This is a genomic window from Zoogloea sp. 1C4 (assembly GCF_009469605.1).
Classification (GTDB): domain Bacteria; phylum Pseudomonadota; class Gammaproteobacteria; order Burkholderiales; family Rhodocyclaceae; genus Zoogloea; species Zoogloea oryzae.
On record NZ_SSXU01000001.1, the window covers coordinates 450,665 to 547,112 of the forward strand.

Annotated in this window: 84 protein-coding genes, 4 tRNA genes, 1 rRNA gene and 4 pseudogenes (1 of these 93 only partly in view); 53 read left to right on the forward strand and 40 right to left on the reverse strand. The window is 66.8% G+C overall.

Annotated elements, in window-relative coordinates; all coding sequences use genetic code 11:
• The 3 genes in view from GH681_RS02070 to GH681_RS02080 are tightly spaced (each overlapping or abutting the next) and all read left to right on the forward strand, a layout consistent with a single transcriptional unit that may run on beyond the window.
• Positions 1-2,012, forward strand: the 3' portion of a protein-coding gene (locus GH681_RS02070) for an efflux RND transporter permease subunit (protein WP_153159792.1). It extends 1,066 nt beyond the left edge of the window; 2,012 of the gene's 3,078 nt are visible here — the last part of the coding sequence; the start codon falls outside the window, past its left edge; its stop codon occupies positions 2,010-2,012.
• Entirely contained in the window at positions 2,009-2,326 is a 318-nt protein-coding gene (locus GH681_RS02075; RefSeq protein WP_153159793.1) for a DUF3240 family protein, read from the forward strand. The genes GH681_RS02070 and GH681_RS02075 overlap by 4 nt, the downstream gene beginning before the upstream one ends.
• The gene (locus GH681_RS02080; protein WP_153159794.1) at positions 2,323-3,597 is read left to right on the forward strand and encodes a TolC family protein; all 1,275 of its coding nucleotides are present in this window, start codon (positions 2,323-2,325) and stop codon (positions 3,595-3,597) included. Before GH681_RS02075 ends, GH681_RS02080 begins: the two co-directional genes overlap by 4 nt.
• On the opposite strand, the gene GH681_RS02085 is transcribed toward GH681_RS02080, so the two are convergent.
• Positions 3,588-3,869, reverse strand: coding sequence for a VOC family protein (locus tag GH681_RS02085; protein ID WP_228111743.1), 282 nt, complete (start codon positions 3,867-3,869; stop codon positions 3,588-3,590). The two genes, GH681_RS02080 and GH681_RS02085, sit on opposite strands and share 10 nt — an antisense overlap.
• 228 nt (positions 3,870-4,097) lie before the next feature.
• Between GH681_RS02085 and GH681_RS02090 the strand changes: the two genes are divergently transcribed.
• Both GH681_RS02090 and GH681_RS02095 read left to right on the forward strand, forming a co-directional pair.
• The gene (locus GH681_RS02090) at positions 4,098-4,796 is read left to right on the forward strand and encodes a YafY family protein (RefSeq protein WP_153159795.1); all 699 of its coding nucleotides are present in this window, start codon (positions 4,098-4,100) and stop codon (positions 4,794-4,796) included.
• A 78-nt stretch (positions 4,797-4,874) separates the two neighbouring features.
• Complete coding sequence (locus tag GH681_RS02095; RefSeq protein ID WP_153159796.1) at positions 4,875-5,279, forward strand: YkgJ family cysteine cluster protein; 405 nt, start codon at positions 4,875-4,877, stop codon at positions 5,277-5,279.
• Positions 5,280-5,360: 81 nt separating this feature from the next.
• Here the strand turns inward: GH681_RS02095 and thrC are convergent, their stop codons facing one another.
• A complete protein-coding gene (gene thrC / locus GH681_RS02100) occupies positions 5,361-6,800 on the reverse strand; it encodes a threonine synthase (protein ID WP_153159797.1) in 1,440 nt (479 codons plus the stop codon).
• Between the two features lie 85 nt (positions 6,801-6,885).
• On the reverse strand, positions 6,886-8,004 hold the full coding sequence (locus tag GH681_RS02105) for a hypothetical protein (protein WP_153159798.1): 1,119 nt from the start codon (positions 8,002-8,004) through the stop codon (positions 6,886-6,888).
• Positions 8,005-8,140: 136 nt separating this feature from the next.
• Here GH681_RS02105 and GH681_RS02110 point away from each other — a divergent pair, with 136 nt between their 5' ends.
• Positions 8,141-9,343 carry an HPP family protein gene (locus GH681_RS02110; protein ID WP_153159799.1) on the forward strand — a complete coding sequence of 401 codons (1,203 nt, stop codon included), beginning with the start codon at positions 8,141-8,143 and terminating at the stop codon, positions 9,341-9,343.
• 48 nt (positions 9,344-9,391) lie between these two features.
• Here GH681_RS02110 and GH681_RS02115 read toward each other — a convergent pair whose 3' ends face one another.
• Positions 9,392-9,658, reverse strand: a complete 267-nt coding sequence (locus GH681_RS02115; protein WP_153159800.1) for a DUF2249 domain-containing protein — start codon at positions 9,656-9,658, stop codon at positions 9,392-9,394.
• A 288-nt stretch (positions 9,659-9,946) separates the two neighbouring features.
• Positions 9,947-10,053 (reverse strand) — tRNA-OTHER (locus GH681_RS02120).
• A gap of 213 nt (positions 10,054-10,266) precedes the next feature.
• Here GH681_RS02120 and GH681_RS02125 point away from each other — a divergent pair.
• From GH681_RS02125 to GH681_RS02135, 3 genes are all read left to right on the forward strand, one after another.
• Positions 10,267-11,496 (forward strand): tyrosine-type recombinase/integrase, encoded by a 1,230-nt coding sequence (locus GH681_RS02125; RefSeq protein ID WP_153159801.1) that lies wholly within the window; start codon positions 10,267-10,269, stop codon positions 11,494-11,496.
• A 240-nt stretch (positions 11,497-11,736) separates the two neighbouring features.
• Complete coding sequence (locus tag GH681_RS02130) at positions 11,737-11,982, forward strand: helix-turn-helix domain-containing protein (RefSeq protein WP_153159802.1); 246 nt, start codon at positions 11,737-11,739, stop codon at positions 11,980-11,982.
• A 130-nt stretch (positions 11,983-12,112) separates the two neighbouring features.
• On the forward strand, positions 12,113-13,564 hold the full coding sequence (locus GH681_RS02135; protein WP_153159803.1) for an AAA family ATPase: 1,452 nt from the start codon (positions 12,113-12,115) through the stop codon (positions 13,562-13,564).
• Between the two features lie 91 nt (positions 13,565-13,655).
• Here GH681_RS02135 and GH681_RS02140 read toward each other — a convergent pair whose 3' ends face one another.
• Positions 13,656-14,318: a hypothetical protein gene (locus GH681_RS02140; RefSeq protein WP_228111744.1), complete on the reverse strand. Its 663-nt coding sequence runs from the start codon at positions 14,316-14,318 to the stop codon at positions 13,656-13,658.
• Between the two features lie 47 nt (positions 14,319-14,365).
• Here GH681_RS02140 and GH681_RS02145 point away from each other — a divergent pair, with 47 nt between their 5' ends.
• The 5 genes from GH681_RS02145 to GH681_RS02165 are packed head-to-tail and all read left to right on the forward strand — an operon-like array spanning position 14,366 to position 16,344.
• Positions 14,366-15,076: a hypothetical protein gene (locus tag GH681_RS02145; RefSeq protein WP_153159804.1), complete on the forward strand. Its 711-nt coding sequence runs from the start codon at positions 14,366-14,368 to the stop codon at positions 15,074-15,076.
• A 39-nt stretch (positions 15,077-15,115) separates the two neighbouring features.
• Positions 15,116-15,583, forward strand: coding sequence for a DUF5681 domain-containing protein (locus GH681_RS02150; protein ID WP_153159805.1), 468 nt, complete (start codon positions 15,116-15,118; stop codon positions 15,581-15,583).
• The gene (locus tag GH681_RS02155) at positions 15,583-15,963 is read left to right on the forward strand and encodes a hypothetical protein (protein ID WP_153159806.1); all 381 of its coding nucleotides are present in this window, start codon (positions 15,583-15,585) and stop codon (positions 15,961-15,963) included. Before GH681_RS02150 ends, GH681_RS02155 begins: the two co-directional genes overlap by 1 nt.
• Complete coding sequence (locus GH681_RS02160) at positions 15,960-16,142, forward strand: hypothetical protein (RefSeq protein WP_153159807.1); 183 nt, start codon at positions 15,960-15,962, stop codon at positions 16,140-16,142. The genes GH681_RS02155 and GH681_RS02160 overlap by 4 nt, the downstream gene beginning before the upstream one ends.
• A 4-nt stretch (positions 16,143-16,146) precedes the next feature.
• On the forward strand, positions 16,147-16,344 hold the full coding sequence (locus GH681_RS02165) for a hypothetical protein (protein ID WP_153159808.1): 198 nt from the start codon (positions 16,147-16,149) through the stop codon (positions 16,342-16,344).
• A 5-nt stretch (positions 16,345-16,349) separates the two neighbouring features.
• Here the strand turns inward: GH681_RS02165 and GH681_RS02170 are convergent, their stop codons facing one another.
• Entirely contained in the window at positions 16,350-16,946 is a 597-nt protein-coding gene (locus GH681_RS02170) for a hypothetical protein (RefSeq protein WP_153159809.1), read from the reverse strand.
• Between the two features lie 69 nt (positions 16,947-17,015).
• Between GH681_RS02170 and GH681_RS24095 the strand changes: the two genes are divergently transcribed.
• Positions 17,016-17,300 (forward strand): helix-turn-helix transcriptional regulator, encoded by a 285-nt coding sequence (locus GH681_RS24095; protein ID WP_153159810.1) that lies wholly within the window; start codon positions 17,016-17,018, stop codon positions 17,298-17,300.
• A gap of 201 nt (positions 17,301-17,501) precedes the next feature.
• Here the strand turns inward: GH681_RS24095 and GH681_RS02180 are convergent, their stop codons facing one another.
• The 3 genes from GH681_RS02180 to GH681_RS02190 form a co-directional block, all read right to left on the reverse strand.
• Positions 17,502-18,179, reverse strand: a complete 678-nt coding sequence (locus GH681_RS02180) for a hypothetical protein (protein ID WP_153159811.1) — start codon at positions 18,177-18,179, stop codon at positions 17,502-17,504.
• Positions 18,176-19,066, reverse strand: coding sequence for a ComEC/Rec2 family competence protein (locus tag GH681_RS02185; protein WP_228111745.1), 891 nt, complete (start codon positions 19,064-19,066; stop codon positions 18,176-18,178). Before GH681_RS02185 ends, GH681_RS02180 begins: the two co-directional genes overlap by 4 nt.
• 188 nt (positions 19,067-19,254) lie before the next feature.
• Positions 19,255-19,342 (reverse strand) — tRNA-Ser (locus tag GH681_RS02190).
• Positions 19,343-19,562: 220 nt separating this feature from the next.
• Here GH681_RS02190 and GH681_RS02195 point away from each other — a divergent pair.
• Positions 19,563-20,249: a Bax inhibitor-1/YccA family protein gene (locus GH681_RS02195; protein WP_153159812.1), complete on the forward strand. Its 687-nt coding sequence runs from the start codon at positions 19,563-19,565 to the stop codon at positions 20,247-20,249.
• Between the two features lie 67 nt (positions 20,250-20,316).
• On the opposite strand, the gene rlmD is transcribed toward GH681_RS02195, so the two are convergent.
• Entirely contained in the window at positions 20,317-21,630 is a 1,314-nt protein-coding gene (rlmD, locus tag GH681_RS02200; RefSeq protein ID WP_153159813.1) for a 23S rRNA (uracil(1939)-C(5))-methyltransferase RlmD, read from the reverse strand.
• Between the two features lie 79 nt (positions 21,631-21,709).
• Here rlmD and GH681_RS02205 point away from each other — a divergent pair, with 79 nt between their 5' ends.
• Both GH681_RS02205 and GH681_RS23300 read left to right on the forward strand, forming a co-directional pair.
• A complete protein-coding gene (locus GH681_RS02205) occupies positions 21,710-22,840 on the forward strand; it encodes a cupin domain-containing protein (RefSeq protein ID WP_153159814.1) in 1,131 nt (376 codons plus the stop codon).
• 252 nt (positions 22,841-23,092) lie between these two features.
• On the forward strand, positions 23,093-23,470 hold the full coding sequence (locus GH681_RS23300) for a hypothetical protein (protein ID WP_194271109.1): 378 nt from the start codon (positions 23,093-23,095) through the stop codon (positions 23,468-23,470).
• Here GH681_RS23300 and bamC read toward each other — a convergent pair.
• From bamC to GH681_RS02225, 3 genes are all read right to left on the reverse strand, one after another.
• Complete coding sequence (gene bamC / locus GH681_RS02215) at positions 23,458-24,633, reverse strand: outer membrane protein assembly factor BamC (RefSeq protein ID WP_153159816.1); 1,176 nt, start codon at positions 24,631-24,633, stop codon at positions 23,458-23,460. The genes GH681_RS23300 and bamC overlap by 13 nt on opposite strands.
• A 59-nt stretch (positions 24,634-24,692) precedes the next feature.
• Complete coding sequence (gene dapA / locus GH681_RS02220) at positions 24,693-25,571, reverse strand: 4-hydroxy-tetrahydrodipicolinate synthase (protein WP_153159817.1); 879 nt, start codon at positions 25,569-25,571, stop codon at positions 24,693-24,695.
• 141 nt (positions 25,572-25,712) lie between these two features.
• Complete coding sequence (locus GH681_RS02225) at positions 25,713-26,639, reverse strand: histone deacetylase family protein (protein WP_153159818.1); 927 nt, start codon at positions 26,637-26,639, stop codon at positions 25,713-25,715.
• Between the two features lie 135 nt (positions 26,640-26,774).
• Between GH681_RS02225 and GH681_RS02230 the strand changes: the two genes are divergently transcribed.
• Genes GH681_RS02230 through mltB form a run of 4 tightly spaced genes read left to right on the forward strand, consistent with a single transcriptional unit; the run spans position 26,775 to position 31,646 of the window.
• Positions 26,775-27,692: a MoxR family ATPase gene (locus tag GH681_RS02230; protein ID WP_153159819.1), complete on the forward strand. Its 918-nt coding sequence runs from the start codon at positions 26,775-26,777 to the stop codon at positions 27,690-27,692.
• Entirely contained in the window at positions 27,692-28,684 is a 993-nt protein-coding gene (locus GH681_RS02235) for a DUF58 domain-containing protein (RefSeq protein WP_153159820.1), read from the forward strand. The genes GH681_RS02230 and GH681_RS02235 overlap by 1 nt, the downstream gene beginning before the upstream one ends.
• Positions 28,681-30,618 (forward strand): DUF3488 and transglutaminase-like domain-containing protein, encoded by a 1,938-nt coding sequence (locus GH681_RS02240; RefSeq protein WP_194271110.1) that lies wholly within the window; start codon positions 28,681-28,683, stop codon positions 30,616-30,618. Before GH681_RS02235 ends, GH681_RS02240 begins: the two co-directional genes overlap by 4 nt.
• Positions 30,615-31,646 (forward strand): lytic murein transglycosylase B, encoded by a 1,032-nt coding sequence (gene mltB / locus GH681_RS02245; RefSeq protein WP_153159822.1) that lies wholly within the window; start codon positions 30,615-30,617, stop codon positions 31,644-31,646. The genes GH681_RS02240 and mltB overlap by 4 nt, the downstream gene beginning before the upstream one ends.
• 13 nt (positions 31,647-31,659) lie before the next feature.
• On the opposite strand, the gene arsC is transcribed toward mltB, so the two are convergent.
• The 5 genes from arsC to surE all read right to left on the reverse strand — a co-directional run bounded on the left by arsC (position 31,660) and on the right by surE (position 35,547).
• Entirely contained in the window at positions 31,660-32,013 is a 354-nt protein-coding gene (arsC, locus tag GH681_RS02250; protein WP_153159823.1) for an arsenate reductase (glutaredoxin), read from the reverse strand.
• Positions 32,014-32,043: 30 nt separating this feature from the next.
• The gene (gene rpoS, locus GH681_RS02255) at positions 32,044-32,982 is read right to left on the reverse strand and encodes an RNA polymerase sigma factor RpoS (protein WP_153159824.1); all 939 of its coding nucleotides are present in this window, start codon (positions 32,980-32,982) and stop codon (positions 32,044-32,046) included.
• A 156-nt stretch (positions 32,983-33,138) separates the two neighbouring features.
• On the reverse strand, positions 33,139-34,131 hold the full coding sequence (locus GH681_RS02260) for a peptidoglycan DD-metalloendopeptidase family protein (RefSeq protein WP_153159825.1): 993 nt from the start codon (positions 34,129-34,131) through the stop codon (positions 33,139-33,141).
• Between the two features lie 16 nt (positions 34,132-34,147).
• Entirely contained in the window at positions 34,148-34,807 is a 660-nt protein-coding gene (locus tag GH681_RS02265) for a protein-L-isoaspartate(D-aspartate) O-methyltransferase (protein WP_153159826.1), read from the reverse strand.
• On the reverse strand, positions 34,804-35,547 hold the full coding sequence (surE, locus tag GH681_RS02270) for a 5'/3'-nucleotidase SurE (protein WP_153159827.1): 744 nt from the start codon (positions 35,545-35,547) through the stop codon (positions 34,804-34,806). Before surE ends, GH681_RS02265 begins: the two co-directional genes overlap by 4 nt.
• A gap of 362 nt (positions 35,548-35,909) precedes the next feature.
• Between surE and msrP the strand changes: the two genes are divergently transcribed.
• Genes msrP through GH681_RS02285 form a run of 3 tightly spaced genes read left to right on the forward strand, consistent with a single transcriptional unit; the run spans position 35,910 to position 38,196 of the window.
• A complete protein-coding gene (gene msrP / locus GH681_RS02275) occupies positions 35,910-36,830 on the forward strand; it encodes a protein-methionine-sulfoxide reductase catalytic subunit MsrP (RefSeq protein WP_153159828.1) in 921 nt (306 codons plus the stop codon).
• Between the two features lie 15 nt (positions 36,831-36,845).
• Positions 36,846-37,517: a sulfite oxidase heme-binding subunit YedZ gene (locus GH681_RS02280; protein ID WP_153159888.1), complete on the forward strand. Its 672-nt coding sequence runs from the start codon at positions 36,846-36,848 to the stop codon at positions 37,515-37,517.
• Positions 37,518-37,575: 58 nt separating this feature from the next.
• The gene (locus GH681_RS02285; RefSeq protein WP_153159829.1) at positions 37,576-38,196 is read left to right on the forward strand and encodes a cold shock and DUF1294 domain-containing protein; all 621 of its coding nucleotides are present in this window, start codon (positions 37,576-37,578) and stop codon (positions 38,194-38,196) included.
• Positions 38,197-38,203: 7 nt separating this feature from the next.
• Here GH681_RS02285 and mog read toward each other — a convergent pair whose 3' ends face one another.
• Together mog and yjgA are read right to left on the reverse strand one after the other, a co-directional pair.
• On the reverse strand, positions 38,204-38,791 hold the full coding sequence (gene mog, locus GH681_RS02290) for a molybdopterin adenylyltransferase (RefSeq protein WP_153159830.1): 588 nt from the start codon (positions 38,789-38,791) through the stop codon (positions 38,204-38,206).
• Entirely contained in the window at positions 38,788-39,342 is a 555-nt protein-coding gene (yjgA, locus tag GH681_RS02295; RefSeq protein WP_153159831.1) for a ribosome biogenesis factor YjgA, read from the reverse strand. Before yjgA ends, mog begins: the two co-directional genes overlap by 4 nt.
• A 68-nt stretch (positions 39,343-39,410) precedes the next feature.
• On the opposite strand from yjgA, the gene pmbA reads away from it, so the two are divergent.
• From pmbA to GH681_RS02310, 3 genes are all read left to right on the forward strand, one after another.
• The gene (pmbA, locus tag GH681_RS02300; protein WP_153159832.1) at positions 39,411-40,751 is read left to right on the forward strand and encodes a metalloprotease PmbA; all 1,341 of its coding nucleotides are present in this window, start codon (positions 39,411-39,413) and stop codon (positions 40,749-40,751) included.
• Positions 40,752-40,804: 53 nt separating this feature from the next.
• Positions 40,805-41,908 carry a TRAP transporter substrate-binding protein gene (locus GH681_RS02305; RefSeq protein WP_153159833.1) on the forward strand — a complete coding sequence of 368 codons (1,104 nt, stop codon included), beginning with the start codon at positions 40,805-40,807 and terminating at the stop codon, positions 41,906-41,908.
• A 164-nt stretch (positions 41,909-42,072) separates the two neighbouring features.
• A complete protein-coding gene (locus tag GH681_RS02310) occupies positions 42,073-43,179 on the forward strand; it encodes a TRAP transporter substrate-binding protein (protein ID WP_153159834.1) in 1,107 nt (368 codons plus the stop codon).
• Positions 43,180-43,212: 33 nt separating this feature from the next.
• Here GH681_RS02310 and GH681_RS02315 read toward each other — a convergent pair whose 3' ends face one another.
• Positions 43,213-43,395: a hypothetical protein gene (locus tag GH681_RS02315; RefSeq protein ID WP_153159835.1), complete on the reverse strand. Its 183-nt coding sequence runs from the start codon at positions 43,393-43,395 to the stop codon at positions 43,213-43,215.
• On the opposite strand from GH681_RS02315, the gene GH681_RS02320 reads away from it, so the two are divergent.
• The 5 genes from GH681_RS02320 (at position 43,394) to GH681_RS02340 (ending at position 47,121) form a co-directional block, all read left to right on the forward strand.
• On the forward strand, positions 43,394-43,750 hold the full coding sequence (locus GH681_RS02320; RefSeq protein ID WP_153159836.1) for a CidA/LrgA family protein: 357 nt from the start codon (positions 43,394-43,396) through the stop codon (positions 43,748-43,750). The two genes, GH681_RS02315 and GH681_RS02320, sit on opposite strands and share 2 nt — an antisense overlap.
• Positions 43,747-44,484 (forward strand): LrgB family protein, encoded by a 738-nt coding sequence (locus GH681_RS02325; RefSeq protein WP_153159837.1) that lies wholly within the window; start codon positions 43,747-43,749, stop codon positions 44,482-44,484. The genes GH681_RS02320 and GH681_RS02325 overlap by 4 nt, the downstream gene beginning before the upstream one ends.
• A gap of 86 nt (positions 44,485-44,570) precedes the next feature.
• Positions 44,571-45,512, forward strand: coding sequence for a nucleoside recognition family protein (locus GH681_RS02330; protein WP_153159838.1), 942 nt, complete (start codon positions 44,571-44,573; stop codon positions 45,510-45,512).
• Positions 45,513-45,522: 10 nt separating this feature from the next.
• The gene (locus GH681_RS02335; RefSeq protein ID WP_153159839.1) at positions 45,523-46,254 is read left to right on the forward strand and encodes a queuosine precursor transporter; all 732 of its coding nucleotides are present in this window, start codon (positions 45,523-45,525) and stop codon (positions 46,252-46,254) included.
• Positions 46,255-46,392: 138 nt separating this feature from the next.
• Positions 46,393-47,121, forward strand: a complete 729-nt coding sequence (locus GH681_RS02340; RefSeq protein ID WP_153159889.1) for an IclR family transcriptional regulator — start codon at positions 46,393-46,395, stop codon at positions 47,119-47,121.
• A gap of 73 nt (positions 47,122-47,194) precedes the next feature.
• Here the strand turns inward: GH681_RS02340 and pbpG are convergent, their stop codons facing one another.
• The 3 genes from pbpG to GH681_RS02355 all read right to left on the reverse strand — a co-directional run bounded on the left by pbpG (position 47,195) and on the right by GH681_RS02355 (position 52,014).
• A complete protein-coding gene (gene pbpG, locus GH681_RS02345) occupies positions 47,195-48,277 on the reverse strand; it encodes a D-alanyl-D-alanine endopeptidase (protein ID WP_153159840.1) in 1,083 nt (360 codons plus the stop codon).
• A gap of 257 nt (positions 48,278-48,534) precedes the next feature.
• The gene (locus GH681_RS02350; RefSeq protein ID WP_153159841.1) at positions 48,535-49,674 is read right to left on the reverse strand and encodes a patatin-like phospholipase family protein; all 1,140 of its coding nucleotides are present in this window, start codon (positions 49,672-49,674) and stop codon (positions 48,535-48,537) included.
• 72 nt (positions 49,675-49,746) lie between these two features.
• A complete protein-coding gene (locus tag GH681_RS02355; RefSeq protein ID WP_153159842.1) occupies positions 49,747-52,014 on the reverse strand; it encodes an NADP-dependent malic enzyme in 2,268 nt (755 codons plus the stop codon).
• Between the two features lie 310 nt (positions 52,015-52,324).
• On the opposite strand from GH681_RS02355, the gene GH681_RS02360 reads away from it, so the two are divergent.
• On the forward strand, positions 52,325-54,181 hold the full coding sequence (locus tag GH681_RS02360; protein WP_153159843.1) for a phosphoenolpyruvate carboxykinase (GTP): 1,857 nt from the start codon (positions 52,325-52,327) through the stop codon (positions 54,179-54,181).
• Positions 54,182-54,869: 688 nt separating this feature from the next.
• On the opposite strand, the gene GH681_RS02365 is transcribed toward GH681_RS02360, so the two are convergent.
• Complete coding sequence (locus GH681_RS02365) at positions 54,870-55,718, reverse strand: fumarylacetoacetate hydrolase family protein (RefSeq protein WP_153159844.1); 849 nt, start codon at positions 55,716-55,718, stop codon at positions 54,870-54,872.
• 77 nt (positions 55,719-55,795) lie between these two features.
• The gene (gene purT / locus GH681_RS02370; protein ID WP_153159845.1) at positions 55,796-57,010 is read right to left on the reverse strand and encodes a formate-dependent phosphoribosylglycinamide formyltransferase; all 1,215 of its coding nucleotides are present in this window, start codon (positions 57,008-57,010) and stop codon (positions 55,796-55,798) included.
• A 203-nt stretch (positions 57,011-57,213) separates the two neighbouring features.
• Here purT and GH681_RS02375 point away from each other — a divergent pair, with 203 nt between their 5' ends.
• The 9 genes and pseudogenes from GH681_RS02375 (at position 57,214) to GH681_RS02415 (ending at position 73,724) form a co-directional block, all read left to right on the forward strand.
• Positions 57,214-60,630 (forward strand): Calx-beta domain-containing protein, encoded by a 3,417-nt coding sequence (locus GH681_RS02375; RefSeq protein WP_153159846.1) that lies wholly within the window; start codon positions 57,214-57,216, stop codon positions 60,628-60,630.
• A gap of 87 nt (positions 60,631-60,717) precedes the next feature.
• Positions 60,718-62,901 (forward strand): peptidase domain-containing ABC transporter, encoded by a 2,184-nt coding sequence (locus GH681_RS02380; protein WP_228111746.1) that lies wholly within the window; start codon positions 60,718-60,720, stop codon positions 62,899-62,901.
• Positions 62,902-62,903: 2 nt separating this feature from the next.
• The gene (locus GH681_RS02385) at positions 62,904-64,235 is read left to right on the forward strand and encodes an HlyD family type I secretion periplasmic adaptor subunit (RefSeq protein WP_153159847.1); all 1,332 of its coding nucleotides are present in this window, start codon (positions 62,904-62,906) and stop codon (positions 64,233-64,235) included.
• Positions 64,236-64,610: 375 nt separating this feature from the next.
• Complete coding sequence (gene mutL / locus GH681_RS02390; protein WP_153159848.1) at positions 64,611-66,428, forward strand: DNA mismatch repair endonuclease MutL; 1,818 nt, start codon at positions 64,611-64,613, stop codon at positions 66,426-66,428.
• A gap of 82 nt (positions 66,429-66,510) precedes the next feature.
• Positions 66,511-67,230: a pseudouridine synthase gene (locus GH681_RS02395; protein ID WP_228111747.1), complete on the forward strand. Its 720-nt coding sequence runs from the start codon at positions 66,511-66,513 to the stop codon at positions 67,228-67,230.
• Positions 67,231-67,241: 11 nt separating this feature from the next.
• Positions 67,242-68,744 carry a pseudouridine synthase gene (locus GH681_RS02400; protein ID WP_228111748.1) on the forward strand — a complete coding sequence of 501 codons (1,503 nt, stop codon included), beginning with the start codon at positions 67,242-67,244 and terminating at the stop codon, positions 68,742-68,744.
• A gap of 25 nt (positions 68,745-68,769) precedes the next feature.
• A complete protein-coding gene (locus tag GH681_RS02405) occupies positions 68,770-69,345 on the forward strand; it encodes a hypothetical protein (RefSeq protein WP_153159851.1) in 576 nt (191 codons plus the stop codon).
• 451 nt (positions 69,346-69,796) lie between these two features.
• Positions 69,797-71,671, forward strand: a pseudogene (locus GH681_RS02410) (putative bifunctional diguanylate cyclase/phosphodiesterase).
• A gap of 10 nt (positions 71,672-71,681) precedes the next feature.
• Positions 71,682-73,724 (forward strand): extracellular solute-binding protein, encoded by a 2,043-nt coding sequence (locus GH681_RS02415; protein ID WP_228111749.1) that lies wholly within the window; start codon positions 71,682-71,684, stop codon positions 73,722-73,724.
• A 25-nt stretch (positions 73,725-73,749) separates the two neighbouring features.
• Here GH681_RS02415 and GH681_RS02420 read toward each other — a convergent pair whose 3' ends face one another.
• On the reverse strand, positions 73,750-75,363 hold the full coding sequence (locus GH681_RS02420; RefSeq protein ID WP_153159852.1) for a sensor histidine kinase: 1,614 nt from the start codon (positions 75,361-75,363) through the stop codon (positions 73,750-73,752).
• A 132-nt stretch (positions 75,364-75,495) separates the two neighbouring features.
• Between GH681_RS02420 and prfB the strand changes: the two genes are divergently transcribed.
• The 9 genes from prfB (at position 75,496) to GH681_RS02465 (ending at position 87,444) form a co-directional block, all read left to right on the forward strand.
• Positions 75,496-76,600, forward strand: a protein-coding gene (gene prfB / locus GH681_RS02425) for a peptide chain release factor 2 (RefSeq protein WP_153159853.1) whose coding sequence is annotated in 2 segments (ribosomal slippage) — positions 75,496-75,576 and positions 75,578-76,600 — 1,104 coding nt in all. Because the reading frame shifts where the segments join, the coding sequence is not laid out codon by codon here.
• A gap of 78 nt (positions 76,601-76,678) precedes the next feature.
• Entirely contained in the window at positions 76,679-77,944 is a 1,266-nt protein-coding gene (locus tag GH681_RS02430; RefSeq protein WP_153159854.1) for a hypothetical protein, read from the forward strand.
• 12 nt (positions 77,945-77,956) lie between these two features.
• Positions 77,957-79,321, forward strand: a complete 1,365-nt coding sequence (locus GH681_RS02435) for a hypothetical protein (RefSeq protein WP_153159855.1) — start codon at positions 77,957-77,959, stop codon at positions 79,319-79,321.
• Entirely contained in the window at positions 79,321-80,028 is a 708-nt protein-coding gene (locus GH681_RS02440; protein WP_153159856.1) for a hypothetical protein, read from the forward strand. Before GH681_RS02435 ends, GH681_RS02440 begins: the two co-directional genes overlap by 1 nt.
• 6 nt (positions 80,029-80,034) lie before the next feature.
• Positions 80,035-82,836, forward strand: a complete 2,802-nt coding sequence (locus GH681_RS02445; protein WP_153159857.1) for an AAA family ATPase — start codon at positions 80,035-80,037, stop codon at positions 82,834-82,836.
• A 14-nt stretch (positions 82,837-82,850) separates the two neighbouring features.
• On the forward strand, positions 82,851-84,062 hold the full coding sequence (locus GH681_RS02450) for a hypothetical protein (protein ID WP_153159858.1): 1,212 nt from the start codon (positions 82,851-82,853) through the stop codon (positions 84,060-84,062).
• Positions 84,063-84,141: 79 nt separating this feature from the next.
• Positions 84,142-85,242, forward strand: coding sequence for a GGDEF domain-containing protein (locus tag GH681_RS02455; RefSeq protein ID WP_153159859.1), 1,101 nt, complete (start codon positions 84,142-84,144; stop codon positions 85,240-85,242).
• Between the two features lie 126 nt (positions 85,243-85,368).
• Positions 85,369-86,874, forward strand: coding sequence for a lysine--tRNA ligase (gene lysS / locus GH681_RS02460; protein WP_153159860.1), 1,506 nt, complete (start codon positions 85,369-85,371; stop codon positions 86,872-86,874).
• Positions 86,875-87,039: 165 nt separating this feature from the next.
• Positions 87,040-87,444 carry an H-NS family nucleoid-associated regulatory protein gene (locus tag GH681_RS02465; RefSeq protein ID WP_153159861.1) on the forward strand — a complete coding sequence of 135 codons (405 nt, stop codon included), beginning with the start codon at positions 87,040-87,042 and terminating at the stop codon, positions 87,442-87,444.
• A 96-nt stretch (positions 87,445-87,540) separates the two neighbouring features.
• Here the strand turns inward: GH681_RS02465 and GH681_RS02470 are convergent, their stop codons facing one another.
• The 10 genes and pseudogenes from GH681_RS02470 to GH681_RS02515 all read right to left on the reverse strand — a co-directional run.
• Positions 87,541-88,269, reverse strand: coding sequence for a CDC27 family protein (locus GH681_RS02470; protein ID WP_153159862.1), 729 nt, complete (start codon positions 88,267-88,269; stop codon positions 87,541-87,543).
• Between the two features lie 134 nt (positions 88,270-88,403).
• Entirely contained in the window at positions 88,404-90,521 is a 2,118-nt protein-coding gene (locus tag GH681_RS02475; protein ID WP_228111750.1) for a PEP/pyruvate-binding domain-containing protein, read from the reverse strand.
• On the reverse strand, positions 90,518-91,132 hold the full coding sequence (locus GH681_RS02480; protein ID WP_153159863.1) for a TetR/AcrR family transcriptional regulator: 615 nt from the start codon (positions 91,130-91,132) through the stop codon (positions 90,518-90,520). Before GH681_RS02480 ends, GH681_RS02475 begins: the two co-directional genes overlap by 4 nt.
• Before the next feature lie 184 nt (positions 91,133-91,316).
• Positions 91,317-91,401 (reverse strand) — tRNA-Tyr (locus GH681_RS02485).
• A 60-nt stretch (positions 91,402-91,461) separates the two neighbouring features.
• Positions 91,462-91,537 (reverse strand) — tRNA-Ala (locus GH681_RS02490).
• Positions 91,538-91,589: 52 nt separating this feature from the next.
• Positions 91,590-92,570 (reverse strand): L-threonylcarbamoyladenylate synthase, encoded by a 981-nt coding sequence (locus GH681_RS02495; protein ID WP_153159864.1) that lies wholly within the window; start codon positions 92,568-92,570, stop codon positions 91,590-91,592.
• A gap of 13 nt (positions 92,571-92,583) precedes the next feature.
• Positions 92,584-93,738: a 5-(carboxyamino)imidazole ribonucleotide synthase gene (locus tag GH681_RS02500; RefSeq protein ID WP_153159865.1), complete on the reverse strand. Its 1,155-nt coding sequence runs from the start codon at positions 93,736-93,738 to the stop codon at positions 92,584-92,586.
• 16 nt (positions 93,739-93,754) lie between these two features.
• On the reverse strand, positions 93,755-94,273 hold the full coding sequence (purE, locus tag GH681_RS02505; protein ID WP_153159866.1) for a 5-(carboxyamino)imidazole ribonucleotide mutase: 519 nt from the start codon (positions 94,271-94,273) through the stop codon (positions 93,755-93,757).
• Positions 94,274-94,322: 49 nt separating this feature from the next.
• Positions 94,323-95,186 carry a bifunctional methylenetetrahydrofolate dehydrogenase/methenyltetrahydrofolate cyclohydrolase FolD gene (folD, locus tag GH681_RS02510; RefSeq protein ID WP_153159867.1) on the reverse strand — a complete coding sequence of 288 codons (864 nt, stop codon included), beginning with the start codon at positions 95,184-95,186 and terminating at the stop codon, positions 94,323-94,325.
• A 134-nt stretch (positions 95,187-95,320) separates the two neighbouring features.
• Positions 95,321-95,701 (reverse strand): annotated as a pseudogene (locus tag GH681_RS02515) (helix-turn-helix domain-containing protein); the annotation flags it as partial.
• Positions 95,702-95,744: 43 nt separating this feature from the next.
• On the opposite strand from GH681_RS02515, the pseudogene GH681_RS02520 reads away from it, so the two are divergent.
• Positions 95,745-96,050, forward strand: a pseudogene (locus GH681_RS02520) (integrase core domain-containing protein); the annotation flags it as partial.
• Positions 96,051-96,058: 8 nt separating this feature from the next.
• On the opposite strand, the pseudogene GH681_RS02525 reads toward GH681_RS02520, so the two are convergent.
• Both GH681_RS02525 and rrf read right to left on the reverse strand, forming a co-directional pair.
• Positions 96,059-96,163, reverse strand: a pseudogene (locus tag GH681_RS02525) (IS5/IS1182 family transposase); the annotation flags it as partial.
• A 154-nt stretch (positions 96,164-96,317) separates the two neighbouring features.
• A 5S ribosomal RNA gene (rrf, locus tag GH681_RS02530) occupies positions 96,318-96,430 on the reverse strand.
• Positions 96,431-96,448: the final 18 nt, after the last annotated feature.

Genomic DNA, 96,448 nt, shown 5'->3' on the forward strand with positions numbered 1-96,448 from the left:
GTGCGGCGCTGGTGGTGGCGCTGATGCTGCCCCTGGCGGCGCTGGCCACCTTCATCGCCATGCGCGCGGTGGGGCTGTCGGCCAACCTGATGAGCCTGGGCGGCCTCGCCATCGCCATCGGCATGCTGGTGGATGCGGCGGTGGTGGTGGTCGAGAACGTCGAGACCCAGCTCTCCGAAGGTGGCGCAACCAGCCGGCAGCCCCTGCTCCATCTGGTCTTCCGGGCGACCCGCGAGGTGGCGGCCCCGGTGGCCTCGGGCATCCTGATCATCGTCATCGTGTTCCTGCCGCTGCTCACGCTGGAAGGGCTGGAAGGCAAGCTGTTCGGCCCGGTGGCGCTGACCATCGTGTTCGCCCTGTCGGCCTCGCTGGTGCTGTCGCTCACCGTGGTGCCGGTGCTGGCGTCCTTCCTGCTCAAGCGTGGCGACGCCCACGAGCCCTGGCTGATCCGCAAGCTCCAGGCCGGCTACGCACCGCTCCTCGACTTCGCCCTCACCCGCGGCCGGCTGATGGCGGGGATCGCCGGCGGGTCGCTGGTGGCCGCCGGGTTTGCCTATCTGGCCCTGGGCAAGACCTTCATGCCCACGATGGACGAAGGCGACATCATCATGCAGCTCGAGAAGCTGCCCTCCATCAGCCTCGCCCAGACCATCGCCACCGACCTGCGCGTGCAGCAGGCGGTGATGCAGCAGGTGCCCGAGGTCAAGGCCATCGTCGCGCGCTCCGGCTCCGACGAGCTGGGCCTCGACCCGATGGGCCTCAACCAGACCGACACCTTCCTCGTCCTCAAGCCCCGCGACGAGTGGCGCGAGCCGGACAAAAACTGGCTCGCCGACCAGTTGCGGGCGGTGATGGAGAACTTCCCCGGCATCGCCCTCACCTTCACCCAGCCCATCGACATGCGCGTCTCCGAGATGCTCACCGGCGTGCGCGGCGATCTGGCGATCAAACTTTACGGGCCCGATCTGCCGACCCTCAACCAACTGGCCACCCAGATCGAGGCGGTGGTGAAGGCCGTGCCCGGCGCCGAGGACACCATCACCATCCGCAACGAGGGCGTGCAGTACCTCAAGGTGCAGGTGGATCGCCTCGCCGCCGGCCGCTTCGGGCTCAATGTCGAGGACGTCCAGAACAGCCTGCGCAGCCTGCTCGAAGGCCGCATCGCCGGCACGGTGATCGAATCCGGCCGCCGCGTGCCGCTGCTCATCCGCGGCCCCGGCAGCCTGCAGAGCGACCCGGACGCCTTCGCCGCGATCCGCATCACCACGCCCGACGGCCACAGCCTGCCGCTGGCCAGCGTCGCCCGCATCGAGCGCATCGACGGCCCGGTGAAGGTGGACCGCGAGAACGCCCAGCGCTACGCGGTGATCCAGTCCAACGTGCGCGACCGCGATCTGGTCGGCTTCGTCGATGAGGCCAAGGCCGCCGTCACCGCCAAGGTGCCGCTGCCTGCCGGCTACCGCCTCGCCTGGGGTGGCCAGTTCGAGAACCAGCAGCGCGCCGCCGCCCGCCTGGGCGTGGTGGTGCCGGTGGCCCTCGGGCTGATCTTCGTGCTGCTCTTCTCCACCTTCGGCTCGGTGCGCCAGGCCCTGCTGGTGCTGGCGATGGTGCCCTTCGCGATGGTCGGCGGCGTCTTCGCGCTGGCCATTTCGGGCGAATACCTGTCGGTGCCCGCCTCGGTCGGCTTCATTGCGCTCCTGGGCATCGCGGTGCTCAACGGGGTGGTGATGGTCACCTACTTCAACCAGCTCCACGCCCGGGGCATGCCCATCGGCCAGGTGGTGGTCGAAGGCGCCAGACGCCGCCTGCGCCCGGTGCTCATGACCGCCAGCATCGCCGCCCTGGGCCTGGTGCCGCTGCTCTTTGCCACCGGCCCCGGCTCGGAAGTCCAGCGCCCCCTCGCCATCGTGGTGATCGGCGGGCTGGTCAGCGCCACCGCCCTCACCCTGCTCCTGCTGCCGCTGCTGTACCGCCGCTTCGGCATCGCCCCTGCCGCCCCCACCGCCCAATGAGCCCAGACACGTCCCCCGTCGTCCTGACCCTCGTGATGCCTGCCGAGGTCGAGGACGCCCTGATCGACACCCTGCTCGAACACCCCGAGCTCGCCCCCGGCTTCACCACCGATGCCGTCGAGGGCCACGGCGAGCGCATCCGCTTCGTCGGCACCGCCGAGGAAGTGCGCGGCCGCGCCGCCTACTGCCGCGTCCAGCACGTCACCACGCGGGACGCCGCCGAGGCGCTGCTGGCCATCCTGCGCAAGCGCTTCGCCGGCAGCCGGGTGTATTTCTGGATCACCCCGGCCCTTGCCTTCGGGAGGCTCGAATGAAGCGCCGCCTGCTTGCCCTGACGCTGGCCGCCCTGCCCCTGTGGGCCCACGCCGCCAACCCCGCCGACGCCCCCGATCTGCCGCCCCGCGCCCAGGTGCTGGACGCCGTGCTCGGCAGCCCCCAGGTGCGCGCCGCCGGATCGCAGATTTCGGTGGAAGAAGCCCGCAGCCGGCGCCTCGAAGCCGGCAACCACGAATGGACCCTGCGCCTGATGGACCAGCAGCGCCGGGTGCGGCCCGCGCCGGCCGGCCGCTACAACGAATGGGAAGTGGGCGTCGAGCGCGCCGTGCGCCTGCCGGGCAAGCTGGATCTCGACCGCCAACTCGGTGCCGCCGGCATCGCCAGCGCCCGCATCGCCCGCGGTGACGCCCTCCACGAAACCAGCCGGATGCTGCTCGCCAACTGGTTCGACTGGCTGCGCGAAAACGCCGCCGCCGACCAGTGGCGCCGCCAGCGGGACATCCTCGCCCGCCAGGCCCAGGTGGTGCAGCGCCGGGTCGAGCTGGGCGACGCCCCGCGCCTCGAACGGCTGCAGGCCGACGCGGCCCTCGCCCAGGCCGAAGCCCAGCTGGCCCAGGCCACCGGCCGCGCCCAGGTGGCCGCCGAATCCCTGCGCCGCCTCTACCCCGCCCTCACCCTGCCGCCCAGCGTGCCCGAAACCCCGCCGACCGCGGTGGATGACGATGCCGCCGGCTGGGTCGCCGCGATCCTCGAACACAACCACGAGCTGGGCGTGGCCCGCTCCGAGAGCGCCCGTGCCCGCATCGGCGCCAGCCGCACCGACGCCGAACGCCGCCCCGACCCCACCGTGGGCGTGCACGCGGCCCGGGACAAGGGCAGCGAAGAGCAGGTCGTCGGCCTCAGCCTCCTCATCCCGCTCTCCGGTGCCGGCCGCCGGGCCGACGCCGACGCCGCCGTCGCCAACGCCGAAACCGCCTCGTGGCGCGAGGCCGGCGTGCTGCGCAAGGTCGAGGCCGAAGCCGCCGCCCTGCATCGCCGCGCCCGCGCCGCCTGGGCCGGCTGGCAGAGCCAGCAGGCCGCCGCCGACGCCCTGGGCAGGAGCGCCGACCTCACCGAACGGGCCTGGCAGCTGGGCGAAGGCAGCCTCACCGACACCCTCAACGCCCGCCGCCTGGCCCACGAAGCGCGCCTCGCCGCCCGGCTGGCCGGGCTCGACGCCAGCGAAGCCCGCTACCGCCTGCTCCTCGACGCCCACCGGCTATGGCCGCTGGACATGGACGCCCACGACGACGACCACGATCACCCCTGACAACCCGCCCCCGGCGAGTGCAGCCCGATCCGGTTGCCCTCGCTGTCGGCAAACATCGCGATGAAGCCGATCTCCGGGCTGATCTCGGTCTTCGGCATCAGCACCGTGGCGCCAGCCTCCACCGCCCGCGCCAACGGCACGGCGAGGTCGTCGCCGCCATCCAGATAGATCACCACCCCGTGGTCGCCGGGCTTGCCGTCGGGGCAGGCTATCAGGGCGCCGCCGGTGGCCGGGTCGGTGTACGGGAACACCGCCATGCGCATCCCGCACATTTCCTCCACCTTGAGGGTGATGGCAAAGGTGGCTTCGGAAAGGCCCGGTCCAGGTCGGTGACGGGGATTTCAAACCAGTTGATGAGTCGTTTCATGGTGCGCTCCTGAATGCAGGTTGATTGGAGCCACCATTCTGGCTGCCCCCTCCTGACACCCTTCCGTCAGGAGCCTGCCCGCATCCCCCGGCCAGCCGCGCTATCCTGACAGCCTTGTGTCAGGAGCCCCCTCATGCGCCGTGCCGACCGCCTGTTCCAGATCGTCCTGCTCCTCGACCGGGGCCGGGCCGTCACCGCCCGCGAGCTGGCCGATGCCTTGCAGGTTTCCGAGCGCACCATCTACCGGGATGTCGCCGACCTCTCCCGCTCCGGCGTGCCCATCAGCGGCGAGGCCGGCGTGGGCTACCTGATGCGGCCCGGCTACCGCCTTCCGCCGCTGATGTTCGACGCCGACGAGCTCGCCGCCCTCGCCCTGGGCAGCCGGATGGTGCAACGCTGGGCCGACCCGGCCCTCGGCCGCGCCGCCGAGCGCGCCCTGCTGCGCATCGAATCGGTGCTGCCCAAGGCCCTGCGCCACGACCCCGCCCGCGACGCCCTGCTGGTGCCCGGCTTCCGTGTGCCCGAGGCCATGCGCGCGCCGATGACCGAGCTGCGCGAAGCCATCGCCGCCCACCGCAAGCTGCGCATCGCCTACACCCGAGCCGACGGCGCCGCCAGCGAGCGGATCATCCACCCGGTCGGGCTGGTCTTCTGGGGCGAGACCTGGACCCTCGGCGCCTGGTGCGAGCTGCGCGGCGACTTCCGCAGCTTCCGCCTCGACCGCATCGCCAGCGTGGCCGCCCTCGACGCGCATTTCGACGGCGACGGCCTGCTCGGCCGCTACCTGCACGCTGCCCAGCAGCAGGACGACTGCGACGGCGCCACGTATTGACACCATCCGAAGCTACCCAAATGGCGTAAGTCGTGCCAGAATCCGTTCCCGATTTCATTCGAATCAGCACGACGTCCGATGAGCACCTCCGACGCCAATCACTGCCTCGACTGCGGCGCCTGCTGCGCCTTCTTTCGTGTTTCGTTCTACTGGGCCGAAGCCGAGGCCCGGGGCATTCCTGCCGACCTGACTGAGCCGATCAACCCCCGCTTCAGCTGCATGGCCGGCACCAACCAGCGGGCGCCCCGCTGCGACGCCCTGGCCGGCGAGGTCGGCCAGCGGGTCGGCTGCACGATCTACGAACACCGCCCCGCGCCCTGCCGTGAAGTGCAGCCCGGCGACGACCAATGCAACAAGGCCCGGGCCGGCTACCGCCTGCCGGCGATCGAGGCCTGGTGCTGGCAATCGCCCATCCCTGCCGGCCTCACCGATCCGCTGCCCCACGGCGCCGACATCCACACCCCGCCCCCACCGGCCGACTGACACGCCTTCGCGCAAGGCACAAAAAAGCCCCCCGCCCGCCGGCTTGAACCGGCGATGCGGGGGGCTTTCTGACGTCGGCGGTCAGCCGGCGTCGACAGTCCGGGCGATCAGCGCCTTGATGGCGTCGGCGTCCACATCCATCACCTCGACGCGCTGGGGCAGCGCCTCGATGTTCTCGAGGCCGGCCGGGCGGGCAGGCTTGCGACCGAGGGCTTCGACGATGGTCTCTTCAAACTTGGCAGGCTGGGCGGTTTCCAGCACCAGCGTGGGCACGGCCGTGTCGCGCAGCTCAAGCGCCACCTTGAGGCCGTCGGCGGTGTGGGTGTCGATCACGGTGGCGTACTTGTCGTCGGCCAGGCGGATCGTCGCCAGACGGTCGGCGTGGTTGCTGCTGCCGGACACGAAGCCGTAGTCACCGATCTTGGCAAACTCCGGCGAGGCGGACAGATCGAAGGCGCCGCCAGCGTCAACCTTGCTCCACAGGGCGCGCACGGTGTCGCCGCTGCGGCCCACCAGATCGAACACAAAGCGCTCGAAGTTGGAGGCCTTGGAGATGTCCATCGACGGGCTGGAGGTGGCGTGGGTTTCGGCGGTGTTTCGCGGGCGGTAGATGCCGGTGCGGAAGAACTCGTCGAGCACGTCGTTCTCGTTGGTGGCGAGGATCAGCTTGGCCACCGGCAGGCCCATCTGGCGGGCGATGTGGCCGGCGCAGATGTTGCCGAAGTTGCCCGACGGCACCGCGAAGGAAACCTGCTGGTCGTTGTTCTCGGTGGCGGCGAAGTAGCCCTTGAAGTAATAGACGATCTGGGCGGCAACGCGGGCCCAGTTGATCGAATTGACGGCGCCGATCTTGTACTTGGCCTTGTAGGCGTGGTCGTTGGAGACGGCCTTCACCACGTCCTGGGCGTCGTCGAACATGCCGCGCACGGCGATGTTGAAGATGTTCTCGTCCTGCAGCGAGTACATCTGGGCGCGCTGGAAGGCGCTCATCCGGCCGTGGGGCGACAGCATGAACACGCGCACGCCGTGCTTGCCGCGCATGGCGTATTCGGCCGCCGAGCCGGTGTCGCCGGAGGTGGCGCCGAGGATGTTGATCTGCTCGCCGCGCTTGTCGAGCACGTACTCGAACAGGTTGCCCAGCAGCTGCATCGCCATGTCCTTGAAGGCGAGCGTCGGGCCGTTGGAGAGCTCCAGCAGGCCCAGCTTGCCCGGCTCCAGCCAGTGCACCGGGGTGATCTCGACGGCCTTGGCGTCGTCGCGCACGTAGCCGTAGACGTCGGCGGTGTAGGTCTTGTCGCAGATGGCCTTCAGGTCGGCGGCGGGGATGTCGTCGATGAAGCGCGACAGGATCGCGTAGGCCAGTTCGGCGTAGGAAAGCTTGCGCCACGCATCCAGATCGGCGCGGGTGACCTGCGGGTAGGTCTCCGGCAGGTAGAGGCCGCCATCCGGCGCCAGGCCGCCAAGCAGGATGTCACAGAAGGATTGGGGGGCAGACTGGCCGCGGGTGGAGATGTAGCGCATGGTTCTCGCCGAAATGAAAAACGAAAACATTGGAAGATAGCACAGCCGGCGGGCCTTGACCGTGCCGGGCTCGGCGGCCCGGGGTTCAGCGCGTCGATCGCGTCCCCAGAAGCCCCATCACCAGCACGCCAGCAAACAGCAGCACACCCGCAGCCAGCAGCAGCGCACCGGCCGCCACGCCCGCCGTCAGCAGGCCGCCACCGGCCAGGAACAGCGCCGTGCGTAGCGCGCCAAAGCGCACCAGCCTGGCCCGCAGCTGTGCCCGCGGTGGCGTCGCCGGCCCCGGAAAGCGCCAGACCGGCAGCAGCTGCGACAGCGCGCCCGTCACCAGCGGCAGCAGGAAGAGCGCGAAGAAACCCGTCACCGCCGGCCGCCCTGGCATCCCGCCGAGGCCGTGGGCAAGGCCCGCCGCGATCACCGCCAGCAGGCCCAGCCCGGCGCCAAACAAGGCCACCGCGGCGCCATCGTTGATGATCCGCCGGGCGCCGAGGGTCTTCAGCCAGCCGGCCAGGGTGTGGATCACCACGCCAGCCAGCACCAGCGCCCCCAGCGGCGCCAGCCAGTGGGCGAGCCCCGCCAGCGCACTCGCCACCACGCCACCAATCGCCCACGGCAATTGCCGGCGCAGACGCAGCGCGGCCTGGGGATCGGGCATGCCGAGGGCGGTGGGCATCAGCACATGCAGCGTGCCCACCGCCGCCAGCCCGATGAAACCGAGCGTGTTGAGGTGCAGATGCGCCAGCCGCAGCGCGGCGTAGCCCGCCGGCCACAGCAGCCCGGCGAAGATCGCCACCAGCGCCGTCAGCAGGCAGGCCAGCGAGGCCTTGTACCAGGCGAGGCCCGGATGGGGCTTGCCGAGGCAGGCCCGGCCGCGCCGGAAGGTCCAGCCGAGCATCAGCCCGGTCGCCACCAGCCCGGCGAGGATCGCAGGATGCAGCCCCCAGCCGGGCATCGCGCCGACCAGCACCGCCACCACCAGCGCGCCGGCCGCCTGCATCACCAGCGGCAGCCGGTGGATCATCGGCTCCACGCCTGGGCTGCGGGTGAGCACCGGCACGAAATGCCCCATCGCCGCAAAGATGAGCGGCATCGCCCCCAGCGCGAAGGCCGCGTGGGCCACCGCCGCCGGCGGCGCGCCCGCCACCGTCAGCCCCACCGCCAGCGCAAAGGCCGCCACCGCACTACAGCCGAGATAAATCAGCACTGCCTGCTCCTGTCTTTCGTCCCTGCGCCATCAGACCGGATTGTCCGCCAGGAACCACCGATCCGACCAAACCCACATCAAGGCCGACCGCCGCAAAGCCCGGCAGACTGCCGGCTCCACCGGCCCCCAGCAAGCCATGCCTTCCGTCCGCCAAGCCCTTCACGACTTCGCCCGGCGCTACCTGTTCGCCGACGCCGCGTCCATCTCGCCCCCCGAACGCCGCCGCAGCACCCTGGCCGCCCTGCTTGGGGTGATGATCTTCGAGGGCGTGCTGTTCGTGCTGCCGGTGGCCCCGGAGGCCCGTCGGCTGCTGGCGCCGCTGGGCGCCACCTCGGTGATCCTCTTCGTGCTGCCCCACAGCCCCCTCGCCCAGCCGTGGTCGGTGATGGGCGGGCTGATGCTGCCAGCGCTGGTGGGCTTTGCCAGCGGCCACTGGCTTCCCGACGCGTATCTTGCGGTGGGCGCCGCGGTGTCGGTGTCGGTGTGGCTGATGGCGCGGCTGCGCTGCATCCATCCGCCTGGCGGCGCGATGGCGATCGTGATGGCCGGCGCCGCCGCCCAGGGGCTGGATGCTGCCACTAGCCTGGGTGCCGCGGCCTGCAACGTGGCCGCCATGCTGATGGCCGCCACCGCTGTGAACAACCTGATCCCCGGCCGCCGCTACCCCCTGTGCTCGCCGCCGGCCGCCGCGCCGCGGCCAACACGCCCCAGCCCCGCCGGCATCCGCCAGCCCGACATCGCCGCCGCGCTGGAGGAGATCGACGCCTACCTGGACGTGAGCGAGGACGACCTGACCCAGGTCTTCCAGCGCGCCGCGCGCCACGCCTTCCACCGCCATGTGCTGCTCACCTGCGGCGACGTGATGACCCCGGCGCCGGTTCAGGTGGATTTCGCGACCGAACTGAACGAAGCCTGGCGCCTGATGAACCGCCACAATCTGGCGATGCTGCCGGTGATCGACCGCAGCCGCCGGGTGATCGGCCTGCTGCGCCTGGAGGATTTCCTGCGCCACGTGGAGCCGGACGGCTCCCGCGGCATCGGCGACAACGTGCGTCGCCTGCTGCGCCCGACCCTCGGCACCCACTCGAACAAACCCGAGGTTGCCGGCCAGATCATGCTGACGCCCGGCCTTGGCCTGCAGTGCGTGGGTACCACCGACGGCATCGCCGTGGCCGCCGACCTGCTGGGCGCCGGCGGGCAGACGGGCGTGCCGGTGGTGGGCGACGACGGCCGGCTGGCCGGCATCATCACCCCCGCCACGATGACCGCGGTGCTATTGCAGCACGAGGCGCTGGATTACGTGCGGGGCGACGACGGCATCACCCGCCCCGCAATTTGATGCATTTCCAGCAACAATTAAGCCTTCATTGCTGCCGAAAATGAAACATCAGGCGACCTTGGCAAAATCGATCACGATCGCGCCCGGTTCGCGCTGCTGGTAGGTGATCGTCACCTTCTCGCCGTAGCGCTGCTGCAGCTGGCCCAGCAGCGGGATCGGGTCGTGGTCGTTGCAGAAACGCATCGTCTCGCCGGGCATCAGCGCGTCCAGCGCACCGAAGATCGCCGCGTGGCGAAAACGCTTGGCAATGCCGCGAGCGTCGAAGGGATACAGGGCTTCCGGGGTGGTGTGGTTGCAGACGTGGATGGTTTGCATAGAGGCGCTCCTGGGGTGTCGATAAAGTCCGACTGAATTTGTCGGGTATCGCCAGTTTGCCGCTCCGCGCACCCGAATTCCTTGATCTGGATCGGGTTACGTGCAGGCTCCGTCACCACGCTCCAGCTTCTGCCATGATCGGACACGGTCAGCGTGGACGGAAAACATGCGCGCGCAGCCTGCTTCGGATGCGCCCCTGAAAAACAAGAAGCCGCCCGAAGGCGGCCTCTTGTCACTATCTTCAAACTGCCGCGCACTCGCTGAAGTTGCGCCGAGTCATTTTCGTGTTGGCGGAAGCTCAGGGATTCGAACCCTGGAACCCTTTCGGGTTGCCGGTTTTCAAGTTTTGCGTAGGCAGGCTTTGCCCAGCTTTAAGGCACTATCGTAAGCCTTACGCTCCTTTGTAGGTCAAGCACTTAGCGTCGTTTGCCGTTTTGCGTCACTTGTCGTAACTTTACGCGGAGCGCTTACGAGACGCTTATGAGCGCCGGAATTGATGCGGCCGGCGACTGCGCCAACAGTCCCGACCGCGTGGTCAACCTCCTTACCTACCAAGGAAGCCAACGTGAAGATAGTACCCACAACAGCGCCCGTCAGCGAGGTGCAGCATGCCTAAGCTGACCAAGACCTACATCGACAAGCTGACCGCACCAGCCGACAAAGAGGCGTTCCACTGGGACACCGAAGTCAAGGGCTTTGGCTTGCGGGTCACGCCTACCGGCAAGATCACGTACATCGTGCAGGGGCGCGTAAACGGTAGCTCGCCCCGTATCAGCATCGGCCCGCATGGGGTCTTCACTGTCGATCAAGCCCGTGAGGTTGCCCGCGAGCACCTGCGCAGCATGCGCATGGGCATCGACCCGCGCGCCGTTGCCAAAAAGGAAGCCGCCCAGCGTGTCACGTTGCGCGACGTGGCCGATGCCTACAAGCGTGACCGCCCGTTGAAGGACAGCAGCAAGGCAGAGATTGAACGCCATGTGACCACGACCTTCGAGGCATGGCTCAAGAAGCCGCTCAAGGACATCACGCGCGAGATGGTCACGAAGCGCTTCAACGAGGTCAAGACCAAGGGCACGCGCGGCGACGGGCCAGCCCCTGCCCAAGCTAATCAGTCAATGGCGGTGCTTCGCGCCTTGTTCAATTACGCCATCCGCGAATACCGCGAGCCGGACGGCGCACCCGTGCTGACGGATAACCCCGTCGATGTTCTCTATAAGAAGTGGGTGCCGCTCAAGCCGCGCACCAGTCGCGTGCCGGACAGCAAGGTCGGCGCGGTTTGGTCATTCCTCGTCCAGTCCCGCGATCAAGCCTACAACCGCGACACGCTGGCAAGCCTTGATCTTGTGATGCTGCTCCTGCTCACTGGTCTGCGCATCGGGGAATGCAGCGAACTGACATGGGATCGGGTCAATCTTGAGGAAGGCTGGATTCACATTCCCGACCCGAAGAACAGCAACCCCGTCTGGCTGCCGCTATCCACGCAGGCGTTGCAGTTGCTGACCACACGCCAGCGCGTCAAGGGAAGCCCGTTCGTGTTCTCGTCCTGGGGCAAGTGCGGGCACATTAAAGACCCGCGCGACACCATGAAGAAGGTCAGCGAGGTAGCGGGCACCAAGATCACGCCGCACGACCTGCGCCGCACCTTCACGACCATCGGCATCGCTAATTGCGGCATCGACTTGCACAAGGTCGAATTGCTGACAAACCATGTACCCAAGGGCGTGACCGCGCGCCACTACCTTGAAACTTCGCACCTGCAATATCTCAAGCCAGAGACGCAACGGATATCCGATTGGATCGAAGAACAGGCAAGCAAATTATCCAACATGGCCGCGTAAAGTGGTGTTAGGGTAACGCCAACTTAGCCAGTCCCGTGCAACGCGGGGCGGCTCGGTGCCGGAGACGGGGCACCTAAATATCCGTCTCCGTTAGCCGGTGGAGCAAGAGTAACCAGCCTCCCAGGACCCGGACACCCCACCCCGTCGGGCAGGTGACAACATAAATGACGGCAAGCACTCGTCTTGCCTGACGCTCCCTATTGCATGCGCTGGCAAGGCACAGTCTGAGGACTACTTGCCATGACCACACTTTCCGTACTCAGCCCCGATCTGCTGACGAACGAAGAAGCTGCCGCACTGCTCGGCATCAAACCCAATACCCTTGAAATCTGGCGCACGAAGGGCAAAGGCCCGGAGTTCGTGAAGCTCGGGCGTACCAAGTCCGCGCCCATTCGTTATCAGCGCCCCAGAATTTTCGAGTGGCTGGAGCAGCAATCCTTCAGCAGTACCAGCGCCTACGCGCCGAACGCCAAACAAGCTGTTTGACGGTCTTGGCGACGAAAACCCAATGCAGCCTCGCAACTTGCCCACCCCGCACACCCGCCGATAAGCGCTGCGTAATTCCATCAAGAAAAAAGCCACCGGGTCGGGGTGGCTTTGAAGAGGAACAACTGCAATGGACAAACACACTTTAGGGCATGCCGGTTCAGGCGGCTCGGATATTTCGCAGGCGGCGCAGCAGCCGCTACAGCGCGACCAGCACGCGTGCCAATGGGGTAGCGGCGGCCAGCATGCAAACGCAGCCCCAGCCGCTCCGCAGCCGCCCGCGCTCCCGTGGCTTGCCTCAGCCCAGCAGCGAAATCCGCACCTGACCCCGGAGGTTGCGCAGGAGCAAGCAAAGGCTGAAACCGCCAAGGCGTTAGTTGAGGCGCAGCGCGAAGCGACCAAGGCAGAGGAAACGCGCCTCAAGCAAGAGGAGGTGAAGCTCAAGCGCGACATGCTCAAGAAGGGCTTGGGTATCGAGGACAGCACGAACGGCCCCCGGTCGCTTGTTGGGCGCACGCTCAGCACCGTGCAGATGCGCGCCATCGACTGGCTGTGGACTGGCTGGATTCCGAAGGGGTACATCACACTTCTTGCAGGCGAGACTGGCGCGGGGAAATCGACAGTGCTGGCCGACGTTACTGCAAGAGTGACCACAGGGGCGCCGTGGCCGGGCGAGTATCAACCGCGCCAGCCGGGCCGCGTCCTATGGCTTGGCAGCGAAGACAGCATCGAGGAAATGACTGCGCCGCGTCTGGTGGCGTGCGGCGGCAACCTAAATCATGTCATCGAGATTCAAGGCGTGACGCAACAAGGGAGGCGCAACACCTTCTCCATGCAAGATGACCTTGGCGAGATTCGGCGCTGGCTGGTGGCTGCGAGGGATGAAGGATTCCCATTCTCCATGCTCGTCATTGACCCTGTGACCAGCTACCTGCCCGGGCAGAAGCTTCGCAAGGTTGATCTGAACGACGCGGGACAACTCCGAACCGTTCTTGAGCCTTGGCTGGTTCTCGCGCAGGAGCACAACATCGCTATCGTCTGTGTCACCCACTTTGCCAAGGACACGACGCGATCCATGCTCCATCGCGTGCTCGGGTCTGCTGCATTCACGCAGACCTGCCGTAGCCTGATGGCGATTGTCAGCCGGGAGGACGACGGCCCCCACGCCAAAGCGATGGTGCAGGTAAAAGTGAACCTACCGGAGCATCCGGACGGCTCGTGGAAGTTCAGCACAGTGAAAGTCGATGTTGCAACTGACCCGCGCAATGGCAAGCCCATCAGCGCGACGCGCCCGAATTGGGAGGAACTAGATAGCGCGCTGACCCCGCAAAGCATGGTCGGCAACGCGCGCGGCCCCGTTAGCAAGTACGAAGCGGCGTTCGGTATGTGGCTCAAGGCGTACTTCCTGACCACACGAGCGAACCTGTGGCAACCCATTCCCCAGGTCAAGCAGGCCGCGCTGTCAGCGTCAGTAGTCAGCGAACGTTGGTGGAACGAGCACAGCGGCAGCTACTTGGAAAAGCGGAACGTCGGAGGGGTTTGGTACTGCTCCCCGAAGAATCTGTATGCAGAAACTACGTAATGTGGGGAATGTGCGTACTGTGGGGCCAAGGTGGGGAATGTGGGCATTGGTGCCCCCACCGACCACCATGGCACCACCCTACAGGGTTTCCTTACGCATGCGCGGGCGCGCTGTCGCTGGTCTGTCTCGCAATGCTGTTGAATTTTCGCCAGACGTAAAACTCGCAGGCCACGTTGTTCTCGTTCCAGCCGTGTTGAGGTGCGGCGGCTTTCGCTTCCTTGATCGTCGCTGTGGGGTTCGCATCCAGCCATGCCCAGACGGCGGCGCACAGGCCGCCATCCTTCGGGCGCTTAACCCCGTTTTGCTCGATGCGCGGCACCTTCGGGGCGGCTGCTTTCTTTGCCTTGCTTGTGGTCACCCCCTGCACGGCGACAGGGGCGGCTACAGGCACGCTTTCGGTTGCGGTCGCCGGTGGGGTATTGGCCGCACCCTGCGCCGCGCCTGCGGGCGGCTGTTTCGCCTTCCAGCCGAAGCGCACCTCGTCGCCGTTCTTATGCACGGAGATTTCCACCAGTTCGGCGGGCACCCCTGCGGCAACGCCAGCGCGGCGGGCGTTCTCGCGTTTCGTGTAGGTCTTGGCTTCCATGTCATTGCTCCTGTGTGGGTTGATGGAGGCGTATTGCAGGACAGGTCTCCGAGACTCGGCAACGACTTTTTGGATGCACGCGACAACGAACGAATAACGCTGAATTACTTGTTCGACGCATGCAAGCTTTTGTTTTCCTTGCGGACCTTCGCTGATCTTTCGCAGCATGCAAGCAATGCGTAACACAACGCGCCTAATCAAAGGAACTGTTCATCATGCCGACCGCGATTGATGCACGTATCACGTCTTCTTTGCATGCCGAAACCCTCAAGGCGATTGAGGGGTACGACGAGGAACTTACCGCCCCGATTCTCGCATCAGCACTGGAAGCGCTGGACGACGCTTACGTGACGCTCGGCAAGCTGCACGATGCGCGCGATGCGGCAAAGAAAAATCAAGCTTGGACAGAAGGGCAGCAGGTGCTAGCCGTATCTGATGCCGCATGGAAACAACAGCAGCGCCTCGCCAAGAAGTTCGACAACGTGCGCACCACGCTGGACAAGCAAATCGCACATTTCGAGCAGGAGTTGTCGCAGCCGCTCGAATCCCGCGCCGCAGTGACCATCGCTGGCGAGGTGCGAAGGTTCGTCAAAGACATGCCGGTTGAAGAGCGTCACAAGTTCGTGCGGCAGGCAATCGACGACGGTGACCACATCACCGTCAGCGCCGTGCTCGGTGCGCCTCCTTACCTGTCCGGTTTCGATGCGAACTTCCAAGAAACCTATACCCGCATGTGGTGGGAGCGCACGACGCCGCAACTGGCAACGAAGCTCAAAGCAGTGCGCAACGCCAAAGCCGTTATCGAAGAACGCGGCGGGCTGCTCTTCAAGGAGATCGAGAAATCTATGGGTTCGACCTGGGCCAAGGTCAACGAGCTCCGCCATGGAAATGACAAGGCACTGACCGCTCTCAAATTCGGCGAATGAGCCTGATCGACGCTTGATGACATCAAAGGGGTTCATCCGATGACCGAGATAGTTCAACCGGACTGGTTGAAGAGTTACGCGCCCAACACCGAACCGCCAGCAGGCAATCCGAACTGGAAGAAAGGCATGTCGAGCCCGAATCCGACCGGACGCCCTCGCGGCATAGTGGACAAACGCACCCGCGTGACACAAGCGCTGATGGACGACGCGCCGAAGATTGCCCGTGTGGTTATCGACGCTGCGCTTGCCGGAGACGTGCAGGCTGCGGGGCTGGTGCTTTCGCGGGTCGCTCCTGCCTTGCGTGCACAGACCGAGCGTGTGGAGTTCGACTTTGACGCCACCGCGCCTGTCGCCCAGCAGGTCGAACAGGTTTTGCAAGCCATCGCTGACGGCAAGGTCGCGCCTGATGTGGGCAAGCAAATAATCGAAGCAATCGGGGCGCTCAGTGCCGTCCGTGCTGTGGACGAACTCGAGAAGCGCCTGCAAGCACTGGAGGAAAAGAACTAATGAGCATCATCGAAACAAAACGGAACCATGTCACCGCACTCGAGCCGCTGCCGGAGGACTGCATCGTCATGACACGTATAGGTAAGGCACGAGTATTCCAACCCATCACCGAATACGACGCTGCAGTGCGCGACTCGGTAGGTCTGGCGGATCACATGGAAGCTCACATAGATGTCGTGCCGATGGGAATCGACGACTTCGTACGGATCAAATCTGGCCTGACCTTGGAGCAGTTCATTCGCACGCTGCCCAGGGCGGTGCTCGAAGAACTGCGGCAGGACAGCATCAACGGCTGTGCAGAAGCGGTTCGCTACTGCGATGACCCAGCAGTTCGCGCACAAGCTGCCGCAGTGCTTGTCAAACTAGGAGTCGTTAAGTGAAAAACCTTCATGCAGATCCACGCGAGAACGCGCCCGAAAGCACTCCTCCCACCCAGGAGGAACTGAAGCTGATCCATCACCACCGCATCAAGGCACAAGCAGACCGGCAAACCATGTCCGACTTGAATCTACTCCGGACGATGAAATTAGGCGAGGCGCTGCACAAGCTGAAGGACTGACCACATGGCAAACACGCGGGGAATGCTGGCACGGTTGCGCAAGCTGGAGCGAGCCAACGGGCCGCCCCTGTTCAAGTTCATTGGCTCGCCGGAAGAGTTTGAAGCACATGCGGAGACAGGCATCGCGGCAGGTTGGTACGATCCGCGCGACATGCCACTTGTGCTGAAGGCTATCCGGCGTTGGCTGATCGATTGGCTCTAGATATGCTACAGATCGCCAGACGTTTCCTTCTTGCTCGATTGCACCGCACGGTCGGCACGTGAGCTGAAATAGACGGTTGATTCTTCGGTATTGCCTGCATACTTGCTGACAGACAGCTTCTGTCCATCAACCCCATTCCAAACCGTATCTACCTGAATGAATACCGCGCCAAAGCTGTTCTGCACGCCGTAACGCTTTACCGCCGATGGCTTGCCGTACTTCTTCGTCAATTCCGCAAGAACGCTTTCATATGCGTAATTGCTGATTGTGAGCCATACACGCTCCAATCTTCCGCCAGAACCGATCACAACATTGGCAGTTGCCTTTTCGCCTGCAATGCTTGTTCGTCCATTGCAAACCTGCTTGCCCTGATGGCCTGCGCCACACTTTACGGCATTGTCGTTGTGAAACTTTTGCCAAAACTCGTCACAAGGTTTCCCCGCTTGCTCACAGGCCACCTTGAGGCTTTCGACGACCTGATCAGGCATCACTAACGAATCAAGAGCCAATCCTTTGAAATCAAAGCCTGCCGCACTGACCGGGGACTCCCATGCCAGTACCAGAAAAAGCAAAATTGCTGTTCTCATAAGCGCATCGCCCATTTGATGCTTATAGGCACCGTGCCTATAGGCCGTGGCCTATAGGCTACACGAAAGCCATGCTCTTAGCCTATGGCGAGCGTGGAAGTTGCTAACATTGGAAAAATTTTTGGCGAGGTTCTACGACGACATAGGTCGGCTCGGAACATCTCTCAAGAGGAACTCGCCTTTCAGGCCGGCGTTGACCGGACGTTCGTATCGCGTCTTGAGCGCGGCATCAGACAGCCGACCATCACGACCTTGATAGGGATCGGGCAAGCTCTGGGGGTTTCCGCTGCGGATTTAGTGCAGGAGACGGAAAGTGAGTACCTGCGCGCGACAAAGCAAATAGAGAGTTATGGCACGGCGGGGCACTAAGGGGCGGCACAGGCCGCGATCTGCAGGCGCCGCCGCTGGGATACTTGCGAGGCCTACGCGCTGCGAGTAGCCGCGCGCAGGCCAGGAACCAAGAAACAGCAAACACGGAGTTATTCGGGCTTGCCTGCTAAGGGCTTGAGCTGCAAACGGGCGGGGCGATTCTCTCGACGGCGCGTAAGCCCTGCGTAACAGGCTGGTCGGCTAGGTGGCCGGTTGCTTGATGGCGCTCGCCTTTGGCGTCGTAACCCTGCGGGCGGAGTGAACGGCGAGGACGTTGCAAACGAATCGGATGCCACTCCAGCGGCCACTGAGCGCGGTAACGAGGAACTGAAGGGCGAACAGACCCACCGCAAGCCACAGTGCAGGAGACGCCGCGCCTACGACGAGTAGTGCCGCAGGCACGAGGACTACCAGCGCAAGCGACATGACCGCCATATCGCGGTACAGCAGGAACAGCTTGTGCGCCTCGGCCACTTCGGGTTCGTTCGGAACCTGCTTGTAGAGCTTGTACCACTTGGAGTTCTGCTCGGTCGGGTCAGTCGGCAGCGTGCCGACGTTCTTCTTCAAGGCCACCATGTCGATACGCGGATCAGCGGGGCCATACCTCGTGAATGCTTCGGCTCCGGGCAGCACGCCGAGCGGCTTCCAATAGACGAGCGCCGACTTCACGTTGTGCGGCACCACGTTGACGATGAGCAGCACGACCACCGGCATCGCCGTTGTGGTCAACACGCGACCGATGCTTACCTGCGTGAGCGATGCCCCCTTGACGAGTTCCGGCGCGACGAAAAACAGCACGGCAAGCACGTCGGCAACGGCAAGCAGGACGAGCCACTTCATGTTGAGTGACTTCAGGGAGCGTTCGCCGTTGATCCTCATCCCCTGTACTCCGTATCGATGGTGTAGTTGTCGTTCGTAACGGTAAACTGAATCCAACCATCGTGCCGCGTGGTCAGAACATGCCGATCCTTCATGGTCGTGCGAACTCGGACACCTTGATCGCGCACGACCTTGCGATAGTCCGGCACCATCTTCTGCGTCTCATGCTCAATGGGCTTGTCAGAGATGACCACAACGCTCGGCGTGAAGTAGTTGAAGATGTCGGCGCAATAGCCGCTTTCGCGTCCATGGTGAGAAGCGACCAGAACATCCGTGCCGACAAGCTCGGCGCGGAAGTCCGCGCGTTGCAGCAGCGCTTGCCAACCAGCCTTCTCCAGATCGCCGGGAAACAGTATCTTGAAGTTGGCGTACTTAATGAAGACAACCAGACTGAGGTTGTTCGTATCGGTGAAGGTTGGGTGCGTATTCCAAAACGTGGTCGCCGAAATGCCACCCATATATAGGTCGAAGGGTTCGTCAACGGGCAAGGTGAACGTGGAGCACGCAGAGACGTAACGCTCAGCATCAGCACTCAACGGTCCACTTTGGCGCTTGATTCGGCGCATCTGCTCGCCCGTGTAGCTAGGGTTTCGGAAGAGCACGGGGGTATAGATGCCAGCATCCCACAACCCTTGCAGATCGCTCATGTGGTCTTGGTCGGCATTGGTGATGAACAGGTAGTCGAGCCTGTTCCTACCAAGGGCTTTTGTAATGTAAGTGCTTGGTCGCCAGTCGTAGGCGGAACCGGAATCAATCATTGCAAGACGGCCAGCGTACTGGCCGAGGATGTGCTGCACCATGGCGCAAGCGCCGTGTTGCACATCCCAAATGACAAGCCGCATCTCCCCCTGCAACGCCATACGTTCCCCCAATTCCGTTTCAATCAACGGAATCTGGGGCTGCCTTGCCGATATTCAAGGTCTCCTGCGTACCGGCATCGTGGCGCACTGTTTACGGTGTGCTTACGGGGCACAAAGTTGCCACCAACAAGAAAGCCCCGCTAGTCGGGGCTTTCTTGTTGCCATCTTCAAACTACTGCGAGCTTGGTAAATTTTCTCCAAGTTCTTGTTTTTATTGGCGGAAGCTCAGGGATTCGAACCCTGGAACCCTTGCGGGTTGCCGGTTTTCAAGACCGGTGCAATCGACCACTCTGCCAAGCTTCCAAACTCATCCTACATCAGTTTTCAAGACCGGTGCAATCGACCACTCTGCCAAGCTTCCAGATTCTCTCTACGGAGGCCATCAAGACCCGTGCAGCAACCACGCTGCAGCACCTCCGAGGGCGCGCATTCTAGCATGTGCCGCGCGGTTGAAACTTTCAGGGGCGTCCGTTACTCTCAGGCAGTGCAGGTCGTCTGCTTTATATCAATCTGGAGGAAATCCATGCAACTCGACACTTACGGTCAGCAAACGCAGGTTTTGTCGCAAGGCGCAAACCGCGTGCTGCGCAACACCTACATGCTGCTCGCGCTCTCGATGGTGCCGACCGTTGCCGGTGCACTGCTCGGCGTGCAAATGCAGTTCTCGTTCCTGGCAGGCAGCCCGTTCATTGCGTTCGCGCTGTTCCTGGGCATCTCGTTCGCGTTCTTCTACGGTATCGAGAAGAACAAGAACAACGGCCTCGGCGTCGCACTGCTGCTGGGCTTCACCTTCTTCATGGGCTTGATGCTGTCGCGCATCCTGCAGGTTGCCCTGGGCTTCTCCAACGGCGGCTCGATGATCGCCCTCGCGGCAGGCGGTACCAGCGCGATCTTCGTCACCCTTGCGGGTATCGCCAGCGTCTCGAAGCGTGACTTCACCAACATGGGCAAGTTCCTCACCGTGGGTCTGGTGGTCGTCCTGCTGGCGATGGTCGCCAACATCTTCCTGCAGATGCCGGTGCTGCACCTGGCCATCTCGGCGGCGGTGGTCCTGCTGTTCTCGGGCTACATCCTGTACGACATCAGCAACATCGTTCAGGGCGGCGAGACCAACTACGTGACGGCAACCCTGGCGGTCTACCTCGATGTTTACAACGTCTTCGTGAGCCTGCTGAACCTCATCATGGCCTTTGGCGGCGAGCGCGACTGACATCCGTCCGCAGCGGTAAGCAAAAAGGCGACCTTCGGGTCGCCTTTTTCATTGGAGCTGTGCGGCCTCAGGCCCGCTCGAAGAGCGCGATGGATTCCACGTGGGATGTCTGCGGGAACATGTTGGCGATGCCCGCCCCCATCAGCCTGTAGCCCTTCTCGTTGGTCAGCACCGCGGTATCCCGGGCCAGCGTGGCCGGGTTGCACGACACATAGACGATGCGCTTCGGCGAACACACGCCCAGCGCCTTGACCACTGCGATCGCCCCTTCCCGGGGCGGATCGATCAGTAGCTTGTCCAGCGGCCCGAGCGCCGCCAGGCTGTCTTCGGTCGCCTCGAACAGGTTGGCCGCGTGGAACTCGCAGCGCTCACCAAGGCCATTGTCGGCGGCATTCTGGCCCGCCCGGCGGACCAGCGCGTCGCTGCCCTCGACACCCACCACATAGGCGCCCAGACGGGCAATCGGCAGGCTGAAGTTGCCGAGCCCGCAGAACAGGTCGGCGATCCGCTCGCCGGGCTTCGGGTCGAGCAACTGCATCGTCCGGCGCATCAGCACCCGGTTGATGCCCATGTTCACCTGGGTGAAGTCGGTGGGCCGAAAGGCCATCGACACACCGAACTCCGGCAGCGTGTAGGCCAGCCCCGGCGCATCCTTCGGAAACAGCCGACGCGCCGAATCCGGGCCGCTCGGCTGCACCCACACCTGGATCGACTCCGCCTCGCCAAAGGCGACCAGCCGGGCCGTGTCGGCCGCGGAGAGCGGCACCAGATGCCGGAACACCATCACCGTGATCCCCTCGCCCACCGCAATCTCGATCTGCGGCAGACGATCCGGCGCCGACATGCCGGAAATCAGCGCCCGCAAACGCGGCACCATCGCCGACACATGAGGCGGCAGAATCGCGCAGCTTTCCATTGGCGCCACGTAGCTGCTGCGCCGCTCGTGAAAACCGATCAGCACGCCGCCCTTGCTCGGCACCATCCGCACCGACAGCCGCGCGCGATAACGATAGCCCCAGGTCGGGCCGACGATCGGCGGGTAGAGCACATCCGGCCGAGCCCGGCCGATGTGCCAGAGGGCGTTCTCCAGCACCCGCTGCTTCGCCGCCACCTGGGCGCCGGATTCCAGATGCTGCATGCTGCAGCCACCGCACACCCCGAAGTGGGGGCAGCGCGGCTCGACCCGCTGGGCGCTGGCCGAAATCACCCGCGTCACATCCGCCACCTCGTAGTTCGGCTTGACCTTGTAGGGCGTGAATTCGACCCGTTCGCCGGGCAAGGCGCCCTCGATAAAGATCGTCTTGCCGTCGACGTGGGTGACGCCGCGCCCCTCGTGATCAAGGGATTCGACAACGGCTTCGCGGGGGGCTGCTGCGTGCATGGCAATACGGTCGAAACAGGAAGGGCGCCATTTTAGCGGCGGGCACAGCCGTTGCAATCCGGCGCGTTATAATTGCCGGATGACAAATACACTTCTTGGCGGCCTGTCGGTCGAGACCTTTCTCACCGAATACTGGCAAAAAAAACCGCTCCTCGTGCGCCAGGCGGTTCCCGGCTTCACCGGTGTCGTAACCAAGGACGAACTCTTCGAGCTCGCCCGTGATCCGGACGTCGAGTCCCGTTACGTCACCCACACCACCACCACCTGGGAAGTCATCCACGGCCCCCAGAAGGCATCCGACCTCAAGCGCAAGAAGCAGCCCTGGACGGTGCTCATCCAGGGGCTCAACCTTTTCTGCCCCGATGGCGACGAACTCCTCCACCGCTTCGACTTCATCCCCCAGGCCCGTCTCGACGACCTGATGGTGAGCTACGCCGTCGATAACGGTGGCGTCGGCCCCCACTTCGACAACTACGACGTGTTCCTGCTGCAAGGCATCGGCAAGCGCCGCTGGCTCATCAGCGACCAGGACGACCGCACGCTCATCGAAGACGCGCCGCTCAAGATCCTGCAGGATTTCCGCCCGGTATACGACTGGGTGCTCGAGCCCGGCGACATGCTCTACCTGCCGCCCCACTGGGCCCACAACGGCATCGCCATCGGCGAATGCACCACCTACTCCATCGGCTTCCGCTCGCCCACGGCGCAGGAACTCGCCCAGCAGTTCCTCGGCTACCTGCAGGACACCCTCCAGCTCGACGGCATCTACGCCGACCCTGATCTCAAGCACCAGGCCCACTCGGCGCAGATCAGCGACCAGATGATCGGCCGGGTCGCCGAAACCCTGCAGCGCATCACCTGGACCCGCGACGACGTCCGCGGCTTCCTCGGCGCCTACCTCACCGAACCCAAGCCCCACGTCTTCTTCGACTCGCCCGACGAGCCCCTCGAGCACGACGAGTTCGTGGAAGCCTGCAGCGCCGACGGCTACCGCCTCGATGCGCGCAGCCTGCTGCTTTTTGCCGATGGCCACTTCTTCATCAACGGCGAGCCCGTTCCGGTCGAAACCGACGACCAACCCACGCTCCAGGCTCTGGCCGACAACCGCCGCGTCGACACAATTGCCGGTTTGTCGGAAGAAGGCATCGCGCTGCTTTATGACTGGTATTGCTGCGGCTTCGCTCATCCATCAGCAAATCTGATGGAATAGCGCGTTACCTTGACAATCCGGCTTGACACCACCGCGGGCTTGTTGCGGCAACGCAACAACGTCTTTATTCAAGCACTTCCTCCGTGGTAGGATTCGGGCCAGATCGGGTCCCCCACCTGATTGCTCCTGATTTAAGCTTGTTGTACTTCATTTATCGATAAGGGAAACCAACAATGAAACAATCTCTCCTGGTTGCTGCTCTCGTTGCACTCGCTGTTTCCGCTTGCGGCAAGAAGGAAGAGCCGAAGCCCGTTGAAGCTCCGGCTGCTGCTCCCGCCGCTGCTGCCCCGGCCGCCCCGGCTGCCCCCGCCGCTGATGCCAAGCCCGCTGAAGCTGCTGCCCCCGCTGCCGCTCCGGCTGCTGATGCCAAGCCCGCTGAAGCTGCTGCTCCCGCTGCCGCTCCGGCCGCCGCTGGCTCCACCGCCGAAAACGCCGCTGCTGCTGCCGCTGCCAACACCGAAAAGAAGTAATCTTTTCGCTGTTGAAAAAAAGCCAACCTGCGGGTTGGCTTTTTTTACGCCCGTTGCCAGCCCGCGGACAATCCTTAAGCGGAAGCAGGCACCAAAACAAAACGCCGGACATTGCCGGCGTTTTGCTTGTGGAGCACAGGAACCGATCTACTTCAGCTGATCGTGCAGCAGCGACAGGATCTTGCGGGCCGAGGTCGAGGTGTCCGTACCGCCTTCACGGGTCAGCACCTGCACGGAAGACGACGCATCCGCGCCCTTCACGTAGATCCGGTACTGGCTGCCAGACTGAACCTGCGGCTTGTCACTGCGCCAGAAGGCCAGCCGCGACAAGATGCCCTCATCCTTCTTCGACTTCACGTCGACTTCCGGATCCACGTAACGCACGTAGTAAATCCCCTGAGCGCGGTCACGGTCTTCGACGGTGAAGCCCACGCGATCCAGCGCGAGGCCAACCCGGCGCCAGGCGCGATCGAAACCTTCCTGCACCTCCAGAACCGCAGCACCGCCTTCGACGTTCTGCAGGCTGGCCTTCTCGGCCTTGGGCACGGCGGCGATCTGCGCCTTGGCACGGGTCTCGTCGGCGCCCAAGCGAACCATCAGGCGCTGCAGGAACTCGGCCTCGAGCTCGGGATCGGCAGGACGCGGCTGCCAGATCGTCTGGTTCTTGGCCTCGTTCGGGTAGATCTCCATCATGCCGCGATGGCTGATGTAGATCTCGACCGTGCCGGGGTCGTTGCCCGCTTCCAGCCGGGTGCGGTACTTGTCCCGCTCCGGCGTGGAGTAGATGCCATCGATGACCTTGCCGAGGGTCCGGCGGATGATGTCATCCTGGATCTTGGCGCGGTTCTCGGCCCAGTCGGTCTCCATCACGCCAATGTCAGGGCTGTCGATGTTGAGGATGAAGCCGTTCTCCTGCCAGAACTCGCGGACCTGCGGCCAGATCTTGTCGGCCGAGCCGGGCACCACCAGCCAGCGCTGGGAACCCGAGCGCTCGACGCGCATCTTGTCGATGGACTGGGGCGCCACAGCCACGCCGGGCGCGACACCCGCTGCGGTGGCCGCAGCGGTACCAGCCTGGTTCGAACGCTCGGCGCTGTAGGCCGAATACGTGGCAATGCCCTTCGGGCTCACGTCGGGAACGGCATAGCGATCGTCTGCGGTGGGCGCGGTGAGATCCGGCGGCACCTCGAGCGTGGGACGCTTGGCGGTGGCCGCCGCACTCTTGTAGTCGATCTTTTTCGATTCCAACAAGGAACCGGAGCATCCGGCAAGCGCAAACGCGACGACGACCGTCGCACCGGAAGCCAACTTTCGGCTTTGCATTCGTAACCCTCGGGGTGGGAAAAACCAGTCCTGGTTTGACACGCTTAGGTGGAACCGTTTCAGACTTCGATGCCGGCCTGACGCATGGCCTCGCGGACGCGACCATGGAAGGGCTCGGACAGCTGGGTCAGCGGGAGGCGGATGGCGTTGCCGATCAGGCCCATCTGCGCCACCGCCCACTTCACGGGAATCGGGTTGGCTTCGCAGAACAGATCGCGATGCAGCTTGACCAGCCTGGCGTTCAGATCACGGGCACGCGGGCCGTCGCAGGCGATGGCGGCGACGCACATCTCGTGCATCAGGCGCGGCGCGACGTTGGCGGTGACCGAGATGGTGCCGTGGCCGCCAAGCATCATGAAGGCCATGGCGGTCATGTCGTCGCCGGTGTAGAGCGCGAAATCCTTGGGGGCACGGGCGACGAGGTCGCAGGCGCGATCGATGCTGCCGGTGGCGTCCTTGATGCCGATGATGTTCGGGATCTCGGCGAGGCGCAGGGTCGTGTCGTTGGCGAGATCGGCAACGGTGCGGCCCGGCACGTTGTAGAGGATCATCGGCAGCGGGCTGGCTTCGGCAATCGCACGGAAGTGCTGGTACATGCCTTCCTGGGTCGGGCGATTGTAGTAGGGCACGACCGAAAGGCCAGCCACCGCGCCAGCCTTGCGGGAGAACTCGGTGAGCTCGATGGCTTCACGGGTGGAGTTCGCGCCGGTGCCTGCGATGACCGGAATGCGGCCTGCAGAGTGTTCGACGGCCACGCGGATGAGCTCGCAGTGCTCCTCGACATTCACCGTCGGCGATTCGCCGGTGGTGCCGACGACGACGATCGCATCGGTGCCTTCCTTGATGTGGAAGTCGATCAGGCTGCGGAAACGGGGCAGATCCAGGCTGCCATCCTCGAGCATCGGCGTGACGATGGCGACAATCGAACCGGTAATCATGGGCTATCGGGAGAGAGGGAAAGTTGAATATTGTACCCAATCACTTCCGGAAGGATAGACGGGCGCAAATTGCTGTTACCAAAACAGGGGGTCAGCCCGGAGGAAAGCGCGGCGAAACAGGCGTTCCGCCGCGCGGCCGGATCACAGATCGGCGAGGGATTTGATGTGCGCGACAACGCTGCGGGCCAGCGAAGACAGGGAGTAACCGCCCTCGAGCATCGACACGATGCGGCGACCGGCGGTCTCGGCGGCGACCTTCTTGAGCTGTTCGGTCGCCCAGATGTAGTCGGCCTCGACGAGCCCCAGGGAACCCATGTCGTCCTCGTAGTGGGCGTCGAAACCCGCCGAGATGAAGATCATTTCGGGAGCGTGGTTGCGCAGCGCCGGCACCCAGATGTCGGACACGATCTCGCGGAAGACATCGCCCCGCGAGCCGGCCTTGACCGGCACGTTGACCATGTTGGGCGCCGGGTTGTCGGCGCCGCTGTAGGGGTAGAACGGGTGCTGGAAGATGCTGACCATCAGCACGCGGGGGTCGTCCTTGAAGATGTTCTCGGTGCCGTTGCCGTGGTGCACGTCGAAGTCGATGATCGCGACGCGCTTCAGGCCGTGTGCTTCAAGGGCGTGGCGGGCGGCAACGGCCACGTTGTTGAAGAAGCAGAACCCCATCGCCTTGTCGGCCTCGGCATGATGGCCGGGCGGGCGGATGGCGCAGAAGGCGTTCTCGACCTCGCCAGACATCACCAGATCGGTGGCGAGGATGCCCGCCCCGGCGGAGCGCAGGGCGGCCTTCATGGTGTTCGGGCACACTGCGGTGTCCGGGTCGAGGTGGCGGATGCCGTGCTCGGGCACGCTGGCCAGCAGTTCCTCAACGTGAGGGCGGGGATGGGCGCGGGAGATCTGCTCGACGCTCGCCAGCGGTGCATCGTGGAAGGCCAGGTACATATCCAGACCCGCCGCGATCAGACGGTCGTTGATAGCCGCCAGACGTTCGGGAGACTCCGGGTGATGCTCACCCATGTTGTGAAGCCAGCAGTCGCGGTGTGTGATGAATGCGGTACTCGTCATTAAAAACCCTCCCCTCGCGAAACCTCGCAGAAGCGCGTTGATTGTTGCAGCAGACCATGCCGGCATTGCCGCACAGCCTGCCCGCTGTTGTGGAATCATTATCCACTTAACCCGCCCACGAAAAAAGCCTTCGCCATGCCGATTCACATCGCCCGACGCCTCATCGATTCCGCCAGCCGCATCATTCTCGGCAAGGACCACGCCCTACGCCTCGCCCTGGCCTGCGTGCTCGCCCGTGGCCACCTGCTGATCGAGGACATCCCCGGCGTCGGCAAGACCACCCTCGCCCATGTGCTGGCCCGCCTGCTCGGGCTGCAGTTCCAGCGTATCCAGTTCACCAGCGACATGCTCCCGGCCGACATCGTCGGGGTGTCGATCTACGATCAGCGGGACGGCGCCTTCCGCTTTCATCCGGGGCCGGTGTTCGCCCAGCTGGTGCTCGCCGACGAGATCAACCGGGCCACGCCCAAGGCCCAGAGCGCGCTGCTCGAAGCCATGGAGGAGCGCCAGATCAGCGCCGAAGGCCAGACCTGGCCGCTGCCCCAGCCCTTCTTCGTGATCGCCACCCAGAACCCGACCGAGCAGATCGGCACCTTTCCGCTCCCCGAAAGCCAGCTCGACCGCTTCCTGATGCGCCTGTCCCTAGGCTACCCGGACCGCGCCGCCGAGCGCGCCCTGCTGGCCGGCGAGGATCGCCGGGATCTGATCGCCCACCTGCCGGCCGAGCTCGCCCCCGGTGAACTGGACGCCTTGTTCGCCGCCGCCCGGGCGATCCATGCCGGCCCGCGCCTGCTCGATTACATCCAGGCCCTGCTCGCCGAGAGCCGCGAGGGTGCAGCCTTCTCCCTCGGGATGTCGCCCCGCGCCGGCCTCGGCCTGCTGGCGGCCGCCCGGGCCTGGGCGCTGCTGGCCGGACGCGACCACGTGCTGCCCGAAGACGTGCAGGCGGTGCTGCCCGCGGTCGCCGGCCACCGCCTGCGCGCCGCCGACGACGCGCCCCAGCCCCCGGAAGCCCTGGCGCGCCGCCTGATCGAAGCGGTGCCGCTGCCCTGATGCCCCGTCCGATCGGCCTCCGGGAGCGGCTCCGGCGCTGGCTGTTCCGCGTCAGCGGGCCCGAGCCGACGCCCATCCGCCTCGGCCAGCGGCGCATCTTCGTGCTGCCCACACGCTTCGGTCTTGCGGTGGGCGCAACGCTCATGGCCATGCTGCTGGCGTCGATCAACTACGGCCTCAGCCTCGGCTTCGCCCTCACCTTCCTGATCGGCAGCGTGGCATGGATCAGCATCCACCACGCCTTTCGCAACCTCGTCGACCTCTCCATCAACCCGGGCCGCAGCGACGCAGTCTTCTGCGGCACGCCGGCGCGTTTTGGCGTGGTACTGCACAACCCGACCCTGCGCCCACGGCTCAGCCTGAAGATCTGGCCCACTGGCGTCCCCAACGGCGACGCCCCCTTCGATATCCCCCCCGAAGCCTCCGCCGCCCCCGAGGTGGCCGTCGCCACCCACGTCCGCGGCTGGCTGCAGCTGCCCCAGCTCACCCTCGAAACCCGTCACCCGCTGGGGCTGATCCGGGCCTGGAGCCTGTTCCAGCCCGACCAGCAATGCCTCGTCTACCCAGCCCCCGAGGCCGACGCGCCCCCCCTGCCCCACGGCGACGATCCCCGCCCCGGGCAGGGCGGACGTGGCCGCGGGCGTGACGACTTCTCGGGGCTGCGCCATCACCAACCCGCCGATTCGCCGCGCCACGTGGCCTGGAAGACCGTCGCCCGCGGCGGCCCCTGGCGCACCAAGGAATTCGAAGGCGCGGGCAGCCAGGCCGTGTGGCTCGACTGGCATCACCTGCCGCCGGCGATGGGGGTGGAAGCCCGCCTGTCGCGCATCGCCCGCTGGGTGATGGACGCCGACGCCGCCGGCGTGGATTTCGGCCTGCGCCTGCCCGGCATCAACCTGGCGCCCTCCCGCGGCCCCGCCCACCGCCATGCCTGCCTGGCCGCGCTGGCGCTTTATGGCCTCCCCGCTGCCGACCGGAGGGCCGCCCCGTGAGCCTGCGTCCGGACCAGATCGGCTGGCTGCTGGCCACCGCGACGATCACGCTCATTCCCCATTTCGGGCATCTGCCGCCACTACTCGCCGGCATCGCCGCCGTGCTGGTGGGCTGGCGCGCCCTCATCGCCACCGGCGGACGCCGCCTGCCCCACCGACACGTGCTCTCGGCGCTGGCCGTGGGGATCATCATCGCGGTGCTCGCAGAGTACCGGCACTTCTTTGGCAAGGACCCGGGCGTGGCCCTGCTGGCGGGCCTCCTCGGGCTCAAGCTGCTCGAAACCCGGCAGATCCGCGACGGGCGTTCGGTGGTGCTGCTCAGCATCTTCCTGCTGCTCACCCAGTACCTCTACCAGCAGGACATGGCCATCGCGGCCCTGTCGCTGCTCGGAGCCCACGGCGCGGTGGCCAGCCTGCTCGCACTGCAGAGCCGGGTGAGCGCATCGCCGCGCACCCGCGCCCTCGAAGCCGGGCGGCTGCTCGTCCAGGCGCTGCCGCTGATGCTGGTGCTGTTCATCCTCTTCCCGCGGGTGCAGGGCCCCCTGTGGGGGCTCCCGGCAGACGCCTTCAACCGCGTCGGCGGCCTCTCGGACACCATGGCGCCGGGCGACCTGGCCCGCCTTGGCGAATCCTCGGCGATCGCCTTCCGGGTGGATTTCCAGGGCGAACCGCCACCCGCCGCCGAACGCTACTGGCGAGGCCCCGTGCTCACCCGCTTCGACGGCCACACCTGGCGGGCCGGGCTGCTGCAGCTGGCCGACCAGCCGTCCTACCAGCCCCAGGGCGCCGCCTACAGCTACGCCATCACCCTCGAACCCCACAACCAGCTGTGGCTGCTGGCCCTCGACTTCCCTGCCGTCACCGCCGGCACGCGCATCTCCAACGATTTCCAGCTCCTCGCCCGCGAGCCCGTGCAGGGCCGCCGCCGGATCGAGCTGGTGTCCTACCCCCACACCCCGGTCGGACGCGACGAGACGCAGCTCGTGCTGCGTCAGGCGCTCGATCTACCGCCCCGCGCCAACCCCCGCAGCGTCGAACTCGGCCGCCAGCTGCGCGCCCGCGCCGCCAGCCCTGCCCACATCCCCGATCTCGCCATCGAACACTTCCGGCGCAGCGGCCTGCGCTACACCCTCGAACCCCTCCCCCTCGGGCGGGACGACGTGGATAGTTTCCTGTTCGACACCCGCCAGGGCTTCTGCGAACACTTCTCGGCGGCCTTCGTGGTGGTGATGCGCGCGGCCGGCGTGCCGGCACGGGTCGTCACCGGCTATCAGGGCGGCGAGATCAACCCGGTGGATGGCACCCTGGTCGTCCGCCAGTCCGACGCCCACGCCTGGGCCGAGGTGTGGCTCGCCGGGCGGGGCTGGGTGCGGGTCGATCCGACCGCCGCCAGCGCGCCCCAGCGCATCGAGAACGGCCTCGCCGCAGCCCTGCCCGATAGCGCCCGGCTGCCTCTGCTGGTGCGCGCCGACCTGGCCTGGCTGCACGGCCTGCGCGACCGTCTGGACGCCCTCAACAACCGCTGGAACCAATGGGTTCTCGGGTACAATCCGGCCCGCCAGCGAGCCCTGCTGTCGGGCCTCGGCTTTGGCGATCCCGACTGGCAGACCATTGCGGCGCTGCTCGCCGGTGGTTGCGCCATCGTCATGGGCGCGCTCACCCTGTGGGCCCTGCGCCAGCGCTCCCCGGCCGACGCCATCGATCGAAGCTGGCGCCGCTTCTGCCGGCAACTGGCCAGCGTGGGCCTGCCTCGCAACAGCTGGGAAGGCCCCCTCGACTACGCCCGCCGGCTCGCCCGCGAACGCCCCGACCTGGCCGGCACCATCAACGCCATTGCCGCCGACTACGCCAGCCTTCGCTACGGCCCCGGCGAGGCCGACCCGGACCGCCTGAAACGCTTCCACCAATCCACCAGAAACTTCCGCCCCCGATGAACACCCCGACGACCCGCCCGCGCCTTGCGCCGATCCTGCTTGCGGGCCTGCTGTCCCTCTTCGCCACCGCCGGCCACGCCGAGCGCTACGCCGATCGCCCCGAAGCCCAGCAGTTCATCGACGAGATGACCCAGAAGCACGGCTTCGACAAGGACGCCCTCACCTACATCTTCCGGCGCGCCGAATTCCAGCCGTCGGTGATCAAGTACATCTCGCCCCCGAAGGACCCGGGCGTGCGCTCCTGGCAGCGCTATCGCAGCCGCTTCATCGAGCCCGTCCGCATCAAGGCCGGCCTGGCCTTCTGGAAGCGTCACGAGGCGACCATCAAGGCCGCCAGCGAGAAATACGGCGTGCCGGAGGAAATCATCGTCGGAATCATCGGCGTCGAGACCATCTACGGGCGCAACACCGGCAACTACCAGGCCGTGTCCGCGCTCTCCACCCTCGCCTTCGACTACCCGCGTCGTGCCGAGCTTTTCCGTGGCGAACTCGAAGCCCTGCTGCTGATGGCCCGCGAGCAGCACCGCGACCCGCTGGACTACCAGGGCTCCTACGCCGGCGCGCTGGGCCTGCCCCAGTTCCTGCCCAGCAGCGTGCGCAACTATGCGGTGGATTTTGACGGTGACGGCCAGATCGACCTGCTGAACAGCCCGGCCGACGCCATCGGCAGCGTGGCCCGCTACATGCAGATGCACGGCTGGGAAACCGGCGCGCCGGTGGCGATCCGCGCAAATGTCGAGCCCGGCGCCAACCTGCCGCCGCTCATCGCCAACGACATCAACCCGGCCTTCGACAACGCGACCCTCGCCGGCTACGGCGTGAAGCCCGTCGATGGCAGCGCGCCCGCCGGCAAGGCCGCCTTCGTCGAACTGGTGACGCCCGGCGAGGACAGCGAATACTGGCTGGGTTACCAGAACTTCTATGTGATCACCCGCTACAACCGCAGCAGCTTCTACGCCATGTCGGTGTTCCAGCTGGGTGAAGCCGTGAAGGCCGCGCGGACGGCGGCCCAGGTCAGCCGGCGCTGACGCCGGCAGGCCGTCAGGCGAAGAGCTCGAGCACCTTCTCGGGCGGGCGGCCAACCACCGCCCGATCACCGCGCACCACGATCGGGCGCTCGATGAGGATCGGGTGCGCCGCGAGCGCATCCAGCCATTCGTCGTTGCTCAGGCTGCGGCCCTTGTAGTCGGACTTGTAGATGTCTTCGCCCTTGCGGACGATGGCCTCGGCGGGCAGGCCGAGCTTTGCCAGCACGTCGGCAAGCTCATCGCGACTGGGCGGGTTCTTCAGGTATTCCACCACCTCAAGCTGGACGCCCTTTTCCTCGAGCAACTGGCAGGCGCTGCGGCTCTTACTGCAGCGGGCGTTGTGATACACGCGCACGGATTCGGTCATTGCGAACGGACTTTCGGGTGATTCGGGAAGTTAAAGCAGCACGTCTTTCGAGACGCCCCGGCGCTTGATGATCCGGCGCAGCTGGCCGAGCGCTTCGAGCTGGATCTGGCGGACACGCTCGCGGGTGAGCTCAAGGCTGTCGGCGAGCTCCTCGAGGGTCTGCACCTCGCACTCGTCAATGCCGTAGCGGTGGCGGATCACCAGCCGCTGCTTGTCGCTCAGCTGATTGATCCATTCGCGCACCAGGGTGCCAACTTCCAGATCGTGGATCTGGACATCCGGCGTGTCGGCGTCTTCGTCGGCCAGGGATTCGCCGATGGAGAGGGTCGGATCGATGTCGAGGGGGGCGTCCAGCGACGCGGTGTGCTCGTTGAGGGCCAGGATCGCCCGCACGTCGGCCACTGGCCGGGCAAGCTCACGGGCCACGTCCTCGACGGTGGTGTCGCCATTGCTGGCGGCTTCGAGCTGGCGCTGGCAGCGCAGCACCTGATTGAGTTCCTTCACCACATGCACCGGCAGGCGGATGGTGCGCGACTGGTTCATGATCGCCCGCTCGATGTTCTGGCGGATCCACCAGGTGGCGTAGGTGGAGAAGCGGAAGCCCCGTTCGGGGTCGAATTTCTCGAGGGCGTGGATCAGCCCGAGATTGCCCTCCTCGACCAGATCGAGGAGCGGGATGCCGCGGTTGAGATAGTGTTTGGCGATATTGACGACGAGCCGCAGGTTGCGTTCGATCATCGTCTGACGGGCGTTGAAGTTGCCTTCCCGGACCTGCCGGGACAACGATAATTCTTCGTCTGCGGTAAGTAGCGGATTGACGCCGATCTCGTTGAGGTAAAGCTGGGTGACGTCACCGAGGAAGTCGGTATCCACCGACGATACGACCGGAGCTTCGAGAAAGACTTCAACCTCCGGGGGTAGATCCGGTTCGGTGTTTTCCATCTCCTCCGGCACTGCCGAATCGAACATGACGCCCTCGCTGTCTCTTTTGGGGAGAAACACCGACAGGCCTGCACCGCGCCTGTCGTCCGTCCGGTATCCACCCAAAAATCGGCGAGGGTGAAATCCGGCGTCTATAGTCGTACTAGCCCTACTCTACCCTGCTTCCCCCGAGACTCGCCAGAATCAGCGGGGAGGGAGATATTTGCCAGGATCAACAGGCTTGCCCTGCCGGCGGATCTCGAAATGAAGCTTGGGTCGATCGCTGTCGGTATCGCCGAGTTCGGCGATCTTCTGCCCCTTCGTCACCGCCTGACCTTCCTTGACCAGCAGGTTCTGGTTGTGGGCATAGGCGCTGAGGAAGCTGTTGTCGTGCTTCACGATCACCAGTTTGCCATATCCACGCAAACCCGTGCCGGCGTACACCACGCGGCCTCCGGCAGCGGCAAGCACAGGGTCACCCGGCTTGCCGGCGATGTCGACGCCCTTGCTGGAAGTGTCATTGAAACCCGCGATGATTTTGCCGGAAGTCGGCCATGCCCAGTCAATTTTTTCACCGTTTGCGGGTTCGGCCTTGGTATCCGCTTTGGGTTCCGGCTTCGCCTCGGGCCGGGTTTCGGGTTTGACCTCGGGTTTCGTTTCCGGCTTCGGGTCGACCTTCGCCACCACAACCGGAGCCGCTTCGGGCTTCTGGGCCTGGGCCCAGGCCTGCTCGGAATACGGCACCTTGCCGCCCTTGGGCTCGCGGCGCAGGCCGTCGGACGAGGCGCTGGCCGCGACGGGTGCGCTGGCCACCGGCGTCACCGGACGCACTTCGACGCCGGAGTTGGTGTTGATCGGCCGCGCCACCGCGCCGGATTCGGGCGGACGGATGCGCAGCTCCTGCCCCACCTCGATCAGATTGGGGTTCTCGAGGCCGCTCCAGGCGGCGATGTCGCGGTAGTTCTGGCCGTGGTCGAGGGCGATGCGGATCAGGGTGTCGCCCGGCTTGACGATGTAATACCCCGGACGGGCCACCCGCGGCGGAGGCGCAGGCTGATCAGTGGAGGCGGACGTGGCCGCCGAGCCCGGGCGGGAACGATCGGAGACGGGCGCCGGCGCCTTCGAGGCGCAACCCGCCATCACCAGGGCGACGGCGAAGACGGCAGGAACACGGGCAAACTTGAAACGGGACAACATCATTCGGTCGGGTCAGTCATTCTGTGCCGGGCAGCAGCGGCACGAAGCGCACTGCACTCAGGCGTGTTTCTCGGAGGCCGCGGGACGTGCGCTCGATGAGCACCAGGCTCTGGTCGGCAGCGCCCACCGGCAGGATCAGCCGGCCGCCTTCGGCCAGCTGATCGGTGAGGGCCGGCGGCACCTTGGGCGCGGCGGCGGCAACGATGATCGTGTCGAAGGGCGCGGCTTCCTTCAGGCCGACGCTACCGTCGGCATGTTTCAGGCGGACGTTGGGCAGGCGCAGATGGCGCAGATTGTTGCGCGCCCGGTCGAGGAGCAGGCGCAGGCGCTCGACCGAATACACCTCGGTCGCCACATGGGACAGCACCGCCGCCTGGTAGCCGCAGCCGGTTCCGACCTCGAGCGTCTTGCCGAGTTCGCGGCCGGCGCGCAGAAGTTCGATCATCCGCGCCACCACGAAGGGCTGGGAGATGGTCTGCTGCAGGCCGAGGGGCAGCGCCGTGTCTTCGTAGGCGCGGGTGGCCAGGGCTTCCTCGACAAACAGGTGGCGCGGCACGGCCATCATCGCCGCCAGCACCTTCTCGTCACGCACCCCCTGCTCGCGCAGACGCTCGACCATCCGCGCGCGGGAGCGCTGGGCGGTCTGGAGGGCCGTTCGCAAGACCTCGCTGGTCATTTGCCCAGCCAGTCGCGAATGCCGGCAACCTGCCCGTAATGGGTCAAATCGATCTGAAGCGGAGTGACGGACACGTAGCCGTTGGCCACAGCGTGAAAATCGGTGCCTTCGCCCGCATCCTGGGCGCTGCCGGCGGCACCCACCCAATAGACGGTTTCGTTGCGCGGGGTGAGCGACTTGATCGTCGGCTCGGCCTTGTGGCGCTTGCCGAGGCGCGTCACCTGGATGCCCTTGATCTGGTCGTAGGGCAGATCGGGCACATTGACGTTGAGCAGCGTGGGCTGGCGGACCGGGTCGCGCTGGAAGCGCTCGACCAGTTCGCGGGCGATGCGCCCCGCCGCGCTGAAATCCGACGCGCCCTTGGCCACCAGCGAGATGGCGATGGCCGGCACGCCGAGGAGAAAGCCTTCGGTGGCCGCGGCCACGGTGCCCGAGTAGATGGTGTCGTCGCCCATGTTGGCGCCGTGGTTGATGCCCGACACGACCATGTCGGGCAGCTCGTCGAGCATGCCGGTGACGGCCAGATGGACACAGTCGGTCGGCGTGCCATTCACATAGTGAAAGCCGCTCGCCGCCTTGCGCAGCGACAGGGGACGATCGAGGGTCAGGGAGTTGCTGGCGCCGCTGCGGTCGCGCTCCGGGGCCACCACATCGATCTTGCCGACCTCGGCAAGAGCCGCGGCGAGGGCCTGCAGGCCAGGGGCGAAATAACCGTCGTCGTTACTGAGCAGAATGCGCATGGAGGAACCGGAGTCAGGCTTGGCAGGATGGATGCAGGCTCGCCAGACCCGTATCCCGAACAGAATGAAGCCCGGGTAGACGGCAGCGCGCGGCAGACCTTGAACAGTCAGCGAGTTTAGCAGAGTCGGCTTGGCACCTGCTAGGCGCAAACCCCGCCATCCGACGAACCCGCCCGACGCGCGAAGCCACCCTTGCAGCCGGATGCCGAAGGGCGTGTGGCAATGTCGGATCAATGCGCCGGGAACCCACTGCCGGCAGCCGGCGACAAACGCCCCGAACCACGAAAATAAAATCGCCCGGCGCTGTAATTTCCAGCGCCCCGCCGCGTCTACCCGAGCACACCCAACACCGAGAGCCCATCATGTTGATCCGTCGCCCCGACGACATCCTGCCGTCCGAGATCACCGATCCGGCGGTGTATCACGCCCGCCGCCGCTTCATGGCCCAGGCCGGCACGCTGGCCCTGGCGTCAGCCCTGCCGATCACATCGAACGCCGCCGGCCTCGGCCCGATCGCCGCCAGCCCCCTGAGCACCTCCGAGCCGCCCACATCGCGCCGGGCTGTCACCACCTATAACAATTTCTACGAGCTGGGCACCGACAAGGCCGACCCGGCCGAGAACACCTTCCGCCTCAAGCCCGCGCCGTGGACGCTGCGGGTCGAGGGGCTGGTGAACAAGCCCCGGAGCTTCAGCATCGACGAGCTCATCAAGCTCGTTCCGCTGGAAGAGCGCATCTACCGGATGCGCTGCGTGGAAGGCTGGTCGATGGTGATTCCGTGGGTAGGCTTTCCCCTCGCCGCGCTGCTCAAGCAGGTCGATCCCCAGGGCAGCGCCAAGTACGTGGAGTTCGTGAGCCACTACGACAAGGCCACCATGACCCGCGGCGTGCTCGACTGGCCCTACCTCGAGGGCCTGCGCCTCGACGAAGCCCGGCATCCGCTCACGCTGCTGGCGGTGGGCTTGTTCGGTGAGGTGCTGCCGGTCCAGAATGGCGCTCCGATCCGGCTGGTTGTGCCCTGGAAGTACGGTTTCAAGGGCGGCAAGTCGATTGTCGCGATCCGCCTCGTCGAGAAGCAGCCGCTCACCGCCTGGATGAAGGCCGGCCCCTCGGAATACGGCTTCTACGCCAACGTGAATCCGGAGGTCGACCACCCCCGCTGGAGCCAGGCCACCGAGCGCCGGATCGGCGAATTCACCAAACGCAAGACGCTCATGTTCAACGGCTACGCCGACCAGGTCGCGTCGCTCTACGGCGGCATGGATCTGCGCCGCTTCTTCTGACCCCACACCGCAATGATGAACCCTGGCAACACCCACCTCGCAGCCATCAAGACCGTCCTCTTCGCCGCCTGCCTGCTGCCGGCCTTCCTGCTGTGGCGCGGCTTCGAGCTCGACACCCTAGGCGCCAACCCCATCGAGGCCATCACCCGCGGCACCGGCGACTGGACGCTGCGCTTCCTGCTGATCACCCTCGCCGTCACGCCGCTGCGCAAGCTTACGGGCTGGCACTGGGTGGTGCGCCTGCGCCGGATGCTCGGGCTGTTCGCCTTTGCCTATGGCGCAGCACATCTGCTCACCTACCTGTGGCTGGACCAGTTCTTTGACTGGAACGCGATCGCCAAGGACATCCTCAAGCGCCCCTTCATCACCGTCGGCTTCGCGGCCCTGGTGCTGATGGCGCCGCTGGCAGCAACATCGTCCAACGCGGCCATCCGGCGCCTTGGTGGGCGCCGCTGGCAGGCGCTGCACCGGGCGATCTACCCGATCGCAGTGCTGGGCTGCGTGCATTTCTGGTGGCTGGTGAAGAAGGACATCACCGAGCCGCTGATCTACGCGGTGATCACCGCCGCACTCCTCGGCATCCGTGCCTGGTGGCGTGAACAGGAGCGACGCAAGCAACTCGCCGGCGGCTATCTGCCCCAGCCGCCCAAGCTTACGGGAAAGGTGATCCGGATCTTCGCAAAATAGTCGGGTGGGATAGAATGCGCATCCCGTCCGCAAGGATTTCATCCGGCTCAGTCCCGTCATGCGTTTTCAAGGCAGGCTCACCCAGTGGAACGACGCCAAGGGTTTTGGCTTCATCACGCCCAACGGCGGCGGAGGCCGCGTCTTCGTCCACGCCAGATCCTTCCGCGCGGGCGGGCGTCGGCCTGAAGAAGGCGATCTGCTGACCTACGAACTGGGCGTGGATGGCAAAGGCCGGCCTCGGGCCGACGAGATCGACTTCGTCGGCAAGGCCCGGCAAGGCAGCGCCCCACGGAGCGACAGCACGGCCGCACCGCTCGTGGCGGCCGTGTTCAGCGTCGTGCTGATCGGCGCAACGCTCAAGGGCTTCGCGCCCCGCGCGCTGCTATGGCTCTACGCCGGCGCCAGCGTGCTGGCCTTCCTGCTCTACTGGATGGACAAGCGCGCGGCGCTCACCGACGCCTGGCGCACACCGGAAAACACCCTGCACCTGTGCGCGCTGGTGGGCGGCTGGCCGGGCGCGGTAGTCGCCCAGCAGGTGTTGCGCCACAAGACACGCAAGGAATCCTTCCGCGCGGTGTTCTGGATGACGGTGCTGCTCAATTGCGCAGCCGTCGGCTGGCTGCTCGCGGCCCCCGGCGCAGCCACGCTCCGCGCCGGGTTCGGGTTCGGGCTCGGCTGAAGCGCCGTCAGGCCTTCGGACGGATGGCCGACTTGGGCCGGAAGGCCTTCACCACCGCGTCATGGGTCTCGATGTACGGCCCGCCGATGAGATCGACGCAATACGGCACCGACGCAAAGATGCCGTGCACCTTCGGGTTGCCGTCGGCGTCCTTCAGCCCTTCGAGGGTTTCGGCGATCGCCTTGGGCTGGCCCGGCAGGTTGATGATGAGGCTGCTGCCGCGGATCACCGCCACCTGCCGCGACAGGATCGCGGTAGGCACGAAAGCCAGGCTCACCTGACGCATCTGCTCGCCAAAGCCCGGCATCACCTTGTGGGCGACGGCCAGGGTGGCTTCCGGCGTCACATCGCGCAGGGCCGGGCCGGTGCCGCCGGTGGTGAGCACCAGATGGCATCCGGCCACGTCGCACAGCTCGATCAGCGTCGCCTCGATGGTCGGCTGGTCGTCGGCGATCAGGCGCGTCACCGGCTCCCACGGGGTGGTGAGGGCCTTGTTCAGCCAGTCCTGCAGGGCCGGGATGCCCTTGTCTTCGTAGATGCCGCCCGAGGCCCGGTCGCTGATGGACACCAGGCCGATCTTCACCACGTCGCTCATTCCTCGTCTCCGGCTTCGTCGTCGAATTCCTCGGTCGCAGCGCCGCCTTCTTCGAGCTCACGCAACACCCGGAAGAGTTCGCGATAGGCCCGCGGCGGTTTGTTCTGCTCCTTCTCCTTGATCGCATTGCGGCGCAGCACGCGCAGCTGCTGCAGATCGACGCCCGGATGGGCTTCGGCGATGCCGTGGAGGGTCTTCTCGTCTTCAAGCAGCTTGGTGCGCAGGTTTTCGAGGCGGTGCATCTTGGCGGTCTCGACCGCCGACACGCCCTTGAAGGCGTCGAGCGCGGCACGGATCGGCTCCGGGTCGACGCTGCGCATCAGCTTGCCGATGTACTGCAGCTGGCGGCGCTTGGCCTCGTGGGCGGTGAAGCGCTGGTAGTCCTTGACCGCGTCGCGCAGGTCTTCGTCGATGGGCACCTTGGCGAGGCGCTCCTTGCCGAGTTCGGCCAGTTCACGGCCGAGATCCTGCAGGGCGGCGCTGTCACGCTTGAGCTGCGACTTGCTGGGGCCGTCGAATTCTTCGTCTGGGTTGTATTTGTGCTTGGCCATCTGGGGGGTGAAAAAGGCGCGGGAAGGGTAAGATTATAGCCTTTAGCCCCAGCCCCACCCGCAAAGCCATGGCCGACAACCGTTTCAGCTTCAGTCAGGACAACCTCAAGACCATCGCCGAAGACATCCTCAAGTTCGCCAGGAAGCGCGGCGCGACCGCTTGCGAGGTGGATGTGTCGGAAGGGTTCGGCCAGTCCGTCACCGTCCGCCGCGACGAGGTGGACACCATCGAATACAACCGCGACAAGGGCGTCGGCGTCACCATCTACGACGGCCAGAAGCGCGGCTACGCCAGCACCTCTGATTTCTCGAAGGAAGCCCTCAAGGCCACCGTGGATGCGGCGGTCTCCATCGCCCGCTTCACCGCGCCCGACGCCGCCTCGGGCCTGCCCGACGAAGCGCTCCTGGCCAAGGACTTCCCCGATTTCGACCTGTACCACCCCTGGAAGATCTCCACCGAAGACGCCATCGAGCTCGCCAGCCGCTGCGAGCGCGCGGCCTTTGCGGTGAGCCCGGAGATTCGCAACTCCGACGGCGCCAGCGTGTCGATGCAGGAATCCCATTTCATCTCGGCCAACAGCCTGGGCTTCATGGGTGGCTACGCCAGCTCGCGCCACTTCCTGTCGTGCTCGGTGATCGCCGGCGAAGGCGACGACATGCAGCGAGACGACTGGTACACCACCAAACGCGATCCGGCCGATCTGGCCGACGCCGAGGAGATCGGCACCTTCGCCGCCCGCCGCGCCCTAGCCCGCCTGGGCGCCCGCCAGATCCCCACCTGCGAGGTGCCGGTGCTGTTCGAGGCCCCGCTGGCTGCCGGGCTGATCGGCGCCTTCGTGCATGCCGTGAGCGGCGGTGCCCTGTACCGCAAGTCGAGCTTCCTGCTCGACAGCCTGGGCAAGCAGGTCTTCCCCAGCCACATCCAGATTTCCGAGCGCCCGCACCTGGCCAAGGCCTTTGCCAGCAGCCCCTTCGACGACGACGGCGTGGCCACGAAGGACCGCGAGGTCATCATCGACGGCGTGCTGCAGGGCTACTTCCTCAGCACCTACTCGGCCCGCAAGCTCGGCCTGCAATCCACCGGCAACGCTGGCGGCAGCCACAACCTGCTGGTCAAGCCCGGCCAGTACGACCTCGACGGCCTCGTCAAGCAGATGGACCGCGGCCTGCTGGTCACCGAGCTGCTCGGCCACGGCGTGAATTACGTGACCGGGGATTACTCCCGCGGCGCCGCCGGCTTCTGGGTCGAGAACGGCAAGATCCAGTACCCCGTGCATGAGATCACCATCGCCGGCAACCTCAAGGACATGCTCATGGGCATCCGCGAGATCGGCTCCGACGTGCTCGTGCGCGGTTCCAAACACTGCGGCTCGATCCTCGTCGACCGCATGACCGTCGCCGGCGCCTGATGCCGGCACGCAACACTTTCGCCTGATCGCCAAACAAGAAAGAGGAGAACACCATGGAAAGACGTTCTTTCCTTAAACAGGCTGGTGCCGGCCTTGCTGCCGGCGCGGCCGCTGCGCCGGCCCTCGCCGCCGACCTGCCGGCCATCAAGTGGCGCCTCGCCTCGGGCTTCCCGAAGACGGTCGACGCCATCTTCGGCGCGGCCGAAACGGTCTCGAAGCACGTCGCCGCGGCCACTGGCGGCAAATTTCAGATTTCCCTCTTCGCCGCCGGCGAGATCGTCCCGACCCCCGGCGTGCTGGATGCGGTGAAGGACGGCACCGTCGAGATGGGCCATGCTGCGTCGTACTGGTACATCGGCAAGGACCCCACGCTGGCCTTCGACACCGCGATCCCCTTCGGCCTCAACAGCCGCCAGCAGAACGCCTGGCTGATGAACGGCGGCGGTCTCGAACTGCTGCGCGAGTTCTTCAAGGATTACAACATCTACAACATCCCCTGCGGCAACACCGGCACCCAGATGGGCGGCTGGTTCCGCAAGGAGATCAAGTCGATCGAGGACCTCAAGGGACTCAAGTTCCGCATCGGCGGCTTTGCCGGCCAGGTGCTCGCCAGGCTCGGCGTGGTGCCCCAGCAGATCCCGCCGGCCGACATCTACCCGTCCCTCGAAAAAGGCACCATCGACGCCGCCGAGTGGGTCGCCCCCTACGACGACCTCAAGCTGGGCTTTTCCAAGGTGGCCAAGTACTACTACTACCCGGGCTTCTGGGAAGGCGGCGCCCAGCTGTCGCTGTACGTCAACGCCAAGAAGTTCGCCGAACTGCCGAAGGAATACCAGGCCATCCTCGAGGACGCCTGCGCCTTCGCCAACGCCGAGATGCAGGCCCGCTACGACGCGCGCAATCCGCACGCGCTCAAGCAACTGCTCGCCTCCGGCACCCAGCTGCGCCCCTTCCCGAACGACGTGATGGCCGCTGCCTACAAGGTCACCTACGAGCTCTACGAGGAAACCGCGGCCAAGAACCCGAAGTTCAAGAAGATCTACGACCACTGGAAGAAATTCCGCGACGACCAGCTCCAGTGGTTCGCGGTGGCCGAAAATCGCTTCGACAACTTCATGCAGGCCACGCGCCACGGCACGATTCCGGGCAAGAAGTGACATCCTTTGCGGCACCATCCGGCGTGGGGTTTTTCCGGCGCCGGACATCATTCGTGAGACCGGTTTTTTGCGGCGGGGCAGCATAGGGTTTTCCGTACTGTCTCGCCCGATAGGGCTCATGAATAATCAGAGCACCCATGTAGCAATTCAAAAAAGGAGACAACGTGGAACGTCGTTCATTTCTGAAGAAGGCCAGCGTAGGTGTCGCGGCCGGTGCAGTAGCTGCTCCCGCCCTCTCGGCCGACCTGCCGACCATCAAGTGGCGTCTCGCCTCGAGCTTCCCGAAGAGTCTCGACACCATCTTCGGCGGCGCTGACGTCGTCGCCAAGCGGGTGGCCGCTGCCACTGGCGGCAAGTTCCAGATCCAGGTGTTCGCGGCCGGCGAAATCGTTCCGGGCCCGGGCGTGCTCGACGCCGTCAAGGATGGCACCGTCGAATGCGGCCACACCTGCTCCTACTATTTCATTGGCAAGGATCCCACGTTCGCCTTCGAAACCGCCGTGCCCTTCGGCCTCAACAGCCGCCAGCAGACGGCCTGGATGATGGACGGTGGCGGCCTCGAGCTGTTCCGTGAGTTCTTCAAGGAATACAACATCTACAACATCCCCTGTGGCAACACGGGCGCCCAGATGGGCGGCTGGTTCCGCAAGGAGATCAAGACGGTCCAGGATCTCAACGGCCTCAAGTTCCGCTGCGGCGGCTTCGCCGGTCAGGTGCTCGCCAAGCTCGGCGTGGTGCCCCAGCAGATCCCCGGTGGCGACATCTACCCGGCCCTCGAAAAAGGCACCATCGACGCCGCCGAATGGATCGGCCCGTACGATGACCAGAAGCTCGGCTTCAACAAGGTCGCCAAGTACTACTACTACCCGGGTTTCTGGGAAGGCGGCCCGCAGATCGCCATGTACGTAAACCAGAAGCAGTGGGCCTCCCTGCCGAAGGAATACCAGACCATCCTGGAAGACGCCTGCCTCTACGCCCACGCCGAAATGCAGGCCCGCTACGACTCCAAGAACCCCAACGCGCTGAAGCAGCTCGTCGGTTCCGGCACCCAGCTGCGCCCCTTCCCCAACGAGGTCATGGCCGCCGCCTACAAGGCTGCCAACGAGCTCTACGAGGAAACCGCCGCCAAGAACGCCAAGTTCAAGAAAATCTACGACTCCTGGAAGAAATTCCGCGACGACCAGCTTCAATGGTTCGCGGTGGCCGAGAACCGCTTCGACAACTTCATGCAGGCTGCCCGCAGCGCATCTGCCAAGGCTTCCAAGAAGTAAGTCTGCTGTTCCGGTGACATCGAAGGGCCGCGTTCATCGCGGCCCTTTTTCATTTGCGGCCGGCCCATCGGCAACGACACCCGCCGCCAACAGCACTCCCACGCCCTGCAACAGGTGCAAAATCGGCACGCACACCGACGATTGCTGCACCGCACCCGCCGCTTCCGGATAATGGCGCCCTGTTCCTCCGCATCGTTTCAAGAAAGGCACCTTCATGATCGCCGCCTTTGCCCTCCTCCTCGCCTTCCAGCTTGCCGGCGAGACCCTGCGGGTCGCCCTGCATCTGCCGGTGCCCGGCCCCGTGCTGGGAATGGCCCTGCTGATGGTTTATCTCATTGCCCGGCGCGGCCCCGATGAACACCTGCGCACCACCGCCGGCGGCCTGCTGCAGAACCTCTCGCTGCTCTTCGTGCCGGCAGGCACCGGCGTGATGCTCCACGCCAGCCGGCTGGCCGACGAGGCCTGGCCCATCGCCATTGCGTTGGTCGCCAGCACGATCCTGGGGCTCGCCGCCACCGGGCTCACGCTGCACTACCTGACCCGCAAGCGCGCGAACGGAGGTACCCGATGAACACCGAAAGCATGACCGAGATCTGGGTTTACCTCTCGGCCCAGCCGCTCCTGTGGCTGACCCTCACCCTGGCGGTGTACATGCTGGCGATCCTGCTCCACCGCAAGGCGGGCGGGCACCCGGCGGTCAATCCGGTGCTCATCTCGGTGGCCGTGCTGGTGAGCCTGCTGCTCGCCACCGGCACGCCCTACCAGCGCTATTTCGACGGCGCCCAGTTCGTGCACTTCCTGCTCGGCCCCACCACCGTCGCCCTCGCCGTGCCGCTCCACGGCCAGCTCAAGCGGCTGATGGAGATGAGCGGCCCGCTGCTGATCGCCCTGGTGGTCGGCTCGCTGGTGGCCGGCCTGTCGGCCTACGGCATCGGCGCGCTGCTGGGGGCGAGCACGCCGACGATGGTGTCGCTGGCGCCCAAGTCGGTCACCACCCCGATCGCCATGGGTGTTGCCGAGCGCCTGGGCGGGCTCGCCTCGCTCACCGCGGTGTTCGTGATCCTCACCGGCATCTTCGGCGCCATCTTCGCCGACGGCATACTTCGCCGGATGGGCGTGAAGGACGACCCCAGCATCGGCTTCGCGCTGGGCCTCGCCTGCCACGGCATCGGCACCGCCCGGGCCTTCCAGATCAGCGAGCAGACCGGCGCCTTCGCGGCCCTGGCGATGGGCCTCAACGGCCTGTTCACCGCCCTCACCCTGCCCTGGCTGCTGCCAATGGTGGCCGGGCTGTTCAAGCCCTGAAGCCATGCCGTAGGGTCTGCCCTGCTTGCCCGCCTTCCTGACGACCCCGATAATCGGGGTCGTCGCATTTTTGCTGCACCGCAACCATGGACCTGCTCATCGATGTGATCCTGCGTGCCGGCCGCTCCGCGGTCGAGCTGTCGTTCTTCGTGCTGCTGCCGGTCATGATCGTCATGCTGTCGCTGATGCGCATGCTCGAAGCCCGCGGCGTGCTCGACTGGACGGTGGCCCGCATCGCGCCGCTGCTGCGTCCCTTCGGCCTCACCGGGCTGGGGGTGTTCGCCGCCGTGCAGATCAACTTCGTCAGCTTTGCCGCGCCGGTCGCCACCCTGGCGATGATGGACCAGCGCGGCACCTCCAGCCGTCACCTGGCCGCCACGCTGGCGATGGTGATGGCCATGGCCCAGGCCAACGTGTCGATGCCGCTGGCGGCGATGGGGCTGCACTTCGGCATCGTGCTGGCCTGGTCGATGGTCGGCGGGCTCGTCGCCGCAGCAGCCACGTACTACGTCTTCGGCCGCCAGCTGTCCGCCACCGAGCACACCCTCGACGAAACCCTCCAGCACCCGGTGGCCGACAGCGCCAAGGGCATTCTTGACGTCATCAACCGGGCCGGTGCCGAAGCCTTCAAGATCGCCGTCGGCTCGATCCCGATGCTGGTACTGTCGCTCACCGTGGTGCTGGCCCTGCGCCGGCTGGGGGCGCTGGATGCGCTCACCCTGTGGCTGTCGCCGGCGCTCCTGGCGGTGGGCGCCGATCCGGCCCTGATCCTGCCCACCCTCACCAAGTTTCTCGCCGGTGGCACCGCGATGATGGGCGTGATGGACGAGATGCTGCGGGCCGGCACGGCCAGCGCGGCCACCCTCAACGGCGCCAGCGCCGGGCTGCTGATCCACCCGCTGGACATCCCCGGCGTGGCCGTGCTGATCTCCGCCGGCCGTCGCGTGGCGGACGTCTGGAAGCCCGCCGCCCTCGGCGCGGTGGTCGGCATCCTGGTACGCGCCGCCGGTCATCTGCTGATCGGCTGAAGCCACCGCCATGACCGCCCCCGGACCCCACCTCCAGCCCGACCCAAACCGCCAGTACCGCTACTACGAGTTCGTGATGGCTGCCTTCGTGGCGGTGTATCTGTGCTCCAACCTGATCGGCCCCGCCAAGGCGGCGCAGCTCACCCTCCCCGGCTGGGGCCCGGTCACCTTCGGCGCCGGCGTGCTGTTCTTCCCGGTCTCATACATCTTCGGCGACGTGCTCACCGAGGTGTATGGCTACGCCCGCGCCCGGCGGGTGATCTGGGCCGGCTTTGCGGCGATGATCTTCGCCTCGGTGATGGCCGCCGTCATCGTGGCGCTCCCGCCCGCCCCCGGCTGGACCAACCAGCCCGCCTACGAGATCGCCTTCGGCTCCACCTGGCGGATCGTCGGCGCGTCGCTGTGCGCGTTCTTCTGTGGCGAATTCGTCAATTCCTTCGTGCTCGCCCGCATGAAGGTGAAGAGCAACGGGCGTCACCTGTGGCAACGCACCATCGGCTCGACCATCGTCGGCGAAGGGGTGGATTCGGCGCTCTTCTACCCCATCGCCTTCTGGAATTCCGGCCTCATTCCCAACGAGCTGCTGCCGGGGATCATGCTCACCCAATTCGTCTCCAAGGTGGCTGTAGAAGTGTTGTTCACGCCGCTCACCTACAAGATCGTGGCCTTCCTCAAGCGCGCCGAGCATGAGGACCACTACGACGTGAACACCGATTTCACCCCGTTCTCGATCCGCGTTTAGGCCCGGTTTCGCAGCGCAGCATTTCACTAGGCGAAATCAACACGACTGCGCTACCATTCGCCATCCCTGACGACCCACGCAGAAAACGCTTTGTCCACGCCAGAAACCGCGAAGAATCCCATCCAGGTCATCGAGCGCATGATGAAGTTGCTCGACGTCCTCGCCGAGCACCCTGATCCGGTGCCGCTCAAGCAGCTCGCCCTCGAAACCGGCCTGCACTCGTCCACCGCTCACCGCATCCTCGGCGCGATGACCAGCAGCGGCTTTGTCGAACGCAGCGACGCCGGCGTGTATCGCCTCGGCATCCGCCTGCTCGAGCTGGGCAGCCTCGTAAAATCCCGCATCTCCCTGCGCGAAACCGCCATGTCGGCAATGCTCAAGCTCCACGCCGCCACCGGCGAGAGCGTCAACCTGGGCATCCGCGCCGGCGACGAGATCGTCTACATCGAGCGAACCTCCAGCGGCAAATCGGCAGTGCGTGTGGTGCACATCGTCGGCGCCCGGGCGCCGCTGCACACCACCGCCACCGGCAAGCTGTTCCTGGTGGAAGACGGCGCCCAGAAGGTCAAGGAGTACGCCAAGCGCACCGGCCTGCCGTCGTCCACGGCCACCTCGATCACCACCCTGCAGGGCCTCGAAAAGGAGCTCGACAAGGTGCGCCGTCACGGCGTGGCCTTCGACATGGACGAGGTGGAGACCGGCGTGCGCTGCATCGCCGCCGGCATCCGTGACGACAGCGGCGAGCTCATCGCCGGCCTGTCGCTGTCCACGCCGTCCGAGCGCTTCGATCCAGACCGCGCCCCGCTGATCCGCGAAACCGCCGACGAGATCAGTCGCGCGCTGGGCTACGTACCGCAGACCCGCTGATTCGTAATCAGTTGCTCAGGCAAAACAAAACGGGCGCAAACTGGCGCCCGTTTTGTTTGAGGCAACTTCCCGCTCAGGTCGACGGGCCACGGCCGTTGGCCGCCACCTTATGCTGCACGGCGGCGCTTTCGAGCCAGCGCTTGACCCGCTGGGCGTCCGCCACGCGGGTGAAACGGCCGAAGGAATCCAGCAGCACGATGATCATCGGCTTGTTGAGCAGCCAGGCCTGCATCACCAGGCACTTGCCGGATTCATTGATGAAGCCAGTCTTGGAAACACCGATCTGCCAGTCCGGGCTGCTCACCAGCGCGTTGGTGTTGTTGAACTGGCGCTGACGGCCATTGAGCGACACCACGTAGTTGGCGGTGGTGGAGAACTCGCGGATCAGGGGATAGCGCGACGCGGCGGACACCATCTTGACCAGATCGCGGGCGCTCGACACGTTGGCGGAGTTGAGGCCGGTGCTGTCGGAGAAACGGGTCTCACGCAGGCCCAGCGACGCGGCCTTGCGGTTCATGGCCGCCACGAAGGCCGGCAGGCCGCCCGGGTAGTGACGGGCCAGGGACGACGCGGCGCGGTTCTCGGACGACATCAGCGCCAGGCGCAGCATGTCTTCGCGGGTCAGATCGGTGCCAACGGGCACGTGGGAGCTGCTGCCCCGCAGGGTGTCCACGTCTTCCTGGCCGATGGTAAGGATCTCACCCAGATTGAGGCGCGCGTCCAGCACGACCATGGCGGTCATCAGCTTGGTGATCGAAGCGATCGGCAGCACGGCGTCGGAGTTCTTTTCGAGCAGCACGTTGCCGGTGGCCTGGTCGGCGATCATGAAGGCCGCCGAGTGGAGCAGCGGGTTGCCTTCCTGGTCGATCTCGGAGACAGCGGGGGCAAAGGCGGCACGCTGGGCCACCGGAGCAGCAGCGTGGAAGCGGGCATGGCCACGATCGCGCTGGGCGACGACCTTGCCACCGGACCGGGCCGGCGCAGCTGCAGCCAGCTTGCCGCCCTTGGCGGGTTTTCCAGCCTTGGCGACGGACTTGGCCGGCGCAGCGACCTTCTTGGCGGATGCGCGCTGCACTGCAGCAACAGCATCGACCGACACCACCGAACCAAGCGCAAAGACGCTCAGCAGGGCAACCAGAGAATGACGGATTTTCATCGTTTTCAAACCAAATCTAGACATCAGCGGAGGCACGCCTCCGCTGCAAAAAAATCGACGCGATGAAGCTCGCATGTACGCTTCGTCATCACCCGATGACGAAAAACTGCCGCGGGCTACGCCTCATTTTGGGCGACAAGCCGTTAACGGCAGACTTCTATTTAAAATAATGGCTTATTCTAAATTTTTGAAGTTTTTTGTGAATCTTTTTTTGTAACCAACGGCCGATCTGGATCAGCCCGAAGTGCCGATGGCCTTCAGTGCCCGGGCACCCTCAGGAAGCGGGCGAGCTCGGCATGCCGACTCATCGCATCCCGGTAACCCAGCTCCATCAGGGCGCGGGTATACCCGCGCTCGAACAAAAGGTAGGAGAGTAACACCGAGCCATTCTTTCGCGTTGCACCAATCCCGCTCAAAACCAGCCTCAGGGCCCGGGGCAGCGCGTTGCGATGGCGGGCGGCAAGATAATCCAGACGCTGCGATGGTGCAATCACAAAGGTTTCGATGGGCCGCAGGGCAATCCCGGCCGCCTCGCGCTGGGCTGGCGTCAGCGCACCGACGGTGCTGTTGATCCGCTCGAGCCGCTCCAGATCCATCGACAGGCCATCCAGAAAGATGCTCGACATGGCGTGCCCCGCTACCTGCGCCGGCGAGGGATACATGTCCGTCCGCTGACGGGCTTCTTCCGAACGCCGGCCGCCGGCGATCACCAGGATGCGGTCGGCGCCCAGGTGGATCACCGGGCTGATCGGCGCCGTCTGGCGCATCGACCCGTCGCCGAAGTACTCGCGGTTGATCCGCACCGCCGGAAACACGAAGGGGATCGCGCTGGAGGCGAGCAGGTGCTCGACCTTGATGTCGGTGCGCACGCCGACGCGCTGGGCCCGCCGCCAGGGCTGCAGATCCTCGCGGCCCTGGAAGAACGACAGGCTCTCGCCCGACGTGTAGCCGGAGGCCGTCACGGTCACCGCCTGCAGGTGGCCGTCGGCGATGGCGTGGCCGATGGCGCCGAAATCGAGCTGGGCTTCGAGGAGCTCGCGCAGGGGCTGGTTGTCGAGCAGGGAGCGCGGCGACTGGCGGAACAGCCACCCGAGGAACATCGCCGAGCCCCAGCGGGTCACGGATTCGGCGATCGCCAGGGTGTCGGCGCGATAGACGTGATGGACGTGGAAGTTGCGCCAGATGAAGGCGAGCTTCTTCACTGCCTCGTTGAAGTTGGCCGAGAACACCGCCAGCGCGACGGCATTCACCGCGCCAGCAGATGTGCCGCAGATGATCGGAAAAGGGTTCTCCGCGCGCTTGCCCCACACGTCGCGGATGGCGATCAGCGCGCCGACCTGATAGGCCGCCCGCGCGCCACCGCCGGTGAGCACCAGCGCAGCCCTGCCGTCCGTCATGCCGTCACCCTCCACCCGGTTGCTGTGAAGCTTAACGGCACGCGGCGGCCGGAACTGAGCCGGTTGTGCGGATCAGCGACCCGCTTCGACGACGGTGAGCGCCGTCATGTTGACGATCCGCCGCACGGTGGCGGTCGGGGTGAGGATGTGCACCGGCTTGGCCGAGCCGAGCAGGATGGGGCCGATGGTCATGCCCTCGCCCGCAGCCGTCTTGAGCAGGTTGAAGGCGATGTTGGCCGCGTCCAGGGTCGGGAAGATCAGCAGGTTGGCGTCTTCCTTCATCTTGGCGTTGGGGAAGATCTGCTGACGGATCGCCGAATCCAGCGCCGCATCACCGTGCATCTCGCCTTCGACTTCCAGATCGCCATGCTCGGCGTGGAGCATCACCAGCGCCTTGCGCATCTTCTCGGCGGTGGGCGAGTTGTCGGTGCCGAAGCTGGAGTGGGACAGCAGCGCAATGCGCGGCTGGATGCCGAAGCGGCGCACTTCATCGGCGGCGAGGCGGGTCATCTCGACCACCTGCTCGGGCGTCGGGTCGTAATTGACGTAGGTGTCGCACAGGAACACCGTGCGGCCCGGCAGCGCCAGCAGGTTCATGGTGTAGAAGTTGCGCACGCCCTTCTGGCGGCCCAGCACCGTCTCGATGAACTTGAGGTGCAGGCCGTGCATGCCATAGGTGCCGCAGATCATCCCGTCGGCGTAGCCGAACTTGAGGAGCAGCGAACCGAGCAGCGTGGGACGGCGGCGCACCTCGCGCTTGGCGTAATCCACCGACACGCCCTTGCGCTCCATCAGCGAGTGATAGTGGGTCCACAGCTGGTCGTAGCGCGGGTCGGTTTCGGGATTGACGAGCTCGAAATCCAGTTCGGGGCGCAGGCGCAGGCCGAAGCGGTCGATGTTCTCGATCACCACGTCCGGGCGGCCGATCAGGATCGGGCGGCACAGGCCTTCGTCCACCACCGTCTGCACCGCGCGCATCACGCGCTCGGATTCGCCTTCCGAGAAGATGATCCGCTTGGGCGAGCGTTTGGCGGCCTGGAACACCGGCTTCATCACCAGGCCCGACTGCCACACGAAGTTGTTGAGCTGCTGGCGATAGGCGTCGAAGTCGGTGATCGGGCGGGTCGCCACACCGGACTCCATCGCCGCGCGGGCAACCTCAGGCGCGATCTTGACGATCAGGCGCGGATCGAAGGGCTTCGGGATGATGTACTCGGGGCCAAAGCCCGAGACGTTCTCGCCGTAGGCGGCGGCCACGATGTCGGAGGCTTCGGCGCGGGCCAGCTCGGCGATCGCCTTGACCGCGGCGAGCTTCATCTGGTCGGTGATGGTGGTGGCGCCCACGTCGAGTGCGCCCCGGAAGATGAACGGGAAGCACAGCACGTTGTTCACCTGGTTCGGGTAGTCCGAACGGCCGGTGGCCATCAGCGCGTCGCTGCGCACCTTCTTCACTTCTTCCGGCAGGATTTCCGGCGTCGGGTTGGCGAGCGCCATGATCAGCGGGCGCTCGGCCATCTTGGCGACCATCTCGGGCTTCAGCACGCCACCGGCGGAGAGGCCCAGGAACACGTCCGCGCCTTCGATCACTTCGCCCAGGGTGCGGGCGTCGGTCACCTTGGCGTAGCGCGCCTTGATCGGGTCCATCAGCTTGGTGCGACCTTCAAAGACCACGCCTTCGATGTCGGTCACCCAGATGTTGGACACCGGCACGCCGAGCATCACCAGCAGATCCAGACAGGCCAGCGCTGCGGCGCCAGCGCCAGAAGTGACCAGTTTGACCTTGGAGAGATCCTTGCCCAGCAGGTGCAGGCCGTTGAGCAGCGCCGCGCCCACCACGATGGCGGTGCCGTGCTGGTCGTCGTGGAAGACCGGGATCTTCATCCGCTCGCGCAGCTTGCTCTCGATGTAGAAGCACTCCGGCGCCTTGATGTCTTCGAGGTTGATGCCGCCGAAGGTCGGCTCCAGCGCGGCGATCATGTCGATCAGCTTGTCGGCGTCGGGTTCGTCGATCTCCAGGTCGAACACGTCGATGCCGGCGAACTTCTTGAACAGCACGCCCTTGCCTTCCATCACCGGCTTGGCGGCCAGCGGGCCGATGTTGCCCAGGCCGAGCACCGCGGTGCCGTTGGTGACGACGCCGATCAGGTTGCTGCGGGAAGTCAGGTTGGCGGCCTCGGCCGGATCTTCGACGATGGCGTCGCAGGCTGCGGCGACGCCCGGGGAGTAGGCCAGCGACAAATCCTGCTGGTTGGTCAGGGCCTTGGTGGGGGCGATCGAAATCTTGCCCGGGCGCGGATAGCGGTGGTATTCCAGGGCGGCCTGACGAATGCGTTCATCCATGCTGTTGTCTCTCCAGGTGGTGTGTTTATGGGTTCGTACGCCCATGATGGGAGCACGGATTCATTGAGGCTATTCGTGACATCCACAGCATTTGAACGTGACGCGCGAATGACGTCGATCGATGAACCGTGGCATAATTATAGGCTAGCTTATCCGGGGTAATTCCTGATTGGGCCTACTGCGGCCCAAGACGATCAAGCCAATAATACGCGCCGAGCCCTGGTGGCCAAAAGACGCGATCGCCCAGCCGGCGGACTCCCGAGCCGGCACATGAAACAACGCAATCCGTAACGTCCTGGAGAATCGTCAGATGTCTCAAAGCATTGCCGAAGCCGCCATCGCCGCCGCGCCCGACTACGTCAAAAACCAGAAACTCAAGCAGTGGGTCGCCGAGATCGCCACCCTCACCCAGCCCGACCGCGTCGTCTGGTGTGATGGCTCAGAAGAAGAATACGACCGCCTCTGCGCCGAAATGGTCGAAGCCGGGATGCTGATCAAGCTGAACCCGGAAAAGCGCAAGAACTCCTACCTCGCATGTTCCGACCCTTCCGATGTGGCGCGTGTCGAAGACCGCACCTACATCTGCTCGGCCAACAAGGACGACGCCGGCCCGACCAACAACTGGGAAGACCCGGCCAAGATGCGCAAGACCCTGAACGAACTGTTCACGGGCTGCATGCACGGTCGCACCATGTACGTGATCCCGTTCTCCATGGGTCCGCTCGGCTCCCCGATCGCCCACATCGGCGTCGAGATCTCCGACAGCCCGTACGTGGTCACCAACATGCGCACCATGACCCGCATGGGCAAGGCCGTCTATGACGTGCTGGGTGCCGATGGCGAGTTCGTGCCGTGCATCCACACCGTCGGCGCCCCGCTGGGCCACGGCGAGAAGGATTCGTCCTGGCCGTGCAACCCGACCACCAAGTACATCGTTCACTACCCCGAAACCCGTGAGATCTGGTCCTACGGTTCCGGTTACGGCGGCAACGCGCTGCTGGGCAAGAAGTGCTTCGCCCTGCGCATCGCCTCCAACATGGCCCGTGACGAAGGCTGGCTGGCCGAACACATGCTGATCCTCGGCGTGGAAAGCCCCACCGGCGAGAAGACCTACGTCGCCGCCGCCTTCCCGTCTGCCTGCGGCAAGACCAACTTCGCGATGCTGATCCCGCCGAAGTCCTTCGATGGCTGGAAGATCTCCACCGTCGGCGACGACATCGCCTGGATCAAGCCGCGCAAGGAAGCCGACGGCACCACCCGTTTCTACGCGATCAACCCGGAAGCGGGCTTCTTCGGCGTTGCCCCCGGCACCTCCGAAAAGACCAACTACAACGCCCTGGCCACCCTCAAGGAAAACATCATCTTCACCAACGTCGCGCTGACCGACGATGGCGACGTGTGGTGGGAAGGCCTGACCAAGGAAGCCCCGGCTCACCTGATCGACTGGCAAGGCAAGGACTGGACCCCGGAGCTGGCCAAGGAAACCGGCCGCAAGGCTGCGCACCCGAACTCCCGCTTCACCGCGCCGGCCAGCCAGTGCCCGTCCATCGACCCGGCCTGGGAAGATCCCGCCGGCGTACCGATCTCCGCCTTCATCTTCGGCGGCCGTCGTGCCACCACCGTGCCGCTGGTGTACCAGGCCTTCAACTGGAACTACGGCGTCTACATGGCGGCCACCCTCGGCTCCGAAACCACCGCTGCCGCCTTTGGCGCCCAGGGCGTGGTCCGTCGCGACCCGTTCGCCATGCTGCCGTTCTGCGGCTACCACATGGGTGACTACTTCAACCACTGGCTGAAGATGGGTCACACCGTGGATCAGGCCCCGGGCATCTTCTGCGTCAACTGGTTCCGCATGAACGAGAAGGGTGAGTTCATGTGGCCGGGCTTCGGCGAGAACATGCGCGTCCTGAAGTGGATCGTCGACCGCGTCCGCGGCCGCGTTGCCGCCCAGGAAAACGCCCTCGGCTGGATGCCCCAGTACGAAGACATCGACTGGACCGGCTCCGACGTCACCAAGGAAGAGTTCAACGCCCTCGTCAAGATCGACGCGGAAGCGTGGAAGTCCGAACTGGCCGGCCACAAGGAATGGTTCGACAAGCTGTCGGATCGCCTGCCCAAGCAGTTCATGCTCAAGCGCGAACTGTTCGAGCTGGCCATGTCGGTCTAAAGCCGCCGGCAGCCGCGAGGCTGCCACTGCTGCACACAAAAGCGCCGGGCAACCGGCGCTTTTTGTTTGTGCGGGCCCGGTGGCGCTCGCCGCCGTCTCCCGCTGCCCCCTGTCTGGCAAGCGACAAAGCTCAGCGCACCCCCTGCCATTCCTGCCCCGACTTTTCCTCATTACGCCGTAAGAAATACACTTTTTCTCGCTGAAAGGGCGTTTCAGGCGGAGAAACGTCAATTCAGGCCGTGAATCGACGTTTCCCTCGCAAGAAAGTCGGTTTCACGCGCCGAAACGATCCCTACGCCCCGCGCAACGCAGTTTCAGGCGATGAATCGACGATGCGCGCGATGAAACGCCGTTTCGGCAACGCGCATTGACGATTCGCGCGCTGCAGGCATCTTTCTCCATCCGCCAAGATGGCTTTTCATGGACAAGAATGAATCAGGGCCAGGGAATGTCGGACTGAAGTCCGACCTACAGATCGGTGAGGCTTCAACCCACACACCCGCGAAACCCCTGCAGGGCGGCCTTCGGTCCGACAAACCACACCCAAAAGCACCTGCCACACGGCCAGCACCAGGCCGCCAGCGCCGGCAATAAACGGAATGAACGGAAGGAGGATCCAGCCCCGACCACAGGATGGGCCGGGGTGGCGCGAGGCCGGATCGAAGTCAGGCCTCGCCCTTGCGCGGGCTCAGTCACCCGCCACGATGCGCTGGCGCTGGCTGCCGAGGCCGGAGATACCCAGCTCCACCACATCGCCCACCTTGAGGAACTGGGGCGGCTTGAAACCCATGCCGACACCCGGCGGCGTGCCGGTGATGATGAGATCGCCGGGTTCGAGGGTCATGATGCGGCTCAGATACGCCACCACCTGGGCGCAGGAGAAGATCATCAGGCTCGTGGTGCCGGTCTGCTTGCGCTGGCCGTTCACGTCCAGCCACAGGTCGAGCTTCTGGGGGTCGGGCACTTCATCCTTGGTCACCAGCCACGGCCCCACCGGGCCGAAGGTGTCGAAGCCCTTGCCCTTGCCCCACTGGCCGCCGCTGCGCTGGAGCTGCCAGTCGCGGGCCGACACATCGTTGGCCAGCACGTAGCCGGCCACATGGTCGAGCGCCTCGGCCTCGGAAACCTTGCGGGCGCGGCTGCCGATCACGATGCCCAGTTCCACCTCCCAGTCCATCTGAGTGGATTCGGGCGGATGGATGATGTCATCGTTGGCGCCGCACAGGCAGCTGGTCCACTTGGGAAAGATCACCGGCTCGACGGGCACCGGCATGTTCGACTCGACCGCATGGTCGTGGTAGTTGAGGCCGATGGCCACATACTTGGGCGTGCCGTTCCAGGGCACACCGAGGCGAGGGTTGCCCGGCACCACAGGCAGCCGAGCCGGATCGACCGCCGCCAGCGCGGCCAGGGCTTCCGGCGCAAGGCGCCTCGGGGTGATGTCGTCGATGAGGCCGGAAAGGTCGCGGAGGGTGCCTTCCGCATCCAGCAGGCCGGGTTTCTCCTGGCCCACCGGGCCGTAGCGCAGCAGTTTCATGGCGTGTCTCCTTCATCGGGCCGCCCCGCGGCCTTGTTATTGTGGGGGAAGGCGGGCGGCCCTCCCCCGTGCCGGCCTCAGCCCTGAACCGGGCGAACCTTGCCGGCGGCCAGCTTGGCGCGGCTGCGGGCTTCGTCGGTGTCGGCACCATTGGCCACCACCACGCCCATGCGGCGCTTCACGAAAGCCTCGGGCTTGCCGAACAGGCGGATGTCGGTACGCGGCACGGCCAGCGCCTCGGCCACGCCCTCGAAGGCGATGCCCGCCGCCTCCATACCACCATAGATCACCGCCGACGCACCGGGTTCGGCGAGGCTCACATCCACCGGCAGGCCAAGGATGGCGCGGGCGTGGAGCTCGAACTCGGAGAAGCGCTGGGAGCACAGGGTGACGAGGCCGGTGTCGTGGGGCCGCGGGCTCACTTCCGAGAACCACACCATGTCGCCCTTCACGAAGAGCTCGACGCCGAACAGCCCGCGCCCGCCGAGGTTGCCGGTGACGGCGCCGGCGATCTCCCGGGCACGCTCCAGGGCCTTCGGGCTCATCGCCTGGGGCTGCCAGGATTCCACGTAGTCGCCCGACACCTGCACATGGCCGATGGGGTCGCAGAAGTAGGTCTGCACCGCGCCGCCCGTGTCGTTGGCGCGCACGGTGAGCAGGGTGATCTCGTAGTCGAAATCGATGAAGCCTTCGACGATCACCCGGCCCTGATTGACGCGTCCGCCGGCGGCGGCGTAGTCCCACGCCTTCTGCACGTCGTCCGGCCCCTTGAGCAGCGACTGACCCTTGCCGGACGAGGACATCACCGGCTTCACGATGCACGGGTAGCCAATGGCCGGCTTGCCGTCGCTGCCGTCGATGGCGGCCTGCAGCTCGGCCAGCGAGTCGGCAAAACGGTAGGGCGAGGTGGCAAGGCCCAGCTCCTCGGCGGCAAGGCGGCGGATGCCCTCGCGGTTCATCGTAAGGCGCGCGGCGCGGGCGGTGGGGATCACCGTGGCAAGGCCTTCGGCCTCGATTCTCTCGAGCATGTCGGTGGCGATGGCCTCGATCTCCGGCACGATCAGGTGGGGCTTCTCCTGCTCCACCAGCGCCCTCAGCGCGGCGCCGTCGGTCATCGGGATCACGTGGGCGCGGTGGGCCACCTGATGGCCGGGGGCATTGGGGTAACGATCGACCGCGATGGTCTCGACGCCCAGGCGCTGCAGCGCGATCAAGACTTCCTTGCCCAGCTCGCCGGAGCCGAGAAGCATCACGCGCAGGGCGGACGGGGAAAGAGGGGTGCCGAATCTCATGGGGCGCTCCGGGTAAATGAGTGTGGGGAGAGAGGGCGCCGATCATAGCACCGGGGCCCGGACCGGCAAGGCCGCACCAACCCGATCGACGCCCCCGTATCCAACAAACCCACTTCGGGTAACTCAAAACAACCAAAACGACTAACAATTCATCATGACTACCGGGATAATTTAGGACATTCACCACTCCGGAAGAGAAAATCATGGCCGACATCCTGGGCTCCACCAGCTCCACCGCCACGCTCGCCATCAACGGCCTCGGCGGTATCAGTTCCATCGAAACCGCGGGAGATCAGGACTGGTGGAAAGTCAGCCTGACGGCGGGGACGGCCTACACCTTCCGGCTTGACACGCTCACCTTCGGCGGCGTGGGCGACCCGCTGCTGCGCCTGCTCGACGCCACCGGCCGCCAGCTCGCCTGGAACGACGACGCCGGCGGAACCCTCAATTCGGCGCTGAGCTTCACCGCCACCCAGTCCGGCAGCTACTTCCTTTCGGCCCAGGGCTACGGCTCCGCCACCGGCAACTACGTGATCTCGGCCACCACGGCGGCAACCGTGCCCGTGCTCAGCATCGCCGCCACTTCCGCCAGCCAGGCCGAAGGCAACAGCGGCAGCACGGCCTTCACCTTCACCGTCACCCGCAGCGGCAGCACCGTCGGCAGCAGCACGGTCAACTGGGCGGTGGCCGGCGGCTCCGCCAGCTCCGCCGACTTCACCGGTGGCGTGCTCCCGGGCGGCACCCTCACTTTTGCCGCGGGCGAAACCTCCAGGCTCATCACCATCAACGTGGCCGGCGACACCCAGATCGAGGCCGACGAAGATTTCAAGGTAGTCCTCTCGGCGCCCACCGGGGCCACGCTCGGCACCTCCGCCGCGCTGGGCACCATCCTCAACGACGACGTCCTCCCCACTCTCGCCATCGCCGCCACCAGCGCCAGCAAGGCCGAGGGCAGCAGCGGTACGACGCCCTTCACCTTCACCGTCACCCGCAGCGGCAACACGAGCAGCGTCTCCACCGTGGCCTGGAGCGTCATCGAAGGCACCGCCGGCCTCAACGCCGCCGACTTCTCCGGCCCCACCTCCGGCGTCCTCAGCTTTGCCGCCGGCGAGACCAGCAAGGTCATCAGCCTGAATGTCGCAGGGGATTCCGTCGTCGAAGCCAACGAAGCGTTCTACGTGAACCTCACCACGCCCACCGGCGCCACCCTCGGCACCGCCTCGGCGACGGGCACCATCCTCAACGACGACATGCTGCCCACCCTCGGCATCGCCGCCACCAGCGCCAGCAAGGCCGAGGGCAACAGCGGCACGACGCCCTTCACCTTCACCGTCACCCGCAGTGGCAACACCGGCATCGCCTCCAGCGTGAACTGGGCCGTCGCCAACGGCACGGCCACCGCTGCCGACTTCACTGGCGGCGTGCTCCCCACCGGCTCGGTGAGCTTCGCCGTCGGTGAAACCAGCAAGACCATCACCGTCAACGTGGCCGGCGACGCCCTCGTCGAAGCCAACGAGACCTTCAACGTCGTCCTGTCCGGCGCTGCTGGCGCCACCCTAGGCACCGCCAGCGCCACTGGCACCATCCTCAACGACGACACCCTCCCCACCCTCGCCATCGCCGCCACCAGCGCCAGCAAGGCCGAGGGCAACAGCGGCACGACGCCCTTCACCTTCACCGTCACCCGCAGTGGCAACACCGGCGGCGCCTCCACCGTGGCCTGGAGCGTCGTCGAAGGCACCGCCACCCTTAACGCCGCCGACTTCTCCGGCCCCACCTCCGGCGTCCTCAGCTTTGCCGCTGGCGAGACCAGAAAGGTCATCAGCCTGAATGTCGCAGGAGATTCCGTCGTCGAAGCCAACGAAGCGTTCTACGTGAACCTCACCACGCCCACCGGCGCCACCCTCGGCACCGCCAGCGCCGTCGGCACCATCCTCAACGACGACGTCCTCCCCACTCTAGCCATCGCCGCCACCAGCGCCAGCAAGGCCGAGGGCAACAGCGGCTCGACGCCCTTCACCTTTACCGTGACGCGCGCCGGCACGACGACGGCGGCCTCCACCGTCAACTGGGCCGTCTCCGGCGGCACGGCCACCGCTGCCGACTTCACCGGCGGGGTGCTGCCCGGTGGCTCGATCAGCTTTGCCGTCGGTGAAACCAGCAAGACCATCACCGTCAACGTGGCCGGCGACACTGCTGTCGAAGCCAATGAAACCTTCAACGTCGTGCTGAGCGGCGCAGCCGGCGCGACCCTGACGACCGCCAGCGCGGCAGCCACCATCCTCAACGACGACGCAGCCGCCAACCGCCCCGGCATCGACAACAGCATCGCCGCCGTCACCTATATTTCGGTCCCCAGTTCGGTGGACGACAGCATCGAGAACCTCGTCAGCAACCAGAAGTGGGGGGGTGCAATCGGGACCGGTGCATCACTCACCTACAGCTTCTCCACGGCCACCTCGGTCTTCAATTACGAGAACATCTTCAACGGCAAGGTGGCCCACGCGCCCGTCTCGGCGCTGACCAGCGCCCAGCGGGCCGCGGCCCAGCAGGCGATGGGGTCTGTCTCGGCGATCTGCAATATCACCTTCAGCGAAGTGGCCGACACGGCCACAAGCGCGGGCGACATCCGCTGGTCGGTCACCGGATCGCCCAACGAGGGAACGGCCGACGCCTGGTATCCGAGCCGCTCGGCGCTGGGTGGTGACATCTGGTTCAAGGCCAACGGCTACACCAACCCGGCTCAGGGCAACTACGACTACGCCACCTTCATCCACGAGCTCGGCCACGCCATGGGTCTGGATCACCCCCACAGCGGCACGCCGGCCCCCGAGTCCGGCGAGGACCAGCTCAAGTACAGCGTGATGAGCTACCGCAGCTACGACGGCGCCCCGCTCACCGGGTACACCACCAGCTTCTACCCTGTCGATTACATGCTCAACGACATCGCCGCCCTGCAGTACCTCTATGGCGCCAACACGAGCTACAACACCGGCAACGACGTCTACACCTGGACCACCGGCGGCCGCATCTACGACTGCATCTGGGATGCGGGCGGCAACGACACCATCGACGCCAGCAACCAGACCCAGGGTGTCAGCCTCAACCTCAACGCGGGCAGCTGGTCGTCCATCGGCAATACGTTCCACAACGGCAGCACCTACGTGCGCGACAGCCTGGGCATTGCCTACGGCGCAACCATCGAGAACGCCAAGGGCACCGCCCTGGCCGACACCATCGTCGGCAACGATGTCGCCAACCGGATCGTCGGCGGTGGTGGCAGTGACACCCTGACCGGCGGAAACGGGGCCGACCAGTTCATGTTCTCCGTCGCCGCAGATGGCGGTGACACCATCACCGACTTCTCGTCCGCCGCCGGCGACAGGATTCAGGTGATCGCGGCCAACTTCGGCCTAACTGCCGGCGGAACGGCGCTGCTGCGTTCTGCCACCAGCCTGCCTGCCGCCATCGGGCCGGCAGGCCAGTTCCTCTACAACACCACCAACGGCCAGTTGTGGTTCGACCGGGACGGCGTGGGCGCCGGCGCCGCCGTCCAGCTCGCAACCCTCAGCAACCGTGCAGCCCTGAGCGCCAGCGACATCCAGCTTGTGAGCGCCTGAGCCCCCTGATCGGCCACGACAACCGGGCAGCCACGCCCGGTTGTCGCTGGCCTGCCCCACCGTCGCGCCCTCGCCGGAACCCTCCGCTTGAACCTCGCAGACCCCATTCCCGAAGCGCACCAGGCTCCGTCCATCGACAGCCCACTGGCCTGCCTCGCAGCCATCGCCGGCCACCACGGCTTCTCAACCAGCGTCGAACAGATCCGCCGCGAGCACCTCGCCAACGACGCGCCATTCCCCACGCCCCCGGACGCCCTCGTCCCCGCCGCCCGCGCGCTGGGGCTCAAGGCCCGCAGCCAGCAGCTCGACTTCGCCGATCTGGCGGCACTGCAGGAAACCTTCCCCGCGATCGCCGTACTCCGGAACGGCAACTGCGTCGTGCTGGTCGGGCTGCGCGACACGGCCGACGGCCCGGCGGTCGCCGTGCTCGACCCCACGGCAACGCCTGCCAACGCCATCCTGCTCATCGGCGGCGCGCGCTTCCAGGAGGCCTGGAGCGGCGAGCTTGTGTTGCTCAAGCGCAGCTACCCCGTTCTCGACGAAAAACAGCCCTTCGGCCTGCGCTGGTTCATCCCCGAACTCTTCCGCCAGCGCACCTTTCTGCGCGACGTTGCCGTTGCCGCCATCGTGCTCCATGTGCTGGCGCTGGCGATGCCGGTGTTCACCCAGCTGGTGATCGACAAGGTGATCGTCCATGAGGGCCGCTCCACCCTCTACGTGCTCACCGGAGGCGTGATCCTCGCCCTGCTGTTCGAGGCCGTGTTCTCCTACCTGCGGCAATACTTCATGCTCGCCGCCACCAATCGGGTCGACATCCGCCTCGCCCAGAAAACCTTCAGCCACCTGCTGCGCCTGCCCATCACCTTCTTCGAGACCGGCACCGCGGGCGTCATCACCCGGCACATGCAGCAGGCCGAGAAAATCCGCCAGTTCCTCACCGGGCGACTGTTCTCGACGATCCTCGACGCCTCGATCCTGGTCATCCTGCTGCCGATCCTGTTCTTCTACTCCGGGCTGCTGGCAGCCATCGTGCTGGCTTTCGCGGCCGCCATCGGCGGCGTCGTGTTTGCCCTGGTGCCCACCTTCCGCAACCGCCTGCAGGCCCTTTACAACGCCGAGGCCGAGCGCCAGTCGATCCTTGTCGAGTCCATCCAGGGCATGCGCACCATCAAGTCGCTGGCGATGGAACCCCAGCGCCGCAAGGAATGGGAGAACCGCTCCGCCCGGGCGGTCGACATGCATTTCCGGGTCGGGAAGATCTCGATGGCGGCACACACCGCCATGAGCTTTCTCGAGAAACTGATGACCGTCACCCTCATCGGCGTGGGCGCGCATCTGGTCTTTGACCAGAGCCTGTCGGTGGGCGCCCTGATCGCCTTCCAGATGCTCTCCGGGCGGGTCGTCGCGCCGCTGGTGCAGATCGTCGCGCTGGTCCACGAATACCAGGAGACCGCCCTGTCGGTGCGGATGCTGGGCGAGATCATGAACCGGCCGGTCGAGGGCCTGCGCGAGTCCGGCGGGCTGGAACCCACCCTCGCCGGCAAGATCGAGTTCGACAACGTCACCTTCCGCTACGCCGCCGGTGGCCCGCCGGCCCTCGACCGCCTGAGCTTCACCCTGCCCGCCGGCAAGGTGCTGGGCATCGTCGGGCGCAGCGGCTCGGGCAAGACCACCCTCACCCGCCTCATGCAGGGCCTCTACCCGATCCAGGAAGGGGTGATCCGCTTCGACGGCATCGACGTGCGCGAGATCGACCTCACCCACCTGCGTCGCCAGATCGGCATCGTGCTCCAGGACAACTTCCTGTTCCGCGGCAGCGTCCGGCAGAACCTTGCCGTCACCAAGCCCGACGCCCGCTTCGAGGAGATCGTCGAGGCCGCCCGCCTGGCCGGCGCCGACGAGTTCATCGAGCGCCTGCCCCAGGGCTACGACACCCTGCTCGACGAGAACGGCGCCAACCTCTCCGGCGGCCAGAAGCAGCGGCTCGCCATCGCCCGCGCACTGCTGCCCCGGCCGCGCATCCTGATCCTCGACGAGGCTGCCAGCGCCCTCGACCCGGAATCCGAGGCGATCTTCCTGGGCAACCTGGCCAATCTGGTCGAAGGCCGCACGGTGATCATCGTCTCCCACCGCCTGTCGACCCTCACCCGAGCCGACGCGATCATGGTCCTCAACCGGGGCGTCATCGCCGACGCCGGCCCCCACGATGCCCTGCTCCAGCGCTGCGCCATCTACGCCCAGCTCTGGCAACAACAAACCCGTCACCTCTGAGCATGTCCTCCGACCCGAAAATCCGGCGTCTGCTGGCCGACTTCCTCCCCGACGCCCAAGCCATCGAACACCAGGCGCCCCCCCTTGGCGCCCGCATCACCCTGTACGCCCTGCTGGCGCTGGTGCTCACGGCCCTCCTGTGGGCCACCTTCGCCCAGATCGACAAGCTCGTCATCGGCCGCGGTCGCCTCGTCACCCCGCTGCCCAACATCGTCGTCCAACCCCTCGAACAAGCCATCCTCAAGACCATCCAGGTGCGCGTCGGGCAGACCGTCCGCAAGGGCGCCGTCCTCGCCACCCTCGACCCCACCTTCGCCGAAGCCGACGCCAGCCAGCTTGGCGCCCGCAGCGACAGCCTGGGCATGCGCGCCCGGCGCCTCGAGGCCGAACTCCAGGGCCGCACCCCGATCGACGCTGGCGGCGCCCACAGCCAGCAGCAGGTCCAGACGCGCCTGATGGCCGAACGCCAGGCCACCTACGCCGCCCGCATGCGCCAGTTCGACGAATCCATCGCCCGTCTGCGCGCCGCCCAAGCGACCAACCGCCAGGATCAGGCCACCCTCGCCGAGCGGGTCCAGAGCCTCGCCGAGCTCGAAGCCATGCAGGCCGAGCTGCAGACCCGCCAGTTCGGCTCCCGCGCCAGGGTGCTCGAAGTCCGCGAACGCAAGCTGGAGGTCGAGCGCGACCGGGCCACGGCGGTAAACCGCGCAGAGGAGATCCGCCGCGAGATTGCCGCTACCGAAGCCGAGCGGACCGCCTTCGGTCGCAACTGGCGGCAGGAATCCCTCGAAAAACTTTCCGCCGCGGTTCAGGAACGGGACGAAGTGGCCGAACAGCTGGCCAAAGCCCGCCGTCGCACCGACCTCGTCAGCCTCACCGCCCCCGAGGACGCCGTCGTCCTCGAGATCGGCAAGAAATCGGTCGGGTCGGTGCTTCGCGAGGCCGAGCCGCTTTTCGTGCTGGTGCCCCTCAATGCGCCGCTGGAAGCCGAGGTCGAAGTCGCGCCGGCGGACGTGGGCATGCTCAGGGTAGGCGATGCCGTGCGCGTCAAGATCGACACCTACCCCTTCCAGAAGCACGGCACCATCCGCGGCAAGGTGCTGCACATCAGCCCCGACACCTTCACCCGCCAGGGCCCCGTCGGCACCGACAGCGCCTACTATCTCGCCCGGGTGGGCCTCGACGACACCCGGCTCGACGGCGTCCCGACACCCACCCTGTTGCTGCCCGGAATGACGCTCGCCGGCGAGATCATCACCGGCCAGCGCTCGGTGATTTCGTTCTTCCTCTACCCGCTGATCCGCGTGCTCGACGAATCACTCCGCGAGCGCTGAGTCAATGATCCGGGCCGTTGCCTGCCCGGCGAAGTTGCGGATGCGGGCCTCATCAAACCGCCTGCTCTCCTTCCGGCGGCATCGTCATCGCCTGTCAGCGGCGGCGGCCGTAGCGCCAGTAGCGGATGCCGGGGTGCTGCCCCGGCGGGCGCTGACGAGGGCCCATACGACTGCGGGCTGATCGTTGGCCAGGGTGCGGACGCCAGCGGCACCGCCACGCTCAACCTGAGCCGCTATCGCACCGCCTCGCCGTCGAAGGTGGAAGTCACCATCAAGAACGACGCCATGAAGCCCGGCGCCCCGCCGCCGCATGCCGAGCGGGGCGTTTCTGCTTGCAGCGGCTACAATCCGCCCCTGCCGAACAGGAAGCCGCCGATGCCCATCCACCGCCTCTCCGAACACCTCATCAACCAGATCGCCGCCGGCGAGGTGGTCGAACGCCCCGCCTCGGTGCTCAAGGAAGTGCTCGAAAACGCCATGGACGCCGGCTCGACGGTGGTGGACGTGCAGCTCGAACAAGGCGGCGTGCGGCGCATCCGGGTGGCCGACGACGGCTGCGGCATCCCCAAGGACGAGCTCCCGCTGGCCCTCGAGCGCCACGCCACCAGCAAGATCGCCAGCCTCGACGACCTGGAAAACGTCGGCACGATGGGTTTTCGCGGCGAGGCCCTGGCCGCCATCGCGGCGGTGTCTCGGATGAGCATCACCAGCCGCTTCGAGGGCGCCAGCCACGCCTGGCGCATCGACGCCGACCCGCGCGAGCTCGCCCCCGCCGCCCTCAACCACGGCACCGTGGTGGATGTGGCCGACCTGTATTTCAACACCCCGGCCCGGCGCAAGTTCCTCAAGAGCGAAGGCACCGAGTTCGCCCACTGCGACGACGTGTTCCGCCGCATCGCGCTGGCCCGGCCCGACGTGGCGATGCAGCTCACCCACAACGGCCGGGTGAGCCTGCGCCTTGCCGCCGGCCGCCGCGAGGCCCGCGTCCGCGCGCTGCTGGGCGACGATTTCGTCGGCGCCGCCCGCAGCATCGAGGCCGAATCGGGCCTGCTGCGCCTCACCGGCTTCGCCAGCCTGCCCGCGTATTCGCGCAGCAGCCGCGACGCCCAGTTCTTCTACGTGAACGGCCGCTTCGTGCGCGACAAGCTGGTCACCCACGCCATCCGCGAGGCCTACGCCGACATCCTCCACGGCAGCCGCCACCCGGCCTACGTGCTGTTCCTGGAACTCGACCCGTTCGGGGTGGACGTCAACGTGCACCCCGCGAAGATCGAGGTGCGCTTCCGGGATTCCCGTGCGGTGCACCAGTTCGTCTACCACGCCCTCAACCGCGCGCTGGCCGCCTCTGGCGCCGCCCAGGCCGGCGAATCCGCCGCCGTCAGCGACATCCCGCAGGCCCAGCCCACGGCTGCAGCGCAAACCGCCCATCACTTCCCGCCGCCCCAGCAGGGCCGGCTGGCGATGGAGCCGGCGTCCCGCGCCTACTTCGACTTCGCCGCCTCGGCCCGCCCCGCCGACGCCCCGGCCCCCGGCTTTGCCGCCACCGCCTTCGCCCCGCGCTCCGGCCCGACCACGTCGCCCGCCCCGGCCCCGATGCCCGCCGGCGACCTCGCCCCGCCCCTCGGCTACGCGGTCGCCCAGCTCCACGGCGTGTACATCCTGGCCCAGAATGAAACCGGCCTCATCGTGGTGGACATGCACGCCGCCCACGAACGCATCCTCTACGAACGCCTCAAGACCGTCCTCGACGGCACCCCCGGCGTCCAGCGCCTGCTGATCCCCGCCGTCTTCGGCGTCGGCGTCAAGGACATGGCCACCGCCGAAGAGCACGCCGAACTGCTGGAGCGCATGGGCTTCGAGATCGGGCCCGCCGGCCCCACCGAGCTCGCCGTGCGCAGCGTACCGGCCCTCCTCGCCCGCGCCCCGGTGGCCGAGCTGCTGCGCGCCCTGCTCGCCGAGCTGCGCGACTACCCCGCCACCGAAGTCGTCACCGCCCGCCGCAACGAGCTCCTCGCCACCATGGCCTGCCACGGCGCCGTACGCGCCAACCGCAACCTCACCCTGCCCGAGATGAACGCCCTGCTGCGCGAAATGGAAGCCACCGAACGCGCCGACCAGTGCAACCACGGCCGCCCCACCTGGACGCAACTCTCCATGGCCGACCTGGACAAACTGTTCCTGCGCGGTCGCTGACACATCCAGCGAAACATCTGCGGTTGCCCTCCCCCGCCGGGGCGGCGACAATATCGGGTTGATCCTGAAATCCGCTCTTCCCGTGAAACTCGAACGCATCCTCCAGAACCAGGGCTTCGGCAGCCGCCGCCAGTGCCGGCAGCTCGTCGAACTCGGCGAAGTCCGCATCAACGGCGAAATCGTCGATGACCCGGGCGCCGAAATCCCCACCGCCGGCCTTGTCTATGAGATCGAGGGCGAAGCCTGGACTTACCGCGAGACGACCTACCTCGCCCTCTACAAGCCAGCCGGCTTCGAGTGCTCCCACGAACCCAAGCACCACCGGGGCGTGTATTCGCTGCTGCCCCATCCGCTGGTGGTGCGCAACGTGCAGAGCGTCGGCCGGCTCGACGTGGATACCACCGGCCTGCTGCTGTTCTCCGACGACGGCGCCTTCATCCACAACCTGTCGTCCCCCAAGAAGCACGTGCCCAAGATCTACCGCGCCGAACTGGCCGAAGATGGCACCGACGCCCTCGTCGAACGCCTCCTCGCCGGCGTCAGCCTGATCGACGAGCCCCAGCCGGTGAAGGCCCTCACCGCCCGCCTGCTGGCCCCGCGCACCCTCGAAATGTCCATCGACCTGGGCAAGTACCACGTCGTCAAACGCATGATCGCCGCCGCCGGCAACCACGTGGACAAACTCCACCGCCACGGCTTCGGCGGCCTCGCGCTGGGCGAAGGCGTCCTCGCCGGCCTAGCCGAAGGCGAATGGGTCTACCTCGAAGCGGCCGACCTCCAACAACTGCATCCCGCTGCCTGAAAGGGCCCGCCATGACCGATACGCCCCGCCGCCGCGCGCCCCTGCCCACTTCCGAAGGCACGCTCAAGCTCAAACCGCGCACCGCCGCCCCCGCCACCCACAGCGCCGACGCCGATCCCGCCCCGGCCAAACGCGGCGGCGGCAACGACTGGCGCAAGCGCAGCAAGGCCTCCTACCCGGACCAGGCCAACGCCGAGCCGCCCCGCCGCAGCCGCGCCGACGACGCCCGCCCGCCCCGCGACGACAGGCCCCGCGACGATCGCCCCCCGCGCCCGGCCGGCGACCGCCCGGCACGTCCCTTCGGTGACCGCCCCGCCCGCCCCTACGGCGAGCGCAGCGCCGACGACCGCGGCCCGCGTCGCGACGACAGCCGCCCGCCCCGCACCGGCGACGACCGGCCCCCGCGCCCCTACGGCGACAAGCCCCGCGGCTTTGGCGACCGCCCGGCACGTCCTTCCGGTGACCGCCCCGCCCGCCCCTACGGCGAGCGCCGCGCCGACGACCGCGGCCCGCGCCGTGACGACAACCGCCCGCCCCGCACCGGCGACGACCGGCCCCCGCGCCCCTACGGCGACAAGCCCCGTGGCTTTGGAGACCGCCCGGCACGTCCTTCCGGTGATCGCCCCGCCCGCCCCTACGGCGACAAGCCCCGTGGCTTTGGCGACCGCCCCCAAGGAGAGCGCAGCGCCGAACGTCCGGCCACCGATCGCCCGCCGCGCCACGAACGCAAGCAATGGACCGGCGAACCGCGTCCCGCGCCGCAACCCTCGCCGCTGCGCGACGACGGTTCGATCCGTCTCTCCAAGCGCATGACCGAGCTGGGCCTGTGCTCCCGCCGCGAGGCCGACGAGTACATCGAGAAGGGCTGGGTTCGCGTGGATGGCCGCGTAGTGAGCGAGCTGGGTTCGCGGGTGCATCCGGGCCAGGTGGTCGAGCTCGACCGCCGCGGCCAGACCGCCCAGGACCGCCGCGTGACGATCCTCCTCAACAAGCCGGTGGGCTACGTCTCCGGTCAGGCCGAAGACGGCTACGAGCCGGCCAGCGTGCTGATCACCGCCGAGAACCGCTGGGCTGAAGACCCGTCCGAAACCCGCTATCTGCACAGCCACCACCGGGGCCTCGCGCCCGCCGGCCGGCTCGACATCGACTCCATCGGCCTGCTGGTGTTCACCCAGGACGGGCGGATCGCCCGGGCGCTGATCGGCGACGATTCGAGCATCGAGAAGGAATACCACGTGCGCGTCGAAGGCACGCTGTCGGACGAGGGCCTCAAGCTGCTCAACCACGGCCTGTCCCTCGATGGCGAGGCGCTGCGCCCGGCCAAGGTCAGCTGGCTCAACGAAGACCAGCTGCGCTTCGTGCTGCGCGAAGGCAAGAAGCGCCAGATCCGCCGGATGTGCGAACTTGTCGGCCTGAAGGTCGTCGGACTCAAGCGGGTGCGCATCGGCCGGGTGATGCTGGGCCATCTGCCGCCGGGCCAATGGCGCTACCTCGGTGCCGACGAACTGTTCTAGAATACCCACATCGCATCAAACTCCCATGAAACCATGTGCGTTCCTCCGGCAGGCAGTCTGCTCGCTCCTATTCGGCCTGGCCGCGGCAGGCGCCTGCGCCGAGGACAAGCTCTACGAGGGCATGCTGCTGCCCGAGGATTTCGCCGGGCCGATCACCGTCACCGTCGAACTGCGCGACCTTCACGGCGTGCTGGTCGGCCGGGTCAAGGCCAGCCCGCCGATCTCGGCGGTCGGGCAGATCAGCTCCGGCGAGATGATGGGCGACAAGTGCGACTTCACCGTGCCATTCACCTCATCGATGGTGCTGCGTTTCGTGGGAACCTGCTCCACGAGCATGTTCGAGGGCCGCTACACCCAGGCTGGCCGGCGGGACGCCAGCTCCCGGGGTACCTTCCGGCTGATGCGCAAGGAGCCCGACAAGGACGAAGACACCCGCGAGGCCCTGCGCACGCCGGTCCCCACAGGTTCGCTCACCGAGTGCATCACCGCCAACACGCGCTGCCTCGGTGCCTGCCCCAAGGGCGACTACAACACCGAGTTCCTGTGCTCGAACCGCTGCCGTACCAAGTACAAGGCCTGCAAGAAGGCGGTCAGCCCATAACGGGCAAGGCCGGCAGGCTCACCCGGAAACTAAACTCATCGTCGCGCAGTCCGTCAATCCTGGCTATAACCATCATGGCAACATGGGAGGCGTAGTGGTCGACGAACACAACGAAATCCTGTTCTGCGCCGAGGATGAAAGCCGTGCCCCCTTCCAGCCCGGCTGGAAGGTACTGATCGTCGACGACGAAGACGATGTCCACCAGGCCACGGTGTTCGCGATGCGCAACCTGCCCATCGCCGGGCGCCCCCTCGATTTCCTCCACGCCCACAGCGCCGCCGAGGCCCGCCAAATCCTCGCCACGCACACCGACATCGCGGTGGTCCTCCTCGACGTGGTGATGGAAGAGGTCAACGCCGGGCTCGAACTCGTCCGCCACATCCGCGACGAACTTGGCCAGCAGGAGATCCGCATCATCCTGCGCACCGGCCAGCCGGGCTACGCGCCGGAAATGGAAGTGGTCCGCGACTACGACATCAACGACTACAGGACCAAGTCCGAGCTCACCCGCATCAAGCTCTACACCACGCTCACCGCGGCAATCCGCTCCTACAGCCAGCTCCACATCATCTCGGCGAGCCGGCGGGGCCTCGACCTCATCGTCCAGGGCAGCGCCCGCCTGATGGCCGAGCGGGGCATCAGTGATTTCGCCGCCGGCGTCATCACCCAGATCACCGGCCTGCTCGGCCTGCCGACCGAGGGTCTGATCATCACCCGCCGCCAGAACAGCGGGCCGATCGATGCGGCCAACCTGCGGGTGGTAGCCGCCGTCGGGCGCTATTTGGGTCTGATCAACCAGCCCCTCGACCGGCTTGAGGACGGCGAGGTGCGCGGCATGCTCATCAAGAGCCTGGCCGACGAGACCAGCCTCTTCAACGGCACGCGCACCGTGCTGCTCTTCGGCGGCCGCTCCGGCATGATGATGGCGGCCTACATCGACACCGTGACGCCGCTCGCCGACACCGACCAGCAGCTCATCGACGTGTTCTGCACCAACATGGCGGTGTGCCTCGACAACCTCGACCTGCTCGCCCAGCTCAACGCGTCGGCCTTCGTCGACCCGCAGCTGCGCCTGCCCAACCGCACCCGGCTGGTCCAGGAGATCGACCACCGCCGGCGCCAGGGCGGCGACGAGCTGCTCATCCTCCTCAACCTCGACCACTTCTCCGAGACCAACGAAGCCCTCGGCCACCCCTACGGCGACCGCATCCTGCGCGCCGTGGCCGACCGGCTGGTGGAGCACTGCGCCCGCCAGATCATGGTCGCCCGCGTGCACGGCGACACCTTCGGCCTGCTCGGCCCCCGCGCGCTGCTCAATCCCGAAGCCATCGCCGGGCTGTTCCAGGAGCCCTTCGAGATCGACCTCACCGAGCAGATGATCTCCGCCAGCCAGGGCTGCGTGATGCTGACCGAAGTGCCCGGCGACGGCGCCGATACCCTCAAGAACGCCACCATCGCCCTCAAGCGCGCCAAGGCCAGCGGGCTCGGCAGCTACTGCTTCTACGACCGCGAGATGGGCACCGAGGTGCAGGAGCGCGTGCGCCTCTTGCGCAACCTGCGCAGCGCCTTCCAGCACGACCGCCTGTTCCTGTGTTTCCAGCCCCAGATCAATCTTGCCGATGGCCGCATCGTCGGTGCCGAGGCGCTGCTGCGCTGGAAGGCCGAGAGCGGCGAACTGATCCCGCCCGAGCGCTTCATCGCCATCGCCGAATACTCCGGGCTGATCGTCGACATCGGCCAGTGGGTGCTGCGCAACGCCTGCCATCGTCAGGTCGCCCTCACCGAGGCCGGCTTCGCCGGTTTCCGGATGGCGGTGAATGTCTCCCTCGCCCAGTTCCGCCACCCGCGCTTCATCCAGACGCTCCAGGGCGCCATTGCCGACACCGGCATCAATCCTGCCCTGCTCGAACTCGAGATCACCGAATCCATGGCGATGCTGGAGCCCGACTACATCACCGGCGTCATCCGCTAGGTGAAGGCGCTGGGGATCAGCGTGGCTGTCGATGATTTCGGCACCGGCTTCTCGTCCCTGTCCTACCTCCAGCAGCTCGACGTGGACCGGCTGAAGATCGACCGGGGCTTCATCCGCGCCATGCAGACCACCAGCGGCGCCGGCGGAAGCATCGCCCAGACAGTCATCCAGCTTGGCCGCAACCTCGGGCTCAGCGTGATCGCCGAAGGCGTCGAGACGGTCGCCCAGGCCAACGCACTGCACCAGCTCGGCTGCGACGAGGCCCAGGGCTTCCTCTTCGCGCGGCCGATGGAAAGCACCGAACTCGCCGCCTGGCTCGCCGGGCTGCGCGACGGCTACCCGCTCCCCTACTGAGGTGCGCCCCTTGCACATCCTGCTGATCCGCTTCGCCGCCGGGCTCGTCCTTCTCGGCGGCCTGCTCCCGACGGCAGTGGCCGGCAACATCGTGCGCCTCGCCGCCATCGAGCGGGAACCCTACGCCGGTGCCACCCTGCCCGACCAGGGCTACGTACCCGAAGTCGCCCGGGCCGCCTTCGCCCGCAGCGGGTATCAGGTCCAGACCAGCTTCTACCCCCCCGACCGGGCCCGCCACATGGCCGAATCCGGCGAGGTGGACGGCTGGATGCCGGTTCATGCCGACCCAGCCCTGAAGTCCGAATATCTCCTCTCCGCCCCGCTGCCCGGCGACCAGCTGGGGCTGCTCAAGCGCAAGGATTCCCCGATCCGTCTGCCCGCCGATGCCGCCCGCCGTCCGGCCGCCGCCCTCGAAGCCCTGGCCGACCGGCGCTTCGGAATCACCCGCGGCAGCCTCTCCGGCGCAGCAGCGGCCGCCGTCGCCCCGCTGCGCACCGAGCGGGTCGCCCTCGATCTGCAGAACCTCGACAAGCTCGCCAATGGCCGGATTGATCTGGTGCTGATCGACAAGTACCTCGCCGCCGACCTGATGGCCCTGCAGCGCCCCCAGTACATCGGCAAGCTGGAATTCCTGTCGCCGGTGCTGTTTCCCAGCAGTTTCCACCTGGCCTTTCCCGTCAGCAGCCCTCGCCACGCCGAATTGCAGCAGGCCTTCGACGCCGGCCTCAAGGCCCTCGAGAAGGACGGCAGCCTGGGCCGCATCCTCGCCCGCCACGGGCTCTCGGTACCTGCCAGCCCCAAGGGCAAAGGCGTCCGCATCACCATCGGCACCGTCAACAACCCGGACATGCAGATCATGCAGCGCCTGTCCCGGCAGTTTGAAAAGACGCATCCCGGGATCGAGCTCGAATGGCGCGTGCTCGAAGAAAACATCCTGCGCCGCCGCACCCTCAGCGACCTCGCCATCGCCGACGGCCAGTTCGACGTGATCACCATCGGCCCCAACGAAGCCCAGACCTGGCGCAACGGCTGGCTCACCCCGATCACCGGCCTGCCGGCCAGCTACGACCTCGACGACATCCTGCCCAACGTCCGCCAGCAGCTCACCGTGGGCGACACCCTCTACGCCCTGCCCTTCTACGCCGAGAGCTCGATGACCTACTACCGGGCCGATCTCTTCCGCCAGGCCGGGCTGGTGATGCCGGCGCGGCCCACCATCAAGGATATCCAGCGGTTCGCCCGCCAGCTCCATCACCCCGAGCAACAGCAGTACGGCATCTGCCTGCGCGGCCGCCCCGGCTGGGGCGAGAACATGGCCACCGTCAGCACCCTGGCCAACACCTTTGGCGGCCGCTGGTTCCGGCCCGACTGGACGCCCGAGATCGACTCGCCCGAATGGATCAGGGCCGTCGACTGGTATCTCGACACCCTCCGCAACTACGGCCCGCCCCACCCCGAGCGCAACGGCTTCAACGAAAACCTGCGGCTCTTCGCCGACGGACGCTGCGCCATCTGGATCGACGCCACCGTGGCCGCCGGCAGCCTCTACAACCCGAAGGAATCGAAAGTCGCCGGGGTGCTGGGCTATGCCCCGGCGCCGGTGGCGGTCACGGTGCGGGGCGCCCACTGGCTGTGGACCTGGGCGCTGGCGATCCCCGCCTCCACCACCAAGCAGCAGGCGGCGCTGGCGTTCATCACCTGGGCCACGTCAAAGGATTACATCCGCCTGGTTGCCGCCGACCAGGGCTGGGTTGCCGCGCCACCGGGCACCCGCAGGTCCACCTACCAGAACCCGGCCTACAAGGCCGCCGCACCGTTCTCCGGTTTCGTGCTCGACGCCCTCGCCACCGCCGACCCGCGCAACCCGACCCTGCGGGCAGTGCCTTACACCGGCATCCAGGTGCTGTCGATTCCCGAATTCCCGGCCATCGGCAACGCCGTGGGCCAGGAGATCGCCCAGGCCCTCACCGGCGGCCAGAGCGCGGCGCAGACGATGCACCGGGCCCAGGCCCGCACGGTGAAGCAGATGCGGGATTCCGGCTACCTGCCCTGACCAGGCCGCAGCCCCCCGTCAGCACTCAGGCCGCCGGGCGCTCCGGCGCCGTCAGGGGGATCGCCACACGAAACTCTGCCCCCCGCCCCGGCTCGCTCACCACGTCAATGGTGCCGCCCAGCAACCCCATCACGATGTTGCGGGCGATGTGCAGCCCCAGGCCCGACCCGCCCTGCCCCATCTTCGTCGTGACGAAAGGCTCGAACAAGCGCCGACGCACCTCCGGCGCAATCCCCACGCCGTCATCCCGCAGCACCAGCAGCAGCTGGCCGTCATCCCGCAGGTGTGCGCTGATCGTCACGCAGCCCGACGTCCGCCCGACGAAGGCGTGAGTCAGCGCATTGAGCACCAGATTGGTCAGCACCTGCCCGAGGGGGCCAGGGTAGCTGTCCATGCTCACCTCGGCCAGATCGGTCTCGATGCGGTAAGGCGTATGGTTGAAGCGTGGCCGGACCATGATCAGCACCTCGTCCACCACTTCGACCAGGCTGAACTGCCGGCGCATGTCGGTCGTCTGATCCACCGCCAGCTGCTTGAGGCCACGCACCAGATCGGCGGCCTTGGTCACGTTGCGTTGAAGGATGTCCTGCCCCTGCCGGGCTTCAACCAGATGCTGATCGAGATCGGAGCGCCGCAGGGTGTTGGAAGCCACCCGTCGCTCCATCTCGGCAAGCTGATCCTCCAGCGTCGTCACCACCGTGATCGCGTTGCCGAGGGGCGTGTTGAGCTCATGGGCGACGCCCGCCACCAGGCTGCCGAGCGAAGCCAGCTTCTCCGCCTCGATCAGCCCGCTCTGGGTGCTCTTGAGCGCCTCCATCGCGCCGCGCAGATCGTCATTGGCTTTCGACAGCGCCTCGGTTCGCTCGGCCACCCGCTGCTCCAGCAGGGCCGACTGGGCGGTGAGCTCCCGGTTCTTGGCGTGCAGATCCTCGAAGGCACCCAGCAGCGCCACCCGCATGTTCTCCAGCGCGCGGGCCACGCCGCCCAGCTCGTCGTCGCGCAACGGGCGGATCTCGCCGCCCAGGTCTCCCGTCGAAAGCCGGCCTGCCGCCGCAGCCAGCGCCTCCATCGGCAGCAGCAGCCGGCGCTGCAGAAACGCCATGATGAGCATGCCGCCCAGCACCAGCATCGAAATGGTGATCAGCATGGTCCGCCGCACCGCATCCGCAGCCACCTCGAGGTAGGGCGCGGCGCTCATCGTCACCACCACCTTGCCGATCACCTCGCCGTTGGCGTCGATGTCCACCTCGCTGCGCATCACCGCGGCAGCATCGGCCGCCCCCGCCCCCACGTACTCGACAAACGGCTGGCTGCCCGCCCGGTCGAACACCACCACCGAGACGATCCGCCGGTCATCGGCCGCCAGCGACCGGACGATGCCCTCCGCGCTCTCCCGGGCGTAATCCCACAGCTGCCCCTGCATCGTCAGGGCCAGCACGCGGGTCGTGCGGGCCAGATCTCGGGCCAGATCGGCGCGCGCCCGCTCCTCGCCCAGGAAACGCTCGATGGCAAAGGTGGTCGCCCCTGCGGCCACCAGCCCCAGCAGCACCGCCAGCAGGGTGATCCAGCGCACCCGGGCCAGCAGCAGGCGTCCGCCCTGATGCAGCCTGGTCCGGTTATCCAATGGGGTCTGACTCATGATTTATCCACTTATCCTGAGCCGGCGAGACTAGCACGACCGGCCCCCGGGCGAACCACCGCGGCGGCCCATTCCAAGCAGGAAGCTCATGATATAGTTCGAGGTTTTCCCGAATCCGCCAGGGCCACGATCATGGAAGCAGAACGCCTCAACGCCATCTCCAACAAGCTCGCCGACCTGAAGGCCCGGGAGCTCGAACTTCGGAGGTATCTTTGACTACGACAACAAGGCTGAAAAGCTGATCGAAGTCAGCAAGCAACTCGAAGATCCCGACATCTGGAACGACGCCGCCCGGGCCCAGGAGCTCGGCAAGGAAAAGAAAGCCCTCGAAGGCGTCGTGCTGACCCTCGACAAGATCGAGCAGGGCATTGCCGACGGCAAGGATCTGTTCGAACTCGCGTCCATGGAAGACGACGAGGACACCATGCAGGCCGTCGAGGCCGATGTGGCCACCGTCGAAGCCAGCGTGGGCGAGCTCGAATTCCGCCGGATGTTCAACAACCCGATGGACGGCAACGCCTGCTTCATCGAAATCCAGGCCGGCGCCGGCGGCACCGAGGCCCAGGACTGGGCCGGCATGCTCGAGCGCATGTACCTGCGCTACTGCGAACGCAAGGGCTTCCAGGTCGAGCTGCTCGAAGAATCCGAAGGCGAAGTGGCTGGCATCAAGAGCGCCACCATCAAGGTCGGCGGCGAATACGCCTACGGCTTCCTGCGCACCGAAACCGGCATCCACCGCCTCGTCCGCAAGAGCCCCTTCGACTCCAACGCCCGCCGCCACACCAGCTTCACCTCGGTGTTCGTGTTCCCGGAGGTCGACGACTCCATCGAGATCGAGATCAACCCGGCCGACGTGCGCACCGACACCTACCGCGCCTCGGGCGCCGGCGGTCAGCACATCAACAAGACCGACTCGGCGGTGCGTCTCACCCACATCCCGTCGGGCATCGTCGTTCAGTGCCAGAACGACCGCTCCCAGCACCGCAACAAGGACGAAGCCTGGTCCATGCTGCGCGCCCGCCTCTACGAGCTCGAGCTGCGCAAGCGCCAGAGCGAACAGCAGAAGCTCGAAGACGCCAAGAGCGACATCGGCTGGGGCCACCAGATCCGTTCCTACGTGCTGGACCAGTCCCGCATCAAGGATCTGCGCACCAACTACGAAGTGGGCAACACCCAGGGCGTGCTCGACGGCGACCTGGACGGCTTCATCCAGGCCAGCCTCAAGCAGGGCGTGTAAGCCTGCCGGGGGATGCGGGGCGACGGCGCGCCGCATCCCGATCTCGGCCACCTCACTCCTCACCCGATTTCCATCACCATGTCCCGTCTGCTCGCCTGGCTCGGTGCCGTCCTCCTGCTGCTGGTGGCCTCCGCGCTCTTTCTCGTCAGTCGGGCCCTTGAAGACCAGCCGCTGGTCACCGCCAGCGACGAAGTCTCGGCCGCTTCAATCTCCCGCGCCCGGGACATCCTGCGCCGCAACGACCCACGCCGCCTCGCCCCCAACACCACCCGCGACGTGCGCCTCGCCGGCAGCGATCTCGAAGCCCTCCTCAACTTTGCCGCTCGCCGCGGTATCCGCGGTGCCGCCAGCCTCGACCTGCGCCAGGGCGGCGCCGACGTGCGCTACACCGCCACCCTTCCGCGCCTGCTGGCCGATCTCGGCGTCGGGCGCTTCGTGAACGTCGAAGCCAGCCTCGGCGCCAGCGGCGGCAGCCAGATCGACATCGAGCAGGTGCGCATCGGCCGCATCCCGCTGCCCGGCGCGCTGTTCGAGGCGCTGCTGGCCCAGTACATCCGCCACACCGATCTCGCGCCCGAAGTCGCGCTGCTCAAAAAGACCATCTCGAAGGTCGCCATCACCCCAGCCGACGTCACCGTCACCTACGTCTGGCAGCCCGAACTCCTCGACTCCGCCCGCAACCTGGCCCTGAGCCCGGCCGACCAGCAGCGCCTCGCCGCCGCCCAGCGTCTGTTCGTCGACACCCTCGGCCGCGCCTCGCCCGGCAGCCGCAAGGTCGCCCTGGCCGACGTGCTCGGCCCGCTGCTCCAGCAAGCCGGTGGGCAGCCCGGCGCCGACCGCACCCAGGCCTACCGGGACGTGCTGCTCGTGACCGCCCTGCATCTGTCGGGCCGCAACATCAGCATGCTCATCCCCGACGCCGCCCGCTGGCCCAAGCCCCGGCCGGTCACCCTCACCCTGCGCGAGCGGGGCGATCTCGCCCAGCACTTCGTGATCTCCGCCGCCATCGCCGCCCAGGCCGGCGCGCCCCTCGCCAAGGCCATCGGCCTCGACAAGGAGATCGACGATTCCCAGCGCGGCAGCGGCTTCTCCTTCGTCGACCTCGCCGCCGACCGGGCCGGCACCCGCCTCGGCCAGCTCGCCGCCCGAAGCCCCGAGCGCCTCGCCGCCGCGGTCGCCGCCGGCCTCACCGACGCCGCCCTGCTGCCGCCCATCGACGGCCTGCCCGAGCACATGATGGCCGACGAGTTCCGCCGCCGCTTCGGCAGCCCCGAGGCGCCCGCCTACCGGCAGATGAGCGACGAGATCGACCGCCGCATCGCCGCCCTGGCCCTGTTCCGCTGACCCGAGGCGCCCATGTCTGACGTCCGCCCCGACAGCCACCTCCACGAGTTCCTCGCCCCCGGCGTCGTCGCCGACGACGTACCCGAGCTCGCCCCGCTGCTCCACGCCCGGCCGCTGCTGGCCGCCTTCAGCACCCTCTTCCACGGCAGCGAGGCCGAGGTGCTGATGCGCCTGATGGTGCTGCGCGAGATCGGCCGCGAGAGCGAATCCCCCCGCTGGAGCCCGGATCAGCTCCGCCAGCGCTTCGCCTTCCTCGACCCGGTCAAGCTCGAAACCGCCCTGCGCCGCCTGCGTGGCAACGGCCTGCTGGAGATCGGCGAGGACAACCTCTACGCCCTCTCCGACATCGGCCGCAACGCGGTGGCCGCCATCGGCATGCTGGTCAGCTTCAGCGCCGAGGACGACCTGGAGCTGGGCTTCCTCACCGCCCAGCTGGCCGGCCTGCAGGCGGTGGGCAGCATCACCCCGGAAGCCCTCGGCCACCTGCTCGGCAAGCTCAATGATCTCGCCTGGCATTTCGAGGACGCCATCGCCTCGGGCTCCGAGTTCCGCATCGCCGACGCCCGCCGCAAACTGTCGGCCAACATGCGCTGGATCGAGAAGGGCACCGCCGTGCTGCGCGAGCTGCTGGCCGACCCTGAGGTGCCCTTCGACCTCGCCCGCGTCGCCCAGCGCATCGGCCTCGCCCAGTCGCGCCTCGCCCGGGTCGATGCCGCCTTCCAGCGCGCCGTGAACAAGATCGAAGCCCAGCGCGTCACCCTTGGCGGCTCGGGCATCTCGTCCAGCGACGTGGCCCGCTGGCTGCGCAGCCTGGATGCCCGCAAGCTCGCCGTCCTCGTCGACGGCGCCCTCGCCCCGGCGCCGGAGCTCACCCTCCTCGCCGGCGGCCACGAGATCCTCGACCGGGCCGAGCTCACCCTCTCCGAAGAAGCCCGCCAGATCGAGGCCGACACCGCCCTGCCGCCCCCCGAGGACGCCCCCTCAAACCGCGCCCCCGAGGCCGAAGACCTGCGCCTCCTGCAGCACTTCAGCCAGCGCCTGGCCAAACTGGCCGAGCCCGGTGCAGAGCCCGCCAGCCTCGCCCGTCTGGTGGCCGGCGGCGGCTTCCCGGCCTCCAGCTACCGCCTGTCGCTGCTGGCCCTGCTGGCCGATGGCGGCGATGGCGAATCCGGGAGTGCCGGCCCCACCGACGGCCCCATCGGCGAGTTCATGCGCCTGCCGCTGGACGTGCTGTTCGAAGCCGGCATGGTCAAGGTAGGCGAGGACGAGATCGCCCGCATGTCCGCCGGCCTCGTCGGCGCCCGCGGCAGCCTGCCCGCCCCCGAAGCCATCCCGGTCCTCGCCGACCCCGACGAACCCCACGCCCCCCAAGCCTGATGGAACAACAGATCCGGACCCTCACCGCCCGCCTGCTGGCCAGCCGCAGCCTGCCCCGCACCGACCCGCTGGTGCGCCGCGCGCTGGTGGACGAAGCCTTCCGGGTGGATATCGACGCCCGCCTCTCGGCGGTCGGCCTGCAGCTCATCGACAACCCCTACGCCGCCCACGTGGCCGTGGCCCTGGCCGACGACGTGCACGAGCCCGTCTTCGGCGCCAGCCGCGAATACGCCGCCAGCAACGTCGGCCTGACCCGCGACCAGCTCGCCCTGCTGGTGGTCATCTGGGCGCTCATCGTGCTGCCCAAGCGCGAACGCCAGATCAACCGCCAAAAGCTCGCCGACGACGGCCAGAGCGACATGTTCGGCAAGGACGCTCCCCTCGCCCACGGCGAGGAAGTCGCCGGCGCGCTCTCCGAGGCCTCGCTGCTCGCCGACTTCGCCCCGGTGCTGGGCCACAAGACCTACGTCCAGGGCAAGCTCCTGTCGCGTCTCGCCCAGCTGGGCTTCATCGAGCGCCGCGGCGGCATGATCCACGAGGGCCCGCTCCTCGACGTGCTGCTCGACTACCGCCTGATGGCCGACCGCATCATCTACGGCACCCTCGGCGAGGTGCTCTCCGAAGCCGGCCACCCGCCGCCCGCCCAAGACGCCTTCAGCGCCACCGAGCCGGATGCCGATGCCGACCCCGACGACCTGACCGACTGAGCACCCATGTTCCACATCAAGCAACTCGAACTGGTCCACTGGGATTACTGGCGCCGCTTCAACCTGCCGCTGGACGCCCAGATCATCACCATCGTCGGCCCCAACGGCTCCGGCAAGACCACCCTGCTCGACGCCCTGCGCACGCTCTTCGGCCTGCGCTGCTCCGGCAAGCGCGACTTCCGCCGCTACGTGCGCCGGGCCAACCGCAGCTTCGCGTGGATCCGCGCGGTGGTCGCCAACCGCCCGGGCAGCACCGGCAAGCGCCCGTTCTTCCCGTGTCTGAAGGACGAGGTGACGCTCGCCTGCCGCATCCGTCGCGCCGGCGGCGACTGGACCCGCGACTACGCCATCGCCGACGGCGACGTGCCCATCGAGGCGCTGGAAGCCAACGAGGACAAGGCCGTCGAGTGGGTCGGCTACCGCGACTACCAGAGCCGCCTCGCCTGGGGCGGCCTCACCCCGGCCATCGCCAAGGTGCTGGCGCTCGAGCAGGGCGACACCGACAAGCTCTGCGAATACTCCCCCAAGGCGCTGCTGGAGCTCGTATTCGACGTCTTCGGCGACAAGGAAGTCCTCGACAACTACGACCTCGCCCGCGAGGAGCAGAACAACGCCGAGCGCGAGCTCGCCGCCCTCGGCCTCGACCTCGACCGCCTGCGCGCCCAGGCCGAAGCCAAGCGCCTGGAAGCCGACCGCTTTCTTGAGTGGAAGCAGCTCGACGACGAAGCCCGCGCCCTCGCCGCCGAGATCGTGCCGCGCCTCGAAGCCACCGAACTCACCCGCGACATCGGCCACGCCTGCAGCGACATCGCCCGCGACAAGGACGACCAGCAGCGCTGCAGCCTTGAGCTCGCCGATCTGCAGACGCGCATCCGCAGCGTCGAAGCCGAAAAGGCCGCCGCCGACGCCGAGCGCAAGGCCGCCCGCAGCGCCGACCTTGAAGCCGAGAAGGCCCACCTCACCGCCCACGACGAAGTGCGCGACGCCGAGAAGCTCCTGGCCGAACGCAGCACCCTGCGCGCCCGCCTCGCCCGCGAAGCCGGCGAGGCCGCGGTGGACCTGGAAGCCGCCTACGCCAAGGCCGACGCCCGCCTGCTCCACCTGCAGCGCCAGGAGCGCGATGCCATCGCCGCCTTCGAGGAGCGCACCAACCAGCTGCGCGCCACCCGCGATTCCCGCGGCTCGCCCACCGACCCGGAAGTCAGCCGCTTCCGCGCCCGCCTCAAGGAAGCCGGCATCGCCCACCGGGCCCTGTCCGAGATCGTCGAAGTCACCGATCCGGGCTGGCAGGGTGCGCTGGAGGCCGTGCTGCGCCCCTACCGCCACGTGCTGCTGCTGGCGCGCGAGCAGGACCGTCACGCCGCCTGGGCGCTGGGCGAGCAGGAGCGCTTCCGCCACTTCATCGTGCCCGAGCTCGAAGCCGCCCCGCCGGCCAACCGCGGTTCGCTGGCCGAAGTCATCCGCTTTGCCGACGCCGTGCCCCGCTGGCTCGCCGACCTCCTCAACCGCATCCAGCGCGTCGAAGATGCCGACGCCGCCCGCAGCCTGCCCCGCGAGACCGAGTGGATCACCCGCGACGGCTACCACCGGGAGCGCCGCGGCGCCCGGCACCTGGGCAAGCCGCCCGAGTTCCACTTCGGCGAGCTCGCCCGCGCCGCACGCCTCAAGCAGCTGGACGCCGACATGCACAGCATCGACGCCCGCCTGCGCGAGATCCGCCCGCAGCTCGACGCCGCCAAGGAAGAAGCCGACGCCCTGCGCGCCCGCCTCCACGGCATCGAGGCCGCCCAGCTGCTGGCCGCCCGAGCCGACGCCTTCGACGCCGCCGAAGCCGCCCTGCCGGCAGCAAAAACCCGCCTCACCGCTGCCATCGCGGCCCGCGCCGAGGCCAAGGGCCAGGTGGACACCATCGACCAGCGCCTGCGCGGCATCGACATCGAACTCGACCGCCGCAAGGGCGCCATCAACGGCCTCACCCGCCGCCTGAAGGAGCTCACCGACGCCGCTGCGCCCCGCCGCGCCGAACAGGCCCGCCGCATCCTGCGCCTGCGCCGGCTGCGCCGCGGCATGCCCGCCGACTGGCGCGACGCCCAGCAGAACGCGCTGCTCGCCGAGAAATACGGCGACGCCCGCGGCGCCCGGTCCGAGCTCGACCGCCTGCGTCAGCGCCTCGCCGACGGCGACTGGGTCACCGACGACACCGTGCTCACCCTCGCCGGCCGCCTGCGCGCCGACGTCACCGAGCGCGAAACCCAGTACCAGGAGCGGGAGCGCCATTGCAACGCCGCCCGCCACATCACCACCGAAGCCCGCGCCGCCTACATCGCCAAGCTGCGCGCCACCGTGCGCCAGTACGGTAAGAACCTGCGCGCCCTGGGCGAGCTGGCCAACGTGGATGTGGACTGCCCGGTGCCCCACCTCGAAAACGACGACCGGGCGCTGTCCGCCGCCGGCCTCGAGGTGCGCTTCGACTTCGACCGCAAGGGCGCCGTCGGCCTCAACGACGGCGAAGCCTCCGGCGGCCAGCAGGTGATGAAATCCCTGATCCTGCTCATCGCCCTCTTGATGGACGAAGCCCGCCCCGGCGGCTTCGTGTTCATCGACGAGCCCTTCGCCCACCTGGACATCGCCAACATCGACCGGGTCGGCAGCTTCCTGCGCGCCACCCGCGCCCAGTACCTCATCACCACCCCGGTCACCCACAACGCCAACGTCTTCGCCCCGGCCCAGCTCACCCTGGTCACCCGGAAGAAGAAACCCGGCGACGACTGGGCCCCGCCCATCGGCCTCATCCAGCGGGCCATCTGACGGCGGAGACGGTCATGGACTGGAGCGCGCCCGACCCAGACGGAATCCGCAGCTGCCGGCTCGACGACCCGCTGCGGGCGAGCCTGAAGGGCCAACGCAGGCTGCGCCGCGGCAGCCCCAGGCCGCTCGACCTCGACACCTGGCCGGCGGAAGACCGCAAGCTCCTCGCCGACTGGGTCCGCCGCGCATCCGACAAGGCCGTCCGCCACGAGAAGTTGCTCCGCGACGCTGGGCCCACCCGCACCACGAGGGCCGACCAGCTCCTTCAGACTTTGCTCCGAGCCGGCTCGGTCGAGATCGAAGAGCGCCATGAGCGAGGACATTGGAGGCCGTGGCAGATCCGCTTCATCGCCCCATCCGAGCTGCGGCATGACCTCGGCCTGGCCGAACCCGACGCCGACCTCAAGGCCTGGCAGGATCTCCGTCAGCGCCGCTTCTCGCTCCCCGAGCTCGACCTCGCGGCGGAAGCCCTCGACGCCCTGCCCCCGGCCCGTGCCCTCGCCCGCCACGCCCTGCTCGACGCCCTCGAGCGCTGGCAGGCCGACCAGCGCGCCGGCACCTGGCGCGATTTCGCCCAGTTTGCCCGGGGTGACACCAAGCAGATCAGCGACGCCGAGAAAGGCTGGCTGGAGCAGGCCGTCTCCCTCGACGAATTCCGCATCAGCGGCCACACGCCCCTCATCCTGCTGCGCCTCCAGGCCACGCTGCACCTGACGGACGCCACCTGGCCCCTCGCTGCCATCCCCGACTTCGCGGCCCTCACTCCGGCGACCATCGACGCCATCACCGCCGCCAGCCCCGCGCCGTCGGTCTGGCGGCTGGTCGAGAACCGGACCAGCTTCGAGCGCGTGGCCCGCACCAGCCCGCCCGACGAAGCCGTGCTGTGGCTGCCCGGCTACCCGCCCTCCTGGTGGCGGCGCGCCGTCACCACCCTGCTGCGTCACCTGCCGGCCCCCGCGCGGATCGCCTGCGACCCCGACCCGGACGGCATCGCCATCGCGCTCCAGGCCGGGCACCTGTGGACCGACGCGGGGCTCGACTGGCAGCCCTGGAAGATGTCCCCCGACGACCTCGACGCCCTGCCAGCCAAGCGCCCCCTCACCGAGCGCGACCAGGCCCTGCTCGACAGGCTGGTGGCGGGCACGCCGCTGCCCGACGCCCTCCGCGCCCTTGCCGCGCACATCCACCAGCAGCAACTGAAAGGCGAGCAGGAAGGCTATCTCTGAGCGCACCCGCCGGGCTGCTTCAGATTTCCCGGCGCCGGACGTTATTTGGCTCCACACGAATACCGTCCCGCTGCGCGCCATGCCTTCGCCCCCCGCGTCGTCCCCATCCTCGCCCCGCCTGCTCGATCTTCTCGCAGGCGCCGAGGTCTTGTCGCGGACGCGGGATCTGCGGATGATCTTCCGCACTGCTGCCGAATGTGCCATGCGCTTTCTCGATGGCAGCTTCGGCCTGCTCTTCGCGGTGCGCTTCACCCCGCCCGACCACACCGTGGGCCTCCTGGGCTGCTGCGTGTCGGACGGCACCGACACCTACTGGGACGACGTCTGCGACGGCAAATCCTGGTTGCCGGTCGATCCGCTGCTGGGCAGCTGCCTCGAGACCGACTTCGGCCACGCCATTCACCAGGAAGGCGACCTGTGGCGCCTCGCCTTCGCCATCGGCGCCCTCGGCCAGGCCCGCTGGGTACTCGAGATCCACACCCGCACCCCGCCCCGTGACGCCGACTGCAGCGCCCTCGCGCTGTTCCTGCGCTGCTTCGAGAACCAGCAGCTGCAGTGGGAATACGCCAACCTCGACACCCTCACCCGGCTCCTCAACCGCAAGACCTTCGACGACGACTTCGAGCGCCTGATCGCCGCCGCCGAGCTGGCCGAGCAGGCCCTCAAGGCGCCCCAGGAACGCCGCGAGCAAAGCCCGGCAATCACCCAGCCATGCTGGCTGGGCGTGGTGGATATCGACCACTTCAAGAAGATCAACGACAACTTCGGCCACCTCTTCGGCGACGAGGTGCTGCTGCGCGTGGCCGACCTCATGCGCCAGAGCTTCCGCAGCAACGACAAGCTCTTCCGCTTCGGTGGCGAAGAGTTCGTGATCATGCTGCGCAACGTGGCCGAGGATCACGTCCAGAACATCTTCGACCGTTTCCGCCGCGCCGTGGAACGCTTCGACTTCCCCCGCGTCGGGCGCGTGGCCTGCTCGGTGGGCTTCTCGCGGATCGACCCGCGCCTGTCGCCGGCCGAGCTCCTCGGCCGCGCCGACGAGGCCCTCTACTACTCCAAGGAGCACGGCCGCAACCAGGTCAATGGCTTCGACGAGCTCATCATGAGCGGCAAACTGCGCATCACCACCCCGGCCGGCCAGGCCCAGATCCAGTCCGACATCGACGAAATCTTCCTGTAGGGCGGCGCCGGACGGCGCGTTGCCCCCTCCAGCCCACGACGGGCGGGCCCGAATGTGTCAGAATTCAGGGCTTTGCGGCGTTTTGCGATGCTGCCGCACCCGATTCCGTTGATTGAAGAGCCCAAAATGTCCGACCAGACCAACACGCCCGCCCTGGACGAAAACCACCTGATCGCCGAACGCCGTCAAAAGCTCGCCGAATGGCGCGCCACCGGCAAGGCGTATCCGAACGATTTCTCCCGGGAGAACACCGCCGGCAAACTCGACGAGATCTACGGCGAAAAAACCGCTGAAGAACTCGAAGCGATGCCCGTCGAAGTCAAGGTCGCCGGTCGCATCATGCTCAAGCGCGTGATGGGCAAGGCCAGCTTCATCACCATCCAGGATCTGTCCGGCCGCATCCAGCTCTACGTCACCCGCGACGGCGTGGGCGAGGATGTGTATGCCGACTTCAAGCACTGGGACATCGGCGACATCGTCGGCACCATCGGTACCCTGTTCCGCACCAAGACCGGCGAGCTGTCGGTCAAGTCGTCCGAGCTGCGCCTGCTCACCAAGAGCCTGCGCCCGCTGCCCGACAAGTTCCACGGCCTCACCGACACCGAGACCAAGTACCGCCAGCGCTACGTCGACCTCATCATGAGCGACGAATCCCGCCACACCTTCGTGGCCCGCAGCCGCCTGGTCCAGTCGATCCGCAACTACATGACGACCCACGGCTTCCTCGAAGTCGAGACCCCGATGATGCACCCCATCCCCGGCGGCGCCTCGGCCAAGCCCTTCGTCACCCACCACAACGCGCTCGACATGCAGCAGTTCCTGCGCATCGCGCCCGAGCTCTACCTCAAGCGTCTGGTGGTCGGCGGTTTCGAGAAGGTCTTCGAGGTCAATCGCAACTTCCGTAACGAAGGCCTCTCGCCGCGTCACAACCCCGAATTCACGATGATGGAGTTCTACGAGGCCTACGCGAACTACCGCACCCTCATGGACTTCACCGAAGGCCTGCTGCGCCACGCCGCCCGCGAGGCGCTGGGTACCGAAGTGTTCACCTACCAGGGCCGCCAGCTCGACCTGTCCAAGCCCTTCCACCGCCTGACCATCGTCGAAGCCATCCGCAAGCACCACCCCGGCTTCACCGATGCCCAGCTGGCCGACGCCGACTGGCTCAAGCAGAAGATCAAGGATTTCGGCGAGAAGGTGAAGCCGGGCGGCCTCGGCAGCCTGCAGCTGCAGCTCTTCGAAGCCTGCGCCGAAGCCGAGACCTGGGAGCCGACCTTCATCATCGACTACCCGGTTGAAGTCAGCCCGCTGGCTCGCGCATCGGATAGCAACCCCGAGATCACCGAGCGCTTCGAGCTCTTCATCGTCGGCCGCGAGATCGCCAACGGCTTCTCCGAGCTCAACGATCCCGAAGACCAGGCCGCCCGCTTCCAGGCCCAGGCCCAGGCCAAGGACGCCGGCGACGAGGAAGCCATGTACTACGACGCCGACTACATCCGCGCCCTCGAGTACGGCCTGCCCCCCACCGGCGGCTGCGGCATCGGCATCGACCGGCTGGTCATGCTGCTCACCGACAGCCCGGCGATCCGCGACGTCATCCTGTTCCCGCAGATGCGTCCCGAGTCCGAATAAGCCACCATCGACACCCCGCCCGCCCGATTCCGGCCCGGCGGGTTTTTTCTACCGCCGCGGGTGTGACACAGGGAACGAATGTCACACAATCGCCACCCGGAGGCCCTTCAGCCCTGATATGTTCCCGCCGTTGGTTCATCGACCGTCCCCCTGCATCGCCGCCCCATGACCGAACTGAAGTCCTACGATTTACCAGAGCTGGAAGCGCTCGCCGAGCAGATCAAGGCTGAAATCGCCAAACGGGAAAAGGAAGAGGAAGAACGGGCGCGCCGCGCCGTCGAGGAAGCCGAAGCTGCGGCCCGCGCCGCCGCCGAGAAGGCCATCCGCGAGGCCGCCGAGGCCGAACGCAAGGCCAAGGAAGACGCCGAACAGGCCGCCCGCGCCCGCGAAGCCGAAACGAAGATCCGCTACATGCACCCGTCCAACCGGGCCCTCACCTGGTCGGGCGTCGGCCCCACGCCGGACTGGGTTCATGCCTGGCTGGTCACCGGCGGCACGCTTTACGCCCTTGAGATCGCCGCCGAAAAACTCGCGCCGCGGCCCATCCCCGAAAGCCTGCGCCCCCGCTGAGTCTCCCGGCGCATCGCGCCGACGCCCCCGCCACAAAACAAAAACGGCAACAATGAACCAATCATTGTTGCCGTTTTTGCTACAAATCGACCCGCGCTACCACTTGCCGAGCTGCTTCAGCTTGTCCCGCAGGCCGAACACCGGATAGCCCAGCGCATAGGCCCGCTCGGCGTGGGTCTTGGCCTCACCGTACTTCTTCAGGTCGAAGTAGGTCTGGGCAAGAAAATGCTCGGCGTCCGGGTAGTCGCTTTCCTTGTTCTCCTCGTACTTCAGCAACACCTTCAGCGCCTCGTCGGGGCGATGTTCGCTGAGCAGGCCCTCGGCCAGGGCCAGGTAGGATTCCCGCCGCTGGGGCTGCAGCGCAATGGCCTCCGTCCACACCTTCGCCGCATCGGCCTTCTTCTGCTGGCCGTACAGCGCGCGGCCCAGGTTGGCGCTCACGTACGAGAACATCGGCGCATTCCGGTTCATCTGCCCGTACGAGTAGTTGAACTCGCTCACCGCGGTATCGAACTTCTCGCCCCCACGCTTGGCGCGGCTGAGGTGGATCAGGCCGTAGCAGAAGTGATGGGGCCCAGGAATGCCCGACGGATTGCTGGCACCGCCGGACGTCTTGGGGCCTTCCGTTGCCGTGCCACGCAGTTCGAAAGGCACGCGCTGGATGTAGATCGAACCGAGGATCGCGGGACGGCAGAAATCCGGCAGCGCGTACCACTCGACGGGCGTCATCGTCACGTCGCCCGCCTCGGCCGGAGCCGCGGACAGGCCAGACAGGGCGCCCGCGCAGAGGGCGAGCAGGAGGGGAGCCTTTTTTATGCCTAGCATGATCGATTCGTTCTACGTGGCCGGACGCCGGTCCGGCAGCCGCTGGGGTTCATCGTGGGCCCACCCCGGATCGGGGCATGGCGGGCGACGCACGATCATACACATCGCCCCCCGCCGCCGCCATGACGAAAGCCTCAACCGGCCGCAGGCCGTCGCGACCCACCGATGCGCCGCACCGTTCCACGCAGGCCATCCACCTCCACCTCGTCGCCGTCCTGCAGCAGGTCGAGGACGCCCGGCAGATTGACCACCGCCGGCAGCGCGAACTCCCGCGCCACGATGGCCCCGTGGGAAAGATAGCCGCCCGTCTCCACCATCTGCCCGGCGATCGCCAGCCAGATCCGCCGGCCGGCCGCCAGCATCGAGATCAGGCCGCTGCGGGCTGCCTCGCGCTGGTTGCACTCGCGGTTGGCCGCAAGCACCACCGAGGCCAGCAGCGGCCGACGCCACCAGGGCAGGTCGCGCCGGATGCGCTGCCACGCGGCGGCGGCCGCACCACGCTGCCGTTCGCGCAGGGCCGCCGCATCGATCTCCGCCAGTGCCGGCAGCTGCGCCAGCACCAGTTCGGGCGCTTCGTCCCAGCGCGGGTTGCGGAGGTAGGTTTCGTACGGGCCGCGGTGGCCGTAGGCGTCGAGAAAGGCCTTGAAGGCAGCGGCGAAGGCTGGGGCGTCCAGCGGCCGCTCAAGGCCGGCGGCCTGCCGCGCCAGATCCAGCAGGGCAAAGCCCTGGATCGCCGTTACGCTCGGCTCGCCGCCGGCCAGCAGCCCGGCTCCGATCGCCGCACCCTCGCCCGGAAACTGCTTCTCCATGCTGTCGAGAAGCATGCTCAGGCTGGCCCCGCCCGCGCCCTGCAGAAAATGCATCCCCTCGGCCTCGCGGGTCAGCCGCAGCACGCGGTCGAGCTGCCGGAACAGGCCTTCGCAGTCGCCCGGCAGCGGCGCGCTGCGGATCTCCCGCGACAGCGCGTGCATCGACGCCACCTCCGCCAACCCCCGGCGCCGCAGGGCCGGCGCCCGGCGCAGGCAGCGCAGCGTGTTGCCCAGGTGTCGCAGGCGCTCCCGCCAACCCGGCGGGGCGACCTCAATGCACGGCTGGTGCCCGCCCATCATCGCGTTGAATCGCTCCGGCAGCAGCCCGATGGCGGAGCGCGCCTCCCACTGCAGGATCGACGCCTCCAGGTACAGCCGCCCATCGAACAACCCGGCGCGCTGGGCACCCGGCAGCAAGGCCTGGCCGGCCAGGCGCCAGCCGGGCTCCAGCAGGTCATTGACACCTCGCCGCGAGAAGGCCCAGTCCATCGGCGAGAGCGGCTCGGGCATCACCTCGCAGGTGTTGCCACGGGTCCAGATCGCCGGCTTGCCCCGCAGCGCGGGACAGGTGTTGTGGGGCCGGCGCGTGACGCGGCGGGCCTGGGTGAGCCAGAAATCGGCGCCGTCCCACACCCACTCGAGATCGTGGAACGGCGCGACGAAATCGAGGGCCAGCGCCGCATCACGGAGCAGCGCGGCCAGCGCCTCGGCCTGGGCGGTGTCGAGTACCGCCCGCGCCGCGTCGGCCGGCGCCACCGCGGTTCGGGTCGTGCCGCCCGCCGGCGCCGGCACGCTCATCGTGCCCTTGCCGCCGCGGTTCTGCGCGATCACCCGCCAGACGTCGGCCCGGTCTTCGGCAAACACGTATTCGTCGCCATCGGTCTCGCCCCCCACCAGGGTCTCGCCCAGGCCCCACTGGGCGTGCACGATCAGCCTGTCCTCACGGCCACTGACCGGGTCGCAGGTAAACGCGATGCCGGAGGCCCCGGCAGCCAGCAGCGGCATCACCACCACCGCCATCAACGGCTCGCCGGAGAGCCCGAGGCGGGTGCGATAGGCCGCCGCCGTCGGCGTATCCAGCGAGCCCCACACCTCGCCCACCGCCGTCATCAACGCAGCCACACCCCGCACGTTTAGGCAGGAGCGGTAGATCCCGGCGAACGAGGCCGCCGCCGCGTCCTCGCCCACCGCCGACGAGCGTACGGCGAGCGGCACATCCAGCCAGCCCCGGGCGACAAGTTCGGCGTGGAGGATCTGCTGCAGATCGTCGTCGTCGCGCCCGCGCTGACGGCTCCACGCCGCCGGCAACACGAAGAAATCCGGCACCGGCAGCCCATAGCGCACCAGCAGCCCAAGCTGCAGGCCCTTGCCGCCGACCACCTCGGGCGCCGCGTCGGCCGCCACTGCCGCATCGAGCGGATACATCTCCGGCTGCATGTTCATGACCGCGCTCCCATTCCGCTACACGCCAGCTCCAGCATGCGTGTCAGCTCCACCTCCAGCGACAGACCGTCTTCGGTCAGCCAGCGCAGCAGGGTCGCCAGATGGGTGAATTGGAGGTAGCCCGCCAAGAGCGCAGCCGGGATGTCGGCGCGGAGCGTGCCCGCCGCCTGCCCCTGGGCGATCAGCTCGGTGAAGATGCGATCCATGCCGCTGCGTTCGCGCTTGTCGGTGGTGAGCTGCGGATCGGCCAGCCTGAAGCGCACATAGGGCAGCAGGTAGCCCCGCCGGCTCTCGCACCAGCGCGCCTGCAGCCGGAAGAAACACGCCAGCCTCGCCGGCCCTGGCGCGGCCGCGGCCATCTCGGGCTGGATCTCCGGCCACACGGCGTGCAGCTCCCGGTGGAAGCGATGCCGCAGCAGCGCCTCCTTCACCGGGAAGTGCTTGTAGAGCGTGCCCTTGGCCACGTCGGCGGCATCAGCGATGCGCTCCATCGTCACCGCTTCGAAGCCTTCGGCCTCGAACAGCGCCCAGGCCGTATCTGCCAGGTGGTCGAGCTGCTGCTGCCGCTTGCGTTCGCGGCGCCCGGGTTCGGCCGGAAGGATATCGGTCATGGCCGACACTCCACCGCCGCCAGCAACCACCTGATCAATCGATGAGTTTGCTCGAACATGCCCGCCTCCATAGCTAAACGATGAATAAAACTATACGTCGTTCACTATTTTTGAACAAGGCGGTTCACGCACCCAAAAAGCAAAAAGGCCCGGGCTTGCGCCAGGGCCTTTTCGGATATCGGGGTGGTGGAGGGGGAAGGATTCGAACCTTCGAAGGCAGTGCCGTCAGATTTACAGTCTGATCCCTTTGACCGCTCGGGAACCCCTCCACGGGGTGCTGCAGATTAAAAATGCCAACAGGCAGACCTGCTGGCATTTTTTGAAACCGGTGGTGGACCGAATGAGGATCGAACTCACGACCTCCGCATTGCGAACGCGGCGCTCTCCCAGCTGAGCTATCGGCCCACGTAAGCCGCGCATTATAGCGGCGGTTTTTTCAGCTGAAAAGCCCCTTCTTTCAGGTTTCGTCGTCTTCGCCCGATCCCACTGCAGCACGGCCAAGGCGGTCGATGACGGCCGACCATTCCGGGCTGGCCGGCGGGGTTTCGACGAGGATGCGACGACAACCGGCGGCATCGAGATCGCGCAGCGCGGCGTAGAGATCGTGGCCGTAAGTGGCGGCGTCCGGCGCGGCTACAACCCAGCGCAGGCCGTCGGGCAGGCTGTCCGGACGCGCCATGCGGGCCAGCACGGCATCGCCGGGCTGGATGGCCGCCAGCAGATCGGCGCCCGCAATCAGCTCCAGTGGCGTGCGCGGCGCGTAGTGGGCGGCAAGGGCGCCGGAGACCCGAGGCGTCGCGTCACCCCCCTGCCCGCCTTCGTCTTCGCCACGCAGGCGCGGGCGACGGCCGATGACGCGGGCGATGTCGTCCACGCCGATGGCACCGGGACGCAGGATCACCGGCACGTCGCGGGAGAGATCGAGGATGGTGGATTCGAGGCCGACCTGGCACGGGCCGCCGTCGAGAATCAGTGGCACGCGATCGCCCAACTCTTCGCGCACGTGGGCGGCGGTGGTCGGGCTGATGCGGCCGAAGCGGTTGGCGGACGGCGCCGCGATGCCGCCACCGAAGGCGCGCAGCAGCTCAAGCGCGACCGGGTGGTTGGGCACCCGCAGGCCGACGGTATCCTGCCCGCCGGTGACGAGATCGGGCACGTCCTCGTGCTTTTTCAGGATCAGCGTGAGCGGGCCGGGCCAGAATGCACGGGCCAGCGCGATGGCCTCCTTGGGGATCGCCCGCGCCCACACCGGCAACTGCTCGGCGTCGGGCAGATGAACGATCAGCGGGTGGTCGGAAGGCCGGCCCTTCGCGGCGAAGATCTTCGCGCAGGCTTTGGGGTTCATCGCGTCCGCGCCGAGGCCATAGACCGTCTCGGTGGGCAGGGCGACGAGGTCGCCCCGGCGGAGTAGCGCGACGGCCTGCTGGATGTGGTTCATGAAGCCTGCTGGATCAGTCGCTCTGAATACCGATGGCAGCGCGGGCGGCCAAGGCCTTGGCGAGCACGTCGGCGGCGTCGCTGCCGACCACCGTGAAGTGGCCCATCTTGCGGCCGTGGCGGGCGTGGTGCTTGGCGTACAGGTGCAGCTTGAGGCCGGGCACGGCGTGGAGAATCGACCAGTCGGGCTCGCGGTAGCGGCCGTGGGGCTCGCCGCCCTCGTACCACAGCTCGCCGAGCAGATTGACCATCACCGAGGCGCTGTGCTGGGTCGTCTCGCCCAGCGGCAGGCCGCACAGGGCGCGCACCTGCTGCTCGTACTGGCTGGAGACGCAGGCATCGATGGTGTGGTGGCCGCTGTTGTGGGGGCGCGGCGCCATTTCATTGACGACCAGTTCGCCGCGGCTCACAAAGAACTCGACCGCCAGGGTGCCGATGAAGCCCAGCCGCTCGGCGATGCGCTCGGCGTACTCCTGGGCCGAATCACGCAGGCAGCCGCTGGCGCGGGCCGGGGCGATGGACACATCGAGGATGCCGCGGGTGTGCTGGTTCTCGACGGTGGGGAAGCACTTCACCTTGCCGTTCTCGTCGCGGGCGAGCACCACCGAGACTTCGTAATCCAGCGTGAGCATCTGCTCCAGCACGCAGTCTTCGTTCTTGAACTGGTGAAAGGCGTGCAGGGCCTCGGCGGCATTGGCGACGCGGGCCTGGCCCTTGCCGTCGTAGCCGAAGCGGGCCACCTTGAGGATGGCCGGGTAGAGGCTGGCGGGCGCGGCGGCGATATCGGCGTCCGACTGGATCACCGCGAACGGGCCGTGGGGCAGGCCGTTGTCGCGCAGGAAGGATTTTTCGGCGATGCGATTCTGGCACACCGCGACGGCCGACGCGCCCGGGCGCACCGGGACGAACTTGGCGAGGTAGTCGAGGGTGTCCGCCGGGACGTTCTCGAACTCGGTGGTCACCGCGGCGCAGGCGTCGGCCAGGGTGTCGAGGGCGGCGAAGTCGTCGTAGCCGGCCTGCAGGTGGCGGTCGGCGATCAGCCCGGCCGGGCTGTGGGGATCGGGGTCGAGCACCCAAACCTTGTAGCCCATTTCGTGGGCCGTAGCGACGAAGAAGCGGCCGAGCTGGCCGCCGCCGAGCATGCCGAGGGTGGCGGGCGGGAGGATCATCGGGTCAATCCTGGAATCAGATCGGGTCGAGGGTCATGGCCAGCACGCTGGCGGTCTGCTCGGCGCGGAAGGCGTCGAGTTTGTCGGCGAGGGCGGCATCGGTTGCAGCCAGCAGCGACACGGCGAAGAGGCCCGCATTGGCGGCCCCGGCCTCGCCGATCGCGAAAGTGGCCACGGGAATCCCCTTGGGCATCTGGACGATGGACAGCAGCGAATCCTTGCCCGACAGCGCCTTGGACTGCACCGGCACGCCCAGCACCGGCAGGGTTGTCTTGGCGGCGATCATGCCCGGCAGGTGGGCGGCGCCGCCGGCCCCGGCGATGATCGCCCGAAGGCCACGCGCGCGGGCTGCTTCCGCGTACTCGAACATCAGGTCGGGGGTGCGGTGGGCGGAGACGACGCGGGCCTCGAAGGGCACGCCGAACTCCTTCAGCACCTTGGCCGCAGCCTGCATCGTGGGCCAGTCGGAGTTGGAGCCCATGACGATGCCGATCACCGGCGAGGAGTTTTGGGTCAAGGTGGAAGAGGCGTTCATTGCGTGTCCAGACTGTGTTCAGAATGCGCCCGAAGGCGCGGACCGGGCATCAGCCCTTGAGTTTGGCGAGGCTGCGTTCGGCTGACACCACGGTGTTCACCAGCAGCATCGTGATGGTCATCGGGCCCACGCCACCGGGAACCGGGGTGATGGCGCCAGCGACTTCCTTGGCGGATTCGAAATCCACATCGCCGCAGAGCTTTCCGTCGGGCAGACGGTTGATGCCCACGTCGATGACGGTGGCGCCCGGCTTGACCATGTCGCCGGTGACGAACTTGGGCTTACCGATGGCGGCGACGAGGATGTCGGCGCGACGGGTGTGGAAGTTGAGGTCGCGGGTGCCCGAGTGGCACACGGTGACGGTGGCGCCGGCGGCGGTGAGGAGCATCGCCATCGGCTTGCCGACGATGTTGGAGCGGCCGATCACCACGGCCTCGGCGCCGCGCAGGGGCATCTCGATACTCTTGAGCATCTCCATCACACCGTTGGGCGTGCACGGCACGAAGGCTTCCTGGCCTTGCGACAGGCGGCCGACGTTCTCGGCGTGGAAGCCATCCACGTCCTTCTCGACGGCGATCGCCTCGAGCACTTCCTTCTCGTCGAACTGCTTGGGCAACGGCAGCTGCACCAGGATGCCGTGCACCGACGGGTCGGCGTTGAGCTCGGCGATCTTGCCCAGCACGTCGGCAGGGGCGGCATCTTGCGGATATTCGAACTTGAGGGACTTGATGCCGGCCTTCTCGCAGCCAGCCACCTTGTTGCGCACGTAAACGGCAGAAGCCGGATCACCGCCCACCAGGATCACCGCCAGACAGGGCTGGGTGCCCTGTGCGGTCAGTTCAGCCGCCTTCGCGGCGAGTTCTCCGCGGAGTTTCGCGGAAAGCGCGTTGCCATCGATAATGCGAGCCGTCATGCGAGCGCCCCTCAGGAAAAACCTGAGAGTCTACCACGACTTAGCCGTGATTCACGCACACCAGCCGCACGGCATCGGGCAGACTGCGGCAAACGTCGAGATAGTCGCCCCTTGAATATTCAACTACCCTCAACGAGCCGACCACCGCGTGTGGCGGCACTGCGAACCAGCTCCCGCGACACCGTCGATGGGCTTCGCCCGGTTTGCCGAGCAATCTCCCGCACCCCAACGCCCTGGGCGCGGAGCATTCCTATCTCTTCGCGCTCGGCAAATGACAAGTACCGCCCGGACACAGGATTCGACATGAACAAGGGCATGCCTCCACGATGACGAAACCAACGCGAGCCTACAGCCTGTGATGCGCCAACTGCTTCTGCCGCCTTCTCGCTCGTGATGCCGGTTGCGATCTGCACCCAGAACCGCCGCTCAACCTCACGGCAAAGCGAGGGTGCGCCAGGCGAGCGCATTGTCTCTCGACCTGTATCCTGCTTTTGCCACCCTGCGGATCGCCCCATACAAACCTCCAGTAAGAAGGTGTTGCGACGACCGGTTGAATCCGCCCAGTACGCCAGCGAAGCCCACCGTGCCTTGCTGAGCCGCCATGGCCTGACGGGCAGCATGAGTCGCAAAGGCAACTGCTGGGACAACGCTGTCATGGAGCGCTTCTTCCTCAATCTGAAGAGGGAGCGGGTCTGGCAGAACGACTACGCCAACCACGCCGAGGCGTGTCGTGACATTACCGATTACATCGTCGGGTTCTACAACAACGTCCGTCTGCACTCGACGCTGGGCTACCTGCCGCCCACGGCCTATGAACGGAAAACCGCTGTACAGCACCCTATCGAGGTGTCCGGTGTTACTTGACCACTACACGCTTTGCCCTCGCCGACGCACTCGACTTCAGGTGCGTGCAGGGCGTACAACCTGTCCTTGTCCTAGCGCCGCTGGGTGGGGACGCGCCGGGCACGTTCGAGCCACGGGGTGGCCACCCCCTTCAAGCCGTCGGTGAGCAGTGGCAGGCGGCGTTCGAGGTCACGCACGAACGGTTTTAGACCGTTTCTTTTCGGCTTTGTTGTTTCCAAAGCGTAACACCCCCTGAGGCATTTTGCCTGAGGGGGTGTTGAATGGTGAGTCTGACGATGACCTACTTTCACGCACGTGTGTGCACTATCATTGGCGCGGTCTCGTTTCACGGTCCTGTTCGGGATGGGAAGGGGTGGTTCCAAGACGCTATGGTCGTCAGACTGTAACTTGTACCGTTC

Bases quoted from the DNA above. Each gene is read 5' to 3' on its own strand.
- GH681_RS02075 (WP_153159793.1), top strand. From the start codon at position 2,009: ATGAGCCCAGACACGTCCCCCGTCGTCCTGACCCTCGTGATGCCTGCC.
- GH681_RS02080 (WP_153159794.1), top strand. From the start codon at position 2,323: ATGAAGCGCCGCCTGCTTGCCCTGACGCTGGCCGCCCTGCCCCTGTGG.
- GH681_RS02085 (WP_228111743.1), bottom strand. From the start codon at position 3,869: ATGTGCGGGATGCGCATGGCGGTGTTCCCGTACACCGACCCGGCCACC.
- GH681_RS02090 (WP_153159795.1), top strand. From the start codon at position 4,098: ATGCGCCGTGCCGACCGCCTGTTCCAGATCGTCCTGCTCCTCGACCGG.
- GH681_RS02095 (WP_153159796.1), top strand. From the start codon at position 4,875: ATGAGCACCTCCGACGCCAATCACTGCCTCGACTGCGGCGCCTGCTGC.
- thrC (WP_153159797.1), bottom strand. From the start codon at position 6,800: ATGCGCTACATCTCCACCCGCGGCCAGTCTGCCCCCCAATCCTTCTGT.
- GH681_RS02110 (WP_153159799.1), top strand. From the start codon at position 8,141: ATGCCTTCCGTCCGCCAAGCCCTTCACGACTTCGCCCGGCGCTACCTG.
- GH681_RS02115 (WP_153159800.1), bottom strand. From the start codon at position 9,658: ATGCAAACCATCCACGTCTGCAACCACACCACCCCGGAAGCCCTGTAT.
- GH681_RS02125 (WP_153159801.1), top strand. From the start codon at position 10,267: ATGCCTAAGCTGACCAAGACCTACATCGACAAGCTGACCGCACCAGCC.
- GH681_RS02130 (WP_153159802.1), top strand. From the start codon at position 11,737: ATGACCACACTTTCCGTACTCAGCCCCGATCTGCTGACGAACGAAGAA.
- GH681_RS02135 (WP_153159803.1), top strand. From the start codon at position 12,113: ATGGACAAACACACTTTAGGGCATGCCGGTTCAGGCGGCTCGGATATT.
- GH681_RS02140 (WP_228111744.1), bottom strand. From the start codon at position 14,318: ATGCTGCGAAAGATCAGCGAAGGTCCGCAAGGAAAACAAAAGCTTGCA.
- GH681_RS02145 (WP_153159804.1), top strand. From the start codon at position 14,366: ATGCCGACCGCGATTGATGCACGTATCACGTCTTCTTTGCATGCCGAA.
- GH681_RS02150 (WP_153159805.1), top strand. From the start codon at position 15,116: ATGACCGAGATAGTTCAACCGGACTGGTTGAAGAGTTACGCGCCCAAC.
- GH681_RS02155 (WP_153159806.1), top strand. From the start codon at position 15,583: ATGAGCATCATCGAAACAAAACGGAACCATGTCACCGCACTCGAGCCG.
- GH681_RS02165 (WP_153159808.1), top strand. From the start codon at position 16,147: ATGGCAAACACGCGGGGAATGCTGGCACGGTTGCGCAAGCTGGAGCGA.
- GH681_RS02170 (WP_153159809.1), bottom strand. From the start codon at position 16,946: ATGGGCGATGCGCTTATGAGAACAGCAATTTTGCTTTTTCTGGTACTG.
- GH681_RS24095 (WP_153159810.1), top strand. From the start codon at position 17,016: ATGGCGAGCGTGGAAGTTGCTAACATTGGAAAAATTTTTGGCGAGGTT.
- GH681_RS02180 (WP_153159811.1), bottom strand. From the start codon at position 18,179: ATGAGGATCAACGGCGAACGCTCCCTGAAGTCACTCAACATGAAGTGG.
- GH681_RS02195 (WP_153159812.1), top strand. From the start codon at position 19,563: ATGCAACTCGACACTTACGGTCAGCAAACGCAGGTTTTGTCGCAAGGC.
- rlmD (WP_153159813.1), bottom strand. From the start codon at position 21,630: ATGCACGCAGCAGCCCCCCGCGAAGCCGTTGTCGAATCCCTTGATCAC.
- GH681_RS02205 (WP_153159814.1), top strand. From the start codon at position 21,710: ATGACAAATACACTTCTTGGCGGCCTGTCGGTCGAGACCTTTCTCACC.
- bamC (WP_153159816.1), bottom strand. From the start codon at position 24,633: ATGCAAAGCCGAAAGTTGGCTTCCGGTGCGACGGTCGTCGTCGCGTTT.
- dapA (WP_153159817.1), bottom strand. From the start codon at position 25,571: ATGATTACCGGTTCGATTGTCGCCATCGTCACGCCGATGCTCGAGGAT.
- GH681_RS02225 (WP_153159818.1), bottom strand. From the start codon at position 26,639: ATGACGAGTACCGCATTCATCACACACCGCGACTGCTGGCTTCACAAC.
- GH681_RS02230 (WP_153159819.1), top strand. From the start codon at position 26,775: ATGCCGATTCACATCGCCCGACGCCTCATCGATTCCGCCAGCCGCATC.
- GH681_RS02235 (WP_153159820.1), top strand. From the start codon at position 27,692: ATGCCCCGTCCGATCGGCCTCCGGGAGCGGCTCCGGCGCTGGCTGTTC.
- mltB (WP_153159822.1), top strand. From the start codon at position 30,615: ATGAACACCCCGACGACCCGCCCGCGCCTTGCGCCGATCCTGCTTGCG.
- arsC (WP_153159823.1), bottom strand. From the start codon at position 32,013: ATGACCGAATCCGTGCGCGTGTATCACAACGCCCGCTGCAGTAAGAGC.
- rpoS (WP_153159824.1), bottom strand. From the start codon at position 32,982: ATGTTCGATTCGGCAGTGCCGGAGGAGATGGAAAACACCGAACCGGAT.
- GH681_RS02260 (WP_153159825.1), bottom strand. From the start codon at position 34,131: ATGTTGTCCCGTTTCAAGTTTGCCCGTGTTCCTGCCGTCTTCGCCGTC.
- GH681_RS02265 (WP_153159826.1), bottom strand. From the start codon at position 34,807: ATGACCAGCGAGGTCTTGCGAACGGCCCTCCAGACCGCCCAGCGCTCC.
- surE (WP_153159827.1), bottom strand. From the start codon at position 35,547: ATGCGCATTCTGCTCAGTAACGACGACGGTTATTTCGCCCCTGGCCTG.
- msrP (WP_153159828.1), top strand. From the start codon at position 35,910: ATGTTGATCCGTCGCCCCGACGACATCCTGCCGTCCGAGATCACCGAT.
- GH681_RS02280 (WP_153159888.1), top strand. From the start codon at position 36,846: ATGAACCCTGGCAACACCCACCTCGCAGCCATCAAGACCGTCCTCTTC.
- GH681_RS02285 (WP_153159829.1), top strand. From the start codon at position 37,576: ATGCGTTTTCAAGGCAGGCTCACCCAGTGGAACGACGCCAAGGGTTTT.
- mog (WP_153159830.1), bottom strand. From the start codon at position 38,791: ATGAGCGACGTGGTGAAGATCGGCCTGGTGTCCATCAGCGACCGGGCC.
- yjgA (WP_153159831.1), bottom strand. From the start codon at position 39,342: ATGGCCAAGCACAAATACAACCCAGACGAAGAATTCGACGGCCCCAGC.
- pmbA (WP_153159832.1), top strand. From the start codon at position 39,411: ATGGCCGACAACCGTTTCAGCTTCAGTCAGGACAACCTCAAGACCATC.
- GH681_RS02305 (WP_153159833.1), top strand. From the start codon at position 40,805: ATGGAAAGACGTTCTTTCCTTAAACAGGCTGGTGCCGGCCTTGCTGCC.
- GH681_RS02320 (WP_153159836.1), top strand. From the start codon at position 43,394: ATGATCGCCGCCTTTGCCCTCCTCCTCGCCTTCCAGCTTGCCGGCGAG.
- GH681_RS02315 (WP_153159835.1), bottom strand. From the start codon at position 43,395: ATGAAGGTGCCTTTCTTGAAACGATGCGGAGGAACAGGGCGCCATTAT.
- GH681_RS02325 (WP_153159837.1), top strand. From the start codon at position 43,747: ATGAACACCGAAAGCATGACCGAGATCTGGGTTTACCTCTCGGCCCAG.
- GH681_RS02330 (WP_153159838.1), top strand. From the start codon at position 44,571: ATGGACCTGCTCATCGATGTGATCCTGCGTGCCGGCCGCTCCGCGGTC.
- GH681_RS02335 (WP_153159839.1), top strand. From the start codon at position 45,523: ATGACCGCCCCCGGACCCCACCTCCAGCCCGACCCAAACCGCCAGTAC.
- GH681_RS02340 (WP_153159889.1), top strand. From the start codon at position 46,393: ATGATGAAGTTGCTCGACGTCCTCGCCGAGCACCCTGATCCGGTGCCG.
- pbpG (WP_153159840.1), bottom strand. From the start codon at position 48,277: ATGAAAATCCGTCATTCTCTGGTTGCCCTGCTGAGCGTCTTTGCGCTT.
- GH681_RS02350 (WP_153159841.1), bottom strand. From the start codon at position 49,674: ATGACGGACGGCAGGGCTGCGCTGGTGCTCACCGGCGGTGGCGCGCGG.
- GH681_RS02355 (WP_153159842.1), bottom strand. From the start codon at position 52,014: ATGGATGAACGCATTCGTCAGGCCGCCCTGGAATACCACCGCTATCCG.
- GH681_RS02360 (WP_153159843.1), top strand. From the start codon at position 52,325: ATGTCTCAAAGCATTGCCGAAGCCGCCATCGCCGCCGCGCCCGACTAC.
- GH681_RS02365 (WP_153159844.1), bottom strand. From the start codon at position 55,718: ATGAAACTGCTGCGCTACGGCCCGGTGGGCCAGGAGAAACCCGGCCTG.
- purT (WP_153159845.1), bottom strand. From the start codon at position 57,010: ATGAGATTCGGCACCCCTCTTTCCCCGTCCGCCCTGCGCGTGATGCTT.
- GH681_RS02375 (WP_153159846.1), top strand. From the start codon at position 57,214: ATGGCCGACATCCTGGGCTCCACCAGCTCCACCGCCACGCTCGCCATC.
- GH681_RS02385 (WP_153159847.1), top strand. From the start codon at position 62,904: ATGTCCTCCGACCCGAAAATCCGGCGTCTGCTGGCCGACTTCCTCCCC.
- mutL (WP_153159848.1), top strand. From the start codon at position 64,611: ATGCCCATCCACCGCCTCTCCGAACACCTCATCAACCAGATCGCCGCC.
- GH681_RS02400 (WP_228111748.1), top strand. From the start codon at position 67,242: ATGACCGATACGCCCCGCCGCCGCGCGCCCCTGCCCACTTCCGAAGGC.
- GH681_RS02405 (WP_153159851.1), top strand. From the start codon at position 68,770: ATGAAACCATGTGCGTTCCTCCGGCAGGCAGTCTGCTCGCTCCTATTC.
- GH681_RS02420 (WP_153159852.1), bottom strand. From the start codon at position 75,363: ATGAGTCAGACCCCATTGGATAACCGGACCAGGCTGCATCAGGGCGGA.
- GH681_RS02430 (WP_153159854.1), top strand. From the start codon at position 76,679: ATGTCCCGTCTGCTCGCCTGGCTCGGTGCCGTCCTCCTGCTGCTGGTG.
- GH681_RS02435 (WP_153159855.1), top strand. From the start codon at position 77,957: ATGTCTGACGTCCGCCCCGACAGCCACCTCCACGAGTTCCTCGCCCCC.
- GH681_RS02440 (WP_153159856.1), top strand. From the start codon at position 79,321: ATGGAACAACAGATCCGGACCCTCACCGCCCGCCTGCTGGCCAGCCGC.
- GH681_RS02445 (WP_153159857.1), top strand. From the start codon at position 80,035: ATGTTCCACATCAAGCAACTCGAACTGGTCCACTGGGATTACTGGCGC.
- GH681_RS02450 (WP_153159858.1), top strand. From the start codon at position 82,851: ATGGACTGGAGCGCGCCCGACCCAGACGGAATCCGCAGCTGCCGGCTC.
- GH681_RS02455 (WP_153159859.1), top strand. From the start codon at position 84,142: ATGCCTTCGCCCCCCGCGTCGTCCCCATCCTCGCCCCGCCTGCTCGAT.
- lysS (WP_153159860.1), top strand. From the start codon at position 85,369: ATGTCCGACCAGACCAACACGCCCGCCCTGGACGAAAACCACCTGATC.
- GH681_RS02465 (WP_153159861.1), top strand. From the start codon at position 87,040: ATGACCGAACTGAAGTCCTACGATTTACCAGAGCTGGAAGCGCTCGCC.
- GH681_RS02470 (WP_153159862.1), bottom strand. From the start codon at position 88,269: ATGCTAGGCATAAAAAAGGCTCCCCTCCTGCTCGCCCTCTGCGCGGGC.
- GH681_RS02475 (WP_228111750.1), bottom strand. From the start codon at position 90,521: ATGAACATGCAGCCGGAGATGTATCCGCTCGATGCGGCAGTGGCGGCC.
- GH681_RS02480 (WP_153159863.1), bottom strand. From the start codon at position 91,132: ATGACCGATATCCTTCCGGCCGAACCCGGGCGCCGCGAACGCAAGCGG.
- GH681_RS02495 (WP_153159864.1), bottom strand. From the start codon at position 92,570: ATGAACCACATCCAGCAGGCCGTCGCGCTACTCCGCCGGGGCGACCTC.
- GH681_RS02500 (WP_153159865.1), bottom strand. From the start codon at position 93,738: ATGATCCTCCCGCCCGCCACCCTCGGCATGCTCGGCGGCGGCCAGCTC.
- purE (WP_153159866.1), bottom strand. From the start codon at position 94,273: ATGAACGCCTCTTCCACCTTGACCCAAAACTCCTCGCCGGTGATCGGC.
- folD (WP_153159867.1), bottom strand. From the start codon at position 95,186: ATGACGGCTCGCATTATCGATGGCAACGCGCTTTCCGCGAAACTCCGC.